This is a genomic window from Acetobacter cibinongensis, assembly GCF_000963925.1.
GTDB classification, from domain to species: Bacteria; Pseudomonadota; Alphaproteobacteria; order Acetobacterales; family Acetobacteraceae; genus Acetobacter; species Acetobacter cibinongensis.
Map to the genome: position 1 here is coordinate 1 of NZ_BAMV01000017.1, position 115,343 is coordinate 115,343.

104 protein-coding genes and 4 tRNA genes (1 of these 108 running past the window's edge) are annotated in these 115,343 nt (G+C 55.4%); 52 read left to right on the plus strand and 56 right to left on the minus strand.

Annotated elements, in window-relative coordinates; translation table 11 throughout:
• Positions 1 to 88: 88 nt before the first annotated feature.
• The 4 genes from Abci_RS09215 to Abci_RS09230 form a co-directional block, all read right to left on the minus strand.
• Positions 89 to 1,726 carry an electron transfer flavoprotein-ubiquinone oxidoreductase gene (locus Abci_RS09215; protein ID WP_048838880.1) on the minus strand — a complete coding sequence of 546 codons (1,638 nt, stop codon included), beginning with the start codon at positions 1,724 to 1,726 and terminating at the stop codon, positions 89 to 91.
• Positions 1,727 to 1,845: 119 nt separating this feature from the next.
• Positions 1,846 to 2,523: a 2OG-Fe(II) oxygenase gene (locus Abci_RS09220; protein WP_048838881.1), complete on the minus strand. Its 678-nt coding sequence runs from the start codon at positions 2,521 to 2,523 to the stop codon at positions 1,846 to 1,848.
• A 139-nt stretch (positions 2,524 to 2,662) separates the two neighbouring features.
• Positions 2,663 to 4,042: an oxygen-independent coproporphyrinogen III oxidase gene (gene hemN, locus Abci_RS09225; protein WP_048838882.1), complete on the minus strand. Its 1,380-nt coding sequence runs from the start codon at positions 4,040 to 4,042 to the stop codon at positions 2,663 to 2,665.
• Positions 4,043 to 4,046: 4 nt separating this feature from the next.
• On the minus strand, positions 4,047 to 4,874 hold the full coding sequence (locus Abci_RS09230; RefSeq protein WP_048838883.1) for an OmpW/AlkL family protein: 828 nt from the start codon (positions 4,872 to 4,874) through the stop codon (positions 4,047 to 4,049).
• A 300-nt stretch (positions 4,875 to 5,174) separates the two neighbouring features.
• On the opposite strand from Abci_RS09230, the gene Abci_RS09235 reads away from it, so the two are divergent.
• Complete coding sequence (locus Abci_RS09235) at positions 5,175 to 5,942, plus strand: Crp/Fnr family transcriptional regulator (RefSeq protein WP_048839126.1); 768 nt, start codon at positions 5,175 to 5,177, stop codon at positions 5,940 to 5,942.
• Here the strand turns inward: Abci_RS09235 and Abci_RS09240 are convergent.
• From Abci_RS09240 to Abci_RS09260, 5 genes are all read right to left on the minus strand, one after another.
• Positions 5,931 to 7,469, minus strand: a complete 1,539-nt coding sequence (locus Abci_RS09240) for an efflux transporter outer membrane subunit (RefSeq protein WP_048838884.1) — start codon at positions 7,467 to 7,469, stop codon at positions 5,931 to 5,933. The two genes, Abci_RS09235 and Abci_RS09240, sit on opposite strands and share 12 nt — an antisense overlap.
• Complete coding sequence (locus Abci_RS09245; RefSeq protein ID WP_048838885.1) at positions 7,466 to 10,555, minus strand: efflux RND transporter permease subunit; 3,090 nt, start codon at positions 10,553 to 10,555, stop codon at positions 7,466 to 7,468. The genes Abci_RS09240 and Abci_RS09245 overlap by 4 nt, the downstream gene beginning before the upstream one ends.
• On the minus strand, positions 10,548 to 11,681 hold the full coding sequence (locus Abci_RS09250; RefSeq protein ID WP_048839127.1) for an efflux RND transporter periplasmic adaptor subunit: 1,134 nt from the start codon (positions 11,679 to 11,681) through the stop codon (positions 10,548 to 10,550). The genes Abci_RS09245 and Abci_RS09250 overlap by 8 nt, the downstream gene beginning before the upstream one ends.
• 458 nt (positions 11,682 to 12,139) lie before the next feature.
• Complete coding sequence (locus Abci_RS09255) at positions 12,140 to 13,732, minus strand: Do family serine endopeptidase (protein WP_048838886.1); 1,593 nt, start codon at positions 13,730 to 13,732, stop codon at positions 12,140 to 12,142.
• Positions 13,733 to 13,895: 163 nt separating this feature from the next.
• A complete protein-coding gene (locus Abci_RS09260) occupies positions 13,896 to 14,351 on the minus strand; it encodes a nucleoside deaminase (protein WP_371861389.1) in 456 nt (151 codons plus the stop codon).
• Positions 14,352 to 14,492: 141 nt separating this feature from the next.
• Between Abci_RS09260 and Abci_RS09265 the strand changes: the two genes are divergently transcribed.
• The 8 genes from Abci_RS09265 (at position 14,493) to Abci_RS09300 (ending at position 19,764) form a co-directional block, all read left to right on the plus strand.
• Positions 14,493 to 14,690: a hypothetical protein gene (locus Abci_RS09265; RefSeq protein WP_048838888.1), complete on the plus strand. Its 198-nt coding sequence runs from the start codon at positions 14,493 to 14,495 to the stop codon at positions 14,688 to 14,690.
• Positions 14,691 to 14,819: 129 nt separating this feature from the next.
• Positions 14,820 to 15,548 (plus strand): gamma-glutamyl-gamma-aminobutyrate hydrolase family protein, encoded by a 729-nt coding sequence (locus Abci_RS09270; protein WP_048838889.1) that lies wholly within the window; start codon positions 14,820 to 14,822, stop codon positions 15,546 to 15,548.
• A complete protein-coding gene (locus Abci_RS09275) occupies positions 15,545 to 16,327 on the plus strand; it encodes a pseudouridine synthase (RefSeq protein ID WP_048838890.1) in 783 nt (260 codons plus the stop codon). Before Abci_RS09270 ends, Abci_RS09275 begins: the two co-directional genes overlap by 4 nt.
• A complete protein-coding gene (rsmD, locus tag Abci_RS09280) occupies positions 16,327 to 16,950 on the plus strand; it encodes a 16S rRNA (guanine(966)-N(2))-methyltransferase RsmD (RefSeq protein ID WP_181015846.1) in 624 nt (207 codons plus the stop codon). Before Abci_RS09275 ends, rsmD begins: the two co-directional genes overlap by 1 nt.
• A 110-nt stretch (positions 16,951 to 17,060) precedes the next feature.
• The gene (ssb, locus tag Abci_RS09285) at positions 17,061 to 17,642 is read left to right on the plus strand and encodes a single-stranded DNA-binding protein (RefSeq protein WP_048838892.1); all 582 of its coding nucleotides are present in this window, start codon (positions 17,061 to 17,063) and stop codon (positions 17,640 to 17,642) included.
• Between the two features lie 161 nt (positions 17,643 to 17,803).
• Positions 17,804 to 19,027: an O-antigen ligase family protein gene (locus tag Abci_RS09290; RefSeq protein WP_244877636.1), complete on the plus strand. Its 1,224-nt coding sequence runs from the start codon at positions 17,804 to 17,806 to the stop codon at positions 19,025 to 19,027.
• 183 nt (positions 19,028 to 19,210) lie between these two features.
• A complete protein-coding gene (dksA, locus tag Abci_RS09295) occupies positions 19,211 to 19,624 on the plus strand; it encodes an RNA polymerase-binding protein DksA (RefSeq protein WP_048838893.1) in 414 nt (137 codons plus the stop codon).
• 65 nt (positions 19,625 to 19,689) lie between these two features.
• Positions 19,690 to 19,764: transfer RNA gene (locus Abci_RS09300), tRNA-Thr, on the plus strand.
• A 155-nt stretch (positions 19,765 to 19,919) separates the two neighbouring features.
• Here Abci_RS09300 and Abci_RS09305 read toward each other — a convergent pair.
• The 5 genes from Abci_RS09305 to Abci_RS09325 all read right to left on the minus strand — a co-directional run bounded on the left by Abci_RS09305 (position 19,920) and on the right by Abci_RS09325 (position 26,385).
• A complete protein-coding gene (locus tag Abci_RS09305; protein ID WP_048838894.1) occupies positions 19,920 to 20,258 on the minus strand; it encodes a hypothetical protein in 339 nt (112 codons plus the stop codon).
• 44 nt (positions 20,259 to 20,302) lie between these two features.
• A complete protein-coding gene (tyrS, locus tag Abci_RS09310; protein WP_048838895.1) occupies positions 20,303 to 21,565 on the minus strand; it encodes a tyrosine--tRNA ligase in 1,263 nt (420 codons plus the stop codon).
• 108 nt (positions 21,566 to 21,673) lie between these two features.
• Entirely contained in the window at positions 21,674 to 23,131 is a 1,458-nt protein-coding gene (gene tldD, locus Abci_RS09315; protein ID WP_048838896.1) for a metalloprotease TldD, read from the minus strand.
• 406 nt (positions 23,132 to 23,537) lie between these two features.
• Positions 23,538 to 24,233: a histidine phosphatase family protein gene (locus tag Abci_RS09320; RefSeq protein ID WP_048838897.1), complete on the minus strand. Its 696-nt coding sequence runs from the start codon at positions 24,231 to 24,233 to the stop codon at positions 23,538 to 23,540.
• 16 nt (positions 24,234 to 24,249) lie between these two features.
• The gene (locus tag Abci_RS09325; protein WP_048838898.1) at positions 24,250 to 26,385 is read right to left on the minus strand and encodes a hypothetical protein; all 2,136 of its coding nucleotides are present in this window, start codon (positions 26,383 to 26,385) and stop codon (positions 24,250 to 24,252) included.
• Positions 26,386 to 26,555: 170 nt separating this feature from the next.
• Here Abci_RS09325 and rfbB point away from each other — a divergent pair, with 170 nt between their 5' ends.
• From rfbB to Abci_RS09360, 7 genes are all read left to right on the plus strand, one after another.
• On the plus strand, positions 26,556 to 27,614 hold the full coding sequence (gene rfbB / locus Abci_RS09330) for a dTDP-glucose 4,6-dehydratase (RefSeq protein ID WP_048838899.1): 1,059 nt from the start codon (positions 26,556 to 26,558) through the stop codon (positions 27,612 to 27,614).
• Positions 27,615 to 27,640: 26 nt separating this feature from the next.
• On the plus strand, positions 27,641 to 28,522 hold the full coding sequence (rfbA, locus tag Abci_RS09335; protein ID WP_181015847.1) for a glucose-1-phosphate thymidylyltransferase RfbA: 882 nt from the start codon (positions 27,641 to 27,643) through the stop codon (positions 28,520 to 28,522).
• A 52-nt stretch (positions 28,523 to 28,574) separates the two neighbouring features.
• A complete protein-coding gene (gene rfbC, locus Abci_RS09340) occupies positions 28,575 to 29,132 on the plus strand; it encodes a dTDP-4-dehydrorhamnose 3,5-epimerase (protein ID WP_048838901.1) in 558 nt (185 codons plus the stop codon).
• A gap of 16 nt (positions 29,133 to 29,148) precedes the next feature.
• The gene (gene rfbD, locus Abci_RS09345) at positions 29,149 to 30,051 is read left to right on the plus strand and encodes a dTDP-4-dehydrorhamnose reductase (protein ID WP_048838902.1); all 903 of its coding nucleotides are present in this window, start codon (positions 29,149 to 29,151) and stop codon (positions 30,049 to 30,051) included.
• Between the two features lie 84 nt (positions 30,052 to 30,135).
• The gene (locus Abci_RS09350; RefSeq protein ID WP_048838903.1) at positions 30,136 to 31,116 is read left to right on the plus strand and encodes a glycosyltransferase; all 981 of its coding nucleotides are present in this window, start codon (positions 30,136 to 30,138) and stop codon (positions 31,114 to 31,116) included.
• 180 nt (positions 31,117 to 31,296) lie between these two features.
• Complete coding sequence (locus Abci_RS09355; RefSeq protein ID WP_048838904.1) at positions 31,297 to 33,909, plus strand: FtsK/SpoIIIE family DNA translocase; 2,613 nt, start codon at positions 31,297 to 31,299, stop codon at positions 33,907 to 33,909.
• Positions 33,906 to 34,610 carry an RluA family pseudouridine synthase gene (locus Abci_RS09360; protein WP_048838905.1) on the plus strand — a complete coding sequence of 235 codons (705 nt, stop codon included), beginning with the start codon at positions 33,906 to 33,908 and terminating at the stop codon, positions 34,608 to 34,610. The genes Abci_RS09355 and Abci_RS09360 overlap by 4 nt, the downstream gene beginning before the upstream one ends.
• Before the next feature lie 16 nt (positions 34,611 to 34,626).
• Here the strand turns inward: Abci_RS09360 and Abci_RS09365 are convergent, their stop codons facing one another.
• Genes Abci_RS09365 through Abci_RS09390 form a run of 6 tightly spaced genes read right to left on the minus strand, consistent with a single transcriptional unit; the run spans position 34,627 to position 40,356 of the window.
• Positions 34,627 to 35,799, minus strand: a complete 1,173-nt coding sequence (locus tag Abci_RS09365) for a glycosyltransferase family 4 protein (protein ID WP_146806816.1) — start codon at positions 35,797 to 35,799, stop codon at positions 34,627 to 34,629.
• A gap of 4 nt (positions 35,800 to 35,803) precedes the next feature.
• Positions 35,804 to 36,487, minus strand: coding sequence for a glutathione S-transferase family protein (locus Abci_RS09370; protein ID WP_048838906.1), 684 nt, complete (start codon positions 36,485 to 36,487; stop codon positions 35,804 to 35,806).
• A 12-nt stretch (positions 36,488 to 36,499) separates the two neighbouring features.
• Positions 36,500 to 37,582 carry a tRNA 2-thiouridine(34) synthase MnmA gene (mnmA, locus tag Abci_RS09375; protein WP_048838907.1) on the minus strand — a complete coding sequence of 361 codons (1,083 nt, stop codon included), beginning with the start codon at positions 37,580 to 37,582 and terminating at the stop codon, positions 36,500 to 36,502.
• A gap of 35 nt (positions 37,583 to 37,617) precedes the next feature.
• Positions 37,618 to 37,932 carry a ferredoxin family 2Fe-2S iron-sulfur cluster binding protein gene (locus Abci_RS09380; RefSeq protein WP_048838908.1) on the minus strand — a complete coding sequence of 105 codons (315 nt, stop codon included), beginning with the start codon at positions 37,930 to 37,932 and terminating at the stop codon, positions 37,618 to 37,620.
• A 43-nt stretch (positions 37,933 to 37,975) separates the two neighbouring features.
• Complete coding sequence (locus Abci_RS09385) at positions 37,976 to 39,160, minus strand: cysteine desulfurase family protein (RefSeq protein WP_048838909.1); 1,185 nt, start codon at positions 39,158 to 39,160, stop codon at positions 37,976 to 37,978.
• A gap of 38 nt (positions 39,161 to 39,198) precedes the next feature.
• Complete coding sequence (locus Abci_RS09390) at positions 39,199 to 40,356, minus strand: cysteine desulfurase family protein (RefSeq protein ID WP_244877637.1); 1,158 nt, start codon at positions 40,354 to 40,356, stop codon at positions 39,199 to 39,201.
• A gap of 453 nt (positions 40,357 to 40,809) precedes the next feature.
• On the opposite strand from Abci_RS09390, the gene Abci_RS09395 reads away from it, so the two are divergent.
• A complete protein-coding gene (locus tag Abci_RS09395; protein WP_048838910.1) occupies positions 40,810 to 41,475 on the plus strand; it encodes an alpha/beta hydrolase in 666 nt (221 codons plus the stop codon).
• A gap of 94 nt (positions 41,476 to 41,569) precedes the next feature.
• On the opposite strand, the gene Abci_RS09400 is transcribed toward Abci_RS09395, so the two are convergent.
• Positions 41,570 to 42,346 carry an RNA methyltransferase gene (locus tag Abci_RS09400; protein WP_048838911.1) on the minus strand — a complete coding sequence of 259 codons (777 nt, stop codon included), beginning with the start codon at positions 42,344 to 42,346 and terminating at the stop codon, positions 41,570 to 41,572.
• Positions 42,343 to 43,689 carry a cysteine--tRNA ligase gene (gene cysS / locus Abci_RS09405; protein WP_048838912.1) on the minus strand — a complete coding sequence of 449 codons (1,347 nt, stop codon included), beginning with the start codon at positions 43,687 to 43,689 and terminating at the stop codon, positions 42,343 to 42,345. The genes Abci_RS09400 and cysS overlap by 4 nt, the downstream gene beginning before the upstream one ends.
• A 161-nt stretch (positions 43,690 to 43,850) precedes the next feature.
• Here cysS and Abci_RS09410 point away from each other — a divergent pair.
• Positions 43,851 to 43,925, plus strand: a tRNA-Thr gene (locus Abci_RS09410).
• Between the two features lie 121 nt (positions 43,926 to 44,046).
• On the opposite strand, the gene Abci_RS09415 is transcribed toward Abci_RS09410, so the two are convergent.
• The 6 genes from Abci_RS09415 to tsaE all read right to left on the minus strand — a co-directional run bounded on the left by Abci_RS09415 (position 44,047) and on the right by tsaE (position 54,128).
• Entirely contained in the window at positions 44,047 to 45,468 is a 1,422-nt protein-coding gene (locus Abci_RS09415; RefSeq protein WP_084597607.1) for a bifunctional folylpolyglutamate synthase/dihydrofolate synthase, read from the minus strand.
• Entirely contained in the window at positions 45,410 to 46,318 is a 909-nt protein-coding gene (accD, locus tag Abci_RS09420; protein WP_048838913.1) for an acetyl-CoA carboxylase, carboxyltransferase subunit beta, read from the minus strand. The genes Abci_RS09415 and accD overlap by 59 nt, the downstream gene beginning before the upstream one ends.
• A gap of 155 nt (positions 46,319 to 46,473) precedes the next feature.
• Positions 46,474 to 46,800, minus strand: a complete 327-nt coding sequence (gene trxA / locus Abci_RS09425; protein ID WP_048838914.1) for a thioredoxin TrxA — start codon at positions 46,798 to 46,800, stop codon at positions 46,474 to 46,476.
• 131 nt (positions 46,801 to 46,931) lie between these two features.
• Positions 46,932 to 50,495, minus strand: a complete 3,564-nt coding sequence (gene addA / locus Abci_RS09430) for a double-strand break repair helicase AddA (protein WP_048838915.1) — start codon at positions 50,493 to 50,495, stop codon at positions 46,932 to 46,934.
• Positions 50,492 to 53,617, minus strand: coding sequence for a double-strand break repair protein AddB (addB, locus tag Abci_RS09435; protein WP_084597624.1), 3,126 nt, complete (start codon positions 53,615 to 53,617; stop codon positions 50,492 to 50,494). The genes addA and addB overlap by 4 nt, the downstream gene beginning before the upstream one ends.
• A 49-nt stretch (positions 53,618 to 53,666) precedes the next feature.
• Positions 53,667 to 54,128, minus strand: a complete 462-nt coding sequence (gene tsaE, locus Abci_RS09440; RefSeq protein ID WP_048838917.1) for a tRNA (adenosine(37)-N6)-threonylcarbamoyltransferase complex ATPase subunit type 1 TsaE — start codon at positions 54,126 to 54,128, stop codon at positions 53,667 to 53,669.
• Between the two features lie 489 nt (positions 54,129 to 54,617).
• On the opposite strand from tsaE, the gene Abci_RS09445 reads away from it, so the two are divergent.
• Complete coding sequence (locus Abci_RS09445; RefSeq protein ID WP_048838918.1) at positions 54,618 to 55,382, plus strand: response regulator transcription factor; 765 nt, start codon at positions 54,618 to 54,620, stop codon at positions 55,380 to 55,382.
• Positions 55,383 to 55,384: 2 nt separating this feature from the next.
• On the opposite strand, the gene thiD is transcribed toward Abci_RS09445, so the two are convergent.
• The 17 genes from thiD to secA form a co-directional block, all read right to left on the minus strand.
• On the minus strand, positions 55,385 to 56,194 hold the full coding sequence (gene thiD / locus Abci_RS09450; RefSeq protein ID WP_048838919.1) for a bifunctional hydroxymethylpyrimidine kinase/phosphomethylpyrimidine kinase: 810 nt from the start codon (positions 56,192 to 56,194) through the stop codon (positions 55,385 to 55,387).
• Positions 56,194 to 57,552: a phosphoglucosamine mutase gene (gene glmM, locus Abci_RS09455; protein ID WP_048839132.1), complete on the minus strand. Its 1,359-nt coding sequence runs from the start codon at positions 57,550 to 57,552 to the stop codon at positions 56,194 to 56,196. The genes thiD and glmM overlap by 1 nt, the downstream gene beginning before the upstream one ends.
• Before the next feature lie 128 nt (positions 57,553 to 57,680).
• A complete protein-coding gene (gene folP, locus Abci_RS09460; protein ID WP_048838920.1) occupies positions 57,681 to 58,724 on the minus strand; it encodes a dihydropteroate synthase in 1,044 nt (347 codons plus the stop codon).
• Between the two features lie 73 nt (positions 58,725 to 58,797).
• Complete coding sequence (gene ftsH / locus Abci_RS09465) at positions 58,798 to 60,732, minus strand: ATP-dependent zinc metalloprotease FtsH (RefSeq protein WP_048838921.1); 1,935 nt, start codon at positions 60,730 to 60,732, stop codon at positions 58,798 to 58,800.
• A 155-nt stretch (positions 60,733 to 60,887) separates the two neighbouring features.
• On the minus strand, positions 60,888 to 62,117 hold the full coding sequence (tilS, locus tag Abci_RS09470) for a tRNA lysidine(34) synthetase TilS (RefSeq protein WP_084597608.1): 1,230 nt from the start codon (positions 62,115 to 62,117) through the stop codon (positions 60,888 to 60,890).
• 101 nt (positions 62,118 to 62,218) lie between these two features.
• Positions 62,219 to 63,094, minus strand: coding sequence for a tol-pal system YbgF family protein (locus tag Abci_RS09475; protein ID WP_084597625.1), 876 nt, complete (start codon positions 63,092 to 63,094; stop codon positions 62,219 to 62,221).
• 138 nt (positions 63,095 to 63,232) lie between these two features.
• Positions 63,233 to 63,712 carry a peptidoglycan-associated lipoprotein Pal gene (pal, locus tag Abci_RS09480; RefSeq protein ID WP_048838923.1) on the minus strand — a complete coding sequence of 160 codons (480 nt, stop codon included), beginning with the start codon at positions 63,710 to 63,712 and terminating at the stop codon, positions 63,233 to 63,235.
• A gap of 421 nt (positions 63,713 to 64,133) precedes the next feature.
• A complete protein-coding gene (tolB, locus tag Abci_RS09485; protein WP_048838924.1) occupies positions 64,134 to 65,498 on the minus strand; it encodes a Tol-Pal system beta propeller repeat protein TolB in 1,365 nt (454 codons plus the stop codon).
• Between the two features lie 24 nt (positions 65,499 to 65,522).
• Positions 65,523 to 66,515 (minus strand): hypothetical protein, encoded by a 993-nt coding sequence (locus Abci_RS09490; RefSeq protein ID WP_048838925.1) that lies wholly within the window; start codon positions 66,513 to 66,515, stop codon positions 65,523 to 65,525.
• Between the two features lie 30 nt (positions 66,516 to 66,545).
• Positions 66,546 to 66,977 carry a protein TolR gene (tolR, locus tag Abci_RS09495; RefSeq protein WP_048838926.1) on the minus strand — a complete coding sequence of 144 codons (432 nt, stop codon included), beginning with the start codon at positions 66,975 to 66,977 and terminating at the stop codon, positions 66,546 to 66,548.
• A gap of 3 nt (positions 66,978 to 66,980) precedes the next feature.
• Positions 66,981 to 67,724, minus strand: a complete 744-nt coding sequence (gene tolQ / locus Abci_RS09500) for a protein TolQ (RefSeq protein WP_181015842.1) — start codon at positions 67,722 to 67,724, stop codon at positions 66,981 to 66,983.
• 96 nt (positions 67,725 to 67,820) lie between these two features.
• Positions 67,821 to 68,234 carry a tol-pal system-associated acyl-CoA thioesterase gene (gene ybgC, locus Abci_RS09505; RefSeq protein ID WP_048838928.1) on the minus strand — a complete coding sequence of 138 codons (414 nt, stop codon included), beginning with the start codon at positions 68,232 to 68,234 and terminating at the stop codon, positions 67,821 to 67,823.
• Positions 68,231 to 69,310 (minus strand): Holliday junction branch migration DNA helicase RuvB, encoded by a 1,080-nt coding sequence (gene ruvB, locus Abci_RS09510; RefSeq protein ID WP_048838929.1) that lies wholly within the window; start codon positions 69,308 to 69,310, stop codon positions 68,231 to 68,233. Before ruvB ends, ybgC begins: the two co-directional genes overlap by 4 nt.
• Positions 69,307 to 69,915 carry a Holliday junction branch migration protein RuvA gene (ruvA, locus tag Abci_RS09515; protein ID WP_048838930.1) on the minus strand — a complete coding sequence of 203 codons (609 nt, stop codon included), beginning with the start codon at positions 69,913 to 69,915 and terminating at the stop codon, positions 69,307 to 69,309. The genes ruvB and ruvA overlap by 4 nt, the downstream gene beginning before the upstream one ends.
• Complete coding sequence (ruvC, locus tag Abci_RS09520; protein WP_048838931.1) at positions 69,912 to 70,418, minus strand: crossover junction endodeoxyribonuclease RuvC; 507 nt, start codon at positions 70,416 to 70,418, stop codon at positions 69,912 to 69,914. Before ruvC ends, ruvA begins: the two co-directional genes overlap by 4 nt.
• Positions 70,419 to 70,420: 2 nt before the next feature.
• Positions 70,421 to 71,170 carry a YebC/PmpR family DNA-binding transcriptional regulator gene (locus tag Abci_RS09525; RefSeq protein WP_048838932.1) on the minus strand — a complete coding sequence of 250 codons (750 nt, stop codon included), beginning with the start codon at positions 71,168 to 71,170 and terminating at the stop codon, positions 70,421 to 70,423.
• 39 nt (positions 71,171 to 71,209) lie between these two features.
• A complete protein-coding gene (gene secA / locus Abci_RS09530; RefSeq protein WP_048838933.1) occupies positions 71,210 to 73,933 on the minus strand; it encodes a preprotein translocase subunit SecA in 2,724 nt (907 codons plus the stop codon).
• A gap of 238 nt (positions 73,934 to 74,171) precedes the next feature.
• On the opposite strand from secA, the gene Abci_RS09535 reads away from it, so the two are divergent.
• The 5 genes from Abci_RS09535 (at position 74,172) to Abci_RS09555 (ending at position 80,548) form a co-directional block, all read left to right on the plus strand.
• Positions 74,172 to 75,113: a peptidylprolyl isomerase gene (locus Abci_RS09535; RefSeq protein WP_048838934.1), complete on the plus strand. Its 942-nt coding sequence runs from the start codon at positions 74,172 to 74,174 to the stop codon at positions 75,111 to 75,113.
• A gap of 82 nt (positions 75,114 to 75,195) precedes the next feature.
• Entirely contained in the window at positions 75,196 to 76,443 is a 1,248-nt protein-coding gene (gene argJ / locus Abci_RS09540; protein ID WP_048838935.1) for a bifunctional glutamate N-acetyltransferase/amino-acid acetyltransferase ArgJ, read from the plus strand.
• 58 nt (positions 76,444 to 76,501) lie between these two features.
• Positions 76,502 to 77,134: an RDD family protein gene (locus Abci_RS09545; RefSeq protein WP_048838936.1), complete on the plus strand. Its 633-nt coding sequence runs from the start codon at positions 76,502 to 76,504 to the stop codon at positions 77,132 to 77,134.
• Between the two features lie 152 nt (positions 77,135 to 77,286).
• On the plus strand, positions 77,287 to 79,809 hold the full coding sequence (locus tag Abci_RS09550; RefSeq protein ID WP_052944814.1) for a mechanosensitive ion channel family protein: 2,523 nt from the start codon (positions 77,287 to 77,289) through the stop codon (positions 79,807 to 79,809).
• Complete coding sequence (locus tag Abci_RS09555; RefSeq protein ID WP_048838937.1) at positions 79,802 to 80,548, plus strand: 2OG-Fe dioxygenase family protein; 747 nt, start codon at positions 79,802 to 79,804, stop codon at positions 80,546 to 80,548. Before Abci_RS09550 ends, Abci_RS09555 begins: the two co-directional genes overlap by 8 nt.
• A 70-nt stretch (positions 80,549 to 80,618) precedes the next feature.
• On the opposite strand, the gene Abci_RS09560 is transcribed toward Abci_RS09555, so the two are convergent.
• Positions 80,619 to 80,897, minus strand: coding sequence for a hypothetical protein (locus Abci_RS09560; protein ID WP_048838938.1), 279 nt, complete (start codon positions 80,895 to 80,897; stop codon positions 80,619 to 80,621).
• A 147-nt stretch (positions 80,898 to 81,044) separates the two neighbouring features.
• On the opposite strand from Abci_RS09560, the gene Abci_RS09565 reads away from it, so the two are divergent.
• A complete protein-coding gene (locus Abci_RS09565; protein ID WP_048838939.1) occupies positions 81,045 to 81,500 on the plus strand; it encodes a hypothetical protein in 456 nt (151 codons plus the stop codon).
• A gap of 72 nt (positions 81,501 to 81,572) precedes the next feature.
• Here the strand turns inward: Abci_RS09565 and Abci_RS09570 are convergent, their stop codons facing one another.
• Both Abci_RS09570 and Abci_RS09575 read right to left on the minus strand, forming a co-directional pair.
• On the minus strand, positions 81,573 to 82,481 hold the full coding sequence (locus Abci_RS09570) for a DnaJ C-terminal domain-containing protein (protein ID WP_048838940.1): 909 nt from the start codon (positions 82,479 to 82,481) through the stop codon (positions 81,573 to 81,575).
• The gene (locus Abci_RS09575; protein ID WP_165760017.1) at positions 82,478 to 82,654 is read right to left on the minus strand and encodes a hypothetical protein; all 177 of its coding nucleotides are present in this window, start codon (positions 82,652 to 82,654) and stop codon (positions 82,478 to 82,480) included. The genes Abci_RS09570 and Abci_RS09575 overlap by 4 nt, the downstream gene beginning before the upstream one ends.
• Before the next feature lie 291 nt (positions 82,655 to 82,945).
• On the opposite strand from Abci_RS09575, the gene Abci_RS09580 reads away from it, so the two are divergent.
• The 6 genes from Abci_RS09580 (at position 82,946) to Abci_RS09605 (ending at position 86,870) form a co-directional block, all read left to right on the plus strand.
• On the plus strand, positions 82,946 to 83,236 hold the full coding sequence (locus Abci_RS09580) for an accessory factor UbiK family protein (RefSeq protein WP_048839135.1): 291 nt from the start codon (positions 82,946 to 82,948) through the stop codon (positions 83,234 to 83,236).
• 84 nt (positions 83,237 to 83,320) lie between these two features.
• Positions 83,321 to 83,821: a type III secretion system chaperone family protein gene (locus tag Abci_RS09585; protein WP_048838941.1), complete on the plus strand. Its 501-nt coding sequence runs from the start codon at positions 83,321 to 83,323 to the stop codon at positions 83,819 to 83,821.
• Complete coding sequence (gene proC / locus Abci_RS09590) at positions 83,821 to 84,645, plus strand: pyrroline-5-carboxylate reductase (protein ID WP_048838942.1); 825 nt, start codon at positions 83,821 to 83,823, stop codon at positions 84,643 to 84,645. Before Abci_RS09585 ends, proC begins: the two co-directional genes overlap by 1 nt.
• A 69-nt stretch (positions 84,646 to 84,714) precedes the next feature.
• A complete protein-coding gene (locus Abci_RS09595; protein ID WP_048838943.1) occupies positions 84,715 to 85,380 on the plus strand; it encodes a TetR family transcriptional regulator in 666 nt (221 codons plus the stop codon).
• A 53-nt stretch (positions 85,381 to 85,433) separates the two neighbouring features.
• Positions 85,434 to 85,508: transfer RNA gene (locus tag Abci_RS09600), tRNA-Gln, on the plus strand.
• Positions 85,509 to 85,634: 126 nt separating this feature from the next.
• Entirely contained in the window at positions 85,635 to 86,870 is a 1,236-nt protein-coding gene (locus tag Abci_RS09605) for an MFS transporter (RefSeq protein WP_048838944.1), read from the plus strand.
• A 127-nt stretch (positions 86,871 to 86,997) separates the two neighbouring features.
• Here Abci_RS09605 and Abci_RS09610 read toward each other — a convergent pair whose 3' ends face one another.
• Positions 86,998 to 87,267, minus strand: coding sequence for an HU family DNA-binding protein (locus Abci_RS09610; protein WP_048838945.1), 270 nt, complete (start codon positions 87,265 to 87,267; stop codon positions 86,998 to 87,000).
• Between the two features lie 182 nt (positions 87,268 to 87,449).
• On the opposite strand from Abci_RS09610, the gene Abci_RS09615 reads away from it, so the two are divergent.
• On the plus strand, positions 87,450 to 88,331 hold the full coding sequence (locus Abci_RS09615) for a rhamnan synthesis F family protein (RefSeq protein ID WP_244877650.1): 882 nt from the start codon (positions 87,450 to 87,452) through the stop codon (positions 88,329 to 88,331).
• Here the strand turns inward: Abci_RS09615 and Abci_RS09620 are convergent, their stop codons facing one another.
• Positions 88,332 to 91,115, minus strand: coding sequence for a glycosyltransferase (locus tag Abci_RS09620; protein WP_048839136.1), 2,784 nt, complete (start codon positions 91,113 to 91,115; stop codon positions 88,332 to 88,334). It lies immediately after the preceding gene.
• Positions 91,116 to 91,221: 106 nt separating this feature from the next.
• Positions 91,222 to 92,646, minus strand: coding sequence for a beta strand repeat-containing protein (locus Abci_RS09625; RefSeq protein WP_048838947.1), 1,425 nt, complete (start codon positions 92,644 to 92,646; stop codon positions 91,222 to 91,224).
• Between the two features lie 416 nt (positions 92,647 to 93,062).
• Between Abci_RS09625 and Abci_RS09630 the strand changes: the two genes are divergently transcribed.
• Complete coding sequence (locus tag Abci_RS09630) at positions 93,063 to 96,044, plus strand: glycosyltransferase (protein ID WP_048838948.1); 2,982 nt, start codon at positions 93,063 to 93,065, stop codon at positions 96,042 to 96,044.
• Positions 96,045 to 96,279: 235 nt separating this feature from the next.
• Here Abci_RS09630 and Abci_RS09635 read toward each other — a convergent pair.
• Positions 96,280 to 96,354 (minus strand) — tRNA-Gly (locus tag Abci_RS09635).
• Between the two features lie 190 nt (positions 96,355 to 96,544).
• Between Abci_RS09635 and Abci_RS09640 the strand changes: the two genes are divergently transcribed.
• From Abci_RS09640 to ubiM, 9 genes are all read left to right on the plus strand, one after another.
• Positions 96,545 to 98,590: an NAD(+) synthase gene (locus tag Abci_RS09640; protein WP_048838949.1), complete on the plus strand. Its 2,046-nt coding sequence runs from the start codon at positions 96,545 to 96,547 to the stop codon at positions 98,588 to 98,590.
• A gap of 85 nt (positions 98,591 to 98,675) precedes the next feature.
• Positions 98,676 to 99,272: an imidazoleglycerol-phosphate dehydratase HisB gene (gene hisB / locus Abci_RS09645; protein ID WP_048838950.1), complete on the plus strand. Its 597-nt coding sequence runs from the start codon at positions 98,676 to 98,678 to the stop codon at positions 99,270 to 99,272.
• Positions 99,273 to 99,386: 114 nt separating this feature from the next.
• Positions 99,387 to 100,049, plus strand: a complete 663-nt coding sequence (hisH, locus tag Abci_RS09650; protein WP_048838951.1) for an imidazole glycerol phosphate synthase subunit HisH — start codon at positions 99,387 to 99,389, stop codon at positions 100,047 to 100,049.
• Positions 100,049 to 101,386, plus strand: a complete 1,338-nt coding sequence (gene hisA, locus Abci_RS09655) for a 1-(5-phosphoribosyl)-5-[(5-phosphoribosylamino)methylideneamino]imidazole-4-carboxamide isomerase (protein ID WP_048838952.1) — start codon at positions 100,049 to 100,051, stop codon at positions 101,384 to 101,386. The genes hisH and hisA overlap by 1 nt, the downstream gene beginning before the upstream one ends.
• Positions 101,386 to 102,174, plus strand: a complete 789-nt coding sequence (gene hisF, locus Abci_RS09660; RefSeq protein ID WP_048838953.1) for an imidazole glycerol phosphate synthase subunit HisF — start codon at positions 101,386 to 101,388, stop codon at positions 102,172 to 102,174. Before hisA ends, hisF begins: the two co-directional genes overlap by 1 nt.
• Positions 102,175 to 102,296: 122 nt before the next feature.
• Complete coding sequence (locus Abci_RS09665) at positions 102,297 to 102,671, plus strand: phosphoribosyl-ATP diphosphatase (protein WP_048839137.1); 375 nt, start codon at positions 102,297 to 102,299, stop codon at positions 102,669 to 102,671.
• The gene (locus Abci_RS09670) at positions 102,671 to 103,045 is read left to right on the plus strand and encodes a histidine triad nucleotide-binding protein (RefSeq protein WP_048838954.1); all 375 of its coding nucleotides are present in this window, start codon (positions 102,671 to 102,673) and stop codon (positions 103,043 to 103,045) included. The genes Abci_RS09665 and Abci_RS09670 overlap by 1 nt, the downstream gene beginning before the upstream one ends.
• A 20-nt stretch (positions 103,046 to 103,065) precedes the next feature.
• Complete coding sequence (locus Abci_RS09675; RefSeq protein WP_048838955.1) at positions 103,066 to 103,656, plus strand: nitroreductase family protein; 591 nt, start codon at positions 103,066 to 103,068, stop codon at positions 103,654 to 103,656.
• Positions 103,657 to 103,660: 4 nt separating this feature from the next.
• Complete coding sequence (ubiM, locus tag Abci_RS09680) at positions 103,661 to 104,863, plus strand: 5-demethoxyubiquinol-8 5-hydroxylase UbiM (protein WP_048838956.1); 1,203 nt, start codon at positions 103,661 to 103,663, stop codon at positions 104,861 to 104,863.
• 49 nt (positions 104,864 to 104,912) lie between these two features.
• Here the strand turns inward: ubiM and Abci_RS09685 are convergent, their stop codons facing one another.
• Positions 104,913 to 105,284, minus strand: coding sequence for a DUF4186 domain-containing protein (locus tag Abci_RS09685; protein ID WP_048839138.1), 372 nt, complete (start codon positions 105,282 to 105,284; stop codon positions 104,913 to 104,915).
• A gap of 325 nt (positions 105,285 to 105,609) precedes the next feature.
• Between Abci_RS09685 and galE the strand changes: the two genes are divergently transcribed.
• Both galE and Abci_RS09695 read left to right on the plus strand, forming a co-directional pair.
• Positions 105,610 to 106,602: a UDP-glucose 4-epimerase GalE gene (gene galE / locus Abci_RS09690; protein WP_048838957.1), complete on the plus strand. Its 993-nt coding sequence runs from the start codon at positions 105,610 to 105,612 to the stop codon at positions 106,600 to 106,602.
• A gap of 577 nt (positions 106,603 to 107,179) precedes the next feature.
• Positions 107,180 to 108,511 (plus strand): tyrosine-type recombinase/integrase, encoded by a 1,332-nt coding sequence (locus Abci_RS09695; protein ID WP_084597609.1) that lies wholly within the window; start codon positions 107,180 to 107,182, stop codon positions 108,509 to 108,511.
• A 159-nt stretch (positions 108,512 to 108,670) separates the two neighbouring features.
• Here the strand turns inward: Abci_RS09695 and Abci_RS14370 are convergent, their stop codons facing one another.
• The 3 genes from Abci_RS14370 to Abci_RS09710 form a co-directional block, all read right to left on the minus strand.
• On the minus strand, positions 108,671 to 109,099 hold the full coding sequence (locus tag Abci_RS14370) for a type II toxin-antitoxin system PemK/MazF family toxin (protein ID WP_084597610.1): 429 nt from the start codon (positions 109,097 to 109,099) through the stop codon (positions 108,671 to 108,673).
• A gap of 196 nt (positions 109,100 to 109,295) precedes the next feature.
• Positions 109,296 to 110,225: a hypothetical protein gene (locus Abci_RS09705; protein WP_146806814.1), complete on the minus strand. Its 930-nt coding sequence runs from the start codon at positions 110,223 to 110,225 to the stop codon at positions 109,296 to 109,298.
• 82 nt (positions 110,226 to 110,307) lie between these two features.
• Positions 110,308 to 110,601, minus strand: a complete 294-nt coding sequence (locus Abci_RS09710) for a helix-turn-helix domain-containing protein (protein ID WP_219810309.1) — start codon at positions 110,599 to 110,601, stop codon at positions 110,308 to 110,310.
• 96 nt (positions 110,602 to 110,697) lie between these two features.
• On the opposite strand from Abci_RS09710, the gene Abci_RS09715 reads away from it, so the two are divergent.
• From Abci_RS09715 to Abci_RS09750, 8 genes are all read left to right on the plus strand, one after another.
• Positions 110,698 to 110,925 (plus strand): hypothetical protein, encoded by a 228-nt coding sequence (locus Abci_RS09715; RefSeq protein ID WP_048838959.1) that lies wholly within the window; start codon positions 110,698 to 110,700, stop codon positions 110,923 to 110,925.
• Positions 110,922 to 111,161: a hypothetical protein gene (locus Abci_RS09720; RefSeq protein WP_048838960.1), complete on the plus strand. Its 240-nt coding sequence runs from the start codon at positions 110,922 to 110,924 to the stop codon at positions 111,159 to 111,161. Before Abci_RS09715 ends, Abci_RS09720 begins: the two co-directional genes overlap by 4 nt.
• Entirely contained in the window at positions 111,158 to 111,601 is a 444-nt protein-coding gene (locus Abci_RS09725) for a hypothetical protein (protein WP_048838961.1), read from the plus strand. Before Abci_RS09720 ends, Abci_RS09725 begins: the two co-directional genes overlap by 4 nt.
• Positions 111,598 to 112,026, plus strand: coding sequence for a hypothetical protein (locus tag Abci_RS09730; protein WP_244877638.1), 429 nt, complete (start codon positions 111,598 to 111,600; stop codon positions 112,024 to 112,026). Before Abci_RS09725 ends, Abci_RS09730 begins: the two co-directional genes overlap by 4 nt.
• Positions 112,027 to 112,193: 167 nt before the next feature.
• Positions 112,194 to 113,336 (plus strand): hypothetical protein, encoded by a 1,143-nt coding sequence (locus Abci_RS09735; protein ID WP_146806812.1) that lies wholly within the window; start codon positions 112,194 to 112,196, stop codon positions 113,334 to 113,336.
• Between the two features lie 131 nt (positions 113,337 to 113,467).
• Positions 113,468 to 113,773: a hypothetical protein gene (locus Abci_RS09740; protein WP_052944816.1), complete on the plus strand. Its 306-nt coding sequence runs from the start codon at positions 113,468 to 113,470 to the stop codon at positions 113,771 to 113,773.
• Positions 113,770 to 114,378, plus strand: a complete 609-nt coding sequence (locus tag Abci_RS09745; protein ID WP_048838963.1) for a hypothetical protein — start codon at positions 113,770 to 113,772, stop codon at positions 114,376 to 114,378. Before Abci_RS09740 ends, Abci_RS09745 begins: the two co-directional genes overlap by 4 nt.
• Positions 114,365 to 115,343, plus strand: partial view of a DUF7146 domain-containing protein gene (locus tag Abci_RS09750; protein WP_048838964.1) — the 5' portion only. The gene runs 89 nt beyond the window's last position; only the first 979 of its 1,068 coding nucleotides appear in the window; its start codon is at positions 114,365 to 114,367; its stop codon lies beyond the right edge, outside the window. The genes Abci_RS09745 and Abci_RS09750 overlap by 14 nt, the downstream gene beginning before the upstream one ends.

The following is a 115,343-nucleotide window of genomic DNA, read 5'->3' on the forward strand; positions in this document are numbered from 1 at the left end:
GTTTGACAGGTACTACAATCTTCATGGCTTCTTTCGCTTGCAGACGCAGGATCGTTCAGAGGGGGGCATACAGCATTTTTAACAAAAATTACATACCGGCCGGATAGTTAGGCCCGCCAGCACCTTCAGGGACCGCCCAGTCGATATTTTGTGCGGGATCCTTGATGTCACAGGTTTTGCAATGCACGCAGTTCTGCGCGTTAATTTGCAGGCGCGGGTCTGTGGCTTCCTCCACCACTTCATACACGCCTGCAGGGCAGTAGCGTGTTTCCGGCGCACGGAAGACATCCCAGTTCACGGTTTTCCATAGAGACTGGTTCTTGACCCGCAGATGAACGGGCTGGTCTTCCTCATGGTTGGTGGCGGACAGGAAAACGGAAGACAGGCGGTCAAATGTCAGTTGCCCATCCGGCTTGGGGTATGCTGGTTTTTCACACAAGGACGCCGGTTTGAGCACTTCGTTATCAGAATGTTTGAAGTGAAGGGTCCAGGGGGCATGACCTTTGAAGATCATGGCATCCAGGGCTGAATAGACTGCCCCTTTCTTCATGCCAAACCGGGCGAAAGCCGGACGGATGTTGCGGGCGGTACGGAGCTCTTCCCACAGCCAGGAGTTCTTGACGCGCTGAGTGAAGGAAGCAGGTTCCACACGCTCCGTCTGCATGGCGTCCACCACAGCTTCTGCCGCCAGCATACCGGACTTCATGGCTGTGTGCGTGCCTTTGATTTTGGGTACGTTGAGGAAGCCTGCGGAGTCCCCAATCAAAGCGCCACCGGGGAATGTGAGGCGCGGTATGGCCTGCAAACCACCTTCTGACAGGGCACGGGCACCGTAAGCAACGCGACGACCGCCTTCTAAATGTTTGCGGAAGGCTGGATGCAATTTCAGGCGTTGCATTTCCTCAAAAGGGGAAAGCCATGTGTTGGGGTAGTCCAGCCCAACGACAAACCCATAGGAAACCAGGTTTTCGCCAAAATGGTACAACCAGGCACCGCCATAGGTCTGGTCATCCATAGGCCAGCCAAAGCTATGCTGCACCAGACCGGGTCTGTGCTTCTCAGCCGGGATTTCCCAGACTTCCTTAATACCAAGGCCGTATGTCTGGGGGTCCACCCCCTTGCGCAGGTCATAGTGCGCCATAACCTGTTTAGTCAGGGAGCCACGGCACCCTTCAGCAAACAGGGTATAGGTGCCACGCAGTTCCATACCCGGCTGGTAGTTGGGGCCTTGCTGCCCATCCCGCGTGATGCCCATATCACCGGTTGCAACGCCAACCACCCGGTTATTTTCGATCAGCACTTCAGCCCCGGCAAAACCGGGATAGATTTCAACGCCCAGCTCTTCAGCCTGCGCTGCAAGCCAGCGGCAGACTTCACCAAGGCTGACAATATAATTGCCGTGGTTGGCCATGTGCGGCATGAATTTGTCGAGCATGGGAACGCGCACACTGCCGGTTTCCGTCAGGTACAGCATTTCTTCTGCAGCCACTTTGGTGTTCAAAGGCGCTCCGCGCTCTTTCCAGTCCGGCAGCAGTTCTTCAAGGGCTCGGGGTTCGATCACCGCGCCGGAGACAATATGCGCGCCAATTTCACTGCCTTTTTCAATCAGGCAGACGCTGGTTTCCGGGGAGAGCTGACGCAGACGTATGGCCGCAGCAAGGCCCGCAGGGCCGCCCCCCACAATAACAACGTCAAATTCCATTGACTCACGCACAGTGTCACTCATCCCAGCTCTCTACTCCCCGATAGCGGCGCGGGGCCCTTTTCATGCCTGCTTAGGCTCTATTGCAAAAAGCACTCTCTCCTGTTGCGGAGAGAGCTGCGCCAAACCTTGTTTTATAACGTTTATTGCTGCGCTGCCACAGGACCAAAGGCCAATTCGTGTACAGCCCGCCAGCTTGGATCAACATAATTGACAATAAGTGTCCGACGCGTGCCCTCTATCGGCCGGCGGACAAAACCGTGCCATGTCTTGTCGGACGGAATAAACAGAACACCCGAATTAAACGCGCCAGAAGCACGCGCCAGAGACTCACCATCGGGTGACATCAGGTCCGTGCCCCACTCTCCCGCATGATCATTTGTGGAAAGAGACACCAGAAGCGTCAGTTTCTTGGCACCAATGTCCGTATGGGGCTCAAGCCAGAAACCATCTGTATCTAGGCACAATTCCAGACGCAGGGCGGCATCATCCAACTGGGCACCGCAATGTTGAGCAAAAGCCTGACGAACGGTCTGGCTTTCAAACACATGCGCCAGACGGTCGAGACGCATATCCTGCGCACGCGTGGTTTTATCTACAAACACACGGAATTTGTTGCGCGTCTCCCGCCGTCCTCCAACATCCCCAGCCCGGGCTTCTGTACCCGGATCCCAGGCAACCAGAGCATCGCAGGCCTCAGGTTCCAGAACGGTATCCAGCATCCAGTGCTGGTAGGGGTGGTGTTTGACAGGCGTGGCCGCCAGCATTTGGGGGAATGCCGAAGCTGCGCCAGCTCCTAAAACCTGGGCTTCAGACTGCATCTGCCCTGTCCTTCAGTTGCGGTATATATGCCACTCCCTGCACACCACTCTGGCTACAGTATGGAGCAAACTGCCTTTTCCATGCGCCAAAACGGCCGCACGATCAACATATGCTTATACGCAACAAAGAGAGAGACGTTCAGATAGCGCGTGAAAAACGCTGCTGGTCGGGCCGCCCAACAGAGGCCTGAGCCAGCGTTTTACGGTGCGTATCAAACAAGGCCGCAACATTCCGCACGAAGGGTCTGCCTTTTTCCGTCATCTGCACTTTTGCGCCAGTTACAGTCACCAGACCGTCCTGCACAAAGGGGGCCAGTTCCGCCAGTTCAGGTGTGAAGACATCCAGCCCGGCTTCCATCTGGGCCAGATCTACCCCCATGTCGCACATCAGGCGTTCAATCACTTTGCCGCGCAGATGGTCATCCGCTGTACGGGCAACACCCCGTGCGACTGGCAGATGGTCCGAATCCGCCAACGCGCGAACATAGGGAGCAACCGCCGTAATGTTCTGCGTATAGCCACCGGGCAGCATGGAAATGGCAGACGCACCCATACCAATCAGCGCATCTGCCGAGTCGGTGGTATAGCCTTGGAAGTTGCGGCGCAGGGTACCCTCGCTGGTGGCCTTGACCAGAGCATCATCCGGCAGAGCGTAATGGTCCAGACCTACAGGGACATAGCCGTGCTTTTGCAAGACAACGTCCATACAGGCCCGTTGCGCCAGACGCTCCATTGGGCCGGGAAGAGACGCCTCAGGAATCAGGCGTTGGCGCTTCTGCTTCCATGGCACATGCGCGTACCCGAAAACGGCCAGACGATCCGGGCGAAGAGAGGCAATCTGGCGCACTGTCTCGGCCACGCTTTCTTCTGTCTGGTAAGGCAGGCCGTAAATCAGATCGATATTGATGCCAGACACACCGGCTGCCCGCACGCTAGAGACACAGGCTTCTGTCTGTTCAAAAGACTGATGCCGGCCACAGGCTTCCTGCACTTTTTCGTTCAGGTCCTGCACACCAAGGCTAATGCGTGTAAAACCCAACTCCCCCAACAAAGCCGGGTAATTCTGTGGCACATGCCGTGGGTCAAGCTCCATGGAGCACTCTGCATTGGGCTCAACATGAAACATGGCGCGCACGGAGCGCATGATCTGCCGTAAAGCAGATTCGGGGAGTGTAGAGGGTGTGCCACCGCCAAACTGCACATGGCGTACGCGCCGCTGTGACCCAATGAGCGCCACAACACGCCTCAGTTCCTCGCGTAGCAGGTCTCCATAGGCCTGACGCCCGTCATCACGCCGCATGACAGACGTATTGCACCCGCAAAAGCGGCACAATTCATCACAGAAAGGCACATGAAAATAGAGGGAGAGCGGTTGCTCTGCTGGCAAAGCACGTAGCCAGCCTTCTGCCTGAGCAGGGCCGACTGCCTCCGTAAAGCTGGCAGCAGTCGGGTAGCTTGTATAGCGCGGCAGGTTTCCGCCGTAACGGGTGATCAGGTCAGAAACAGATGCCGCGCCCATGGTCTTAGAACCGGTAAGCGATACCAGCAGAGACCACTGTGGGGTCGAGAGATTCGTGCGCACGAATCTTTGCACCCTCAGCAACTGCCGTGTTCAGGACGCCGCCTTTAGCCCAGGCATGCATACGAACGAACACCTGCTTGACATCAGCATTGAAGAACCAGTTACCAACCAGCTGATAGTCAAAGCCAACATTGACAGCCGGGCCGCCGGTGAAGCCAGAGTTCAGCTTCATGCCGTTTGCGCCATGCATGCTATGGAACCACATAGCTGTTGCACCCACGCCAACATAGGGGTTGAAACGTTTGTGCGGACGGAAATGCCAGGCGAAGGTCAGCGTAGGTGGCAGAACCCATGCGCTGCCAACGTCAAGCTTGCCACCAGGGATGTTGGGGCCGCTTGCGTTCACTTCATGACGGGTGCTGGTAGCAATCAGGTCAACAGATACGTTGTCTGTCAGGAAGTATTCCAGCGTCAGTTCAGGCATGGCCTGATTGGTGGTGGAAATACGGGAATGCTTCAGTTCCGTCATCGGGCCGGTGGGGCCAGCAGCCCATACGCGGCTGTCACGATCCTGCGGCAGGATACCAACACCAGAGAAGCGCACCATGAAGTCACCACGGCCAAGACCGATTTTGGTGCTGGCGCAGGTCTGGAACAGACCACAATGCCCAGACGCACGGGGAGCAGAAGGAATCTGCTTCATGATGGGTGCATTGACATACTGCGTGTTTGCGGAAGCTGGAGCCACAGCTGTCTGCGCCATGGCGCTACCGGACAGAGCCGCAACACCTGCGGTGATAGCTGTCAGGAATGAACGAAACTTGAGCATTGCCGTTATACTTTTCCAACTGCGTTGTAATATGTCTGCTGGAAAAATCACGCACAGGCCGCATGGGCCTTGATTTAAATCAACCTCCGCCGCCTATGCGGTAAATGCTGTGTCTTTAAAAGCACACTCCCGGCACGGGACTATTTGTGACGAGGTGAGCATAAAACGCAGATGGGCAAAGCGTTGGCTTTGGCTTTGATTTACATCAAAAACAACGTAAGATTTATCTACACTTTCTATCTACCTGTTTTTTGGCAGTTTTCTGCCCTGCAGGGCCTATTTTCCTGGATAGTTCACCTTATGTCCGCAGATACACAGACCCACATTACCCCCACCAGAATACGGAGACGGCTGGTGCTGAGCGCTGGGGATGACCTGCGGAGATGTCTGGTATGCGAAGTGCGTGAAAAGAGCGTCTGCAACGCCATTGACGATGATGACCTTGCCGTTTTGGCTCAGGCCTCAAAAACTCTCTCCTTCCCGCCCGGCACGACACTGGTAGAAGAAGGCGCGCCTGCCACAGCATTTTTCAATGTGACCGGGGGCACGGTCAAACTCTTCAAATCCCTGCCTGATGGCCGACGGCAAATTACGGGCTTTGCGGATGTGGGCCATTTTCTGGGGCTGACAAACGCCGGCTTCTATTCTTTTGGCGCAGAGACGGTAGATGCTGTCAGGGTTTGCCGTTTCTCACGCACACGTCTGGAGTCCCTGCTGACGGACTACCCCCAGTTTGAGCGCCGCCTCCTGGAAGGCATTGCAGACGAACTGGCCGATGCTCAGGACCAGATGCTGCTGTTGGGCCGCAAGACAGCGCGTGAACGCGTGGCCAGTTTCCTGCTGTCCCGCACCATTCAGTCACCCTGTCAGGCAAAGGAAGACGAGACACCTCTTGTCTCCCTCCCCATGACGCGGGTGGATATTGCGGATTTTCTAGGCCTGACCATTGAAACCGTCAGCCGTACCATCAGCGCCCTGCGCCGGGAGGGGCTGATTGCGGGCACGGACCATCATGGCATTCGCATCCTTGCCCCCATTCAACTGGAAAGTCTGGCGTTAGGGCAGTAACACCGCCAGCCCCTTGTCTGGGTGCCATGACGGATTATGGGGAGCCTCGGACTCCTTGCTGTTCCACCATCCTCCGCCAAGAGCCTGAAACAGGGCTACAGTATCTGCCAACCTGTCAGCACGGGATTGGGCCAGAGCAAGTTCCGTTTGCAGATGCGCCTGCTGCGCGGCCAGCATGACAATCTGACTAATGGCACCGTATTTATATTGGGCCAGCGCAATACGCAGGCTGTCTCCGGCTGCGGTTGCGGCCTCAGCATTATCCGCCAACGTTGTGGCATCAAGCCGCAGGGCCGTGAACGTATCCGCAACATCCTGCAATGCGGACAGAAGCGTGCTCCGGTAGTCAGACGCAGCCTGATCATACGCAGCACGGGCCGCGTTTTCCTGATGCCTGAGAAGCCCTCCGTCAAACAACGGCTGCGTTATCATGGCGGCAATAGTCCATTGCCCGTAACCGGGGGCTGCCATCTGGGCAATAGAAGCCGCAGCATAACCGGGGGTAGCACCCAACTGAATATTGGGCAGCCGGTTGGCAACAGCGACCCCAACCTGTGCACAGGCTGCGTGCCAGTTGGCCTGAGCGGTCCGGATATCCGGTCTTTGCTCTATCAACCGTGCAGGCACACTGACGGGAAGGTCAGCCGGGAGTGTGAAGTCCTTGAGGCTGAACTCCGGCTGCGGCACGTCTGGCGTATCACCCACCAGCGCAGCAATCAGATGTTTTTGCTGTTCAAGCTGCTTTTGCAACGGGGCAAGCGTGGCCTCATTCTGGGCAAGGGCCGTATGCTGCAAAGCCACATCGTTTTGCGAAAACTCGCCAGCTTTTTCCTGCTTGCGGGCGGAGTCCAGCAGGTTGCGCTGTAAATTAACAAGGGACTGTGTGGTGTCGAGCTGCTCTTTGAGGGTGGCGTAGTCAATGGCCGCCTGCACGACAGACGATGTGAGGGTAAGCTGCACCGCACGCAACTGGTCCCGCTGCGCATCCCGCAGGGCTGTGGCGGATTCCACCCCCCGGCGTACACCGCCCCAAAGGTCTGGCACGTAGGAGATATTCAACTGTGCCGTGTGTACCGTGTAAAGCCACTGGTTGCTGTTGGGCACAGGTGAGTAGGTGCGAGACGTTTTGTTACGGGTCGGGTTAAAACTGCCAGAAATACTGGGATAATAAGCACTTTGCTGTGCCAGCCGGTTTTCCTGCGCAGCAGACAGAGCATTCCGTGCGGATTCGAGCGAAGGATTATTGGCCAGAGCCTTCCGCACAAGCTGGTCCAGCGCTGGTGAGCGGAACAGCGTCCACCATTGTGCCGGAATATCCTGCCCTACGTGAAAAACCTGCGCCCCACCTTGCAGACCGGCGGCGTCCTGCTCGGCCTTGCCGGTAACAGCCTGGGTGCGGCTCAGCTTAGTGCCCTGCCCATACAGGCCGGAAGCTGGAGCTGCCGGTTTTTTAAAGTCCGGACCAACAGCACACCCTGCCAGCGCAACCAAACCGAGGCTGCACCCTGCCAGAAGAAAATGCTTCATGCTTTTGGCTCCCGTGCAGCGGCACGCCGCTCGCACCATGCTTCCATCTCATAATAAAAAGTGGGCAGGATGAAGAGCGTGAGGATGGTGGCAATGCCCAAGCCACCCACCACCACTGTTGCCAGACCACGCTGCACGTCTGTCCCGATGCCTGTTGCCAGAGCTGCGGGCAACATGCCCATGCTGGCAACGGTTGCGGTCATCAGCACAGGCCGGAACCGCTCCCCCGCCCCTTCCTGCACTGCTTCTGCCAGAGCCACACCCTGTGCGCGGTGCCGGTTGATGTTGGACACCATGATAATACCGTTCTGCACAGCCACCCCGAAGAGGGCGATAAACCCGACCGCTGTGGCCACGTTAAGGGTTTCCCCCCGGACCTGAAGCGCAACCAAGCCGCCCAGCAGAGCCAGTGGCACAACCGCCAGCACCAGCACTGCCTGACGCAGTTTGCGGAATTCGCCAAACAGCAGAACAAGCATGACTGCAAGCATGATGGCCAAGGCCACACCCAGGCGCGCCTGTGCGCGTTGCTGTTGCTCAAACTCTCCAGCCCATTCAAGACGGTAGAGGCTAGGGTCAAAATGAACCTGGCTGGCAATACGGCTCTGGGCTTCTGCCATGTAGTCAGACAGCGGGCGTTTGCCGTTATCCACGCGCAAGGTAATCTGCCGCTGGGTCATTTCATGAGAGATCGTGCCTTCGCCGGTCTTGAGACTGAGAGCTGCCACCATTTCTAGCGGAATTTGTGCGCCATTGGCCGCCGTAAGCGGCAGGTGCCCCAAAGCCCGCAAGTTGCTAACCTGTTTGGAGGGCACACGCACAGTCATGTTGTATGTGCGGTCTGCAATATAAATCTGGGAGATTGGTGCATCCCCAATTGCATTCCCTACAACAGCCATAATATCTGCCACGGAAATACCGTAACGGGCAGCCGCACGCCGGTTGGCAACAATGTTGAGCTGCGGAATTTCAGGTTCCTGAAAGATTGATGCTTCTGTGGTGCCTGAGACATGCTTGAGCACGTCCACAATCTGGGTGCCGATATGCCGCAGTTCGCGGGCATTATTACCATACACACGCAAAACAAGGGCAGAGTGGGCACCACCTGCCTGATCGTTCATGCCGTCTGCAATGGGCTGGCTGATGCCGAAGGTGATACCCGGAATCTGCTTCAGCTTGGCACGCAGGCGGCTTACAAACTGCGCTTTGGTTTCTCCCTTAGGCCAATCTGAATAAGGCTTCAGGCCCACGGGTACTTCGATGTGGGATGGAGTCCATGGGTCTGTACCGGAGTCATTCCGGCCAAGCTGCGTCACGGCATAAGACGTTTCCGGGAAGGAGCGAATGGCCTTACGCACTTCATCTGCTGTGCTACTGGCTTTTTCCAGCGACATACCGGACGGAAGCTGGACCTGAAGCCACAATGCCCCTTCATCCATATCCGGCAAAAATTCACGGCCCGTATGGGCGCCCAGAACCAGAACCAGCACAAAAGCCGCTATAGCGCCGATATAGGCCAGCAATGGCTTGCGCATAATGTGGCCCAGCCCGGCATGATACCAACCGTGCAGTTTTTCCAGCGGCTTGTTGTGAAAAATCTTGTGCGGCTTCCGCATGGCCAGAAAAGCCAGTGACGGCGTAAGCACTATGGCACTCAACAAAGCCCCCAGAAGAGCAAAGCTGACGGTATATGCCATGGGGCGGAACAGCCGCCCCTCCGCCCCGACAAAAGCGAACAGCGGGCTATAGGCAACAATGATGACAAGCGTGGAAAAGACAATGGCCCGCCCAACATGCTTGGTCAGGCCTTCTACATCCTCCAGCGTCATGACGTGGTCTGGCCGTGCTTCCCGCATACACAGGATGGTTTCCGTGACCACAATGGCGCCATCAACAATCACGCCAAAGTCGATCGCACCCAGTGAAAACAGGTTGGCGGGCATGTTCAGCATACTCATGATGACGAACACGGCAGCCAGCGCCAGCGGAATGGTCACAGCCGCCACAATGGCGCTGCGCGGACTCCCCAGAAACAGAATGAGAATAACAAAAACCAGCCCCACACCTTCCAAAACGGTGTGCGTGACTTTCTCTGTTGTGGCATGCACCAGATTGTCCCGGTCAAGATACGGCACAATATGCACACCCTGCGGGCCAAGCTGCTTTTCAAGCTCATTGACACGGGCATGAAGGAGGGTCAGCACGTGGGACGCATTCTCCCCCGTGACCATGGAGACAATACCTTCCAGCGTATCCGGGTTTGAATCCTTACCCAGAATACCCTGCCGCACCTGATGACCCAGTTGCATGTGCCCAAGTTCACGCAGGAAGACGGGTACGCCATCATGCTGGGCAACGGGTATGTCCCCCATTTCCTCAAGGGTATGGATCATCCCCACGCCACGCACGATGTAGGATTGCTCCCCCCGTGCAACGCGGCCGCCGCCAGCATTGATGCTGCTATTGCGGATGGCATCCAGAATATCGTTTACGCCCACATGAAAGCGGTCCAGTGCGTCCGGGTCCAGCATGAGCTGGTATTCCCGCGTAAAGCCGCCAAAATTGCTGACGCTGGCAACCCCCTGCACCTTGGTGAGGGCCGGAACCACAACCCATTGCTGGATTTCGGAAAGCTGCATCAGGTTTTTGCTGTCAGACTCCAGCGTATAACGCAGAATCTCGCCCGATGGGCTGGTGACAGGCCCCATGCTGGGCGTCACGCCTGGTGGCAGCGTAACCTGTGCCAGTTGCTCCGTCACCCGCTGACGGGCTGCATACACATCCACCCCATCCCGAAAAATCAGGTTGATCAGGGACAAGCCGAATGTGCTGCTGGAACGACTGCTGACAAGCCCCGGCGTGGCTGCAAGCTGCCGCTCTAGGGGAATGGTAACCTGCTGCTCCATTTCCTCCGCAGCAAGGCCTGCACTTTGGGTACTAATCTGCACAGAGACGGCACCGAGGTCCGGGTAGGCTTCAACCGGAAGGTCTTTCCATGCCCAGCCACCCCATAAGGCCAGCACGGCCATGGCTGCAAAAACGATGCGCCGCTCCCGCAGGCAGACGGCAATAATTTTCTCAATCATCGTTCAGCAGAACCCCACCGCGGGTCACAATCCGTTCCCCAACCTTCAGGCCGGAGAGAACCTGCGTGTCCTCACCCTCATCGTAGGAAATGGTGACCACCCGGCGTTTGAAGGCCCAGGGTGCGACCTCTACAAAGACAGTGACACGGTCATTATTCATTAACAGGGCTGACTGCGGAACCATAAGGCCGGGCGGCTGTTTGAGCTGTATGGCAACAGTGGCAAACATGTTGGGTTTAAGGTCTTCATCCGGGTTCGCCAGCGGTACGATAGCCCGCATGCGCCGTGTATCCGCATGCAGGTCCGGCTCTACTGCTGACACCTGCCCTGGAATAAAAATTCCATCGCGTGCAGGCAGGGTCACCGCCACAGGTTGCCCTACATGCACATCATCTCCATCGGCCTCTGCCACGTTGGCAACGGCCCAGACTTCCGAGATATCTTCCACCGTTAATAAGGCAACGGTCTGGTCTGTAATGTTTACGCCGGGAGCCGTGGCCAAGGTGGCCACAACGCCATCCATCGGGGCACGAAGCACCAGCGTTCCATCTCCGCCAGACTGGTCTGTCAACGCGGCTAGACGCGCCTGTGCGCGGCGTTCCTCTGCCTCTGCCTGAGAGAGCAGTACGCGCGCGGCTTCTACGTCTTTGGTTGCGGCACCACCAGCCTGTTTGACTTCTTGCGCACGCTGCATGGCGCTACGGGCCTGCACCAGACCAGCCTTGGCTTTGGTTTCATCCGTTGTAGCCTGCGCTGTATCGCCCGACAGCAGAGTAAGTAGAACCTGACCCCGCTTGACGTGCTGGCCGGATGTTACGGCAACCGAGGCAACACGACCGGTTACAGGCGCAAAGACAGGCACCACACGGGACGGCTCGGCCATAATGGAACCGGGGACAGACAAGGTATCACGCGGCGCGGACCATTCGGCCGCTGTGACCTGGAGCCGCTGACGAAGAGGAGACTGCTCCGGCACAGTCAGCACGCCATCCTTACCAACAACAACGCCGGATGCAGCAAAAGCAGGCACCCCGGCACTTATGGCAGCCATGGCAAACAGGGTGGAAAAAACTGCACAGCGCATAGCGCGGCGGCCAGACAGGGGAACAAAAACCAGTTTCATCATACAATCCGCACCGACGCAGAGAATTTTGGCACTATGCAACAGCCAGCACCTGCCCACACAGTGTCCTGCCTTTGACCGTGTCAAACAGGACGCAAACTGTGTAGCGAAGCCACCAAGGGTTTGCCAGAGCACCTAATTATACACAAAAATTGAATATCACTTACCCATCTATGTAGGTAAAAATAGGGTTTTTGTATGCCCTAAGCCTTTATCACATAGTTTTCATTCACCCGGACCAAAGCAGACAGGGCTTTCGTTCTTTAAAAGCATCATTTTTTAATTAAAATTTTACAATAGTTTTTTCTATAACCTAACAAAAACAACTCTTTCCTCTCCGTATAGAGCGTTCATACCCGCTAAATAAATTTCATACCTCTCTTGCACGAAGCCAGAACAAAAAAAACGCCGGACCCCAATGGCCCGGCGTTTTACAGCACCACCCTGAGAGGGTGGCTTACTCAGTTATCGTCATCATCATTGTCATCAGGCTGGTTCGCGCTGCCACCCCCATCGGGAGAGATTGCGATAAACAGTGACTGACCATCCCGCAGGATACGCAGCAGGACTGGCTTTTTAGCCGCCAAAGCACTCCGGACAGCACTCACTGCAGCACGCGGCGCTTCAACGGTCTGGCCACCGACTGCCTGAATAACGTCACCAGGGCGGATGCCTGCCTGATCAGCGGGGGAGCCGGGCTGGATGTCGTTAACAACAACCCCTTTCACGGCATTGCTCAGACCCAACTGGTGGCGGAGGTCGTTAGACAGCGGAGCGAGGGAGACACCCAGATGCTGGCCAGATGCTGCTGCATCACTCACGCCGCCATCATTACTGGCTTTCCCCAGATTGCCGATCTTGAGCGTCAGGTTCTGCGCTTTGCCACCACGAATATAGTCCAGCTTGACATCCGTGCCCGGAGCGATGGACGCAACGCGCACAGCAAGATCATGCGGAGACGCAACTTTCTGGCCGTTAAACGCGGTAATCACGTCCTCAGATTTCAGGCCGGCCTTCTCGGCGGGGCTGTCTGGGCTGACACTGGCGATCAGCGCCCCTGCAGGCGGCACACCGTCAGCCGTAGCTGGCAGGTTTAGAGCCTTGGACATGGCGGGAGAGATAACCTGAGCGTTTACGCCAAGGTAACCCCGGACCACATGCCCGGTTTTGCGAATCTGGTCAGTGACACTGCGCACCGTATCGGACGGAATAGCAAAACCAATCCCGATGGACCCGCCGCCTGAGGGAGACAGAATTGCGGTGTTAACCCCAACAACCTTGCCATCCTGCGTAAAGAGGGGGCCGCCGGAGTTGCCACGGTTAATTGGCGCGTCAATCTGAATAAAGTTGTCGTAGGGGCCTTCGTTAATGTCACGCCCACGCGCGGACACAATGCCCGCAGTGACCGTGCCACCCAGACCGTAAGGGTTGCCTACGGCAACGACCCATTCGCCGGGCTGCACATCTTCCGACTCACCCAGCTCAATAAACGGCAGCTTCTGGGACGAGGTGACTTTGAGAAGCGCAAGATCGGTCTTGCCATCACGGCCAATAACCTTGGCCGGCAGGGTCGTGCCGTCGTCCAGCGTTACCGTAACCTTGGTAGCCCCTTTGACTACATGGTTGTTGGTAACAACGTACCCATCGGCAGAGATAAGGAAGCCTGAGCCTCGTGCCTCAATCATCTGGTGGGACTGCTGGGGTGCCATCTGGAACGGGAATGGGAACGGGAATGGCATACCCCCCCCAAAACCGCCACCGCCGCCCATGCCACCTTCTTCACCCTCGACCGCACTGGCCTTGATGGTGGATGTAATAGACACAACAGCAGGTTTGACCTGTTTGACCAGCCCGACAAAGTCCGGGAGTTTCTGGCTGGGGCCGCTTGGCTTAATGGCTCCGGCAGCATCCTGTGCATGTGCAGCATGGGAGAGCATGATAGCAGACCCAACGCCTGCCCCGCCTTCTGCCACCAAAGCTGCACCGGCCATGACGGCCATAAGGGTAGTGCGGCGAGACCGCCCGAAAAATTTTGACACAGATTTTCCCGTCATCACGTTTCCGACTGTTCCTTGCGTTGTCTGGCTGGGGCTTTCCCACCCAGGCGCGGCCCTATGACACCTTACTCCCGCCCAGTCAGCAAGAGGCTTGTGGTTATAGAGCAAACGCCTATGGCAATAAGATGGTTCTCCTGCTGTTAAAACAAAAGTCCGCCCTTTAAAGTTTGTCCGTATTTTTCTGATGGCGAAGGGCCGTAAAGAAGTCTTTGAGCAGGGCCGCGCATTCCTGCTCCCGTACACCACCAATAACTTCCGGCTTATGCAGGGTTTCAGGCCGGTACGGCACTCTGGGGCCGTGCTCCATACCGCCGCCCTTGGGGTCATAGGCCCCAAACACAACCCGCCCCACCCGGAAATGCGTTATGGCGGCGGCACACATCGGGCAAGGCTCCAGGGTGACAAACAACGTACAGTCACCCAGCTTCTGCCCGCCGCGCAGGGCAACGGCTTGGCGCATAGCCAGCATTTCCGCATGTGCAGAAGGGTCCTGCCACGTCTCAACATGGTTGTAGGCCTGCGCCAGAATCGCCCCATCCGGCCCTGTCACCACAGCCCCTACCGGAACCTCACCCGCACGTGCGGCCTCATGGGCCAAGGCGATGGCCTGCGTCATGCCGCTTGTCATGAGTTAATTTTCACAAAATATTTCCTTCCTCACGCAACGCTTGGCCTTTTGATGCATTATGCCTGAAATAAGGCAGCGTTTTTCCTTGCAATTGCGCGAAAATCCCTGCCATCATGCCACAGAGATGCCATGATTGCTTTTGTAACACAGCGTCATGCGCCAAGCCTATTCAAGCGCGAAGGGATCAGTTCGATGCACAGTCTCACTCTCATCCTGGCAGCTGCTGCCATTGGTCTTGGTCTGTCAGTTGTTGACCGCGGTGCAACACCTGACCTTGCGCAGGGCAGAACGCATATTGCCCAGTATTCTTCAGTTCTGACGGGCTGATTCAACGCCTGCCTGTACGACATACGGGAACAGTCTGTCCCTGATACTGATAATAAACGTGCAAAACCACTGGCTCTATGGCAGTGAGCAGGACCTTATTAGCCTTTTCCGGTTCAAGACTGCTCACCCATGACCGCACGCCGCCCTGTTATTGGTATTACGCTTGACCACGAGGCCGGTGGTGAAGACCGATATTCCCGTTTCCCGTGGTATGCCTTGCGGGAAAACTACATGTCTGCGGTCACAACGGCAGGGGGACTACCGGTTGCGGTCCCTCTTTTTCCGCAACTGGCGGCCGACTATATGCCGCACCTTGATGGGCTACTGATTACCGGCGGTGCATTTGACATTGACCCGGCTTTATATGGCGAGACCCAGCGCCATGACACCGTGTCCCTCCGCCCGCGCCGTACTCAGGCAGAACTTGCCTACCTTTCCGCCGCTTTGCACCAGAACCTGCCCGTATTGGGAATTTGCGGCGGCATGCAGCTTATTGCTGTGGCACTGGGGGGCACACTCATCCAGCATATTCCCGAGTCGTGCCCTGAGGCCCTGCCCCACGAGCAGCCTAACCCGCGTGATGAGGCCAGCCACACTGTAAGCATAACGCCCGACACCCTTTTGGCACACATAACCAGAACGCAGTCTATGGCGGTGAACTCCTCTCACCATCAGGCTGTTCGCACCTCTGGTCGCGCCAGGATTAACGCTGTGGCAGAAGACGGTATTATTGAAGGCCTTGAAGACCCTACCCACCGATTTTGCCTTGGGGTGCAATGGCACCCGGAATTTGGCATAGACCCCTCAGACCGTAAGATTTTTAACGCCTTTGTTCAGGCGGCAGGAGAAAAAGTGTGACGCAGGAACCGCGCGGAGAGCGCATTGCCAAATGGCTTGGCCGCACCGGGGTTGCCAGCCGACGCGATGCAGAGCGGATGATTGAAGAAGGCCGCATCAAGCTGAACGGCCAGCCGGTAACGCATCCCGCAACCTTTATAACGGATGGGGACATTGTGCAGGTTGATAACAAACCTGTATCCGCCCCCGACCGTACCCGCCTCTGGCGTTACCACAAGCCTGATGGGCTTGTGACAACTCACAAGGACCCGGAAGGCCGCCCGACCGTCTTTGCCTCCCTGCCAGAAGGCATGCCGCGTGTGATCAGCGTTGGCCGCCTTGACCTGAACAGTGAAGGGCTGCTGCTGCTCACCAATGATGGTGAACTGGCACGGCGGCTGGAACTACCCTCCAACGGCTGGATCCGGCGCTACCGTGTACGGGTTTTCGGGGTGGTGGACGAGGCACGTCTGGCGTCTTTGGCAGAAGGCAGCGTTTTTGAGGGCGTGCGTTACGGCCCGATTGAAGCTGCGCTGGATTCCCGCAAGGGCGATAATGCGTGGCTCACGGTTTCTCTGCGTGAAGGCAAAAACCGTGAAATTCGTAAGGTTATGATGGGGCTGAACCTGCATGTCAGCCGTCTGATCCGCACCAGCTATGGTCCTTTCCAGCTTGGTACGCTGCTGCGTGGAGAACTGGAAGAAGTCCAGAGCCGCGTGATACGCGACCAGCTTCCCAAAGCCTTGCCTGAAAAAACCGGCGCACGGCCTGCACCACGCAAACCGCACCATGCTGGCTAATCGTGCGTATTATTGCTGGGGCCAGAAAGGGCCGTATTCTTGTAGCCCCTGCGGGCGCCACTACGCGGCCAACAGCAGACCGGGTGCGACAGGCTCTGTTTGACATGCTGCTTCATGCACCATGGGGGGGAGCCTCTGTCCTGACGGGTGCCCATGTGCTGGACGCCTTTGCTGGCACCGGCGCTCTGGGGCTGGAAGCCCTGTCCCGCGGTGCAGCGTCCGCCAGTTTTTTTGAAACTGACCGTGCCGCCCTGGCCGCTTTACGCAGCAATATTGCAGGCTGTGGCTGGAAAGAGACCTGCACCGTCCTGCCGCGTGATGTTACAAAACCACCACGAGCAAGAACAGCCTGCTCCCTGATCTTTATAGACCCTCCTTACCGGCAGGGTCTTCCCGCCCGCACGCTGGCGGCCCTTGCTGCACAGGGTTGGGTTGCTGACGGCGCACTGGCTGTTATTGAAACCGCCGCAGATGAGGCCCTGCCACTTGCGGACCTATCCAACCCTGGCCCTATGGCTCCTGATAGCGTGGACGGGGAGCCTGTTCCGCCTCCGGCTTATGCAGGCGTTCTACTGGCTGAGCGCAAACATGGTGCAGCGCGCCTTTCCGTGTGGCGGCTATAAATCCGATTTGTTGCGCCTGCTCCCAACAGAAGGCTGGCAGGAGTAGGCAGGGTGCGCTAAACGGTCAGACACTCTTTTATGAATAGAAACACGATGAAACGGGGTCACTAATGGCTGGCAGCGTTAATAAAGTTATTTTGGTCGGTAACCTGGGCAAAGACCCGGAAGCCCGCACCAGCCAGAGCGGCATGAAAATTGTGTCCTTCCCGCTGGCAACAAGTGACACCTGGAACGACAAGCAGTCTGGTGAACGCCGCGAGCGGACAGAATGGCACCGTGTGGTGATTTTCAATGATCGTCTGGCTGATGTTGCGGAGCGTTTTCTGCGCAAAGGCCGCAAGGTTTACCTTGAAGGGGCGTTGCAGACCCGCAAATGGACCGACCAATCCGGGCAGGAACGCTACACAACTGAAGTGATTGTGGAACGCTTCCGCGGTGAACTGGTCTTGCTTGATAGCCGCGCTGGTGGCGATGATGAGCAAGGCGGTGGTGGTGGCTATGGTGGCGGCGGTTACGGCGGCGGCAGCTATGGCGGCGGGAATAGTGGTTACGGCGGCGGTCAGCGCGGTGGGGATGACTTTGGTGGTGGCTCGGCCCCGCGCCAGAATACCCCCTCACGCGGTGGCAATGCATCTGGCGGGTGGGACGCCCCCAGTGGCAATAACGACCTGGACGACGAAATTCCTTTCTAAAAAACTGTCGTTTCCCTGCTTTGTGCCTTTTTCTGGCCAAGGCAGGCGTCTATGACCTCTTTGTAATGGATACACAGCACCCTTCTGCACACTGGAAAAACCGGTTTTGTGCTTCGCTCAGCGTTTGCGCAGTATTATGCACAATGCTTCTGCCGTTTTTCATGTTCTTCAGTCGGGCGCTTTGCGATATTACTGCGACTGTTCTGGGGTGTCTTTTTTTACTCCAGTCTGGACTAACTGGTCAGTGGCAGTGGTTACGCAAGCCTTGGGTGCTGGCTGCCGCTGCTCTCTGCGCATTAAGCCTTATTTCTTCTGTGCATATGCAGAACATGGGAGCTATTGCGCAGGCAGCCTGCCTGCCACGCTTGTTCCTGATTACTGCGGCTACAGAAAACTGGGTTTTGACCCGCAATAACCGGCGCCTTCTTCTTAGTGGCGTGTTTCTGCTTCTGGCAGTGTGGCTGATAAGCCAATGCTGGGAACAGTATTTTACCGGAACAAACCTTATTGGGGCTCCAGCCTGGCTGGATGGCTCCCTGACCGGTCCGTTTATAAAACCGCGTGCAGGCTTTACGTTTCTCATGCTTTTCTTCCCCGGTATTATGCCGGTGGTGCTGTACGCCTTGAAAAGGCGGAGTTGTGTAGCAAAGCTGGCAGGCGTTGCCCTTCTGCTGCTTTCCGTGTTGACCATGGTCTTTATCGGGCAGCGCATGAGTACCGTTCTGATGATGTTTGGCCTGTTTTTGACAGCCCTGATGGTGCGGCAGTTTCGCTGGCCATTTGTTGGGGTCATTTTAGGCATGATAGCCGCCCTTATCAGCCTGCCGCTGCTTTCCCCGCCCACTTATGCCAAGCTGGTCATCAAATTTTCAGATCAGCTTCAGCATTTTTCAACCAGTGATTACGGACAGCTGTTTAAAAAAGCCACCATCATGGTTCTTAACCACCCTGTTTTAGGGCTGGGGATGGATGGATTCCGGAATTTTTGCCATCTGAGCCTGCAAAGTAATGTGCCGGCACTTGTGGGGCTGCCTTCACTTGAAAGTCCTGCACCGCTGGGATGCAATATTCACCCGCACAACTATTACCTTCAAATTGCGACAACAGCAGGGTTGCCGGGCCTTTTTGCTTTTTGTGCACTGATTTTTTTCTGGTTACGCGCGGGCTGGCAACGCCTTAACCCCATCCAACATTCCAAACAGGCTATGTTGCTGGTGATGTGCTGCACGGTTTTGTGGCCCATTACCTCAACAAGTGCTTTCTTTACCTTTCCAACAGCGGGATGGATTTTTCTGTTCGCTGGTTGGCTTTTGGCGGAAAGCAAGGCGAATGCGGATGCCCCAGCAACCGTTAATGCATGCCCCATATCTGAAAAACAGACATAAATATTTCCTTTAAGTCTTAATAAAACAGACATATTGCTGCTCAGGTAAACGTGATTATAAAACTCAAATGCGTTTTCTTGCCTGAGTAATGCATTATCTTCTTGGCGTATTGTTCTACCACCGCTATAAGCCGCGCATTCTTTCAAGGCAGTGCTTCTGTCATTGCAAAGGCTGATAACGACCATGATTACTTTACCGCCCGACTATCGCCCGTCAGACGACGAAGAGTTCATGAACTCTCTTCAGACGGAATATTTCAGACAGAAACTTCTCAAATGGCGTGCCGAGCTGCTGAAAGAAGCAGGCGATACCCTTGCCAGCCTGTCTGAAGGCGGGATCCATGAAGCCGATATTACCGACCGTGCCAGCGTAGAAACGGACCGTGCGCTTGAACTCCGCACCCGTGACCGCGCCCGCAAACTGATTGGCAAAATCAATCTTGCCCTTCAGCGCATTGAGAACGGGTCTTACGGCTACTGTGAAGAAACCGGTGAGCCCATCGCCCTACGCCGCCTTGAAGCGCGCCCCATTGCAACCCTGTCCATTGAGGCGCAGGAACAGCATGAGCGGATGGAAAAAACACATCGCGATGATTAATTCTGCACTTTTTGCAGAAACACACTTGCGGCGGAGCCTGTGAGAGGCTAGAACCCCGCCAGAAAGCTGCTGTAGCTCAGTGGTAGAGCACTCCCTTGGTAAGGGAGAGGTCGACAGTTCAATCCTGTCCAGCAGCACCATAAATTCTCTACATTTTGAAATTTCTGGTGGCTTTGTAGCGTCTTTGGTCACGTGTAATCGGTGCCAACCAAAACGTCCGTCTACCCCACTAAAAAAGGGATGCGACCTGATGCATCCCTTCCCCAAAAGACTTTTCTTTATAAAATTTGGCTAACTAGCGTGGACCGCCGGGCCCACCGGGCCCGTTCTGCCGCCCACGGTCGGGGCCACCTCCATTGTGACGAAAGCCATTATGGTCTGAGGGGCGTCCCGGCCCACGGTTATCCCGTGGCCCATTACCGGGCGGCCTGCCCGGTGGCATCTGGCGTGTGAACTGCGGCCGCACCCGGCGGTCTGCATAGCCCCAACGAGAGCCTGGGCCGTACCCATAATAATCATCGTAACGCGGGCCGTAGCCGGAATACTGGTAGGAGGTATATCCCCCCACCGGGCCAGCACACGCTGAGAGAGAACCCACCATAGCGAGACAAAGCAGCAAGGGTATGCGTTTCATTGTATCCTCTCCCCCATACGGGCGTGCGTTACAGTTGATCGGGCTTAGGCCTCTGCTTTGACCAAAATATGGTGCTTTTTGCCCGAAGAAAGGCGAATGGCACCCTCTACCGCGTCAGCCTGCGTAACCAGTTGGTTTTCATCCGTCACAGGAATGGTGTTCACACGCGCACCGCCCCCACGCACCAAACGCCGGGCTTCGCCATTGGTTTTCACAAGACCCGATTCCGCCAACAGACGGAAAACCGGTATGCCTGCACTCAGCTCTGCTGCCGCAACGTGGTAGACAGGCAAGTCAGCCGCTGCAACATGGCCTTCTTCAAAGGTTTTGCGGGCGGCCTCCGCTGCGGCCTCCGCTGCGGCGCGCCCATGGCACAGGGCTGTGGCTTCTGTTGCCAGAATTTTCTTGGCTTCGTTAATATCCGCGCCCTCAAACGCTTCCAGGCGTGCACACTCATCCAGCGGCAGGTCCGTAAACAGACGCAGGAAGCGGCCTACGTCTGCATCTTCCGTATTGCGCCAGAACTGCCAGTAATCGAACACTGGAAGACGCTGGGCAGAAAGCCAGACCGCACCTTGAGCTGTCTTGCCCATTTTGGCACCGGATGACGTGGTGAGAAGGGGTGTGGTCAGGCCCATCACGCTTTTCTGGTCAGTCCGGCGCACCAGATCCACACCCGAGACAATATTGCCCCACTGGTCAGACCCACCAAGCTGCAACGTAACCCCATAGCGGCGGTTCAGTTCGCGGAAGTCGTAAGACTGCAAGATGGAGTAATTGAACTCAAGAAAGGTCAGACCCTGTTCGCGGTCCAGACGGCTCTTGACCGAGTCAAACGCCAGCATACGGTTGATGGAGAAGTGCACCCCTACATCCCGCAGCAGGTCAATATAAGCCAGCTTGTCCAGCCACTCCGCATTATTGGCCAGAACCGCATCTGACGGTGCATCCCCAAACGCCAGAAACTGGCGCAGGCACCCTTCTATACCGGCCAGATTGGTTGTGATTGTCTCTTCCGTCATCAGCCTGCGGGCTTCTTCCCGGAAAGACGGGTCCCCAATCCGGGCAGTGCCACCGCCCATGAGCGCCACAGGGCGGTGCCCATGTTTTTGCAGCAAACGCAACATCATGATCTGGATAAGACTTCCCACATGCAGGCTGTCTGCTGTGGGATCAAAGCCGATATACGCGGCCACAGACCCTTTTGCCATGGCATCATCCAGTGCTTTTTCATCCGTGCACTGAAAGAGGAAGCCACGTGCAGCGGCTTCCTGCATGAAAGGACTCGTGTACCCGTTCTCGACCATTTTCTTACCCTGTTATTTCCCGGCACCTGCGCTATGCGCGGCCCTCTGGCCTTGCTCTAGCATGACGGCACGGGTGACCCAATCGTGTTTGCTGTCTTTTGTAGCCGTTCAGGCCGTGCCACCTACGGTCAGGCCTGTCATTTTCAACGTTGGCTGCCCTACGCCCACTGGTACGCCCTGCCCCGCTTTGCCGCAGGTACCAATACCGGGGTCCAGCTCCATATCCTTCCCGATCATGGAAACCTGTGTCATGGCCTCGGCCCCGCTCCCAATCAGCGTAGCGCCTTTGACTGGTGCCGTGATTTTTCCATCTTCCACCAGATAGGCTTCCGAAGCGGAAAACACGAATTTTCCTGACGTGATATCAACCTGACCACCTCCGAAATGCACAGCATACAGGCCACGTTTCATGGACCGGATCATCTCTTCCGTAGAAGCCTGACCTGGCAGCATGAGCGTATTGGTCATGCGGGGGAGTGGCACATGCGCGTAGGACTGACGGCGACCATTGCCTGTAGGGGCCATGTTCATGAGGCGGGCATTCTGCCGGTCCTGCAAATACCCCGTGAGAATACCATCTTCAATCAGGACAGTCCGGCTGGTTGGTGTGCCTTCATCATCCACAGTCAGACTGCCGCGGCGGTCAGGCAGGGAGCCATCATCAATCACTGTCACGCCGGGGGCTGCAATCCGCTTCCCCATAAGGCCAGCAAAAGCCGAAGTTCCCTTACGGTTAAAGTCACCTTCCAACCCATGACCTACGGCTTCATGCAGCAGGATGCCCGGCCACCCGGCACCCAGCACAACTTCCATCTGCCCGGCAGGGGCCGGACGGGCTTCCAAAGCAACCAGCGCCTGACGCAGTGCTTCATCCACCGCACCCTGCCATGTTGGCTCTTCCAACAGACGGTTAATTTCATAACGGCCACCCAGACCGTGGCTACCGCTTTCCCGCTTACCGCCCTGCTCAACCACAACTGAGACATTCAGGCGCACCAGCGGGCGTAAATCGGCCACACGCACCCCGTCTGCCCGGATAATCTGCACCGCCTGCCATTCACCAGACAGAGAGGCCATAACCTGTACCACCCGGCTATCCTTGCCGCGCGCATACGCATCAATCTTGGAAAGCAGGCCCGACCGTGCCGCAAAGTTGCTGTCACCCAGCGGGTTGGCTTCCGTGTAGAGTCGCGTATTGGTCGAACGCGGCGGAGCAGCCAGCGTGCCTGAGCGCCCTGCCCGCACGGCACTGACCGCATCGGCTGCGCGTTTTAGCGCGGAGCGGCTGAGGTCATCAGAATGGGCGAAACCCGTTTCTTCTCCCAAAACCGAGCGAAGCCCAAACCCACAGCTTGTATCAAAGGATGCTGAGCGGATAACGCCATCATCCAGAGCAATGCTTTCGCTTTCCCGGTATTCCAGAAACAGTTCACCGTCATCCATCCCATCCAAAGCATGACGGGTAAGACTTTCCGCTTCATCCCGCGTCAACAGGGCTTCGGGCCGTTTGAAAAACAGGTCATCCGTGACGGCCAGCGCACCGGGGCTTGTGGGGTAGGATGACATGAACACTTCTCCTGAACAGGATTACACGAAAGCAAGGGCTTGGCCCTCAATAAACACAACATAAACAGTTCAGGCTTGCGGCAAAACCCGCATCCTTGCCTGCTTTCCGTTTTCTCTCCCCGTAGGCCCTTATGCGAAAGCCTTGGCAGAGCAAGATATGGGCCTCGTGCGTGGGAGAAAAAAGGGGGAGCCTCTAACGGCCTCACACCAAAGCACGAGAAACCAGCTTTTGGTGCCTGACCGCCCATACTGTTTTACCTGTAACAGGTTCAACCATGCCCGGCATACACGCATAAAAAATGTCAGGGCTGTTTTAAAAAAGTCTCTACAAGGAAATATATTTTACAAAAACTTCCCGCACTATCCTGGACATTTAGGCATCCAGAATAATGCAAGATCTGCCACATCAAATACCGGGCAGTTCATTTACCGTCACCACGCGCCAGCCTTCTTCCAGCCGTTCCAGAATGGTAAGAGAAATATTCTGGATAGAAAAATGCAATGCAGTTTCAGCATGAATACGCAAGGCATGTGCCAGAGCTGCACGAATGGCACCCCCATGGCTTACAGCAACAACATCCTGCCCGGCATAGGTTTCTGCCAAACGGTCGAGCCCACGTCCTACACGGGCGCACACATCAATCATGCTCTCACCTTTGGGAGGGCATTCTGTGGCGGCAACGGACCAGAAAGGATGTGCCGCCAGATGTAAGTGCTGCGGCAGCTCTCCATGTGGCATACCCTGCCATTCACCAAGGTTCTGCTCTATCAAAGCAGGTTCAACTGTCAGAGCACTTGGGCCGTATCCGGCGTCCTGAATGGCCTCTGCTGTTTTGCGGGTACGGGAAAGGGGGCTGACAAGCCACTGCGCCTTTTTGGGGAGCCGCGCGGCCAGAGCCTCATACATCGGACGTTGAGCGATCAGGCTGTCTGGGCAAAGCGGCACATCCAGCGTGCCATACAGGCTCATACGGGCATTCTGTTCAACCAGCGCGTGCCGGATCAGCCAGAACCGCGTAATGCCGGAAGCAAGTTGCGGGGTATCAAGAAAATTGCCTTGATTGATTTGCTTGGTCGGGAGGGTCGCCGTTTGTATCGTCATAGTGTCCGTTGTGCTGTTATGAGGAGCCCATTGCAAGAGAAGACGGTGCCAGTCCTGTCTCTTCACTCAAAGCTGAATACATCTTGTGGCTCAGGGGCCGATAGGATGGAAGCGGGTCCGCCGCTGCAATATCTGACCAGAAATTAAGAATTAAGCTTATTTTTTGAAGAACTTTTCGAGCATCTTCCGTTTCACGCTTCATGCGTACATCCACCCCAAGGGTTTTATGAGACGGCTCGCCCGAAACTAGTCGTGCCCCGGCAGAGAGGCGCAGCGCCCCAGCTTTACCCCCTGCTGCATGAGGGTGCGGTAATGCCACAGGCTGGCCAATATGGCATAAAAGTTCAGCTAATAATTTGTACTCCACCGGAACATAGGGGGAGAGGTCAGCATTAAGCCAGTAATACATTTTTCGGCACCGCTCGAAGTCTAGCGGATGATCTATATCTGCCGCTTCTGGCGCACGGACCAGAAAGGAGAGAATGGTTTGCTGCCGGTCCCAGTCATGAGGGAGCGGGTCTCGTTGTGGCACAAAAGGTGTGACCAGTTGCAGGTCAGCGTTCAACAAAATGGCCTGCGTCACCTCATGCAGGAAATACTGCAACCTTATTTGTATTGTTGAGGCCGGGACAGAAGCAAAGGCCTCCATTTCCGCCCGTGCTGCGGTCCAACGTAGAAGCAGACCATGATTGCTTCCCGGGGCAAGGCCTGCGCAGCCTGCTGCTGATGGCCATTCATTTTGATACGCATAAGCTGCCAAACCAGAAGGAAGAGAATGATGGTCCAAACGGTTCCGCCATTCTGCTGGCAATAGGAGAGCCCCACAAAACGGCGGACCTGTATAAAATTTGGAACCCGTAACCATAACCGCCCAGTTTTTTGCCAGATAGGCCTGTATACGCTGCGGCATAAGGCGAGCCTGACAGGCATCCACAACAATATCCAGATGATCGGGATACGCCGCAGATAAATCAGACATCGCCTGCATATCCGGCGCAAGAAGGCCTGTTTTTGACAGATCAAGCACATGCAGCAAAACACGCTGCCCGCTGGCTACGGCTTGGGCAACAGCCGCATGGCACGCAAGCACAACCTCATCCATGGGGCGCAATCCACCCTCTTCATTCCGCAATGAGAGTGTTACCGTATCTTCTGATTCTTTAAAACCAGATATAATTTCAAGTTTTTTTACAAACTCACCACCTGATGTTTCATTGTCAAAATGGCAGCCTTGTGCGGCCAGAGGAATACCGCGTCCCGTTTCATCAGGCTCCGTTAATATGGTTTTAACTTTCCCGCTTTTCATTTGTGAAAGAGCAAGTACGGCCAGCGCGGCATCTGTTCCCGATGCACAAAGGACGACTGCAGCCTGATTTTGCAACCCAAAGAATGTTTTTAAAAAATGCCTCATGTCATCGGCATGGTGCGCCAGGAACTCTGTCTGCTCTTCTTTTATGAGTGCCCTCATAAAGGCAACACGGAAATATTCAGCAGCCGCGAAACCTCGCTCAGATAATGAGGACGCGGTAGATGAGGCAAATGTTACAGCCCATGGGCGCGGACGGTGTGAGCACCCATAATGGTTCAGGCCGGTCTGAGGCGTAATAGCCAGCCGCGTATCTCCCCCATCTGTCATGAGCGATTCGACACAGCCAATAAGAGGCCAGACGCGCTGGAGCCACTCATGGCATCTGGTCCACACCGCCTCAGTCAGGAATGAGAGTGGGGGGGCATCAGCCATACACGGCAAAAAGCTGGCAACCACAGCGTTTAGCTGCTGCCGTGAGGGAATAAGAGACGAGGCAAAAGCAGAAATCCAAGCCTCAGGCACGGGACTATCCTGCGCGGCATCCATAACCCAGAAGCGTGCCGTGACACGTGCGGCAACAAGACAAGCCCTGAGCATATACTCGGGTGTGTGCTGCGTATCCTGCGTCAGCAGGCTGACCTCCAAGACATATCTTATAAAGAGGGGCGCCAAGGCGTGATCATACAAACACGGAGCCCCAAGCACGATGCGCCCGTCCCCATAAAGGTAAAAGGGGGCCTGAAGGGACGGCTGAGTGGAAACAGAACAATAGCTTTCCAAAACCTTAAATTCAGGCCTCTTAAAAATATGCTGTGCTGCGCCTGTCAGGTTTTCGACAAACATTTTTTCCAATTCCCACCTGCGTTGAACACACCATAACTTTCCAGTGTCATGACATCATAGATACAAATTTTGCAAAATTGATATCATTACTGGCTAACACGACTCTTCTGGGCTATGTTTGCCTTGTGCTATTTTGAAGTTGATTTTGGTCCACCAACAGCGGAATCTCAATGCGTATTTTATTGACTGGCGGGTGCGGATTCATCGGGTCTGCAGTAATCCGTCACCTTATGCGAGCAACAGATCACTCTGTTCTCAATGTTGACTGCATGACCTATGCCGCCTCAACCGAAACCGTAGAAGATGCTGCTGCCACAGGACGCTACGAGTTCGCTCAGGCCAACATTGTAGATGGCGCCGCAATGAGCCATCTGTTTGAAACATTCCGTCCGGATGCTGTCATGCATCTTGCGGCAGAAAGCCACGTTGACCGCTCTATTGATGGTCCGGGCGTGTTCATTCAGACCAATGTTGTCGGCACCTACTCTCTGCTCGAAGCTGCACGCAAATACTGGCTGACGCTGGAGCCTGACGCCAAAAAGGCATTCCGCTTCCACCACATCTCCACAGACGAGGTGTTTGGGGCACTGGAGGCCAATGACCCGCCCTTTACTGAAACGACACCGTACGATCCGCGCAGTCCATACTCTGCCAGCAAGGCAGCCTCTGACCATCTGGTCCGGGCCTGGTATCATACTTACGGGCTACCAACATTTGTGACCAACACCACGAACAATTACGGTATCTGGCACTTCCCGGAAAAACTGATCCCTCTTGTCACCATCAACGCGATTGAAGGCAAAGAACTGCCGGTTTACGGCAAGGGGGACAATGTTCGTGACTGGCTGTTTGTTGAAGACCACGCTGAAGCGCTGGTAAAAGCTGTGGAAAATGGCGTGCCGGGCGAAACCTACGCCATTGGCGCGCGCCAGCCACGCACGAATCTTGAAGTTGTCAAAACCATCTGCGCCGTACTGGACGAGTTGCTGCCAGACCCCGCTGGCCCGCGCGAACGCCTTATCCGCTATGTGTCGGACCGTCCCGGCCACGATTTCCGCTATGAAATTGACCCGTCCCATGCCGAACAGGCGCTGGACTGGAAAGCAAAACATACTTTTGAAACCGGCATCCGCCGCACCGTGCAGTGGTATCTGGATAACCGCGACTGGTGGGAAAGCATTCGTGCCCGCCGCTACACTGGCAACCGTCTGGGGACCGTCAAAGAATGACCCAAAAAGCTCCTGTGCCTACGCCCATGAAAGGCATTCTGCTGGCTGGCGGGTCAGGCACGCGCCTGTACCCCATGACGCTGGCGGCCAGCAAGCAGTTGCTGCCCGTTTATGACAAACCCATGGTGTATTATCCCCTCTCCACGCTGATGCTGGCCGGGATTCGGGACATCATGATCATCAGCACACCGGCTGATATCCCGCAGTTCAAACGGCTGCTGGGCGATGGGTCTCAGTTCGGGGTGAAATTTGAATACCGCGCTCAGCCGTCCCCGGATGGTATTCCGCAGGCGTTTCTGATTGCAGAAGACTGGCTGGACAACGCACCGTGCGCCCTGGCCCTTGGTGACAACCTAATTTTTGCGGACCATCTCAGCGCAGCACTGCGTAGCGCAGCACTGCGGCCCGTAGGTGCGACAGTGTTTGCGTATCAGGTCCGTGACCCAGAGCGTTATGGCGTGGTTACGTTTGACAGCACCGGCCGCGCCCTGAGTGTTGTGGAAAAGCCGGTAGACCCACCCTCCAACTGGGCGATCACGGGTCTGTATTTCTACGATAACCGCGTCCTTGAGTTTGCAAAGCGGGTCAAACCGTCTGCCCGTGGTGAGCTGGAAATTACCGACCTCAACCGCTTCTATCTGGAAGAAGGCACGCTCCATGTCGACCGGCTGGGCCGTGGGTGCGCATGGCTGGATGCCGGCATTCCTGACAGCTTGATGGAAGCCGGTCAGTTTGTGCACACCATTCAGGCACGACAGGGCATGCTTGTGGGTTCACCTGCGGAAGTTGCATTCCGTATGGGATACATCACAGCAGATCAGCTCCGGGCACACGCCCAGCGCATGATCAAGACGGAACTGGGCCGCCTGCTCATGCAGGTTGCCGATTCTGCGCAGGACGGCTGCTGAGTGCAGCCGTCCTAAACTCTTTGTCCTCTGCTTTTGATCAGGAGCCTGTGCCATGAAGGTTGAACGCCTCGCTATCCCCGATGTTATTCTCGTAACACCCCCACGTTTTGGCGATAATCGCGGTTTCTTTTCTGAAACCTACAATGTTGACCGTATGCGGGACGCTGGCATTGCACAGCCTTTCGTGCAGGATAACCAGAGCCTTTCCCGCCAGAAAGGGGTTGTACGTGGCTTGCATTGCCAGCTTGACCCACATGCTCAGGGCAAGCTGGTGCGCTGCACCAAAGGCGCTATCTGGGACGTTGCTGTCGACGCACGCACAGGCTCTCCCACCTATGGCAAATGGGTTGCAGCCGAGCTGTCGGAAGAAAACTGGTCACAGTTGTGGATTCCACCGGGCTTCCTGCACGGATTCTGCACACTGACTGAAAATGCTGAAGTGCAGTACAAATGCACCGGCCTTTACAGCAAGGTTTCTGAGCGCGCTGTGATCTGGAACAGCGCTGAACTTGCCATTGACTGGCCCGTGAAACCAGAAGAAGCCGTGCTGTCAGAAAAAGATCTGGAAGCACCTGAGTTCTCAGCCGCCAAGGGCTGGTTCCACATTTAAGGGCAGGAGTGTTTTCATGAGTGTTCTGGCATCACAGGGCGGCCCCATTCTGGTAACAGGTGGTAAAGGGCAGCTTGCTACGTCTCTGGTCAATCTGGGCGGACCCCGTATTCAGTGCGTGGGTCGGCCTGAGTTTGATTTTGACAAGCCTGAAACTCTGGCTGCCACGCTGGACGCCATCAAGCCGGTCGCTGTTGTCAACGCTGCCGCCTGGACAGCCGTTGATCTGGCAGAAACTGAAAGCGATGCCGCAGCACGCGCCAACACCAGTGGCCCGGCTGAACTGGCACGCCTATGCGCGCTGCGGGATATTCCGTTTATTCACGTTTCAACGGATTATGTTTTTTCTGGCGATAAAGGCAGTCCGTATGTGGAGACAGACCCTGTTTCTCCACAAACTGTCTATGGCCGCACCAAGGCAGAAGGGGAGACGCTTGCCCTTGCCGCCAACCCTAAAACTCTGGTGTTTCGGACGTCCTGGGTCTACTCGGCACATGGCAAGAATTTCGTACGCACTATGCTGAATGCGGGCGCTAAAAATCCTGCACTCAAAGTTGTAGGCGACCAGCGCGGCAACCCGACCAGCTCTGATGATCTTGCGCAGGCTATTCTGTCCGTACTGGCCGTTCTTGAAAAAGATGGCTGGAAAGACAGTTACGCTGGCATTTATCATGTGTGCGGCACCGGTGAGACAACATGGTACGGCCTTGCCGTGGCTGCGTTGAAAGATGCCGAGGCCCACGGTCAGAAAATGCCTGAAGTTACGGCCATTCGCACAGAAGACTGGCCCACGCCTGCCAAACGTCCGGCAGATTCCCGCATGGATAATAGTAAATTAAACACTGTATTCGGTGTTACCATGCCCAAGTGGGAAGAGAGTGTTAAGAAAACCGTAAGCGAAATTTTCACACAGAAATAGCTCTACGTTTTTTGTGAAAAGGATATGGTATTTAAAATATAAAATGTCATATCCTTTTCTCTACACATATTTTTAGTACGCCTTATGCATCAGACTCTTGCACCCACCATACCCAGTGTTTCTTCGCAAAACTCTGATACCATTTATATTCTTCTCTCCATTTACAATGGTGCTCTTTATTTAAACGAGCAACTTGCCTCTCTTGAACAGCAGAATCATACCGATTGGGTGTTGCTGTGGCGGGATGATGGTTCAACCGATAACAGCCAAGCCATTATGCAGGCCTTTACCGCCAAAGTTGGTCATGCACGCTGCAAAGCGGTAGGGTTAGAGAATGGCAGGCATAAAGGCGTCCAGAATTCCTATTCCACCCTGCTTGCAGCCGTACCTGACAATGCCATGGCTGCCTTTTGCGATCAGGACGATGTCTGGCTACCAGATAAATTGACGCGTGGGTGGCAGGCATTGCTGGCAACACCTATTACACAACCGGGCCTTTACTGTGCGCGGCAAACCCTGACAGACCGCCATCTGGTAGCAACGGGACTCTCCCCGCACCTGCCTTCACAGACCAGCTTTCTGGAGGCCATGACCCAGAATATTGCTACTGGCTGTACCGTCATTCTGTCTCCTGCCGCCTGTAGACTCTTAAAAGCCTGCCCTCCCCCTGCTGGAAAAATCCTGCATGACTGGTGGGCCTACCTCATGGTGTGTGCCGCAGGCGGAAGGGTGGTGACGGATAACCAGCCTGTTTTGCTATATCGGCAACATGGGGCCAATACTGTAGGTTCTCAGGCGCGTTTTATGCACCGTGCGTTTGCCGCTCTTAAACGAGGACGCCATGCTTTCATGGCTATTTTCTGGGCCAATACCCAGACCTTACTGGCCAATAGGGACCATGTTGCACCCCAGAACGTGCAAAGTCTGCTTATTCTGGAAAAAGGGCTGCACTCAGGTTTGGCAGGCTTGCTGGCCCGATTCTCCATTTTGCGGCAGCTTCCGGACCTGAAACGGCACGGCATGATGGAGCAACTTGTCTTCAAACTCTGGTTTTTGCTGGGTTGATACGTAAAAATCTACCGCTTTGCCAAAACTCTGCCGTACAAACCTTCTTTATAGCCTCCGTTAACGATAGACTTGCGCTATCACTATAAACTGCAATTTTTGCTGCACGGACCATGACGGATCAGACACTGCTGAGCAGTGGGGTACCCGTCATCCCTATCGGAGTCAGGATCCAGACCTTTGGCGCGAACAAGCCACACACACTCTACCGACTATGTTGTGCCCTCCTACAAAAGCAAGCTTCGCTTAAAGCTTGAAGAAGGGGGAGGCATTCTGCTGTGCGTGCTTGCGTGTGCGCTTCTTGTTGCTTTGGTAACGTATAATCCCAAAGACCCGTCCTTTAATACGGCAACAGGCCAAGCCCCTACCAACCTTCTGGGCATGGCAGGAGCTGTGTTGTCTGACACATTATTGCAAGGGATTGGCATTGCGGCCGTAATGCCAGCACTTGTGCTGATGGCATGGGGGTGGCGCTTCATGAGCCATAGACTGTTAGGGCATGAATCCCTGATGGTATTTGGCCTGCGTGTGGTGGCCTTTCTGTGCCTTCTGCCCGTCTTTGGGGCGCTTTTTGCTGCACTACCTTTATTGTTTACGGCTCTGGCACCTATGTTGTGGCCCACAGCCGCAGGCCTTGGCGGTGGCATTGGGTTTTCAATTGCTCAGGCTTCTCTTTCTGCGGGCACAGCGGCTATCGGCCCTGCTGGCGGTATGGTTATCTGGATTCTGGGGTTGTTGCTGGCTTGCCTGCTGACAGCCTTGGCCACAGGGCTACGCCGTCAGGAATGGTTGGCGCTCTGGCGTGGTTTCATGGTGGTTGTCCGCCTGCCGGGCCAACTGGGTATGCGTTTTGTGCAGTATTATGCCAGCCGCAAGCCCCATGCAGAACCTGCCATAGCTTCCGGCCCGGCTGGCGGTTACGCCACCGGCGAGGAGACCTTGTATTCCTCCAGCCAAACACAGTCCGCCCATAGCCTGTTTGATGACCCGCTGGATGATGAAGACGACCTGGCATTTCATGATGAACCCTCACCCCCCACTCCAGGGACTGCTCTTGCCCTGCGGGAAGAGGCCGCATCGGCACCATCCCTGCCTGCCGCAAAAACAACCATGCCTACAGTACGGGACGAAAGCGCTTACGCCGCCCCCACGCCCGCACCGGTTGCCACGCCACAAGCCGCACAAACAAAGAATGGCCTACTGGGTCGGCTCTTTAACCCGGAAAAAACAGGCGCAGGCGCTGCTGCCAAAACCATGCCAACCACAAAGAAAGGGGGGTGGGAGCTTCCTCCACTTGGCCTGCTCAAACCCCCTCCTTTAAGTGCCCAGCATGGTCCCTCAGCAGATGCGCTGAACGCAACCGCCCGTCTGCTGGAGCAGGTTCTGGCAGATTACGGTGTGCAGGGCACCATTGTGGGCATGAGCGCCGGCCCTGTTGTCACGCTGTATGAACTTGAGCCTGCCGCCGGTATTCGGTCTGCCCGTGTGATTGGTCTGGCTGATGACGTTGCTCGGTCTCTGTCCGTTTTGAGTGTGCGTATTGCTACGGTGCCAGGCCGCAATGTGATTGGCATTGAAGTCCCTAACCAGACCCGTGAAACCGTTTACCTCTCAGAACTGCTGAACCAGCCAGAATGGCAGAATGACCCGGCCCAGCTTTCTCTGGCGCTGGGTAAAGACATTGCGGGCGAACCAACGTTCAGTGATCTGGCACGCATGCCTCACCTGCTGGTGGCCGGGACAACCGGGTCAGGTAAATCTGTTGGCGTGAACGCCATGATCCTGTCGCTGCTCTACAAGCTTTCGCCTGATGAGTGCCGCCTGATCATGATTGACCCCAAGGTGCTGGAACTGTCGATTTATGACGGTATCCCCCACCTGCTGACACCAGTTGTGACCGAGCCCGCAAAGGCGGTAAACGCCCTGAAATGGGTTGTGCGTGAGATGGACCGCCGCTACCGCACCATGGCGCATCTACAGGTGCGTAACATTGCCGGGTACAATGCCCGCGCTGCTGAAGCCCGCGCTGATGGTGAAATTGTTGTCCGCCGTGTGCAGACAGGGTTCGACCCGGAAACTGGCACCCCGGTTTTTGAAGAGCAGTCCGTAACGCTTGATCCCATGCCCTATATTGTGGTGATCATTGACGAGGTGGCTGACCTGATGATGACGGCAGGCAAGGAAATTGATGCCTGCGTCCAGCGTCTGGCCCAAAAGGCACGTGCTGCGGGTATTCACGTTATCATGGCCACACAGCGCCCATCTGTGGATGTGATTACCGGCACCATTAAAGCCAACTTCCCAACCCGTATCTCCTTCCAGGTTATCAGCAAATTTGATAGCCGTACCATTCTGGGGGAACAGGGCGCTGAGCAGCTTCTGGGGCAAGGCGACATGCTCTTTATGCAGGGCGGTGGCCGCATTACCCGTGTTCATGGTCCGTTTGTGGCGGACAGTGAGGTTGAGCAGGTTGTCAACTTCCTGAAAGAACAGGGCGAGCCGATTTACGATGACGATGTGCTCTCCGAACCAGTAGAGGACGCGCCAGCCAGCAGTGGTGGAAGCAGCCGCTCTGGCAACAGTGATGGCGAGTCCGATATGTATGATGAAGCCGTAGCGATTGTAACGCGCGAGGGAAAAGCCTCCACGTCCTTCGTTCAGCGCCATCTGTCCATCGGCTATAACCGGGCTGCCAAACTGATTGAACAGATGGAAAAGGAAGGCATTATCAGCCGGGCTGACCATGTTGGTCGCCGGAAGGTTCTGGTGGGTGCCTCCCGCGAGGAAGAATGACCTCGTCTGACGCCCTCCCCTTCCCGCTGGATATTCTCTACCAAGACCAGCATGTGGTTATTCTCAACAAACCTGCGGGCCTTCCTGTCCACACTGGCCCCGCAGGTGGCCCTTGCGTAGAGCAGTATTTTCCGCAGCTTTCCCGCCGCAAGGATGGGCCATGGCTTGCCCATAGGCTTGATACGGAAACATCTGGTTGCCTGGCCATAGCCTTACGCAAACAACCGTTGCTCACCATGCAACAGGCCTTTGCCACCAAAACCGCTCAAAAAACATATTGGGCCGTGGTTGCTGGTGGCCCGACCACTGACACAGGGGAGATTGACCTTCCCCTTTTAAAGCAGAGCAGCCGGGACAAAGGGTGGCGTATGGTCGCCTCCCCCAAGGGGGACGCGGCCCGTACAAGCTGGCATGTCTTGGGCCGGGGAGCGGGCTTATGCTGGCTTGAGCTGATCCTTCACACTGGCCGTACACATCAGGCCCGTGTTCATTGTGCCGCCATGGGCTGGCCTATTATTGGTGACAGCCTGTATGGCACACAGCACCCACAGGGCCTGCATTTGCTGGCGCGCAGTCTGGTGCTGCCTTTTACCCCACCACTGAGTGTTACCGCCCCACCCCGAGCGGGCATGACAGCTGCCCTAAAGGCATGTGGCTGGCAGAGTGATGACTCAATATCGCACCCCGTTTCTGGCGTTTAAAACGCGGCTTTAGGCCTTAGCGACATTGTTTCTGAAACGTGCCGCGCCACTGCCATTCCCGCACAATGTCCTCATGCAGTGCCAACCGTTTACTGCGTATAGTGGCTGTATCAAACGCCAAAGCACGGTGCATACCCTGCTGCCCCAGTTGCTGGCGCAAGCTGCCGTCCTGCACCAGACGGTCTAAAGCCGCTACAAAATTTTCCAGAGTGTCCGGGTCACAGTAAGACCCCGCATCTGCCACGATATCTGGCAAGCCTCCATGAGCGGAAACAAGAACGGCTGCGCCGCACGCCATGGCCTCAAGAGCCACCATGCCAAACGGTTCTGCCCAGCGGCTTGGCACAACAACAATGGCGGCCCGCGCCATGGCCTGTAAAACGCTGGCATGAGGCTGATAGCCACGCATGATGATACCGGCAGCCTGTGCCTTTGGCCTTAATGCCGCCAAAAAAGGTGTCTCTGGCGAAGCTGGCCCGAAGCGGTCAGCCCCGATCATCTCAGCGCGCCACCCCACGTTCTGTGGCAATACGCTGGCACAGGCCGCCACGAACGCATCCGCACCCTTATCGGCCACAATGCGACCGGCAAAGAGAATTGTTTTCTCTCTGATAGCAGGGCGAGGCGGCAGCACTGACAGGTCCAAGCTATTGGGCAGAACCCGAACACAGGCCTTGACGCCCTGACTGACAAAACGCCCCCTGACCCATTCTGACACAGCCACGACAGCGACTGCACAGCCCAGTTTTTCACGCTCTGCGGCACTTCGGGCAGCACGCATGGAGCAAGGGTCGTTATGAAGCACCAGCATTACGGGCACGTTTGGTAAAAGCCCATGCAAAGCCAAGGCAACATCTGGCCGGTTATGCACCTCTATGAGGTCAGGTTTTATGTATTTGAGGCGCTGTGCCACAGCCAAAGCGTAGCGTTTGCTCAGACTGTAGGGCCTGAGAAGCGGTTTTACGGGAACAAAGCGTACGCCAGAGAACGGTTGCCCCTGTGGCGCTTGGCCAAGAACCGTTTCCATACCGTCCGCCATGCGCTGCACCAGCAAGGCAATGGCCCCGGCTTCTCCCTCCGCAAACGCTTCTGACGGCGGCAGCACTGTCGCAATGTTCAGGCGTGTTGGCTCACATGTAGCGGAATCCGAAGCCGCAACAGTCGCACCACCCTCATGGCTGGACCCCATGGTGTCAGGGAATGGACTCGTAAAACGCGAGTTGCCATGTTTCTGGCTCCCGGTCTGCGGCGGCGTGCCAGTCCTGCATTAAGGGATGTGCTGCAACCGCCTGCATGTAAGCGCGTGAGACGTCAGACAAGCCCTCTACTGCATAGGATAGAAAGCGGTACACCACCGGCGCAAACATGCAGTCTGCCACGCCAAAATCTGCCCCAAACAGGTACGGGCCACTTTGGCCATAGCGTGTGCGGGTTTCTGTCCAGATACGGTCAATCCGCGCAACGTCTTTCAGTGTTTCCGCATCAAGTTCAGTTTGCAGAGCCCTGCTATTGCGGCCCAGATTCATGGGAAAACTAGACCGAACCCCGCGAAAGCCAGAGTGCATTTCAGCAGAAATAGACCGTGCCCACGCCCGCGCCGCACGGTCGGCGGGCCAGAGGGCTGGTGCATACTCAGCACAGTATTCTGCAATAGAGAGTGAATCCCACACCTGTATACCGTTATGCTCCAGATACGGCACACACCCATTAGGGGAGAGTTGCTTCAAAGCGCGGGTCTGGCCCTGCCCTTCCAGCGGTATGACCTCAACAGCAACAGGCAGACCCGCCAGCTTGACAGGGAGCCAACCCCTTAGCGACCACGACGAATAGCGCTGCGTGCCAATAACAAGGCGGCCCTGAGTCTGACTGTCCGTCATGCTGCTTTTTCCTTACGCTGCTGTCGCCTGCTCTGTCCGGCAGATGAATCCGCCCCCAAGAATACGGCTTCCGTCATAGAACACACAGGCCTGCCCGGGGGCTGGCATGGCAGGTTCTGTCAACTGCACCAGCGCACCCTGTGCTGTGGGAATAATCCGTGCCGGACGCGGCATCTCCCGCGCGCGCATCTGCACATGACATTCCAGCCCTTCGGGCGGTGCATCAACAAGCCAGTTTACATCCCGCACGGAGAGGGAACTAACAAAAGACCGTTCACGCGGCCCGATAATCACACGCCGGCGGCCAGGTTCTACCCCTACCACCATCTGACGCTCCCCATTCAGGCGGGCGGCATTCCCAAGGCGTTTGCTCTGCCCGACCGTAAAGCGCATGACCCCTTCATGCTGGCCAACAACATTGCCCTGAGCATCCACAATTTCACCCGCACCTGCCATTTCCGGGTGCATTTTTTCAACCAGGTCAACGTAAGAGCCGTCGCTGACAAAGCACAGGTCCTGACTGTCCGGCTTACCGGCAACAATCAGCCCGTATTTTTCAGCTTCAGCCCGAACAGCCGCCTTGTCCGGCATATCCCCCAGCGGAAAACGCAGATACTCCAACTGGTCACGCGTCGTGGCAAAAAGGAACCATGACTGGTCACGCGCACTATCCACCGGGCGGTGTAGTTCAGCCCCCTGCGGGCCTTCCACACGGCGCACATAATGGCCGGTGGCCATGGCATCCGCCCCAATTTCCCGCGCCAGCCCCAGAAGGTCCGTAAATTTTACGCCCTGATTGCAGGCTACACATGGCACCGGTGTTTCACCTGCTGCATAAGCATCTGCAAAGCGTTCAATCACGCTGTCCTGAAAACGGCGCTCGGCATCAATTACGTAATGCGGGAAGCCAAGGCGGTCTGCTACGGCGCGGGCATCGCGAATATCCTGCCCGGCACAGCATGCGCCTTTTTTGGCGGCACCACGGGAGTCATAAAGCTGAAGGGTGGCGCCCACCACCTCGTGCCCTTCTGCCTGAAGGCGGGCGGCAACCACGGAACTGTCCACCCCTCCGGACATGGCCACAAGAATGCGCATGGGCGCTTTCCTTTCTTTCTCGTTTACGGTCAGGTTCAGGCTGTACGCGGCAGGCGTACCACCAGCCCGTCCAACCCTTCGGTCATAACAATCTGGCACCCAAGGCGGGACGTCTTTTCAAGACCGAAGGCCAGATCCAGCATGTCTTCTTCATCATCCGTCGGTTCGCTCAGTTTGGGCGCCCATGACGGGTCAACAATGACATGGCAGGTCGCGCACGCCAAGGAACCTTCGCAGGCTCCTTCAAGGTCAACACCATGCTTGTGCGCAATTTCAAGCACGGAAAGGCCGAGTGGCGCATCAACCGTACGTTCGGTTCCGTCCTGTTCAACAAACGTCATCTGGGGCATTCGTTCTTATCCTGCCAAGGCTGTCTTTAACGCGGTGAGGCTCTCACACGCACAGTGATTCCTGAGGTGTGTGGGAAGCACGCACCTTCTGGGCGGCCTGTGCCAGCAACTCTGCCGCACGCTCCGCCTCGGCGGCTGAGGTAAAACGTCCGGGGGACAGACGCAAGCTTCTTGCTGCCTCGTCCCACGTCAGCCCCATGGCTTCAAGCACATAAGAGGGGGCCAAGTCAGCTGAAGAACAGGCGGAACCAAGAGAGGCCGCCACCCCCGGTTGTGCCGCCAGAACATCCAGTGCCCGTAGGCCTGCGGGAAGCCTCACACTAAACACACCCGGTAGCCGCTGGCTGTTCTGGGCGTTGACAAAACTTCCCGGCAGGCAACGCTGCAACCGGTCAACAAAGACTGTTTGCAAATGCGCCAGATGGGCTGCGTCCTGCCCGAGCTGCTCCCGCGCAATGGAACAGGCTTCCCCAAACCCAGCCACCAGAAAGCCCGGCAGGGTGCCAGAGCGCAGCCCCCGCTCCTGCCCGCCGCCAGAGAACAGCGGTTGCAGCCGTACCCGAGGCCTGCGCCGCACATAAAGCGCGCCTACCCCTTTGGGACCATAGAGTTTGTGAGACGACAGGGAGCCCAGAGCCACCCCCATAGCCCGCACATCCACCGGAATTTTTCCTGCTGCCTGTGCAAGGTCCGCATGCAAAAGAGCCCCAGCCTGCTGCACAAGCGGGGCAAGCGTTGCGTAATCCTGCAAGACGCCTGTCTCGTTATTCGCCGCCATAAGGGAGACCACAGCGGTGGGAACCTCCAGCGCACGGGCCAGTACGTCAGGGTCCAGCCGTCCATCCGGGCGGACGGGTAGTATGACCGGATCAAACCCTTCCTGCGCCAGATCACGCACGCTCTCCAGCACACATTTATGCTCTGTCACCACGGTCACCACCCGTTTGCGGGGGCTGCCTTGTGTGGCCAGAAAGCGGGCAGCACCCTTTATGGCCAGATTGTTGGCCTCGGTCGCGCCGGACGTAAAAATAATCTCACGGGCCTCTGCGCCAATCAGTTCAGCAACCTGCGTGCGGGCATGCTCAACAAGCGCTGCGGCCTTCCGTCCCGAGTCGTGAGTTGTGCTGTGCGGGTTGCCGTTTGTCTCCACCAGAGCTTTGCTCATCACGGCGACAACACGTGGGTCACACGGGGTTGTGGCTGCATGGTCAAGATAGAGAGGTTCCATCACCCTTTCCCCTGTACTGGCGGGATATACGCCCCGCTTCAAAAACTCAAAACTGACGCCGCGCCCTGCGCCATGCCCTGATAGGCCTTGATAAAGATATCTATGTCTTCATCCTGCACGTTCCAAGGGAGGGAAACACGAATGGCCTCACCGGCCTGATCGCCCAGCCCCATGGCCTGCAAGACATGCGAAAACGCGACCTTACCCGATGAACAGGCAGACCCGGCAGAAACGCAGATATGCGACAGATCAAGCCGCATAAGCTGCGTTTGCGCCTTACGGCCCGGCAGCACCAGAGATGTGGTGTTCCCCAGACGAGGTGCGTCTGCCCCACATATCTGCGCCCCTACAGCACAGGCGGCCTGTTCCAGCTTGTTCCGTAACGAACTGAGGTCTCTGGGCGTCTGCAATGCTGCTTTTAGAGCGGCCGCCAGCCCCGCAATAGCTGGAAGAGGCTGGGTACCGCCCCGCCGCCCCTGCTCCTGACCGCCCCCTTCAAAGAGAGGATCAAGCCGTGCCGGGGCCGGGCCGGCCAGTAGCAAAGCCCCAGCACCTTTCGGGCCGCCCATCTTGTGGCCGGACAGTGCCATACTGTTAATGCCACTCTGGTTCACTGACATGACCATACGCCCCGCTGCCTGTACGGCATCTACATGCAGATGCGCCGCATACTTCCGGCATAAGGAAGCTACGTCCGCCAACGGGTGCAAAACACCCGTCTCGTTATTGGCCGCCATCAGGCAGACAAAGGCAGGGGCGGCACCCTCGGCCTGAGACTGGGCCAGAGCGGCTTCCAACACCTCCAGCTTTACCTGCCCGCTCTCGTCCACAGGGAGCCATGCCACGTCGGCCCCAGTTGGCACGCCTTTGCGTACGGCATCGTGCTCTGTCATGCCAACAAGAAAACGCCTGCCCTGCCCGAGTCCGTGCATGGCCAGCACATTGGCCTCTGTCCCACCGGACGTGAAAATGCAGTTAAGCGGGGCCACATCAAACGCATGAGCAACATCATCGCGCGCCTGCTCCAATACGGCCCGCGCCATACGGCCCGCACGATGGACAGAGGACGGATTACCGGTAAGTTCTGCCGCTTCCAGCACGGCATCCCGCGCCTGAGGGCGGAGGGGCTCCGTCGCGTTGGCGTCCAGATACACCATGCGGGGCGTACGGGAGCCGCTTTGGGCGTTGGGGGTCATTGTTGCGCTCCCGTTGTAAAACAATTCTGCATAGCAGGCAGAAAACAGCCAATTGGACGATTTATGTGGAAATTTGGCATCTGCACCCGCTATAGAAGGGCCTATGGTCAATACCATACAGCACAGCAAGACCACTCGCTACGGAAACACTCGTTCCGCCGAGACCGGTCAAGGGACAGTAGGCAGGAAGTATGCCTGCATATTTCGGCACGTCAATGCCGGATTTTCTGTCTTCCCTTCCGCCTGTGGCCTGCATGGCACACTGCCCATAGCTGAGATCACCCTGCCTTCCGCTGTTTTACACGCCGGGAGCAGAACGCCTTTGAGAGTGTTTGCAGGTGCTTGATGCCTGCCTGTTCCGGCATGATGCGTGGCATCGCACCGTTTCGGGACACACGCCCAACCTGAATACGCCATGCCCTCGGACGTATTCAAACAGTATGCGGAAACCCTATGCCTGAGGTTATGTTTGCCGGTCCGGACGGTCGTCTGGAAGGACGGTATCATCATTCAAACGAACCTAACGCGCCGCTTGCTCTCGTGCTGCACCCACACCCGCTGCATGGCGGCACGATGAACAACCGTATTACCTACGCCATGTATCGCTCGTTTGAGAAAATGGGCTTTTCTGTCATGCGCTACAATTCTCGTGGCGTTGGCCGCTCTCAAGGGCGTTATGACGGTGGTATTGGTGAAATTTCAGATGCCGCCGCTGCCCTTGACTGGATGCAGATGGTCAACCCCAATGCCAGCGGCCTGTGGATTGCCGGTTACTCCTTCGGGGCTTTTGTTGGCATGCAGTTGCTGATGCGCCGCCCTGAAATTACTGGCTGGATCAGCGTTGCACCGCCTGCCACCTATTATGATTTTGGCTTTCTGGCCCCATGCCCATGCGGCGGCCTGATGATTGCTGGCGGCAAGGACGATATGGCTCCTGAACCCGCCATTCATAAGCTGGTGGACAAACTGAACACCCAGAAAGGTGTTACGGTAGACTACCGGGTTTTCCCGGAAGCGGACCATATCTTTGCCAAACAGGCTGAGAAAATTACCGCAGCACTGGAAGACCATGTCACAACTGCCATGGCCCAGCGTAACATGCCGCTGGCGGCTGACTAACAGCACAGGTTTTTCGGGCAGGCTTTTTCAGTCTGCCCGAAGCATGGCTATACCGCCCCGACACACCCCAAAAATTCTGACCGCCGCAGCAAATTCAGTCTCTGGTGGTTTTGCGCTTATTGGCCAACTCACGCACAACACCATGCAGGGTGCGTAACTCCTGCTCGGTCACTTCCCCACGGGTAAAGAAATGCCGCAGATTGCGTACCATACCGGGGCGCTTCTGTTCATTCCGCCAGAAACCACACTCATCCAGCTCACCAATCAGGTGACCCATGAAATTTTCCAGCTCACCTTTGGTCGCAACATGCGTCTCATTGGTCATCAGCTCACGCGGCGGCGTTTGGTCAGCGGCAACCCACCATTCATACGCCATGACCATAACAGCCTGCGCCAGATTGAGGGACATGAACGCCGGATTAAGCGGATAGCGTATCAGGCCGTCAGCCCGTGCCATGTCCTCATTATCAAGCCCTGCCCGTTCTGGCCCGAACATCAGCCCTACCTTGAGGCCACGATTGGTGGCAGCCCGTAATTCAGCAGCGCCCCCGCGTGCTGTCATGATGGGTTTGACAATATGCCGGGGCCGCGGGCAGGTCGCGTATACATGGTGCAGGTCGGCTACGGCTTCATCCACGGTATCATAGACCGTGGCAGCATCCAGAATACGGTCGGCTCCTGATGCTGCACGCCATGCCCGGTCCTGTGGCCAACCATCACGCGGGGCGACAAGCCGCATGTGAAACAGGCCACCATTGGCCATGGCGCGGGCGGTGGTGCCAACATTTTCCGCAAGTTGCGGCCGCACCAGAATAACAACCGGCGTGTTTCCAACAGGCTCCAGCGGCGCGCCGCCGTCCCGCCCGGTCATGCACGCCTCCAGTTTGTGCCGTCCTTGGTATCTTCCAGCACAATCCCCTGACTCTGCAACTGGTCCCTCAGCGCATCTGCCTTGGCAAAATCCCGCGCTTTTTTTGCCGCCAGACGCTCAGCTATCAGGGCATCAATAGCGGCATCTTCATCCGATGCTTCGCCCTTGAACCATTTTTCCGGGTCTTCCTGCAAAAGACCTAGCATGGCGGCACCGGCCTTCAGCGCGCCTGCCGCAGTGCGATCTCCGGCAAGGGCCTGCCCTGCCAGAACATGCAGTTCCGCAATGGCCATAGGCGTGTTCAGATCATCCGACAGGGCTTTCATGACCCCTTCCGGCACATCCGCTGCAGGCACAGGGCCTGCCCCCAAAGCACGGTAGAAGCGATCCAGCGTTTTACGGGCTTCCTGCAAGCCTGCCACGGTATAATTCAGGGTAGAGCGGTAATGTGCCCCCAGCAACAACAGGCGCAATGCCTCCGCCGGGGCCTGTGCCAGCACGTCACGAATGGTCAGGAAGTTACCGAGAGACTTTGACATCTTCTCGCCTTCCACCAGCAGCATGGCGTTATGCACCCAGTAATTGGCAAATTTGCCTTGTGGGAAACAGCACAGGCTTTGAGCGCGCTCATTCTCATGGTGCGGGAAGAGCAGGTCAGACCCACCCCCATGAATGTCAAAGCTTTCGCCCAGATAACGATGCGACATGGCCGAGCATTCAATATGCCACCCCGGACGCCCACGACCCCATGGGCTGTCCCATCCCGGTTGGTCGGCATCGGACGGTTTCCAGAGCACGAAGTCTCCGGGGTCTTTTTTATAAGAGGCGACTTCCACACGCGCCCCGGCCACCAGTTCTTCCGGGTCACGGCCCGACAAGGCCCCGTAGGAGGGAAAAGATGCAACCGAGAACAGCACATGCCCGTCAGCCGCATAAGCATGCCCGTTCTCTATCAGGCGGCTGATAAGATCCTGCATTTCCCCAATATTGTGGGTAGCGCGGGGCTCTATGTCCGGCGGCAGCACGTTCATGGCCGCCAAATCAGCATGAAATTCGTCCGTGGTGCGGGCGGTCAGGGTCGCAATATCTTCGCCATTTTCACGGGCGCGGGCGGTAATTTTATCGTCCACGTCCGTAATGTTACGCACAAAGGTAACACGTGGGTAAGCGTGGCGCAGCAGGCGCACCAGCACATCCGCCGTCAGCATGGCCCGCAAATTGCCAATATGCGCAAGGTCATACACCGTTGGGCCACAATAATAGACCTTTACATGCTCCGGATCGAGCGGGGTAAAGGGCACGGTCGCGCGGCGCTGACTGTCATGCAGGGAAAGATGGGGCATTGATCCTGACTCTGAGTGCGGCATGACGGACTAGATGCGCCAGCGCTTTGCGGGATGCAATATCATAACGCCCAAAAATCTATGGCTTAACGTAAAACTGGGCCTTGACGCGGAGCAAAAATTCCCGTTTTAATCCGCCCACTACGCAGAACATGCGTTATGCCCTTATAGCTCAGTGGTAGAGCAACCGCCTTGTAAGCGGTAGGTCTTCAGTTCAAATCTGAATGGGGGCACCATTCTTTCCAATAATTCAGTCAGCTACCAGCCTCGTTTTTGACGCTGAGAGGTCTGGCATTCTCTTTTTCCCGCTGAAAAGAGCGCTAGGCGTCCCCTGTTGTTCAGGGTACGCGCTCGGTGTTACGCCTCTGGCGTCCACCCATCCTGCGTCAACGCCACCCCGGCTAAATACAGGCTGCCACATATCAGCACGCGGGCTGGCACGGTCTTCTGGCCATGCAACCGAAGGCTCGTTAGGGCTTGTGCCAGAGTTGGGCCGACTTCAGCCTTGCCGCCAGACGCCGCAACAATAGCATCTACCGGTAAAGCCAGATGCTGTGTGGGTTCACTAATCGCCCAAACCGTGGTGGCGTAAGGCAATACGGGGTCAAGAAAGCCGGAGGCATCCTTGGTCTGCTTCATGCCAACCAGCAGATGCAGGGGGCGGTCGTTCCAGTTTTTCAGTTCTTTGGCTAATGCGTGGCCTGCACCAGGATTATGGCCACCATCCAGCCAGACTTCCCACCCTTCAGGCACCTGCGCTGCAAGAGCGCCTGTCAGGCGCTGCATCCGTGCTGGCCATGAAACACGCGCAATACCGTCCCATGCCTTATCCGGCAAAGACAGGCCTGTCGCCCGCAGCGCCGCAACGGCCAGACCGGCGTTTTCCACCTGCCACGGACCGGAAAGGGCCGGGCATGGCAAGGTCAGGCTACCGCGAGCATCCGTATAGGTGAGAGAGGTAGGTTTGCCCTCCCCCGCTTCCCCACCATTGGCGACAATTTGCCATTCATGCCCCCGCCGGTTGAGGGGCGCGCCAACTCTGGCGGCTTCAGCTTCCAGCACCTGCATGACGGAATCGGGCTGCGCCCCTGTAACAGCCGGGACACCGGGTTTGAAAATACCGGCTTTTTCTCCCGCTATGGCGGCCAGAGAATCGCCCAGAAAGGCCTCATGATCCATGGAGACAGAGGTTACAATACAGGCAGCCGGGCGCGTGAGCACATTAGTCGCATCGCACCGGCCACCAAGCCCGACCTCGATAATAGCCAACTCTGCCGGATGACGGGCAAAGAGCAGAAAGCCTGCTGCTGTCAGCACCTCAAAAACTGTAATCGGCGCACCAGCGTTGATATGCTCAATTTCTTCCAGTGTAGAAACCAGTTCGCTATCGCTCACCAGTTTACCGGCAATACGGAAGCGCTCGGTTACATCCACCAGATGCGGGGATGTCATGACATGCACACGCCAGCCTGCTGCCTCACCAATGGCACGCAGAGTCGCACAGGTGCTGCCTTTGCCATTGGTACCGGCCACATGAATAACCGGCGGCAGCTTTGCCTCCGGGTTACCCAGCTTGGCCAACAAAGCTTCCAGACGACCAAGCGAGAGGTCTATCAGGGCCGGATACAGGCGGTTCAGCCTTTCCAGCACCTCCCCTGTACGTCCGGAGAACTCTGTAGTGGGCGGAACGCTGGGGGCTGATGCTGGCACGGTTTGAGTCTCAGGCTGAAGCGGAAGCTGCTGGTTCTGGCGTTGCTGCTGGCGGCGGGGCTGTGACATCGGCTGACGCGCGGGTCAGTAACCCGATGACGCGGCCCAGTGTTTCACGCATCTCTTTACGATTCACCACCATGTCGAGCATCCCGTGGTCCAGCAGATATTCTGACCGCTGGAAACCCTCTGGCAGCTTTTCACGTACCGTATCCTGAATAACACGCGGCCCTGCAAAACCGATAAGAGCGTTAGGCTCCCCAATCTGCACATCGCCCAACATGGCGAAGGACGCCGTAACCCCACCTGTTGTCGGGTTGGTCAGCACGACAATATAGGGCAGGCCTGCTTCCTTAAGCATTTGCACGGCAATGGTGGTACGGGGCATCTGCATCAGGCTGATAGCGCCTTCCTGCATACGCGCACCGCCAGAGGCCGTGAAAATAACAAGCGGAGATTTTTGTAGAACAGCCAGACGGGCCGCGGCCACAAACCGCTCCCCAAAGGCTGCGCCCATGGTGCCTGCCATGAACTCAAACGCCATAACAGCCACAACGGCAGAATGACCGCCAATGGTGCCGTGCGCCACAATCAGAGATTCATCGACATGGCTTTTGGACCGCGCATCTTTCAGGCGGTCTGTATATTTTTTCTGATCCCGAAAGCCCAGCGGGTCAACCGGAGCAGACGGCAGTTCAATACGGGTGAAATCCCCATTATCAAACGTCCAGCTCAAACGGTCGGCTACCAGCGCCTTCATGTGGTGGCCGCAATGGGGGCACACATTCAGGTTTTTGTGCAGTTCCTTGGTCAGCACCATCTGATTGCAGGACTCGCAGTTGGTCCACAGATTATCCGGCACTTCACGGCGTAACAGTCCGCGAATTTTAGGACGGACATATTCGGTGATCCAGCTCATCGTAACCCTTGTCACTGCGCAATAAAAAGAAGGGGCTGCACGCCCATGTTGGCCTGTGCATTACGCTGCTTATACCCTTCTGCCAAGCATTATGCACCATACTCAACTAGGTGCACTGCCGGGCAGAAGGGCAAAAGCGTCAGGCGGGCAAAGGCTTAAAGTGCGCCTTCAACCCATGCCTTAAGCTGACTTTTTGGCAGCGCACCCACTTTGGTTTCAACCACTTTGCCGTCCCGCACCAGCATCAGGGTGGGGATGCTGCGCACGCCATATGTGGTGGGTGTGTTAGGGTTTTCGTCAATGTTCACTTTGGCGACAGTAACCTTGCCAGCAAACTCCTTGCCGATTTCTTCCAGAGCCGGGCCGATCATTTTGCAGGGGCCGCACCATTCTGCCCAGAAATCAACCAGCACAAGGCCGGAAGCCTTCAGAACATCGGCATCAAAGCTGGCATCGCTTACAGCGCGTGTATGGTCACTCATTGTTTCTTCTCCTGTGTTGGAGTGGGGCAAACACCCCCACCACTCTACCCGTTATGCCTGTTCTGGGGCGGTGCAGCCTGCGGCCTCACCCCAAACCTGTGTCCTTACACTTAGAGTGGTCTGGCACCGGGTCAAGATGGCGGGTGTGTGGGAGCATGTGCATCCAGCACTGCATCGGGCAGAACATCGGCCCGCGGGCCCTCTGTCCAGACCAGCACACACACAACAGGCCGGTCAGGGTACAGCCCCTGCAACAGCGCACGATAAGCTGCCATCTGCCGCAAATACAGGACTGGCGTTCCCGCACTTGTGCGGGGCATGTGCCGCCCGCTCTTGAAGTCACAGACCAGTACACGGTCTGGCAGCACACGCATACGGTCCACCTGCCCCACAATGACCTGACCGGCAGCAATACCGGCCAGCTTCTGCTCCGGCCTTGCTTCCGGCGCAAAAAGCGGTGCCAGATCAGGCAATACCAAAACCCCCAGCACCTGCTTGGCAAGGTGGGCTGCATCGTCCGCCGTTAAGCCGCTGGCGGGCCTTGCCAGCCACTCCTGCGCTAGACGCGACCAGTGCGCAGTTGGTTGTGCCGGGAGATATTGCAACAAGGCATGAACCAGATTACCGCGCCGGAACGCAGCCTCCCGCGCGGCCGCGGGTGTAATGCTGGCAACATCTAGCGGGGAGCGAACAGGCGGCAGCGGCCCGAGCATGGCATCATCTGGCCGACTGGGGGCCAGAGGCAGCGCAAGAGGAGGTTCCACAGGCAATGGCGTAGGGTGCCAGTCCGGAGCCTGCCCCATCCAGCCTGGCAAGGCAGGCGGCTTAGGTGAAACCTTTTCTACCTCACCTGCATCATGAGAGGCCGGTGCCTGAGGCGGCACAGGATGTTCTTCCAGAACCAGTGCTTCCCCACACCAGTCCCCTTCCTGCCATTCCTGCGCCTGTGCTCCTGCGGCCTCAAACCCCTGACGGCAGCGCTCATACCAGCTTTCAGGCGGAATATGGCGCCCCGGCATCCAGCCACACACGATAAGCCGCTCGGCTGCGCGGGTCAGAGCGACATAGAGCAGGCGGTTATATTCCTCGACCGCGCTGGCCTGCGTTTGGGCACGCAGGGTGTGGGTAAGGCCGGTAGCCAGAGCGCCGCGCGGTACATAGAGCGGCACATCCAGGCCGGTATGCTTGTCTTTGGTCCAGAATAGGCGATCTTCATAGCGTGGCTTACTGACTGTATCTGGCAAAATCACCAGTCTGGCCTGCAACCCTTTTGCGCCATGCGCGGTCATGACTCTTACGGAATCGCCCCCGGCTTCGGCCTCGCGTTTTACGCTTTCTTCCGAATTACGAAGCCAATGCACAAACCCCTGCAAAGAAGGCGGGTGCTGCTCCTGATACCGCAGAGCAGCAGAGAGCAACTCATCAATCGATTCGGCTGCTTCTGGCCCAAGGCGTGCCAGCAAGCGGGCACGGCCTCCGGCACGGCCCAAGGCCTCTGACAACAGTTCGTGCGGGGTCAGATAATCCACACGGTGGAACAGACTATCCAGCAGCGCCCAGGCCTTTTGCCAGTCAGGGCGCTCCTTATGCCGCTCCCGCAAGGCCGACCATAAGGGTGCCGCCGGGTTACGGCCCGTTGCCAGAACCATCAGGCTGTCATCTGACATCCCACCCAGAGGAGAGGTCAGCACGCAGGCCAACGTCAGATCATCCTGCGGCAGCAGCAGGGCTGAACACAGGGCCATAAGGTCCTGCACAGCCAGCTGGTCAGCCAGACCAGTCCGTACCAAAGTTGCGACCGGCACGTTCTGGGTTTTCAGGGCACGGATCAGGGCCGTCACAAAAGGAGACCGGCGCGGCACCAGAATGAGCACATCACCCGGTGTAAGGGCCTTCTGGCCGGGTTGGGGTGGTGCTGCCAGCTCCCGCGCAATATGCCGGGCCAGCGTATCGGCCAGTTTTTGCCGGGGGTTCTGCCGCGTTGTATTGGCAACCGCCGGTGCCCAGGGGCTTGCCGGGTCATCCTCCTCCGCGCCGGAGTCAGCCAGCGGCCATAACTCCACACGCCCCCCCTGCCCAGGGCGAGCAGACTGGTGCTGCATGGCGCGACCATCTTCCTCCGCCACGCCTTGCGCTGCGTCCGGCACAGAGAATACGGCGTCCACCAAGCGCAGAACCGGCGTGGTAGACCGGAACGAGACCGTCAGTTCCGGTTCACGCCAACGCAACCCCGCGGCCAGCGCCCTGTTCTGGAACACGCGCCGCCAAGTACGAAACGATTGCGGATCTGCCCCCTGAAACCCGTATATCGACTGCTTGTAATCCCCCACAGCAAAGACGGTTCGGGGGCTTTCTTCCAGTGTGCGGGTGCCCTCACCGGCAAAAAATTCTTCCGTCAAATCTCCTGCAATGCGCCATTGCTCGGCGGAGGTATCCTGCACTTCGTCCAGCAACAGATGGTCTATCCCGCCATCCAGCTTGTACATGACCCAAGCCGCCCCCGGCTCCCGCAGCAGGCCGAGGGTGCGGCGGATAAGGTCATCATACTCCACGAGTCCCCGTTGGGTTTTGCGGGTCGCATACAAGGCAGCAACAGGGGCTGCATTTTGCAACAGGGCCACGCCAAGACGGGCCAGCCCGCGTGCGCGCAGGGTTTCCTCAACACCAAGAATACGCTCGGCTTCCTGCACCAGATACTCAGCCTGAGTGGCGTATTTGGCGCTCAATTTGGTTGTGATAAGCCCTCGACTACGTGGCTTGCCCTCTTTGGTCAGCAGACCGTTACGCCACACGGCCCAATTCTCAGCCCGCTGCGCTGGTGGCAGGGCAAGCCAGTCCAGCAACAGCACCACGTTGCGTTTGACCGTGTCTGTCCCTTCATCCGCCAATATGCCCAGAAAGGTGCGTAACGCGTCCTCCCCGGCAAAATCCGTGCAGGCTGCCTGTTTTTGCTCAAGGTCAGACCCTTTGAGCGTGTTGGCAGACAAACCAAGCACGCGGCTGACGATGACTGGTATGTCCTGCGGCTGCTTGAGCGCCCAGTCCAGAATACGCTCCGCCTGTGGTTTGTGGCGTAACGTGCCAGCAAGAGAGACAAAATCTCCTAGCCCGATCTGCCCAGCCAAGGGGGCCAGAGTCGAGGCATCCCGCTCACCCAGCACTGTTTCCACACAGCCTAGCAGGGCGAGGGAGGCATCCGTTTCTTCCATGACCGTAAAATGCGGGTTCATGGCTGCTTCAAGCGGGAAACGCCGCAGAAGGGACTGGCAGAAGGCATGGATAGTGCCAATCCGCATACCACCTGGCAGATCCAGCACATCGGCAAACAGAGCACGCGCACGGCGGCGTGTTTCCGGCGTACAGGGCACAAACAGAGACTGTAGTTCCCGGTCCAGATGTGGGTCTGACAACGTGACCCATTCCCCAAGCCGTTTTTGCAGCCGAATAGCCATTTCCGCAGCCGCAGCTTTGGTAAAGGTCAGGCACAGGATGCGGGCGGGGTGACTGCCGGGCGTGATCTCTCCGTTTTCAAGCCGCCGGGGCAGCATGAGGCGGAGCAGACGGTCAATGAGAAGTTTGGTTTTTCCGCTTCCAGCCGATGCTGACACAAAAACGGATGCTGTGGGGTCAGACGCCAGCCCCTGCTGGGTGTTGGCTTGGGCAATAGCATCGGAAGAAGACTGAACGGCGGTCATGCCTCATCCTCCGAGCGAGCGCTGTTCCATTCCGGCACGCGGGCCAGACGGGCATAATCTGCAAACCGGGGCTCCTGCCCCGGATGGGGGTGAGACAGATACGGTTGCTCCGGGTTGTCATAAGCGGCAACGCGCTCCCGCAGGTTGGCCCATGTCTGTTCAGCAAGGTCAGTCAGGGACACGCCTTTTTCCGCTGTAATGGTCACTTCTTCTCCCGGTTCAGCGCCGCCTGTCAGACGCCAGTAAACCAGCCCCGCAATATCCGGTGCAGCCCCTGTCTGGGGCAAGGGCAGGCCGGAAAAACCACCCCGCACAACCATAGCGGCTTCCAGCGGTAATTGCGGGCTCCAGCCATGCAGCACATCCCGCGTAGAGGGGAGCGTGCCAGTTTTGTAATCCCGCACGATTAGACGCCCCTCTGCATCAAAATCTATACGGTCAGCACGCCCAACAAGACTGAAAGGTTTGTAGGGCGCATCAGGAATATCCACCCTGCCGCGCAGTTCTGTTTTAATGGCATGGGGGGGCCCATTCTGCTCCCGCTGCGCCTCCTCCGCCTGCACCACCCATGTTGCAATCCGCATCAAGCGTGGCTCCCACCACGCACGCAAGGCAGGCCGAAGCGTATGCTCCTGCAACACCTCCCTGAAGAGCGCCTGCAATTCCGTTTCCGCCTGGGCTGGCCACGCAGTCCCGTGCTTTGCAAACCAGCGTTCAAGAGCTGCATGCACGATCATGCCGTAATCAGAGGCATCCGCCGCCTCTTCCAGTTCCGGCAGGGGTAGCAGGCGCAGAACATGGCGCGCATAAATGGCGTAGGGGTCGCGCATCCATGTTTCTATTTCGGTCACACTCAACCTGCGCGGGCGGAGTGCAACTGGTGGAGTCGGGCGGGGCGGAGAGGCCGCCTGTGCCGAGCCTGCTGGCCTGTCCAAACCATGCAACCATGCTGTTGTAGCGGGATGATGCGGTATTTTGACACCCAGCCCAGCCAGAAAAGCATCCAGCCGGGACAGCCAGCGGGCAGGCACGACAGGTGCCCCCTCCCGCCTGCGGGGGCAGGACAAAACAACCTCCGCCGCTGCTGTGGCGCTTGCAAAAAAATCATGCGCAGCCTGACCAATCGCCTGCTCGGGTGATGGTAACCCCACTTCCTGCCGCATGGGGCGGCTCATCCAAGGACCGGCGTCAGCCACAGGGGGCCATACCCCCTCCGCCAACCCGCCGAGAATAACCGTATCCGCCGTCTGAAGCCGTGCTTCAAACAACCCCCAGATCAGCACACGCGGGTGCAGGGCAGCGGGGTCTCCGCCCCGGCGGCTGGCAACGCGTTCTTCCGCCAGAACGGCACTTAGCAACCCATCCAGAACGGCCGGGGGTTGGGGTGGCAGGATATCGGTTGCCAGCATCAGCTCCGTCAGTTTACCCGCCAGCAGGTTACCTTCCTCCCCGCGCCACAAGCGCTGAGGTGCTTCCTCCGTATCGGTCGCAACAAGGCGTTCAACCGTCTGAATCAACGCAGCCAGCAAATCTGGTACAGGCGCATGAAAACCCGGCTGACCCGCTGTAACATGGGCTGGCAGAGAGAGGGCATCAGGCTGCACGGTCTCATCCGGCCACGCCAAAACAGGTGCCAGGCACACGGCAAGCCGGTCCATAAAGGCAAGGAGAGGCTCCGGCCCAAAAGGACGATCTGCCTCAGCGCCCGCTTCAACCTGCTGGGCTTTTTTCTCGTGCCGGGCCTGCTCAGCCAGTGCGTGCTCCACAGCACTCCGCAGTGCCGCAAAACCCGGGGATGGCGCTGGGCCGCGCAGCACTACACGCTCAAGCAAACGGGCTGAGGCACGGCAAACCCCGGCTGAAAGCCCGCAGGCTACAAGAGGATGTTTGAGAACCGACAGTAGAGCAACCGGCGCATAACGGCTCTCCACCAACTGGGCGACAAGCCGCAACAACACCCCGCCGGGTGTGCCTATCAGGGACGCTCCGCCACTGTCATCCGCCAGCACGCCCCAGCGCACAAGTTCCGTCACAACACGGGAGGCGAGACCACGGTCTGGCGTAATCAGCGCGGCCCGCTTGCCGGGCTGCACAATCACATCCCGCATGATCATGGCTATTGCCACCGCTTCTTCCTGCTGATCTGCCGCATCCAACCGGGAGACATGCGGCAGGGCAACGGGACCATCCTGCGCCCAGTCTTCCAGTGCAGAAGCGGGCAGCAAAGCACGCTGCAAGGCATTGGTCCGTTCGGGAAAACCACCCTCCCCTTCCCACAGGCTGACATCTGCCCGCGTGGCACCCAAGGCGGCCAAAAGACAACTTAACCCTGCTTGAGGGTGGCTATCTGACAGCGTGGTGAAGACATCCTCCGGCATGGCCATATCCAGCCCCGGCACCACCACCAGCCCTGCCGGGCAGGCCATAACAGCCCGCAGAGCCTCAGCTGTGGCGGGCATGATATTGGTAAAACCTGCTGCCCAGAGAGGCGTTGCATCACCCTGTGCAGCCTGATTGCGCCACAACGCCGCCTGCGCCCGTAGCAGCGCCACCTGCCGTGCGACAGGGTTCATAACCCCCTGCTCCCGCAGCCAGTCCGGCCAGGATTTTGTAACAATTTCCAAAAACTGGAGAATGATCTGCCAGTGTTCGGCAAAGCCTTCCTGCACAGCATTGGGTAGCCGCTCAGCCAGGTCGACCTCCGCCCACTCGGCTTCATCCATCAGTTCAGCCAGAGCCTTGGCCAATGGCCATGCCTGATCAAGCGTTGGCCGCGTACCAAATGCTTTATCTGCTTGCAGGACCAAACGGGTCAGGACAGCAAGACGTGTCATGCCCGCCACAGCAGGCGGGAGGGAAAGGCCATGACCGCCCCCAACGCCAGACGCAAAACCAAGCTCAGCTTCATCCAGCGCACTGATAGGCAAAATACGCGGCAGAAGCATGGGTTTGCCCTGCATATGCCGCAGGAAGGCTTCCGTCAGGCCGCGCGCCGCACGACGCCCCGGAAGAATAAGGGTTCCCTCCCCCATGACATGAGGGTCCCACTGCGCCGCATTCAGCCAACGCAGGGCCAGTTGATCAAGAAAAGGGAGATGCGCCGGGATGGTTGCCAGCTTCACCGCACCAGTTCCCCACGATGTGCCAGCGTGCTGTTGTACCGACATCTTCTTACAGCTCTTCCGACAGAACATAACGTGTAAGCCGGTCAGACCAGCCAGATACCACACCATGCCGCGTACCGTCTGGCAGAACAGAAAGTGTCAGATGGAGTGCAGACTTGGGTGTAAGGTCCTCCAGTCGTTCTGGCCATTCCACCAGCACAATACCGTCTCGGGCCTCATCCCACCCCAGTTCTTCCAGTTCGTCAGGGCCGCTCAGCCGCCACAGATCGAAATGAGACAGGCCGCACATAGGCGCTGCATAGGTTTGAACCAGCGTATAAGTGGGGCTGGGCACCTCGAGCGCCTCATCCTGACAGACGGCACGCAGGAAGGCTCTTGCGAACACACTTTTTCCCGCGCCCAAGGGGCCGGATAACAAAATACAGTCACCAGGTTGCACAAGGCGCGCAATAATTCTGGCCAGATTTTGGGTTGCGTGTTCAGTGTCCAGCCGTACTGCGCTACTCATGCCGTCTCTTTCCGCCCCATCCATAACAGACCCAATAACTTAGGGCTGTGCGCGACGGAACATAAGAGCAAAACAAAAGCCCCACGGCATTGCGGCGTACTTTTTCCTGATGGCACCAGTCAGCCGCTCGGTTTCACTTTCCACAACAAGGCATGAATTCCGGTTATAAATATTTCCTATTGATTGCTTTATTTTTATTTTTTGGGAATGTTTATGTAATCAATTTCGTGTCTTGTTTTTGTTTTTCAAACATGTTCAGCCTGAAGCGCTCCCTTTCCTTCTTTTATGTTCCAGTTTCATCATATTGTTTTATATGGTTTTTTTATTATTTTCTCTTGCTTCTTTTTGTTTTCCTCAAAAAAAACAAACATCACAAGATTCGATCACATTTTTGTTATCTTCTATAAAAACATCTAAAAGTATATTATAGTGTTAATGTCACAACTAATAGGTGTGACATACACTCTCTGTGGGGGAGATGAAACCACTATGCGTATTCTTTTTGCAGAAGATAATCAGGCTTTGGCCGCGAAGGTCGTGCCTTTTTTAAACCGGGCTGGATTGGTCACAGATATCGCGACATCAGGGCAGGATGCTCTCGATATGCTGCGCAGCTACAGTTACGGGCTTGCGATTATAGAGCTTATCATGCCGGACATGGATGGGTATGATATCATCAGCACACTCCGGACCATGAAAATTCAGACGCCGGTTATCGTTTTGTCAGCCATTGATAAATCGCATTCCAAGATCAAGGCGTTCTCAAACGGGGCCGATGATTACCTGACCAAACCATTTGATGTTGATGAACTCGTGGCTCGCATACAGGCTATTCTGCGGCGCTCCGGTGGGTTTTCCAGCCCGGTTACGCAGGTTGGCAATCTGACTATGGACCTGAACACCCATACGGTGACCGTTAACGCCCAACCTGTTCATCTGACCGGCAAAGAATTTTCTATCCTTGAACTTCTGATCCTGCGCAAGGACATTGCTTTGACCAAAGAGATGTTTCTCAACCATCTTTATGGCGGCAGAGATGAGCCAGATGTAAAAATCATTGATGTTTTTATCTGCAAATTGCGCAAGAAATTGCAGGAAGCAGGCGCCGGAAACCTGATTTCTACCATTTGGGGGCGTGGCTATATTCTGAACGATCCCATGAACCGCAAAAATGCTATTCCCACCTCTCCCAACAAGCCTCTGGTCACCCCTTCAAGCTTTGAAACCAACCTGTGTCATCAGGTAGCAGGATGAGTCTAACCTGCTTTCGGAACAGTATGCGCATGCCAGAGCGGTCCGGCCCCGTGGCCTAGCTCTGGTGCGTGCAGAATAGCTTGCCGCACATACTCTCTGGCGTGGGCAACGGCCTCTTGCAACGCTAAGCCCTGTGCCAGATACGTTGCTAACGCACTGGCAAGCGTACACCCTGTGCCATGCGTATGGCGGGTTTGAACGCGTTGGCTGAAAAACTCGGTCAGCCCTGTTTCATCAGCCAGTATATCAACAAGCTCGTCTCCCTCCATGTGGCCACCCTTGAGCAAAACGGCTGCTCCGGTTTCCTGATGGAGCAAACGCGCCGCAGTGCGCATTGCGGCACGCGTTGTAATGCTCTGCCTGGTCAGACGCTCAGCTTCCGGCAAGTTGGGAGTGATGACTGTTGCTTGAGCAAACAGGCTTTTCTGCACAACACCCACAACATCATCAGCCAGCAAAGCCGCCCCGCCCTTTGCAACCATAACGGGGTCAACCACTACAGGTATCGTAGGGTATTTGCGCCGATAGAGGGCAATTTCTTCCGCCACAACCTGCACTTCCGCGGCTCCCCCCACCATGCCGGTCTTGAAGGCGTCCGTCCCGATATCGTCCAACACACAGCGTATCTGCTGCCGGACAAATTCTGCAGGCACAGGAAAAATGCCGTGAACCCCTAAAGTGTTCTGGGCTGTCAGAGCTGTTATGGCCGTCATGGCATAGCCCTTGAGGGCGGTTATGGCTTTGATATCTGCCTGAATTCCAGCCCCACCACCCGAATCGCTACCCGCGATTGAGAAGACACGAGCCGGCATCAACCTTGCTCGCTTACAGCCTGAATAACCTTGCACATGTCTGCCACGGTTTCCTGCACTAAAGCGGCATCTTCTGCTTCCACCATGACCCGCACCAGAGGCTCCGTGCCGCTTTTGCGCAAAACCAGACGGCCTCGGCCTTGCAGGGTTTTTTCAACTTCTGCGCGCTTGCTGATGACACAGTCCGCTGTCAGGGGGTCACGCCCAGAAAACCGTACATTCTGCAATTTCTGTGGGAAGGGCGTGAACAGACGGCAAACCTGACTGGCTGGACGCCCGTCTTCCACTAAAACAGCCAGAATCTGCAAGGCTGCCGTTAGCCCGTCCCCGGTTGTCCCAAAGTCTGTCAGCACCATGTGGCCGGACTGCTCACCGCCAATGTTAATATTTTTCGCACGCATACATTCTACAACGTAGCGATCGCCGACCGCAGTGCGCTCCAGACCAACATTCAAACCGTCAAGAAACCGCTCCAGCCCCATGTTGGACATGACTGTGGCAACAATTGCATCCCCGGCCAGTCGTCCCTCACGTGCCCAGGACTGAGCGATGAGCGCCAGAATCTGGTCTCCATCAATCAGGTGGCCGGTCTCATCCGCTATCAGAACCCGGTCTGCATCTCCGTCCAGCGCAATACCCAAATGCGCACCATGCGCAACCACGGCAGCACACAATGCTTCCGGATGGGTAGAACCACACTGTTCGTTAATGTTTACGCCATCCGGTGTGCACCCGATGCGGATAACCTCTGCCCCAAGCTCCCACAACGCGGTAGGGGCAACCCGGTAGGCTGAGCCATTGGCGCAATCTATGACAATTTTCATGCCATCAAGGCGTAGTTTACGGGGGAAAGTTGACTTTGCACCTTCAATATACCGACCGGCGGCATCATTCAGGCGAGAGGCCCGGCCAATTTTTTCAGGCGTAGCCAACCGTCCCGTAAGGTCAGCCTCCATCAGATCTTCAATTTCTGATTCGTCCTGATCAGACAGCTTGAACCCATCCGGACCAAACAGCTTGATGCCGTTATCTCCAAACGGGTTGTGAGAGGCAGAAATCATCACCCCTAGATCCGCCCGCAAGGAGCGGGTCAGCATGGCTATGGCGGGTGTCGGTAGCGGCCCCACTAGGGTCACATCCATGCCGGCTGACAAAAAGCCCGCCACCATGGCGCTTTCAATCATGTAACCGGACAGGCGCGTATCTTTACCCAGCAAAACACTGTGCCGGTGTTCACCGCGTGTAAAGCGCAGGCCAGCCGCCTGCCCCAGGCGCTGTGCGACTTCGACCGTCATGGGGGCGATATTGGCGGTCCCGCGAATACCGTCTGTGCCAAATAACCGTTTCGTGCACCCCATGGGCCTGCTCTCCTTGCTTTTATCGTTCTTGGCACACATCAACAAAAGCCTGAAATCATAGCTTTTTTATGTGCGGTACTCCCAATATGGTTTGCGTTCGTACACCGCCTTACCATAGAGGAAAAAGGTTAAATTCTTCCTGCGCCATGTACGGCCTGCCAGACTTTAACTGCCTGCACCATACCCTCCACGGCATGAACCCGTAAAACAGACGGCCCCAGCGCCAACCCTGCCAGAGAGGCTGCCTGAGTGCCGGGGTCTCGCTTAGCGGCGTTATCCTCGCCGGTTACAGCACCAATCATGCGTTTGCGCGACACCCCAACGACAACACGACAGCCTAGATTGGCCAAAATGGGTAACCGCGCCAGTAGCCGCATATTTTGCTCTGCTGTTTTGGCAAAACCAAAACCAGGGTCAATCATCAGACGATCGGGGCTTATACCGCCCTCGTGCGCTGTCTGCACCCGCTTCCCCAACTCACGCACCACGTCGTACCCTATGTCCTGATACTGTGTGTGCTGCGCCATAGTTTCAGGCGTGCCGCGCATGTGCATAAGCACAACACCGCAGTCCTGCTCTGCTAATAAGGGCAGTGCCTCTGGGTCATGCATCAGGGCTGAGACGTCATTAATAACATTTGCCCCGGCTTTCAGGGCCTGTGCCATGACAAAGCTGTTCCGCGTATCAATAGACAAGACAGTGTTAGGGAGATGAGCGCGCATCTGCTCAAGCACGCCCCCTATACGCTCCCACTCTTGCCGAGGGGTGACGGATAGAGCGCCGGGGCGCGTACTTTCCCCACCCAGGTCCAGCACACCGGCCCCTTGCTGCACCATCCTTATGCCTGCGGCCAAGGCGTGTTCCGCCCTACTATGATGGCCACCATCGCTAAAGCTGTCAGGGGTCAGGTTCAGAATACCCATAACCTGCGGGCCATCCGGTACGGTGCCGGATACCGGGGGCTGCGTAACACGCTGCACCACGGGCAGCCACGCGGCAGGTATGGATGCAACAGGCATAAACCCGCTGCGCTGTGTTCCCTCTATCAGGTCCACCTGCGTAAATGCGGCAGGTCCACCCGCCAGCGGGAGGGCGTTACCAGCCCTTAACGCATCCTCCGCAGCAAGGCCGTAAAGAAGGCCAGCGGGTTCTGCCAGACGTATGAAGTCCATGACTTTAGCCTACAACACAAAAGAAGGCGGCATTGCTGCCGCCTTCCTGTTACGCTCGTTCTCTATGACCGCCTTAAACAGGCTGGGGTGCCGGAGTGCCGCCTTCATCTTCTGATTCCGGCTTGGTAATTTCCGGGCCAGAAACCTGCGGGACAGAAGAGCGACGGTTTACAGGGGTTGTATCATCAACCTCCACCCGTTCAATCGGCTGACCCCGCATGATCTGGCGAATTTCTTCCCCTGTCAGGGTTTCATATTCCAGCAGAGCCTCAGCCAGGCGGTGCAGTTCATCAACATGGTCATGCAGATAAGTGCGGGCCTGATCGTAAGCTTCGTCAATCAGGCGTTTGATTTCTGAATCAATTTCCATGGAGGTGTGCTCGGAGAAGTTTTTAGCAGCTCCCCCAAACATGCCCATGCCGCCCTGATCATCGTTGGCATAAGCAATCATGCCAACCTTTTCGCTCATGCCCCATTCAGTCACCATGCTGCGGGCCACACGGGTTGCCATCTGAATGTCACCCATTGCGCCGTTGCAGACATTGTCCTTGCCGTAGACGACCTCTTCCGCAACGCGGCCACCCATGGCCACAACCAGATGCGCAATGCAGTTCTTCTTGCTCATCGACAGGCGGTCACCTTCAGGGAGCCGCATGACCATCCCCAAAGCACGCCCACGCGGAATAATGGTAGCTTTGTGAATGGGCTCGCTTTCCGGCACAAGAACGGCCGTCACAGCATGACCGGCCTCATGATAGGCCGTGCGCTTCTTTTCCTCATCACTCATGACAAGGGAGCGGCGCTCGGCACCCATCAACACCTTGTCTTTTGCGTCTTCAAACTCACGCATGGCGACAGTGCGCTTGCCCAGGCGGGCGGCAGCCAGAGCTGCTTCGTTCACCAGATTGGCAAGGTCAGCACCAGAGAAGCCGGGAGTGCCACGGGCAATGATACGGGGGTCAACGTCAGACGCCAGCGGCACCTTGCGCATATGAACGCGCAGGATTTTTTCACGGCCAGCCACATCCGGGTTCGGAACCACAACCTGACGGTCAAAACGGCCGGGGCGCAGTAGAGCCGGGTCCAGAACATCCGGGCGGTTGGTAGCGGCAATCAGGATAACGCCTTCATTGCTTTCAAAACCATCCATCTCAACCAGCATCTGGTTAAGGGTCTGCTCGCGCTCGTCGTTACCGCCGCCCATACCGGCACCACGGTGGCGGCCTACGGCGTCAATTTCGTCAATGAAGATAATGCATGGTGCAGATTTCTTGCCCTGCTCAAACATATCTCGCACACGGGATGCACCAACACCCACGAACATTTCCACAAAGTCAGAGCCGGAAATGGTGAAGAAGGGCACGTTGGCTTCGCCTGCAATGGCGCGGGCCAGCAGGGTTTTACCGGTACCGGGCGGGCCACAGAGCAGTACGCCCTTCGGAATTTTACCACCAAGACGTGTGAACTTCTGAGGGTCTTTCAGGAAGTCCACAATCTCCTGCAACTCGCTTTTGGCTTCATCAATACCCGCCACATCTTCAAACGTGACGCGACCATGCTTTTCGGTCAGCATTTTGGCGCGGGATTTTCCGAACCCCATGGCACCACGGCCACCACCACCCTGCATCTGGCGCATGACGAACAGCCATGCCCCGATCATGATGATCACCGGCAGGGCGTTCAGGAAGTAACGCAGCAGCGGGCTTCCTTCACGGTCCAGCGGCTTGGCGATAACCTCCACGCCTTTTTCCACCATGTGAGGAACCAGCGTGGGATCGTGCGGAGCATAACTCTCAAACGCCGTGCCGTCCTTCAGGGTACCAGAGATCGTCTGCTCCTGCATGACAACGGACCGCACACGGCCTGTATCCACATCCGTGACAAAGTCAGAGTAAGCGAGCTGCTGAGCCGCATGTTGTGTGCTCCCCGGCTGGAAGATATTCACCAGCAAAAGCAGCAGCGCGATGATGCTGACCCAGAGAGCCAAATTGCGGCCTAAATTATTCATCTTGGCTGTGTTTCCATAACTTATCGTGCGAGAGCGCCAGAGGGCTCCAATCTGAACGGCAGATGCCGGAAAATGCAACCTCTGCTTTCATAAATGGTGCGCCTGTCGGGTATTCCTAGGCCACAGGGGGTTTTTCTGACAGATTCTCCCCCGGGTCACGTATTTTTGTCAAATACCCCCAGCTCTGCCCCATACAGGCTACCACCACGGACTGGCGTAGGGGGGCGGAAGGTTATGGTGATCTGCTCTAAGCCCTGCATCTCCCATAATCCGAGATGCGGCACCGCCACACGCTGCCCATTGCGCCACAATGCAGGCAATGTAGCACAGAACCGGGCTGGCCAGCCGCGCCGCGCCGCGCGTGGCACACCAAGACCCGCTGCACCAAGACTAAGGCCCTCGACCTGAACCATGCGGGGAACGGACACCACAAAACGCCTGTCCCACACCACTCCATCCGCAACGGCCACAAAACCTTCCTGTGCGGCGGCTTCACGCAGCAAAAACCAGTGCTGCTGATGACGGGTCACCTGCACGCCCCCCAATGTTCTTTCTGTCTGCGACCGGCATAACGCGTCCACGCGGTCAGATGAGGGCAGATAGTTCTGCCCACCCACCGCCCGCAGGAGGTCCCTTACCTGTTCAGAGGCTGTGCTTAGGTCGCTCCCCAGACAGGCCCACCCGAACTCCGTCAGGGTTTGGCCTCTGTCCAGCAGATGCTGGGCATGGTCCTGTTCCTGCTGCATCCGGGCAATACCCGCGCGAGCGCCATTAAGCCATGCGTCCAACTGCGCTTCAGGGTCCAGACGGAAGGCCTGCCGTACCCGTACCCGTTCGGAGCTTCGGTCTTCATTAGAGGGGTCGTCTACCCACTCCACACTGTTCTGGTGCAATGTGTTGCGTAAGGCCGCGCGTGAAAACCCCAACAGTGGCCGCACCAACCTGACATCTGGCAGGGCTGTTACCCATGCCATACCAGCCAAACCCCTGGCCCCACTTTTAGCCCGCTGGCGCATAGCAACTGTTTCTGCCTGGTCATCCGCCTGATGGCCCAGCAGTAGATCCACACACCCGTGCTCACGGCACATCTGTACCAAGGCAGCGTACCGCGCCGTTCTGGCACGCTCTGCAATGCCGGGACCTTTTTTGAGATGGGAGAGTGTAACCCGCTGGCTGGGAATACCCAATGCATGAAGGCGCTGCTGGGTGAGCGTAGCTTCCACCGCGGACTCAGGCCTCAAACCGTGGTCCACTATAAGGGCCAGAAGGTTTTTCCGCCAAAATGTGGCCAGCCATGCAAGGCAGAGGCTGTCACCCCCGCCAGAGACGGCTATCCCTACCGGACAGTCAGGACGATCCGGCACCCACGGCCCAAGAGACGCCATGACTGCCTGAAATTGCTCTGCGCTAACAGGCGCTGCGCTAAAAGGCTCCGTGACGGAGGGAGGAGAATAGACCCACCCTCCGGAAAGATCGGTCTTGGAAATTATGAACAGCCGCCCCGTGTGGCATAAATTTCTGCGGCATGAGAAACGCGCTGGGTTGGGGACGGAAATTCCGTCTTCAGCTTACCCAAAGCCTGACAGGCGGCCTTTTTGTCGCCCAACGCAAGCAGGGATGCACTTACACCCAGCAGAGCATCTGGCGCACGGGCACTTTTGGGAGCCTGACGGTACGCGTCATAATACGATACAGCAGACTGACGATACTGCTTCTGACCAGCAAGAGACTGGGCAAGCAGGAACTGGGCATCAACCTTGAAATTACCTTTGGCGTTTTTAAGAGCGCCTTCAGCATTTTCCTGCGCTGCTGCGTAGTCCTTCTGTTGCAGTGCTGTTTTGCCTGCTGCCAGCAACGCATCCGGTGTTGTGGCCTTTGGCGCTTCACCATCTTTCTTGCTCGCAGCACTCGTTGCAGCGGATGCTGCCGGTGCCGCCGCAGCACCACCGCCATTCTGCATGGCAAACTGGGCATCAGACAGTTGCTTGGACAGGCTGGCTGTCTGTTTTTGCAGGTCGTTGGTGAGCTGGTCTATCTCGCCACGCATATCGCGCTGCTGCTGCTCCAGCGTATTAACCCGCTCCAGCAACTGCGCTGTAAGGTCTCCATTTGCACCAGAGGAGGACGTGGCTGGCATGGCAGACGGAGGAGCCAGAGCGCCACCTGTGTTACCAGATACCTGAAGCTGGCTAAGCTGTTGCTTGAGAGCCAGAACCTCATTTTGCAGGGACAGAGCCTCACGGCTGGAAAGCTCCTGAGCCTGAGCAGGCTGGGCAAAAGCAAGCCCCACGGCCAGAGCAGGCAGGCAGAGCGCTGCCATACGCCCACGGGCAGAAACAGACGTAACAAACAGGCGCTTCATGAAAAGACCCTCACCCTTTTTAAAACGGGCAAGGATTTCATTATTCCAGCCCGAAAAACAAGAGCCTGAATAACAAAACAGGCCGGGTGAAACCACCCGGCCCGCTTTGATCAGACAAACTCTGAACGAACCCGAAACTTATTTAACGGATGTGATCGCGTTACGGTTCTGGGCCCATGCGCTTTCGTCATCACCAACAGCAGACGGACGGTCTTTGCCGTAGGAGATTGTGGAAATGCGGGAAGAAGCAACGCCTTTAGCAACCAGGAAGTCACGTGCAGCGTTTGCACGGCGCTGACCGAGAGCAATGTTGTATTCTTCGGTACCGCGGTCATCGCAGTTACCAGCAATTTCAACATTAACCTGTGGGTACTGAGCCAGCCAAGCTGCCTGCTTCTGCAGGGTGGTCTGGGCGTCGGACGTCAGGCCGCTTTTGTTCAGGTCATAGAAGATGCGGTCGCCAACGTTGGCAACCAGGTCAGCTTCACTGCCGGGAACTGGGCCGCTCGGCTGTGTTGCCGTCGCAGCGCCGGAAGACGCACCGGTGTCTGCTTTTTCATGCGCACAGGCTGAAAGCAGGGCAACCATACCAAGCGCAGCGATAAACTTCAGTCTCATGTGATCGGATCCTGAGAACGAGTTCCTGAATTGGAACTACATCGGAGAAAAAAAACAACTTTGTGTCTGCATCTCCGCGTATTCCTCTGCTCCCCTCCGAACCCTTCGAAGAGCCTGATGAATTTTGGAGACTACTTGCCGTAAGCCATAGCTTATTGCCCCGGTCAAGCGACAACTCTGCTTCGGGTAACAGCCATACGCAAAACGATGCCAAAAGGACACAATTAAGGCCCTTTGGCGCGTCTTCACCCTGCCAGGAGAGTGGGGATATGCCCCTACCACAACTAATGGTTTACGATTTCCCGACCCGTGATTCTCAACCGATTCGCAAAACAGAATCCGATCTAACCGGACAGATGCGGCATAAAAAAGGCGGGAATGCCTGAGCACCCCCGCCTTCATGATCTTACGGCAAAAAAAGTTAGCCGTTACGCGGAGACCAAGCCGGGTCTGACGCCTGACCGGGCGTATGCAGCACGCGGTCATTAAAGCCGGTGATATCCACCATACCAATGGAGGAACTGAACCCTGCCCCACCCGCACCAGCACGTGTCTGGCGGCAATAGGCCAGGACGCGGCCATTGGGGCAGAAACTCGGGCTTTCCACAGTAAAGCCTTCGGTCATGATCCGCTCACCCGTGCCGTCCGGGTTCATCACCCCAAGGGAGAAGCTGCCATTGGCAATACGGGTAAAGGCAATCAGGTCCCCACGCGGTGACCATACCGGAGAACCATAGGTGCCGTGTCCGTAAGAAACGCGGCGCGCCCCGCCCCCTGATGCACTCATGATGTAAAGCTGCGGGCTGCCACCACGGTCAGAGTTGAAAACGATCTGGGAACCATCCGGGCTATAGCTGGGGCTGGTATCAATTGCGCCGGACGCCGTGATCTGGCGGCGTGAACCGGAAGCAAGGTCCACTACAAAAATATCTGACCCACCGTTACGGGTGACAGACAACACAACGGAGCGGCCATCCGGAGCAAAACGCGGAGCAAAGGAGATGCCCGCAAATTCACCCAGAATCTGCTGGCGGCCGCTACCCAGATCAAACAGATACACGCGGGGGCGGTTATTGGCGTAGGACATGAAGGCCACCTGATCCTTCACCGGGTTAAAGCGCGGTGTAAGGGTCAACCAGTTGCCTGCTGTCAGCATCCGGCTATTGGCCCCGTCCTGATCCATAATAGCAAGGCGGGTCTGCTGGTGGGCGCGGGGGCCGGAGCGGGAAATAAACGCAATGCGGGTATCAAAATACCCTTTTTCACCCAGCATACGCTCATAAATAACGTCACCCACAATATGGGCAATTCGGCGCCAGTTAGCCGGAGACGTTGTATAGGCTGTGCCCTGAATCTGCTGCTGGGTCAGTACGTCCCAAAGGCGCATTTCAACGCGAACACTTCCGCTACCCGCTACAGTTCCGGTGACCAGAGCGCGGGCACCCATAGACTTAGCTGCCGCAAAATCCGGGGAACCACCGGATGCACCACCCGGCAGAACTTTGAACAGGCCCGTATTGGTCAGGTCGTTATTCAGCACTTCTGCAATCTGTGCGCCTAGACCGCCGCCAAAGTTTGGCAGCACAATGGGGATAGGGGCAGTACGCGCCTGATCAACCGTAATTTCCGCTTCCGGCTGCGCTGCTGCGGCAAACGCTGACAACGGAGTTGCCAGCACGCCCCCTGCTGCCAGGCCAGCGCCCATAAGGGTGCGGCGCTCAAGCAGCAGAGACTTCAGAGAATCAGCATCCTGGTCGGAAATAAGCGGCCGAGTATTGGTCAACATTCGTGTTTCCTCCGTGCGGCCCGATCAAGGCCGGAATACAAATTTCAACTGCCGTGTCTGGCCCAGAAGATTTTTGGGGATCGGCAGCTTGGAGCATGTGGGGCTGAGAACAGCCGCCCGTGCGCGCTCTGCTAACGCACGGTAAGACGAATCAGCACTCATTTTTGCCTGTGTGTCTGGCGCAAACTGTACGATACGGGCTTCACCCGCGGCATCCACAGTCACAATCAGATGGGCCACAAAGGTTGCATAGTCCTTGGCTGCCGTGTCTTCCGTATAACAACGGCGGACAGCGCCCCCAATGGCCTTCTGCTCACCCACACTCAGGCTGCGGGTAATATCTCCGGTAGGAGAACCGCCACCATTAGGGGCACCACCCTGTACCGGGTTTGCCTTGGCTTTAGGCGCGTGAGTCTGCTTCTGGTCAGACCGGAAGGCATCCAGTGTTTCCAGCAGAGAGTGTGACTCTTCCTGCGTTTTCTTGGCCTTGTTCGGCTGCGTGATATGCGACGGCAGCGGATTATCCGGCAGGGTATCCGTCGGCGCCGTAACAGGTGATGGCGGCGCAACACTCGGCGTGGCCTTGGGCGGCGCAGGCGGAGAGGGCGGCGTTTTCACCACGTCAGGAGACGGCTCATCCGCCTTGGGGGGCAGAGGAGTGTCAGGCAGCTTTTCAGTCTGCGGTACGGGCGGCGGCGGTATGGGCTGCGGCGGCGGAGGTGGAGGTGGCGCTTCCTCATTCGGCAGGGCCTTCGGTGGCTCTGGCGTAGGAGGGGCTTCCTTAGGTTCCGGTGCCGGGGCAGGCGCAGGTTTAGGGGCTGGCTGTGAAGCCTTGGCCGTAGAGCCACCCGTTTCTGCGCTTTCAAACTGCATTTCAACCACCGGGGGTGGTTCTTCCTGCTTTTCTACAGGCGGCAAGGTGACCAGCAAGGCCAAAAGGAGCGCAATATGCGCCCCCCCTGACAGATAGAGCGCCCGCCGGAGCAGGCGCTGTTCGGAACGGCGTGGCCGCACCATGAGTTTACCCTATCCCTCTATGTGAGGAATTTAGTGCCCACTGCTGGCGGGTTGCTGCGCCAGCAGGGCCACGTGTGTGAAGCCGCCTTCGGTAATTTGTCCCATTACCTGCATGACGCGGCCATAATCGATATGCGTGTCCCCACGCACAAAGATACGGTGCTCAGAGTCATTATTGGCAGCCGCTTTGAGTTGCGCCACCAACTGGTCTGCCGACACCTCGGACTCACCCATGTAAATGCTGCCATCAGCACGGATGGAAACCGTTATGGGCTTGGTGTCCGTATTGACTGGCCGTGCATCGGTTTTTGGCAGATCGACATTCACGCCGCTGGTCATCATGGGGGATGTCACCATGAAGATGATGAGCAACACCAGCATGACGTCCACCATAGGTGTCACGTTGATGTCGGCCATTGGGCGCCGACGCCTGCGCCCCCCTCCGCCCGATGGCATACCCATGGCTTACGCCCTTTCCTCAGACTGGCGGGAAAGAATAGCAGCAAACTCCGTACCAAAGCCTTCCAGACGGTCCTGAAACAGGTCCAGGCTATTGCTGATCACGTTGTAAGCCACATAAGCCGGGATAGCAGTAATCAGGCCGATTGCTGTTGCAAACAGGGCTTCAGAAATACCGGGAGCCACAACGCTCAGGTTGGTGTTGTGCTCAGCCGCAATGCTGGCGAAGGAGTGCATGATACCCCACACGGTACCAAACAACCCGATAAACGGTGCCACAGGAGCAACCGTTGCCAGAAAAATCACCCAACGGCGCAGACGGTCCATCTCACGCGTGACGGTAATGATAATGGCACGATCAACGCGCTCTTTCACGCCACCGCGTACCAGATCAACGCCCGGAATACGCGCAGAACGCCGCCACTCACCCATAGCTGCGCCAAACACGGCGGCAAGCGGGTGGACGGGCTTTGCACCATCACTTTCGTAAAGGTCATCAAGGCTGCCGCCAGACCAGAACCGGTCTTCAAAGGCGCTGGCTGCCTTGTTGATACGCCGTAGGGTTACAATTTTATCAAAAATGATGGCCCAAACCATTATGCTACACAGCACAAGCCCCAGCATAACCAGCTTGACCATAGGGGATGCATGCATGAACATGCCCCAAATGGACAGGTCTCCCGCCGCCGCTGTTCCGCCGAGATTTGCCGCGTCAACCGCACGATCCAAAAACGCCTCCTGCCTCTGCACCCTTACCGGGCAATCAGTCTCCGACTCGGGAATTTTTTGTTAAAACCCAATTGCCCTGTATTTACTGTCTTCCAAGCAAAAGCAGAAGAGGGCGTGTTACTCCTCCACTGCGAGTTTGCGTAAAAGATCACGCCATAACGGCGGAAATCGGGCAGGCCGCCCATCTTCTGCTTTTACGCACGCCAGAACAACATCCACCCGCGTACAAAACTCCCCATCCCGGGTGAAGACCTGCTCCAGCCGGCAGCTGGCCGCTTTCTGGTCCAGCAATCGGGTTGTTACGGTTGTCACATCATCAAGTTTCAGGGGAACGCGGTAGTTTATACTGGCATCACGCACCACAAAAACCAGACCGTAATCCGCCAAAAGGCTGGCTGCGGGCATACCCAGGCTGCGTATGGCCTCCGTCCGGGCACGCTCCGCAAAGGCCAGATACCGGGCATGATACACGATGCCGCCAGCGTCTGTATCCTCGTAATAAATACGGAAATCGATCGCGTGTTGGGTCATTCATCCCCCTCGTCTTCTGGCAGAAGGTCCATTTGGGCTGACCGTGGCTCATCCGGTCTGGCGGGTGGTGTCAGGCCCAGATGTCTCCAGCCCCGCTCTCCAAGCATACGCCCACGACTTGTGCGCATGATAAGGCCTTCCTGAATCAGATACGGCTCAATCACATCTTCCAAAGTATCGCGGGCTTCTGCCAGAGCTGCGGCAAGGGTTTCCACCCCCACCGGGCCACCATGATGATACTCCGCAATACGGCGCAGATACCTGCGGTCCATGGCGTCCAGCCCTAACTCATCCACCTCCAGGCGGCTCAGGGCAGCATCAGCCACTTCACGGCTGACCGGCGCCTTTCCCGGTATGGTCACAGCAGCAAAATCCCGCACACGGCGCAGCAGTCGGCCTGCAATACGTGGCGTCCCGCGGGAGCGGCGGGCAATTTCCTGCGCGCCGTCTCGACTCAGCGCAAACCCCAGCTTGTCCGCACCACGGGAGACAATCAACTGCAACTCATCGGGCGTATAAAACACCAGCCGGAGCGGAATACCAAAGCGGTCCCGCAGCGGCGTGGCCAAAAGGCCTGCACGGGTGGTTGCCGCCACAAGTGTAAAAGGTGGCAGGTCAATCCGCACCGAGCGCGCCGCTGGCCCTTCCCCAATAATCAGATCGAGCTGGAAATCCTCCATGGCTGGATAGAGAATTTCTTCAATCGCAGGCTGAAGACGATGGATCTCGTCAATAAACAGTACATCGCGCGGTTGAAGGTTGGTCAGAATGGCCGCCAAATCCCCCGCGCGCTGAATAACGGGACCGGATGTAGCCCGGAATCCCACCCCCAATTCACGTGAAACAATTTGCGCGAGCGTTGTTTTCCCAAGGCCTGGAGGGCCGTGCAGCAACACATGGTCCAGTGCCTCGCCCCGTTGCCGCGCGGCTGCAATAAAGACCGACAGATTTTCCCGGCTGGCTTTCTGCCCCGTGAAGTCAGCCAGCGTTTGCGGTCGAAGCGTTGCCTCGCCCGTATCGTCCTCACGGCGGGAGGCATCAATTTCGCGGTCAGGGGTAAAATCTGCACCACTCATCGGGCCAGCTCTTTCAAGGCATCACGCAGGATCGTGTCCAATGTTGCCTCTGCCCCGCGGTCGGTCAGCAAGCGGCGCACAACAGGCACGGCTTCCGAGCGTTTGAAACCCAGTCCAGCCAGAGCCATCAAGGCATCTGCCTCAATCCCGCCATCGGGGGTTGCCCCGGCTGGAATAATAATGCCGCCACCGCCACCGGGCATTTTTCCTGCCTTATCCCGCAGTTCGGTCAAAATACGCTCGGCCAGACGGCTCCCCACACCCGGAGCACGGGTCAGGCTGGCTTTATCTGCCGTGCTCAGGGCCGCCACCAACTCACCGGGTGAAAGTGTGGACAAGATCCCCAAGGCCACTTTGGCCCCAACCCCCTGAACGCTGGTCAAAAGCCGGAACCATTCACGTTCAGCACTTTCAACAAACCCATACAGAAGAATGGCATCCTCACGCACAACAGTTTCTATGAGAATACGTGCTTTTTCCGGCGGGTGAGGCAGGGTTGCCAAAGTACGGGTAGACGCTGCCACCAGATACCCAACCCCGTTGACATCCACCACGCAGGAGCCAGTATCAACCTGAATAATCAAGCCGCATAAAAACGCTATCATGCCATTCTTACTCCGGCGGCTATATGCTGTGCGCTGGCTCTATGATGGGCATGGCAAATGGCAACAGCCAAAGCATCGGACGCATCAGCCCGCGCCACTTTAACACCCGGCAAAAGCCTGTGAACCATCATGGCAACCTGATCTTTATCAGCAGAGCCAGTGCCCACTACGGATTTTTTGACAGAAAGCGCCCCATATTCAGCAACGCTTAACCCCGCCAGAGCGGGGGCCAGCAATGCCACGCCACGGGCATAACCCAGCTTGAGCGTGGCCGAGCCATTACGATTCACGTAAGTTTCTTCAACCGCAGCTTCAACCGGAGCCAGACGATCAATCAGAATCATGAGATTATCATGGAGCACCTTCAGGCGCTCAGGCACGCTATCCGCGCTATTTGTCGCAATAACGCCGTTTTCAACGTGCCGCAGGCGGTTGCCCTCAACATCAATCACACCCCAGCCTGTAAACCGCAGGCCGGGGTCAATGCCGAGCAGGCGTACCACCCTCAGGAAGACAGCTTTTCGGCCAGATCGTCCGGCAGGTCAAAGTTGGCGTACACGTTCTGCACGTCATCATTGTCTTCCAGAACGTCCAGCAGCTTGAACACGCTGGTCGCCTTGTCTTCATCCAGCATCACGGTGTTTTCCGGACGCCAGTCCAGCTTGGCGCTCTCTGGTTCACCAAACTTTGGCTCCAGCGAGTCCCGCACCGCGAAGAAAGATTCCACTTCACAGGTAATCTCGTGCGTGGTGCCATTGGACACAACGTTTTCTGCACCAGCTTCAATAGCCGCTTCCAGCATGTCATCTTCCGACGCAACAGACGCCGGATAGGTAATCACCCCCAGACGACGGAACATGAAAGAGACCGAATTGGTTTCCCCCATGGACCCACCGTATTTGGAGAAAGCTGCCCGCACATCAGATGCCGTGCGGTTGCGGTTGTCGGTCAGGCCTTCAACAATAACAGCAACGCCTGCCGGGCCGTACCCTTCGTAGCGCACTTCCACATAGTCTTCACCACCGGCAGCACCGGTTGCTTTTTTAATGGCGCGGTCAACATTGTCTTTCGGCATATTGACTTCACGCGCCGCAACAATAGCCGCGCGCAGACGCGGGTTGGATGAGGGGTCAGGCAGGCCGGAGCGGGCAGCCACGGTCAATTCACGAATAACCTTGGCAAACTGTTTGGCCCGTTTGGCATCCTGCGCACCTTTACGGTGCATAATGTTCTTAAATTGGGAATGACCCGCCATGTTTCTCTACCTACTGCCTCTCATACAGTCCGTATCTGGTTAAACCAGACGGCCGTGACAATGCTTGTATTTTAAACCCGAGCCGCAGGGGCATGCCGCATTCCGTGGCGTTTCGCCCCAGCTTGACGGGTCATCCGGCATAATGGCGCTGCCACCAATAGGTGTTGCCATTGCCGGGTCTGCTCCCGGAGAAAGCCCCGGCCCTGGTTCGGACTGAAAGCCCGGAATGTCAGGGTTGGCATGAATTTCTGCCGTGTCTTCAAACGGATTAACCGTACCCGGCGGAGCAACCTCCACCCGGGCAACCAGTGTCACCACACGCTCGCGCATTTCTTCCAGCATCAGCGTAAAGAGCTGGAAGGCTTCATGCTTGTATTCGTTCAGCGGGTCTTTCTGGCCATATGCCCGCAAACCAATACCCTGACGCAGTTGGTCAAGAACATGCAGGTGCTCTTTCCAAACCGCATCATAGGTGGTCATGAGCACCTGTTTCTCAATAAAGCGCATCAGATCCGGGCCAATATTGGCAGCCCGAGCGGCCTGTGCCTGCGTAGCGGCTTCACCAATACGGTGAGCAACCTGCTCCGCATCCATACCATCTTCCTGCGCCCATTCCGCAATGGGCAGTTCCAGTGCCAGAGCTTTATGCACGGCTTCTGTAAGGCCCTGAACATCCCATTGTTCTGCAAAGGATTTTTCAGGAATGTGGCGCGCAACCATGCTGTCAACCACATCATCCATCGCTTCGCCAACAATGGAGGAGACATCTTCCATCGCCATATATTCACGGCGCTGGGCATAGACTTCCTTACGCTGATCGTTCATGACATCGTCATATTTCAGCGTGTTTTTGCGCATGTCGAAGTTACGGGCTTCAACTTTTTTCTGCGCGCGCTCAAGCGCCTTGCTCAGCCACGGGTGAACAATGGCCTCACCGTCCTTCATGCCCATTTTCTGGAACATGGAGCTCATGCGGTCGGACCCGAAAATACGCATCAGGTCATCTTGCAGGGAGATAAAGAAGCGGGAATTACCAGGATCACCCTGACGCCCTGCGCGGCCACGGAGCTGGTTATCAATGCGGCGGCTCTCATGCCGTTCCGTCCCAATAACGTACAGACCGCCAGCCTGCTTCACAATCTCATGGTCGCGGGCTACGCGCTCCCGAATCCCCTGCTCAATAGCGGCGTATTCTGCCGGGTCTTCAACGCCTTCGGTCTGCTGGGCAATCAGCATATCCGTATTGCCGCCCAGTTTAATGTCGGTCCCACGGCCAGCCATGTTCGTGGCAATGGTAATAGCGCCCGGAGCACCCGCCTGCGCCACAATCTTGGCTTCCATTTCATGGAAACGCGCATTGAGCACGTTGTGGGGCACACCTTCCCGATTAAGCAGTTCGGACAGGGCCTCGCTTTTTTCAATGGATGTTGTGCCAACCAGAATAGGCTGGTTGCGTGTGTGCACATCCTTGATAAGGCGCACGACGGCGGCAAATTTCTCTGCTTCCGTCAGATAGATTTCGTCGTCTTCGTCTTTACGGGCAATCGGACGGTTGGTGGGAATTTCCACCACATCCAGCTTGTAAATTTCCGCAAACTCATCGGCCTCGGTCATGGCCGTGCCGGTCATGCCAGACAGCTTGGGGTAAAGGCGGAAGAAATTCTGGAAGGTAATAGACGCCAGTGTCTGGTTTTCCTGCTGGACCTCCACATGCTCTTTTGCTTCCAGCGCCTGATGCAGACCGTCTGAATAACGGCGGCCTTCCATCATACGGCCCGTGAATTCATCAATGATGATCACCTTGCCGCCACGTACAATGTAGTCCACATCCCGGGAGAAGAGCGTGTGGGCCCGTACAGACTGCTGAACATGGTGCACAACGGCTACGTGGTTCAGGTCATAAAGCCCGCCATCGTCCAGCACGCCAGCGTCACGCAGCATGGTCTCAACAGTGTCAGACCCGGTGTCAGTCAGGACAACACTGCGGAATTTTTCGTCTTTTTCGTAAGTGGCCGGATCCTGCACCAGTCGGGCCACCACTTCGTCCACCGCCCGGTACAGGTCTGAACTGTCTTCAGCGGGGCCAGAAATAATCAGCGGGGTCCGGGCTTCGTCAATCAGGATGGAGTCCACTTCGTCCACAATGGCGTGGTAGAAGGGGCGCTGTACCATCTCTTCAAGGCGATATTTCATGTTATCGCGCAGATAGTCGAAGCCGAATTCGTTATTGGTGCCGTAGGTAATATCGGCTGCATAGGCTTCACGCCGGGCGTCATCTGGCATGTTGGGCACAATTACGCCAGTGCTCAGCCCCAGAAACGCGTACAGCTTGCTCATCTCACCAGCGTCACGCGCGGCAAGATAGTCGTTGACTGTCACAACGTGCACGCCCTTGCCAGCAAGAGCGCTCAAATACACAGCCAGTGTTGCCACCAGCGTCTTGCCCTCACCGGTCCGCATTTCTGCAATACGGCCAGCGTGCATTACCATGCCGCCAATAAGCTGCACGTCAAAATGGCGCATTCCCAGCACACGGCGGGAGGCCTCACGCGCTACGGCAAAGGCTTCTGGCAAAATCTGGTCAAGGGTCTGGCCTTGCGCCAACCTTCCCCGGAACTCCACGGTTTTGGCAGCCAGAGCAGCATCGTCCAACGCCTGCATCTGGGGTTCAAGGGCGTTGATTTCCGGCACGCGGCGCTGGAACATCTTGAGCGTCCGGTCATTGGCGGTGCCGAACAGGGCGCGGACGAAGCTTGCGAGCATGAAAACCTTTCCAGAACAATGCGCGGCCCATACCGCATTCCCCCCGGAACCAGACCGGCAGAAATCGGACGGGGTATCAGCATGGCGTGGCTTGGGTGCAAAATAGGACCGGGGCCGCTTGCGGTCAACCGAGCAGCCCTGTTTCTTGTTGAACAGACCCCCAAGAGGGCTTGCAGGCCTGGATAGGCTCCTTCATAGATGGAACTACTGTTTTTATCCTTGCTTAAGGTTTGTCCTCATGCGGTTTACCAAACAGGCCCTTGCTGTTGCTGCAACGGCCCTGCTTGCTTCTACAGCTCTTTCTGTCAGCTCTTTCGCAGCACCGGCTGCGCCTGCAACCGCTCCGGCCCCGGCCGCAGCACCAGAAAAGCCCGTTGACCCGAACACGGTTGTGGCAACCGTCAATGGTGAAAAAATCACTGTTGCTGATGCACAGGACGCTCTGGCAAACCTGCCACCGCAGATGCGCCAGCTGCCACCCAACATGATCTTCCCGATGCTGATCAACCAGTTGGCTGACCAGAAAGCCATTCAGATCGTTGCCCGCAAGGAAGGTCTGGACAAGACGGCTGACGTCAAGAAAATGATGGAAGCGGCTTCTGTCAACGCGCTACAGAATGCCTGGCTGTCCAAGCAGGTCACGCCGCAGCTAACCGATGCTGCCATCCAGCAATATTATCAGGAAAACTACGCTGGCAAGCCACCAGAGCAGGAAGTGCACGCACGCCATATTCTGGTTAAAACCGAAGCCGAAGCCAACGATGTCATCAAAAAGCTGAAAGCTGGCGCTGACTTCGCCAAACTGGCTGCTGAAGTGTCTACCGACACCGGAAGCGCCAAACAGAATGGTGGCGATCTGGGCTGGTTCAAGAAAGATGACATGATCCCGGCTTTCTCCACTGCCGCATTTGGCATGAAGAAGGGTGAAGTCAGCAGCGCCCCAGTAAAAAGCCAGTACGGCTTCCATGTCATTCAGGTGCTGGATACCCGGACCGATCCCATCCCGTCTCTGGACAGCGTGAAGGACAAGATCCGTCAGGCCCTGATCCAGAAATATGTGCGTGAAGCCGTTGGCAAAGCCACAAGCACTGTCAAAATTGTGCGCTTTGACCCCACCACAGGCAAACAACTGCCAGACGCACCGGCAGCCGGCGCACCAACAGCGCCAGCCAAAAAGTAAGTTTTCGTCTTTTCTCTTTTTGTCTTCTTTTCAGCCCGCCATGTTCTGCATGGCGGGTCTGCCGCTTTAAGGACATTGCGTTATGGCGCACGCTCTTCCCGTCTCTCCTCTTGCCCGGCCGTTGCCTGAGCTTGGTGTTATTCGTGGGGTGCGCCTTGGCGCGGCTGAAGCTGGCATTCGCTACAAAGGCCGGACAGACCTTGTTCTTGCCGAATTTGCGCCCGGTACAACTGTTGCGGGTGTTTTCACGCAATCAAAATGCCCCGGCGCACCAGTTGACTGGTGCCGCGCAGCACTACCCCACGGGCTGGCCGGTGCACTGGTTGTCAACGCTGGCAACGCCAATGTGTTTACTGGCCGCGCGGGACATCAGACCTGTCAGGCCACAGCAGAAGCTGCTGCCAAACTGGCAGGCTGCCCCCTGAACACTGTCTACCTTGCCTCCACCGGCGTTATTGGTGAAATTCTGCCGCATGAACGGCTGACAGCCGCCCTCCCCGCCCTGCATGACTCCTTGAGTGAAACAGGTTGGGAAGCTGCTGCCCGTGGCATCATGACCACGGATACCTTCCCCAAGGCCGCCATCCGCACAGCAACCCTGAACGGCACCACTGTCACCATTCAGGGTATTGCCAAGGGGAGCGGGATGGTGGCTCCGGACATGGCCACTATGCTGGCATTTGTTGCAACGGATGCCGCCCTGCCAGCCCCCGTGCTACAAAGCCTGCTGTCAGAGCAGACCAAAACAACCTTCAATTGCATTACGGTTGATTCTGACACCTCAACCTCAGACATGTTGCTGCTGTTTGCGACAGGGGCCGCACAGAACCCTACCGTAGCCGCAGACTGTGATGCTCTGACCGACCCTACGTTAGGCGCTTTCCGGGCCGCCCTGCACGCAGTGCTGCGGGATCTGGCCCTGCTGGTCATCCGCGATGGCGAGGGCGCCACCAAGCTGATGAGCATTCAGGTTTCCGGGGCTGTCTCCAACGACTCCGCGCACAAGGTCGCCATGGCCATCGGCAATTCTCCGCTGGTCAAAACGGCTATTGCCGGGGAAGACGCCAACTGGGGCCGGGTTGTCATGGCTGTTGGCAAATGCGGTGAACCTGCTGACCGTGACACCCTGTCCGTCTCCATTGGCGGCGTGTGCATTGCCCGCAACGGCACTGTGGTGACGGGGTATGATGAAACCCCGGTTGTAGCCCACATGAAGGGTCAGGACATTGATATTGCCGTTGACCTCGGCCTTGGTTCCGGCACAGCACAGATCTGGAGCTGTGACCTCACCCACGGTTATATTGACATCAATGGATCCTATCGCAGTTAATCTCAGCACACAGGCAGAACGCCTGCTCCAGAAACCGGCACGGTAAGGAAATACGCTTATGTCTACTCCCCTTCCCCCCGGCTGGGGCGGCCCGGCTACACCGCAGGGTGGCTTTTCCCAAAGCTCTCAAACCGGCTTCAACCAGCCTGTCTGGGTTTATGCCGGGTTCTGGTGGCGGCTTTGGGCGTTTGTGATCGATTCCATTATTCTCAGTATTTTTAATGGCGTTCTGGCGTTTTTCCTCCTCCCCACCTTTCGGGTTGATTGGGAGGAAACTCCCATTCCGGATGCCTCTGGTCAGACCATGGACGTGGTCGATATTGCCAACTTCCAGCCAGATACCATCTCCGTACTTATTCCCCATATTCATGCCGGGAACTGGCATGGCCCGAGCCTGCTTCTGGCTTTGGTGCCTGCGCTGTATTTTATTCTGTTTGAATCGTCCGTGTACCGCGCAACGCCGGGCAAACGCCTGTGCAATCTGGAAGTTGTCACAACGCAGGGTGAACGCCTGTCGCTTGGGCGGGCTGCTGCCCGGTTTGCCATCAAGGCTCTTATCTCGTTCCCGTTCCTGTATATCGGCGTGATCATTATCGCCTTCACCCAGCACAAACAGGCACTCCATGACCTGCTGACAAACACGCTGGTCGTGCGCGCTGAAAAAAGCCAGACAGTCACATTCAAACGCTGACAAACAGCCCCCTCCGGACCCACTGCCTCTCCCCCGGTCGCAAGACCGGGCCTTGATGCCGCCGAATTTGCCCCTTACGCTTGCACGCAAAGACTGGGCGTTTTAACGCCCTTGTTCACTCTTATTGCGTTACAAAAAGGATACGGCACACCATGGCGGCAGATAGCCAGGACAGGGTTTTGCCCAAACACCCGCTCGCACACTCTGGTAAACGGGCATTTCTCTCCTTGTTATTTATGGTCATGCTTGTGGTGGGGGCTTTTATAGCCCCGCCCGGTAGCGCATGGGCAGAGGGCACGGCAAACGCAACAGCCGCAGCCCCCGCCTTAAGTCAGCAGGATGCCCAGCAGCTTTTAAGTGTTCTCAACGACCCCAAAAAGCGGGCAGATTTTACCAATACCCTGTCCCTTATGGCAAAGGGCCTGCCCACGGCAGCCCCACCCAAAGCCGCCACTGCCGCCCCGGAGGTCGTGGATAGCGACATCCATACAGAACTTGATGGGCTTTCTGACACCGCCCACCATTATGTTGCAAACTTTGCCAGCCTTTTTAAGGATCTGGGGTTCGTTGGGTCTTGGTTCCATACGCAAATCAGCAATCCGGATACCCGCAAAACGCTGATTGATGCGTTCAGCCGTGCGTTCCTGATCCTTGGTTTTGCCTTGGTCATAGAGCGTGCTGCCAGCCTGTTCCTCAAGAAGCCACTTACCCACGTAACCGCTTTAGCTGAAGCCCGCGAACGCAAGCGGCAGGCAGCTGAAGCTGTGGAAACAGTCGCGGCAGCCACGTCCACCCCGGATACGGATAATACCGAGACACGCGCTAACGACCAGCGCCGCCGCAACCAGGTCATGTATTACCTGGTGCGTGTGCCTTACAACATGATGCACTTTCTTCTGAAATTGCTGCCTGTTGTGACCGTGTTTGTTCTTGGCTATCTGGGCGCAGAGTTTCTGACCAAAACACCTCAGGCCCGCACAGTCACACTCACCCTGACCAATGCCTATATTATTGCTCGTGGCCTGTATCTGCTGGTTGAAACAGCACTTGCCCCCCGCTCCCCCGCCATTCGGCTTGTTCCGGCAACTGACCCCACGGCACGTATGCTCACGCGCTGGTGGAACGTTCTGGTTGCAGCGCCCTCGCTGATCGTGTGTCTGTCCACTCTGGGGAGTGAGTTCAACCTTGCCCCGCGCGGAACAGAGGCCATTTTGCGTGCCGTTATTCTGGTCCAGCATCTGATTATAGCGGCCTTCATCTGGCGTCTGCGGCACATCGTGGCGCGCGCCCTTCAGCCCTCCGCAGCCCTCCGCGCTCATGCTTTCTGGGCCTTTGTTGGCACAATGGCGCGCTTCTGGTGGATTCCGGTGCTGTTTCTGGACATTGCGTTGTGGTTTGTCTGGGCTGCCCACCTGAAGGGCGGCTACCAGTGGATTTTGCACGGCACTATTCTGACACTGGTCTGCCTGGTCGTCTCACGGCTTATCGCTGTTCTGCTCTATGGCTTGCAGGACCATTTGTTCCGTGTGTCTGACGCTGTAGAGGCTGAGTATCCCGGCCTGCAAAAACGGGCGGATTTTTACTATCCAGCCGTACGCCGCATCCTGACCATTTTTATCGTATTCGTAACCGCTGTCTGCATCGCCCAAAGCTGGAGCCTGCCGACCTTCTACTTCTTCACCAAGAACCCTCTGGGTGAACGGATTGTCAGCGCAGCACTTATCCTGACCATTGGCCTCGCCATTGCCTCTGTCGCGTGGGAGGTCATAAACGGCGCGCTTAACAAACAGATTGATCGTTACACCTCGTCTGCTCAGGCGGCCCGCGCCACGCGCCTGCGGACCATTCTGCCCATCATCCGCACGGTTCTGCTGGTCATTATCGTGATCATAGTCGCCGTCACCACCCTTTCGCAGATTGGCATTAACGTCACCCCGCTGCTAACCGGTGCCGGTATTCTTGGTGTGGGTCTGTCCTTCGGCTCCCAAAGTCTGTGGAAAGACGTGATCACCGGCTTCTTCATGCTGGCGGAAGATGCCATTCAGGTAGGGGACTGGGTTACAACCAGCGGCGTCTCCGGCACGGTCGAGCATCTGTCCATCCGTACCTTGCGCGTGCGCTCGATTGACGGTGACCTGCACATTATCCCGTTCTCATCCGTGACCTCCATTGCCAATACGGGCAAGGGCTTCAACCAGATCATTGTGCGCCAGACGCTTGACCTGAGCGAAGATACCAGCCGCGTTGCCAGCATCATGGAAGGCGTGGTGAAGGAAATGCGGACAGAAGATGCCTTCAAGCACATGATCTATTCCGACTATACAGATCTGGGCGTTGATTGCAGTGACAGCAACGGGGCCGTGATGGTCGGGGCAATCCGTACCGCCCCCATGATGAAGTGGAAGGTTCAGCGCGAATTTTACCGCCGTCTTGCCCACCGTCTGGTGAAAGAGGGCGTCAAATTCTATACGCCGACCTCTTACTCCACCACACCACCGGGCAACGCCATGCATTTTGCGCTGGATGCCATGCCTGATGCCCTGATGCCCCAGCCAGCCACAGCTCAGTCTCTGTCTTCCGCACAGCCGGAAACAGAAGCTGGTTCAGAGGCACCAAAGCCCTCACCCACCCACTCCGGCCACACAGGCCCGGCCAAAGGTCCATCTCATGGCTGATCCCTTGGATTCCTACACCACACAGCGTCTGGCAGACCTTGAAAAACCCCTGACCGAGCAGGGGTTTGCCTATGAGCCCGCACAGGCCATGCGCCCGTTGCTGGACGCTTACGGTCTGGAGCGATGGGACGAGTTTGCGGAAAGCTGGAACCATCTGGGTGTTGACCGTTTCATGGCGGATGGGGGGCGTTACCGCCGCCGCCGCTATGCCACGTTCTCCCTGACGGACCAGCAGGTTACGCGCAAACCGCACCAACCGCATTATCAAAGCCGGGACTATAATACGCTGAATGGCGGCATTGAGCGGTGGTTCAAACCCGTTGCCCCAGATATTGGCGCTCACCCGGCCCTTCTGGCTGTGCTGCGCCTGATGAACCGCATGGCAACCGACCTGACGCCTGAGGCACAGCGCCCGCAGGCATGGCACGCAGAAATTCATCAGTTCCGTATTGAACCCAGTCCGGACGCCGCGGGCCAACCCACCCCTGAGGGCCTGCACCGGGACGGTGTGGACTGGGTCTGCGTTGTAATGGTGGACCGTGAAAATATTGCGAGCGGTGAGACCACTATCCACGACCTCAACCGCGCTCCGGTTGGCAGCTTTACGCTGGCACAACCGATGGATACGGCTTTTGTGAATGACAGCCGCGTCTATCACGGCGTAACGCCGGTAACCCCCATGGACCCTACACGCCCTGCCCACAGGGATGTGCTGGTGGTTACCCTCCGGCACGAATAAAAAACGCGGGGAGAAGCCCAGCCTCTCCCCGCGCACACCTTATCGCGGCACTATCAATTTTTAGGCCCGGTCAGTACCCGGCATAAAAAACAGCATGAAGCCCCAGCGCCGCAAAACCAAAAACAAACACCATTGCGCCAACCATCTGGGCCACTTCCTTCATACTCACATCCTGTTCATGCTCTGGGGCAATAGGCAACGGCTCTGCCGTTAGCGGCACAACCGGGTCGGGCAGTGCTGCGGCCTCGGTCTGCACTGCAACGTCGTGATAGGTTGCCTGCTCCGCCACGCTCGCGGACTCGTTCTGAGCGGGCAACGGTGCGTCATGTGATGAATTTGTTCCGCTCATGACACAACCCTTCCGTTTTTTGCAATGCTGACTTGTAATGCATACCTATCTGGTGATGCAAGTTCGGTGCGTCAAGAGGCGGCTACGGCAAAAACCTGACCCATCTATTCCACCAAAGGGATAGACGCTGTGTAGCAAGACAGGCACATGATGGAAAAACACGTTCAGGAGTTTGCCTTCATGAAATGCTTGCCTGCTCTTACCCTTGCTGCGGCAATGGCTACGGTTGGTACCATGATACCTGTGGCATCACAGGCTGATACATCCCCCCATTCCGGCCCTGCACAGGCCACAGCCAGCACGCAATACCCCGTTCCCACGTTTGAAGGGGAATGGGCCATCATGGCGATGGACCCTGTCAAAGTTGCTGGTAATAGAGCCTTGGGCCCAGCGGCACGCCTTTTGGTAACGCTCCCTGACTCCTTGCAGAAAATTGTTGGCCAGAACCATTTCAGCCTATCCCGGCAGTCTGGTTCAGCCTGGCAGGGCAAGCAGGATGATCTGACCGTTACTTTCAAGCTGGTTTCTGAAAACAGCGCTGAATTGCACATCAGCGGCAAAGAGAACCACAAGCTCGACCTGCCCCTCTACCGGAACAACTAAAGCGTAAAAAAGCCGCCCACTCCATAAAGGGGGGCGGCTTTTTTCGTTGGTCAACAGCACTCTACAAAAGGGTCAGGCAACACCTTCGGGCGTCCAGCTTTTCAGGAACTCTTCCAGTGCTGCGTCTGCCTTGCCAATCTTGATTTGCAAGGTGACATACAAATTGCCCACCGGGCGGCTCCCATGCGCCTGCACCCCGCGGCCACGCAACCGTAGTTTAGACCCGCTATCAGACCCGGCAGGCACGTTCATTTTCACATCGCCAGTTGGGGTTGGTACCGTAATAGCCCCGCCCAGCACCGCCGTTTTCAGGTCCACAGCCAGTGTTTCATACAAGTCTGTGCCCTGCCGTGTGTAGGTCGTATCCGGTTTGACGGTCACTGTAATGAGTGCATCCCCTGGGGGGCCACCCTGAGCACCTGCCTCACCTTTTCCGCGCAGGCGCAGCGTCTGGCCGTCCTCAATCCCCGGAGGAATTTTCACATCCAGCGTTGCACCATCCGGCAGGGTAATGCGGGACGTTGTGCCGTTAACTGAGTCCAGAAAACTGACACTGAGCGTATAAGAACGGTCCGCACCTTTACGCGGCCCGGCACGGCGGGCACGAGCGCCACCGCCTGAGAACATGCCAAACAGGTCACTCAGGTCTTCTTCTGAAAAACCGCCCTGACCGCCAGCGTAACGCGCCCCACCGGGACCGCCACCAAAACCATGGAAGCCACCCCCAGCACCACCAAAACCGGGATGGCGTTCCTGGCCGGAGGCATCAATCTCTCCACGGTCAAAACGCGCCCGTTTTTCGGTATCGGACAACAGGTCGTTGGCCTGATTCACGGCCTTGAACTGCTCTTCAGCCGTTTTGTCATTCGGGTTCAGGTCAGGGTGATATTTTTTGGCCTTCGCCCGGTAGGCTTTACGGATTTCGTCCTGGCTGGCGCCTTTGGCAATACCCAGAACCTCATAGGGGTCACGCACACTCATGCCTGCTCTCCCTGAGTTGAGGCCCCTTGCGGAGCCGGAGCAAATGTATCCGTATCCAGAAGGCTGATCAGCAGGGCGATCGTGACATCCTGAGCATACCCGGCTTTTTCAGCCTCTGCGACAAGGGCTTCAAGGCGAGGTTTCAGGAACGCCTCTGCCGATAATGTGGTCATATAGGAAGTTTCTCCTTAGCAAATCCAAAGCAGGCGCTCCACCGTGCCGCTGCTTCGAAGGTTGGTCTTATTTCTTGTAATAATAATGGGAAGTGCCCCGCGCCGGGTCAATGGACAACACACCACCTCCCGGCAGGTTTTGCGGCTTTTCAGACCACAGCGGAGCAGACATTTCCAAAGAACCAATAGCCTCTGGCATCCATACTCACTATAAGCCGTTACAGAGAGAAACATGCTCATGCACTTTATTCCTGACAAGACATGAGCCATTCAGAAAGTGGAGAACCAGCAATGGCTGACAAACCGCGCTTTTTTGACGATCTGGCCGGTGTAGCTGGCGGCGCGTTTTCCGCCCTGACCGGCCTGCGTGAAGAAATTAACGCCATTGTGCGTAGCCGTGTGGACGAAGTGCTGACTGGCCTGCAGGTTGTACGCCGGGAAGAATTTGAAGTGGTGCGTGAACTGGCCGCCCGCGCCCGCATTGGGCAGGAAGAAGCAGAACGCCGCCTTGCTGCGCTGGAAGCCCGTGTGGAAGCCCTTGAGCACCACGCACAGCACCAGAACGACCACGCACATCACTAAGCCTTCTGCTACCGGGAATGGCGAGGCACATCCTCGCCATCAGGCCCAGCTTCTGCCCATCCCCCCTTGCGCTGAGAGTGAGCCATGCCTGTACTAAGCACCATGCCAACCAACAGCACAGCCAACCCGCTTGACCTGATGGAACAGGTTGTTGCCGGGCTGGACTGGAGTTTTGAACGCTGCACCGCAACGGAAATGGCTGTAGAGGCCCCAGGCAAGTGGTGCGACTATGGTTTGTTTTTCTCATGGTCATCAGAACTTGGCGCTATTCACTTTACCTGCGCCTTTGACCTGAAAGCACCGCCCGCCCAGCAACGTGCCCTGTACGAGCTAATCGGTATGGCCAATGAACGGATCTGGGTCGGGCACTTCAGCCTGGATCAGGATGACGGGGTGCTATTATTCCGCCACGCTTTGCTGTTACGTGGCACGAGCTTGAGCGTTGAAGCCTTTGAAGACCTGATTGATATTGCCCTGACAGAATGTGAACGCCTCTACCCGGCTTTCCAGTTCTTTCTCTGGGGCGGGCAGAACCCCGCAGATGCACTGGCGGCTGCCATGTTAGACTGTGCAGGAGAAGCATAATGACATCACGTTCCCAACTTCCCTCTGTTCTTCTGGTTGGCTGTGGCAAAATGGGCAGCGCCATGTTTGAGGGCTGGCTGAAACATGGGCTGAAACCCTCCGTTGTGCTGGAGCGGCATCAGAGCATCACTCTGCCTGCCCCGCACAAGCAGGCTGAGACTGTTGCAGATATTGCCCCGGACTTCACGCCCGATGTCATTATCCTCGCTGTCAAACCACAGATGGCTGATGATGTGCTGCCTGAACTGGCACAGCGCTTCCCCTCTGCCACGCTTCTGTCCGTCATGGCTGGCCGTACGATTGACAGCCTTGCACGCCATTATCAGCAAACCTCATCCAAGGTTACACCCACAATCATCCGCGCCATGCCAAATACGCCATGCGCTATTGGTGCCGGTGTAACCGGGCTTTACGCCCCGCCTCAGGCTACGGATACGCAGAAAAACGAATGTGACAGTCTGCTCCGCTCTGTTGGGGAAACCGTATGGGTCGAGTCCGAAGAGCTGATTAACGCTGTGACTGCTGTTTCTGGAAGTGGTCCTGCCTACGCGTTTCTGTTAGCTGAGCTTATGGAAAAAGCAGGAATTGCAGAAGGCCTGGCACCAGAAACCGCCCGTAAACTGGCCCGGCGGACCGTGTACGGAGCAGGTGCTCTGCTAAACGATTCCGACCTTGAGTCCGCAGAGCTACGGACCCGCGTAACCAGCCCCGGTGGCACAACAGCGGCAGCCCTCAACGTGCTGATGGCACCTGACGCGTGGCCCACCGCAGTACCCAAGGCAATTGCCGCAGCAGTAAAGCGCGCGGAAGAACTCTCCACCTGATCGCTCCAGGCATTTCCCCGCCAGCAGGCAGCCGTCTTATTTTTTACTCCCGTTACACAGGCCTTTCGCATGGACTCCGACGACTTCGATACAGCTCTCCTTTCCGCCGCAATGACACAGGCGGAAGAGCGCGGATGGGCCTCTGTTTCTCTCCTAGATGCTGCCCGTGCGGCTGGGTTGTCCTTTGCGGAAACCCGCACACGGTTTCCTTTCCGCGGTTCCCTGCTGCTACGGCTGGGTCGTATTGCCGATGACTCAGCTCTGGCGGATGACACAACAACCGGCAGCGCACGCGAGCGCCTGTTTGACCTGTTGATGCGGCGGCTGGACGTGTTTCAACTCTACCGCAACGGCATTAAATCCGTGCTCCATGCCCTACCGTTTGACCCCCCGATGGCCCTGCTGCTGGGGGGGGCCACATTTGAGAGCATGCGCTGGATGGCAGATGCTTCGGGCATTACCGTCACCGGGTTGGGCGGCGTGCTGCGCATCAACATGGTGGTTGGCATCTGGACGCATACGCTCCGAGCATGGGAAAAAGACGATAGCGCCGATATGGGCAGCACCATGGCTGCCCTTGATCAGGCGCTGGATAAAGCAGCCCGCTTCAACCTCTTCCCGGCTGATACGGGCCAGAGCGAGGGCGATCTGCCAGATATGGACTTTCCCGAAGCCGAGTTCACCTTCGCGCCAACGACAGAAAATCATGCTTTTGATGAAAAACACGACGCATAGTCTCTTTACGAAACACTCCAGTTGGTCTTAATAAGGGCCAACCACGTTTCTGGTGGGGCGTAGCCAAGCGGTAAGGCAGCGGATTTTGATTCCGCCATGCGGAGGTTCGAATCCTCCCGCCCCAGCCATTTTCATCCTAAAAATTGAACCTATGTGCCGTAACGCTGTACTTACTGGCAGTTCGTTACATCTCTTCACACATCCGTTTACATCCGCTGTCTGTTCCGGCCACAGTATTCTGCTATGACAGAAACATGACGCACGATACGGCAGCGGAAACGCCCCTCCTCTCCCTACCCGGCCTGAAAGCTGTTTTGACGGCCCGCACACTTTCTGCCTTTTCCTCTCAGGTTCAGGCTGTTGCTGTGGGGTGGCAAATCTATGCTCTCACCCATAGTCCTGCGGCTCTAGGGTTTGTGGGGCTTGCCCAGTTTCTGCCCATGGTTGCCTTTATTTTTCCGGCTGGCCACGCGGCAGATCAGCACGACCGGCGGCGTATTGTCATAACCTGCCAAACCATTGAAGCGGTGTCTGCGGCTTTTATGGCCGTTGCCTCTTTTACGCATCATCTCAGCCCGTTCATGATTTATGCGCTGGTGGCTTTGTTTGGGGTATGCCGCTCATTTGAAATGCCAGCCCAGCAGACATTCCTGCCCTCCATGGTCGCACCTGCGGTCTTTCCCCGTGCTGCGGCTCTCTCTTCGTCACTCTTTCAGGTCGCCTCCATCGCCGGTCCTTCGTTGGGCGGCCTGCTCTACGGTTTGGGAGCCGATGTCTGTTACGCGCTATGTGCCGTAGGTTTTGGCATTGCAGCCTGTGCTACCGCCTCCATGCGGCTTCGCTTTCCGGCGCGCGCAAAACAACCTGCCAGTCTGGCAGCAGTTTTCGGGGGCATCGCCTTTCTCAAACGGCGTCCGACACTTTTAGGCGCCCTCTCGCTGGATCTGTTTGCCGTCTTGCTCGGCGGGGCCACAGCCATGCTGCCCCTTTACGCCACTGATATCTTGCATGCTGGCCCTTGGGGGCTTGGCCTACTGCGGGCAGCCCCGGCAATCGGAGCATTGCTCGTTGCTGCCGTGCTGGCACGATACCCACTCGGGCGTCATGCCGGGAAATGGATGTTCCTCTCCGTTGCAATTTTTGGCGTTGCAACCATTCTGTTTGGTTTTTCAAAGTCCATCCCGCTTTCCGTGCTGGCTTTAGCGATTCTGGGTGGGGCTGACGTTATCAGTGTCATGGTGCGCAGTTCACTGGTCCAGCTTGGCACACCAGACGACATGCGGGGCCGTGTTTCTGCTGTGAACATGCTTTTTATCGGTTCGTCCAACCAGTTAGGCGAATTTGAAAGCGGTATGCTGGCCAGCGCTATCGGTGCTGTGCCTGCCGTGGTGCTAGGGGGAGTGGGCACATTACTGATTACCGGCGTATGGATGGCGCTTTTTCCCGGTTTGCGCAAACTCGACCGCTTGGAAGACATCAAGCCGGACTAACGGCTCCAAGAAATAATCTTTATTTCTGCCAAACAATAAAAAACCGCTCCGGAAGGTATCCCTTTGGAGCGGTTTTTTTCAGTCAAAGCCTGAGACGATCAGGCTCCTGCCAGATGAGAGAAAACGCTCAAACAGCTTTCTTCAGGTTAGGGCTTGCTTTAAAGCGAACCGTCTTACCTGCTTTCACTTTAACAGGCTCACCCGTACGGGGGTTCAAAGCTTTACGAGCTTTGGTTTTCCGCACTGTAAAAGTCCCGAAAGACGGAAGCGTAAAGCCCCCTTCACGTTTCAGTTCTTCAACAATTGCATCCAGCAGATCATTTGCGGCCTGATTGGCGGCAACACCCGTGCATTCAATCGAATCCTGAATCACGGCGGCAATAAAGGCCTTGCTCATTGAGAACCTAGCTCCCTTCGGATAGTACTATGTCAGTAACAATTATTCGGTTACGATAACCAACGTCTCTGGTCGCTTAGTAGTCATATTTTCACGAAAAAACCAACTTAAAAATGCTTACATTTTCAAATTCTCCCGCCCCTATCAGCAAAAAGCAAGGGGAGGATCAATTTACCCCTGTCATGCCCATAGGCTCAGTGTGTTTGTTTGCAACGTATGCACCATCAGGCAATCTCCCTGATTATACACGGTTTTACATAAAAAACTTACAGTCCTGCGGGTTTATTCTGCACGTTATACTCTCAGGATGTTCTGTTATTACAGAAGATACTCTTAATTTTTGTGCCCGTTACGGCATCCATGTCTCGTGCAGAAAAAATGGCGGGCTGGACTTCGGCGCATGGCACTCCCTTGCCGCACAGGGCGTCACAAAGGGAGCCCCGTATATCCTTTTGGCTAACGACAGCGTCTTTGGCCCGTTCACTCCCCTGCAACCACTTTTGCAGCGCCTACAGGCCAACAGCCGCCCCGCATGGGGGCTTGTCGGGTCGCGGGCTGTTACACCCCATATTCAATCCTGGTTTATCGGCTTTTCTCAAGAGGTTTGGGAAAGCGCCGCTGTGCAACGCGTAATGGCTCTTCCCTTTGCGGATATGTCACGGGATGAAATTATATGGCACGGAGAGCTAGGGCTGTCGGTTGCCCTCACCGCTAATGCCATTCCTCTCCATACCCTGTGGAGCGATATTGCATCGCCTCTTGCGCGTTTATTCCCTGCCAACCCCACCCATGCTTATTGGCGTTCGGGGCTACGCTCCGGAAATGTTCCTTTTCTTAAGCAGGAACTTTTGAGGGATAACCCTTACCATATCCCTAAGCTTGCAGGCTGGCGTACCCTGATCCCACAAGGCTCCGACTTTAACCCGGCATGGATTGAGGAGTATCTGGCGCAAACACCTCCACGCCAAAAAACACTCCCATCAAACCGGAAAGGCCGTATGGTTTATTACGCCCTTTCCCAACTTGACCGCTATTTACCCTTTTCATGGGGTATCAAAAAATAACTAGTGTGCCTGAGGGCGCTCACGCACAATCGTGCGCAAAATTGACTCCAGTTCTTGCCCCTGCATGTCAAACGTAGCCAACCTGTCCTTGTACGGATTTTCATAAGTCAAAAGTTCAGCTTCTTTTGCCAGAAGGTCCTCTACAGCTTTTTGCAACTGCGCAGGGTTGGAGCCAATGGGGATTATGGTGCCGTTTTCATCTTCAATAATATCCTCTACCTGTCCACCAGGTTCGGTCACAACAACCCAGATATCACGCGCCAAGGCTTCCCTTACCGTCAAACCATAGCTTTCTTTACATTGTGACGGGAACAACAGAACATCAATGCTGTTGTAAAAATCATCCATCGTTGACTGCGTGTATGCGGGAACTGTTTTAATTACCCCGTCCACTTTCCATGATTCAGGGAAAACAGACCGAATACCTAAATTCAGTTTATTATCAACGAGTATTAATTCCCATCTATCCGTCTTCAGTTTTTCAAAAACTTTACGAATAAGAGGGTACCCCTTAACGGTCTCAGCACCGCCAACATAGCCAAAGCGTAATGGCTGCCCCGGTTTACGCCGCACTCTTGGTTTTTCCGGCCAGACAAAACCATTCCTGTTTACCACAAGTTTCTCTTCTGGAACTCCGTTCACAATAAACAGATTTTTATGAGACTGACTGGGCACCAACAGAAGGGCTGCATTATTCATGGCAACCCTCATCATAGTAGCACGTTCATGCAAATGTCGGGCACTCGGCTCGCACATCTGGCAGATACGCAAATCAATTTTATTCTGAAAACAGAAGTTTCCTTCACCAGTCACCATAAATTGGCGGTCACACAACCACCATGCATCATGCAATGTAATGACATAAGGAATACCAGCTTCCTGACAGGCTCGTGTTAACCCCAAACCAAGCCCTTGAGTCGCGTGAAGATGTACAATATCAGGCTGCACAGTCTGCAACCATTGTCTAAAGACTTCTGTTGCCAAGGGGTTATCAACGCCCCCTACCCTGTCACCGTCCGGTGGGACTTTCACGCCAATAACGTTACAGTCATACGCTCTATACCGTATGGCAGCATTTGCTCGCCATTCCATATCCGGACGTGACGTAAAAATACTAACGCTGATATCCGACTTTTTACTGAGATAGTTGACCATCTCTTCAGCAACAAATGTAGCACCGCCAAAAGACCGTGGCGCAAAATAGATATTGGCTGACACAACAGAAAGACCAGACTCCTCTTTTTTATACGGTCTCCCGAAGGCTGGCAGAACCTGATGCTGAGTTATGCTCTGAGGGCTATAACGTTCAAGCACATCCTGCCGGGCAGTCTGGCCAATTGCTTTTCGTTTCACGTCATCAGCCGCAAGGCTCAAAACTGCATTTTTCCAATCTTGCGGTGTGGTCGCTATCACAGCATTTTCGCCATCGCGAACCACTTGTATGAACGCATCCGCTGGCGAGCATATAACCGGTACAGATAAAACTGCTGCTTCCAGAAATTTTATATTACTTTTGCAGTCATTGAATATGGTTTTTTCTAAAGGTGATATTGTTATATCTGCTTGAGCAAGCAGACGCATATACAAGCCATAATCTCGGCCCTCTAATTTTTTGATACGGTTTTTTACCTTATCGCATACTTCTGGTAACGTAAGGTCACCAATAATATGCAAGGTTAAGCGCTCATCTTCCAGCATGGCAGCCACAATACCGTCAGCTGCAACACGGAAGTCTGCATCATGGGTCTTTGTTCCTGACCCGTAAACAATACGAACTTCTTCCGGACCATGATCTGGCGCCGAGTGCTCTTGCAAAATTTGCTGCGAAATAGACAGGGTTTGCTCGTCTATAGCATTTTCAATAATACTGACATCTTTTATGCCTGCATTTCTCATTTCTTGTGCAAGAACACGTGTGGAGGCTATTGCCTTATCGCAGGCTAACAAACAGTTCCTAAAAAGCTTCACCCCTGACAATACTGCTGCACGTTCAGATGCACTCAGTGAATCAAGATTGGCATTGTTCTTATAGTGTTCTTCAGAAAAAATAAGATCATCAACCTCCCACCACGTTGGGAGATTAAGCCGCTTTGCTTCGTCCAGTAGTTTTTCAACCGATTCAAACGCTGGAACACGATAGAAAATAACATTTGTGCATGTTTGGAGCGCCGTCATGGCGACAAATATTTCCCGCCAGTCAATAACACGCACATGCCACCCAAGGCTCTCAAGCTGCTCCTGCTTTTGCCACACACGGTATTTGGCGCATTGCCGTAGGCTTAGCTCTGCAATAATCAGATAACTGGGAGAAAAATCAGAGAGACATTCCGCCGAAACAGGCTTCAAATATTTGTCTTCAATCGTTTCTTTTTTTTCTAATATCTCTGCTTTATTAGCAACACTATCACTTGATGACGCTTTATTTTTTTTTAGTGAAACAGTCGGCTTTTTGGGGAGTCTTGCCTGTATACGACTCCATACTGCTTTACCGCCCTCTTCCTGATAAACATCTTTAATCCTACCCAAAACATAAGTAATTTTGCTTCCTGTAGGAAGCTCGCCTTTTGAAAGATGCCGGATGACTCTCAACGGAGCTGTAATACGCCAGGAAAGTGTATTCCGTTGGATCTCGATAAGATGCCTCAGATGATGCGTTTCATTAACAAAACCAGCCATCCTCATATCCTGAATCGTCATGCTGGCTTGATAGCTCTCCAGCAGTGATTCTAGGTTGGTTTGCTCAGGAAGCACTGGAGACGTGGAAGATTTATCTGAGGGGGTCATAGCCAGCATCTAACTTTATTAGTTTTGCAATTGCATTAAAATAAGAAAACCGGGTCTTTTGGACCCGGTTTCCCTTAACATCATTAATTCTAAAACGTATTTAGAATTAGAAACCAGAGAACTGATTGATGTTCAAGCTGTCTACACCAACAAAGGTAATTTTGCTGTTGTCGGACAGAGTAATGGTCGTGTTACCGTTCTGGTGCGTAGCAGCATCAAGGACCTGCTGGAAGTTGTCCTTGGTGTAGCCCTGACCGTTTTTGAGATATGCTGAATCGTAGTGAACGAGCAACACGGAGTTACCAGCTGCGCTACCAAAGTCAGTGATGGTGTAATCTGCACCAGCAACGCCATTGCGGAACCCGAAGACGTTTGCTGCGCCAGAACCACCGGTCAGAGTTGCGTTACCCGTACCTGCAACCAGCGTATCTGCTGCTGAAGCGCCAGAGCCACCAATAAAGGTCTGGGCGGTCGTGCCGGAATCCGCGCCAAATGCATGGATACCATAGATGGAAGAAGCACCATCTAGCGTCTGGTTACCCGTTGTTGCAATGAACAGCGAATTCGCGCTCGTTGCGTTAACGTGTGCGTCCAGACCTTCTGCACCGTAGATCGTGCTCTGACCTGCCGTGATTGTGGTCTCACCCGTACCATTTTTAAAGGTCAGGTTACCAAGGATGCTGACATCTGCGTTTTTAGCATTGGCAACCATAAAGTCGCCCTGTGCCGCAGAAATCGTGCTGAGTTCCCCACCGGTTACTGTACCTGTGGTGCCAGCAAGCGTTACGAGGTCCTGAGAACCACCAACGACCGTGCTGCTACCACCAACAGTAATCTGCTGGTTGCTCGCTGTGTCAACAACCAGAGAGTTGCTGCCAACATCTACTGTAGAACTTGCGCCAGTGAGCGTAATGTTCTGCGTACCGGTAGACGCCGTAATGGTGTCCTGACCATTGGAATGAACCTGGTTAAAGCCATTACCTAAAGTAATGGTGTTATCACCAAGGCCAGACGTGATGGTGTTGTTGCCATTGCCGCTGTTAATGACGTTGTTACCGTCACCAACGGAAATGTTCCAATCCCCTGCGTTGTTCAGGTTGCTGCCCTGGAAGAAGTTATCCCCAGAACCACCCAAGAACGTACCGCTCTGGCTACCAGCACGGAAGTTCACACCAGCATTCGTGCCAGCCAGAACGTTCAGGTTGGAAGCTGTAGCTTTCGTTGCGTCAAGGTTGACCCAACCAGCAAGAGCTGTACCCGGCTGGTTTGAGGCGTCGGAGCCAACCGTCAGCCACTCAACATTACCGCTTACGTTATATGCCCCAGAAGCTGTGATGACCCCGTAACCGGCTTGGTTACCGCTGAAGGTTGAAGAACCCGCAGCAAGGTTGCGTGCATCAAGAGAGGACAGTTCATTTCCGAGCTGTGAGGCAAGCTTGTTGGCCTGCTTCACGAGTGCTGACTTGTCAGCACCATCCACGGTAACCTGAACCGAATTCCCTGACGCACCGACAACGGTGATGAGCGCCATATTTCCGTCCTTTTTTCAATAACCGCCGAAAGCACAGAAGAAATTCTCTGTGCAAATGGCATATTAGTGTCAGGTTCAGTTTTAGGACAAGGCTATGCACCATTGCAAGCATGAATTAGGTTTTTCTGCCGCTATAGTGGCTTTTTAGTACTGGTTTGATAAAATTATACCACACTATTTTTGTATCAATCTTTTGTATTCCACAAAAAAACCAAGAAGCTTTTGTGAATGTTTTTATATTTACTGATTTTTTTTTCGGATACAGCCAGATGTACGCTTTCCAACCTCACTAAATCTCTAATTATTTACTTTTGAATTTCCTCACATTACCATGAAATTAATTTCATGTTGCGCATATCAAAACTATCTTCTTTCCTATCTTCGGACTCACATAGAAACGAGACGTATTTTTACCCATGAACACCGCGCCAGATCCCAGCACTGCAACAAATATTTCACAGACCGGAAACAGTGGACTCCTGCCCCTTTTCCTACATGTGACCCTTGTTGACGAAGATACGCGTGGATGCGCGTTCATGCCCGTGACTAACTGGATTCTGTCCACTTTTGTTCTGAACCATCTGGTTCTCATCAACGCAAGCCAGACGGCTATCCAGACACTCACCAGCGTTATCAAAGCACAATCAGCCGCCATTCTGATTCACGAATACGACTCCATTCCTGATATCAAGCCTTATGATAATTGCGTGTATTACTGTGGTAACCCAAGCAATACGAGTGTGGACGCCATAACAAAATGGCTTCAGACGCTGCCTGAGGGAAGTATCGTATTATTTGAAGATTCTGACCTTAGCCCCTTAGACCCCACAAAATTATCCTCCTCTTTTACCTCTACACGCTTAGACTACGGGGCAGGTCTTCTGATTCTTTCAACGCCCAAAACTTCTGCCTGTCTGTCACCTCTTGTTCAGACCTCAAAAAATACTTCAGACACAGAGCATTTCCTGTTCCTGGAAAAATGTAAATTTTTTGCAGATTATTGGGCTACAAAAGCGCGTATTGCTTTGTCTGAAAAAACCAAAGAAAAAAATGGCCTGATTAATGTTCAGGCCCGATTTTTAATGATCGAAACCTTAGAAAAAGAAAAAATAATTAGTGAACAAAACCTCAAAATTGATTCACTTTTAGATGAAAACCGAGATCTAATGTCTGCCTTAGAACAGGCCCAAGCGAGAGAAAAGGAATGGCTTTCTTTTTCCCAAACTGTTCTTCAGACTCAAGATGCCCTTACATCTCTCAAAAATTTCTTTGCACAACCGCGAAATATACTCAAAGATATTGCGCGTGTTATCTTAAATAAAAACTTGGGAGTTTTTGTTCCCTCTCTCCCCACCCCCCCTTCTTTTCCTTTACAGAGCATACCTGTTTCAGATCATAATACTTCTGATATAGTGTGTTTAGAAAAAGAAGAAGTAGAAATTTACTCTCCTGCAACCGAATTAGGGCGCGTTGTTTTTGTTATCGGCGATACGGAAGCAGAACAGCTTACGCAACGTTGCACTCATAACGCTGAAGCCGCCCGCCTTGCTGGATACACAGTCCGGCTGAAATCCTGTCCTGAAATCGGACCCGATGATATTGACTGGGCCACCATTCTTGTTTTCTACCGTGTAGAATTTAGCGATCATGTCAGCATTATGATGCAGATTGCGCAAGAACGTTCAATGCCTGTTATTTTTGATATAGATGCTCTTTTGTGTATGCCCAGACTGGCTCGATCAGAAAGTGTGTCTGCTCAATTTTCTTCTTTATTTAGTGAAGAACAGTTAGAAACCTATTTTTATACGTTATGGCGCACTCTTGTGCGAGCGAGCATCTGTACAGCCACAACTGACACTCTTGCTCAAACTCTACGCCTGGATCGCCCTATATCCTACACACTTCCTAATATTTATGATGTTGCAACTTGGCAGCGCGGCCGGAATAACTTTCGTGAAAAATGTATTTTCGAAGACAACTCTTCTGTCACTTTAGGTCTTGGATATGATATCTTAAAAAACTCTATTTTTTTTAAATCTACATCAACAACAATAGCTTCTGTTCTTCAAAAATACTCGCATGTCAAACTAAGACTTTTCACGCAGGGATTTTCTGATAAAAATACTTACATAGAAAAGTATTTTCCTGAACTTATCCCCTCCATAGATCAGATTATCTGGCAGAAATTAGACTCAAATAATGACAGTATGCTCAATTGGAAGGGCGTTGATATCGCGCTTTTTCCATGCCCTACTGATAATGTCTATTTTACCTCTCAGTCAGAAAATATTTATCTCAGAACAGCACTTTGCAATATTCCTCTCATTACCTCACCTCTTCCTGCGTATCGAGAATGCATTGAAGACGGTGTTTCTGGCTTTCTGGCTGAAGGTGTAGAGCAATGGCATGCCGCGCTTGTAAAACTTATTGAAAATACCAAAATCCGTCATAGCGTTGGCCTCAATGCTTATCACGGGTGCCTTTGGTATTTTAGCGTTCAAAGGCAAGCAAAATTTCTCAAAAGCATATTTGAAAGCACTAAAAGTGAGGCGTCATCCTGCCAGGAATTTGAGCGTCAAATTGCACGTAAATCCTACCGTGCAAAGTCTCTCCCTCATATTGTGGGGTGTGACATCATTTTCCAAAAAGATACTCTGAGTCCATCAGATGTTTCCGTCATTATAACCTCATATAATTACGAACACTATTTGCTGGATGCTCTGGAATCCGTGCGTCTTCAAACTCTGGGAGCGCTTGATCTGATTGTGGTTGACGATGGATCAAAGGATTTTTCCGTAGCACTTACACATGAATGGATGCAGCGTAACGCACACCGGTTTAATCGGGTTCTGCTACTACGGACAACCTATAATTCCGGTCTTGGCGCTGCACGAAACTGCGGCGTTGCCTACGCTGAAACGCCTTATTTTCTGCCATTAGATGCAGATAATAAACTGTTGCCAAACGCCTGTGCAGCGCTTTTGGTCGCCACATCCCCCATGACAGCTTATGCCTACCCTATGCAGCAGCAATTTGGGAATGCAACAGCTGACCATATTCTGGGACAATCACCATATACACCCTCACGCTTGCAGGCCGGGAACTATATTGATGCCATGGCCCTTATAGCAAAATGGGCATGGGCTGCTTGCGGCGGTTATTATGTAAACAGGGCTGCCATGGGGTGGGAAGATTATGACCTTTGGTGCTCTATGGCGGAGCTGGGGCTACAAGGCACACATGTCGCAGAAGTTCTCGCTGAATACCGGGTGCATGGAAACTCCATGACATCATGCGTAACTGAGCAGGGAGATCACAAACACAGTGTCATAACCCTCCTTGAACAACGCCACCCGTGGATCAAGTTGGTACAAAAAAACGTAAGAACCACTCGTTAAGTGCTTCTGATTTAATACTGCTGAGGGCAAGGAGGCTTAATATAAGCCTCCTTATCGGTCTCTCCGCAAATCCGATATCAATAGGCGATCAAAATAGCCTAAAGCTGTAGACAGTTTTGCAAACATTACTTGTTTGTTTGCAGAGAAAAAATTCTTCAGTGTTTTAGGAATATACGATGCGGCTAGATAAGTGAAAATCTGACTTATCTAAGCTCCAGATTTTCTTATAAAAATCTGGAGCGGGCGATGGGATTCGAACCCACGACCCCAACCTTGGCAAGGTTGTGCTCTACCCCTGAGCTACGCCCGCATCGGATGACCTCCTTCTACGGGGGTTTGAGAAACTGCGCAAGAGGGAAAATCAAATTTTTTTACTTTTTTATATCAAGGTCTTCTGACGCCTTGTGAAACGGCTATTTCTTAAGGGATGACAAGCGCTTGGCGGCCTGCGCCATCTCTGCAATCATCATTGACTGCCACTAAAACTGGAGGGCAACGCCGTGTCTGGGTCCAACTTTCATGCGCTGTATCATCAGGGTTTTGCCCGGGTTGCTGCCTGCACGCTGCCTGTAGCCCTTGCTGACCCAGCCACCAATATGCAGCGCATACTGGCCGCCGCAACAGCCTGCTCAGAAGAAGGCTGTGCCATCTGTGTTTTCCCGGAGCTAGGCCTTTCTGGTTACACTCTTGATGACCTTCGCCAGCAGGAAGTTCTTCTACACGCCACAAACACAGTCCTGACGGAGATTGCCGCCGCAACACACGCTCTGTTGCCTATTCTCGTTATTGGGGCGGCCCTGCGCCACGGTTCTGCCCTGTATAACTGCGCTGTGGTGTTGCATCGTGGTAAAATTCTGGGGGTTGTTCCCAAAAGTTTTCTGCCAAACTATCGGGAGTTTTATGAAGCCCGGCACTTTACCGCCGGTGCCACGCTCCGCAATGAAACCATTGTCATAGGGGAAAGGCACGCTCCTTTTGGCACGGATCTTCTTTTTGAAGCCACAGATGTGCCAAACTTCTGTCTGGCCGTAGAAATTTGTGAAGATCTCTGGGTTCCCGCGTCTCCCGGCATGTTTGCCGCACTGGCTGGCGCAACCATTCTTGCCAACCCCTCCGCCAGTGACATCACAGTTGGCAAAGCAGAAACCCGCACACTGCTGTGCCGCGCCCAATCTGCCCGCTGCCTGTCCGCCTACATTTACGCTGCGGCTGGAGAGGGGGAATCAACAACCGATCTCGCCTGGGATGGCCAGATCTCCATTTTTGAAAATGGCGAACTTCTGGCACAAAGTGACCGCTTCCCAACCGGTGGTCGTACAGTCATTGCTGATATTGACCTGACATTACTGGCGCAGGAACGCCTGCGTATGGGGTCATTTACTGCCAATGCACAGGCTGTTGCAGGCACAACGCCCAACTGGCGGCGCATTGCCTGCACACTTACTCCACCCCTGACCAACCTTGGTCTGAAGCGGGACCTTGCCCGTTTTCCGTTTGTGCCCAGCAACTCCGCCCGCTTGGCGCAGGACTGTTTTGAAGCCTTTACCATTCAGGTTACTGCTCTCAAGCAACGCCTGAAGGCCAGCCGCGCCAAAACCATGGTGATTGGCGTTTCCGGCGGGTTGGACTCCACGCACGCGCTGCTTGTTGCCGCCCGCACAGCAGACGAAATGGGGTGGCCACGCTCAGCCATACTTGGCTACACCATGCCCGGCTTTGGCACGACAGACAAAACGCTCTCCAGTGCGCAAGCCCTCATGGCGGCACTCGGCACCTGGAACGAACTGCTTGATATTCGTCCCTCTGCAACGCTCATGCTGCGAGAAATCGGGCATCCTTTTGCCAAAGGAGAGCCTGTGCATGACATTACGTTTGAAAACGTGCAGGCAGGCCTGCGGACGGACTACCTGTTCCGCCTCGCCAACATGCATAACGGCCTGGTCATTGGCACGGGAGACCTCTCAGAGCTGGCGCTGGGCTGGTGCACCTACGGCGTAGGTGACCAGATGGCGCATTACAATGTGAATGCTGGCCTGCCAAAAACACTGATCCAGCATATTATCCGCTGGACCATCGCCTCTGGCCATTTTTCCGGGACGGTATCTCCCCTGCTCTCCACCATTCTGGCAACGGAGATCTCCCCGGAACTGGTCCCCGCAACAGAAGGAAAATCACAGAGCACTGAAAGCCTGATTGGCCCCTATGCGCTGCATGATTTTACGCTGTTTTATGTGCTGCGCTACGGCTTTACGCCGTCCCGCATCGCGTTCATGGCGCTGCATGCGTGGCAGGATGCACAAGCCGGACAGTGGCCCCCCAATTTCCCGGAGGCGGAACACAAAGCCTACGACCTGCCCACCATCAAGCACTGGCTGGGTGTGTTCCTTCATCGCTTCTTCACCACAAGCCAGTTCAAACGCTCTGCCATGCCCAACGGGCCGAAAATCATGGCAGGCGGCAGCCTGTCACCGCGCGGGGACTGGCGTGCTCCCTCGGACGGTAACGCCCGCCTCTGGCTGGAGGATCTGGAACAGTCCGTACCCTGATACGGCACACTTCCGTACGGCAAAACATACGATATGCCGCAAGCACAATGGCATCCCCCACGCTCTTGCGTTATAAAGCTGCACCATGACCACACCGCGCCAAGCCACCCTCCATCGCGTTACTAGCGAGACAGATATTGCCGTAACTCTTGATCTGGACGGATCAGGACAGGCTGACATTCAGACAGGCATAGGGTTTTTCGACCATATGCTGACAGCCCTTGCCAAGCATGGGCTGCTTGACCTGACAGTCAAGGTGCAGGGGGACTTGCATATTGATGGCCACCACACCGTTGAAGATACCGGCATTGCCCTTGGGCAGGCGCTTCGTCAGGCGGTGGGAGACAAGCGCGGTGTACGCCGCTTTGGCCATGCTCTGGTCCCGCTGGATGAAGCCTTGTGTGAGGCTGTGGTGGACCTTTCCGGCAGGCCGTTCCTGACATTCAACGCCACGTTTGACCGCGACCGGATTGGTGAGCTGGATACCGAACTGGTGGAAGAATTTTTCCGGGCATTTGCCATGTCTGGCATGATAACTCTGCACCTGAACCAGAAAGACGGAAAAAACTGCCATCATATTGCTGAAGCCGCATTCAAGGCTTTGGCACGGGCCCTCCGAATGGCTGTTGAGCAGGACCCGCGGGCGCAGGGTGCCATTCCCTCCACCAAGGGAGTGTTGTAAACACACCCTCGCGCCTGCTGGCGGCGTTTTTCCTGTTGCTAACCTGTCTGGCAAATACTGGCTGCCTGAGGGTCTCCCCTATTTTCCCTTCAGGACCAAGAAGTGCGAGGTCCCATGACCCAGTCTCTCTCCATTGCTGTCCTTGATTATGAAGGAGGCAATCTGGCCTCCGCAGCGCGCGCTGCGGCGCGTGCGGCCGAACTTTCTGGGGTTTCTGCCTCTGTCTGCATTACCAATGCGCCAGAAACAGTTCTGAAGGCAGACCGTATTATCCTGCCCGGGCAAGGGGCCTTTGCAGACTGCGCCCAGGGGCTTGCCGCTCAGCCGGGGCTGAGAGAGGCACTTCTGACTGCCACCCGCAAAGGCACCCCGTTTCTGGGCATTTGCGTTGGCATGCAACTCATGGCTGAGCGTGGGCTGGAACATGGTGAAACGGCGGGCTTGGGCTGGATCAAGGGGGAGATTGCCCCCATGGCGGCCCCCGGCCTGCGCTTGCCCCAAATGGGGTGGAATGAACTCAACCTGACACGGCCCCACCCCCTGACAGACGGGCTGGGCACTGCGCCGCACGGGTATTTTGTTCATTCCTACGCACTGCAACATGGTCAGCCGGAAACTTTGCTCGCCACTACAGACTATGGCGGCGCTGTACCAGCTATTGTGTGTAACGGGAATGTCGCGGGTACACAGTTCCACGTGGAAAAAAGCCAGACTGTTGGCTTGCGTATCATGGCAAACTTTCTCGCCTGGCAGCCGCAGGAACGGTGGATCGGCTGATGTCCAGAAAAAAACCAGTCCACCGTGTGCTTGAGCTTGAGGAAGATGACCTTCAGGCACTCTGCGAGGCCGTTGATGCCGCCATTCTAGACGGTGGCGGCTTTGGCTGGATTCAGCCACAAGGCCGTCAGGTTCTGGAACGATACTTCAAGGGATTACTCCTGGTCCCTGAACGGATGCTGTTTGCGGTCCGTCTGGATGGCGTCATCGTTGGGTGCGCCCAACTGGTCCGGGCTCCGCGCAATAATGAAGCACAAGCCATGTGCGTCAGCCTCATGCACCTGTTTGTAGCCCCCTATGCCCGCAAGCATGGGTTGGGGGCACAACTGCTGCACGAAGTGGAAAATGCGGCCCGCAGCATGGGCTACCGCGTCCTGAATGTGGATATTCCTGACACACAGACAGGTGCCATAGCGCTGTTCCGCAAAGCGGGCTTTCAGCAATGGGGCACTCACCCGCATTATGCCCGCATTGGCGACCAGACCGTATCTGGCCTGTTTTTTACCAAGCTGCTTGACGGCACGCGTCTTCCCTCCCCCACTCCTGTTGTGGACGAAACCCGTATGACCCAGACCAATCAGTCCTCCACACCTTCACCAGCACGGGCACTGACACTCTACCCCGCCATTGACCTGAAGGATGGTGCCTGCGTGCGCCTGCGGCGTGGAGAGATGGATGATGCAACCGTCTATTCCGATGATCCGGCAGCTCAGGCCCGCGCTTGGTGTGATGCCGGGTTCAAGTGGCTGCACGCTGTTGACCTGAACGGCGCGTTTGAAGGGCAGTCAGCCAATGCACCCGCCGTACGGGCCATTCTGGACGCAACAACCGTTCCCATGCAGCTTGGCGGCGGTTTGCGGGATATGAGCGCCATTGCCGGCTGGCTGGAAGCCGGTGTGACCCGCGTTATTCTTGGGTCTGTTGCTGTTAAAAACCCGGCACTGGTGCGGGAAGCCTGCCGCCTGTTCCCCGGCCGCATTGTTGCGGGCATTGATGCCCGCTCTGGCCGTGTTGCCACAGAAGGATGGGCCGAAGTCTCTGACATGCAGGCTACGGAACTTGCCCTCCGGATGCAGGAAGCGGGTGTAGCCGCCATCATTTTTACGGAAATCAGCCGGGACGGCATGCTGGAAGGGCTGGACCTTGAGCAGACTGTTGCCTTAGCCAACACTGTGACCATTCCCGTTATTGCCAGCGGTGGCGTGGGCACAATTGAGCATCTGGCCGCCCTGCGCAAAGCTGCAAACCACGCTCCCGGTATTGAAGGTGTTATTGTGGGCCGGGCGTTGTATGATGGCCGCGTGTCTCCGGCAGAAGCCCTCAAGGTGCTTGGTTAATGCTCAAACTCCGCGTTATTCCCTGTCTGGACGTCAAGAACGGGCGTGTGGTCAAAGGCGTCAATTTTGTCTCTCTGCGCGATGCTGGTGACCCGGTGGAGCAAGCAGCACTCTATGATGCAGCGGGCGCTGACGAGCTGACATTTCTGGACATTACTGCCAGCCATGAAAACCGTGATACCATTCTGGACGTAGTGGGCCGCACCGCAGAGCGTATCTTTCTACCGCTTACGGTTGGCGGTGGCGTCCGCACACCTGAGGATATGCGCCGCCTGCTTCTGGCCGGAGCAGACAAGTGCGCCATGAACTCGGCAGCCGTCTCACGCCCGGACCTGATTAACGAAGCTGCCCGTAAATTTGGCAGCCAATGCGTGGTTGTGGCTGTGGATGCCCGGCAGTCGGCCCCCGGCAAATGGGAAGTCTATACCCATGGTGGCCGCACCCCCACAGGGCGCGATGCCATTGACTGGTGCCGCGAAGTGGCCGAGCGTGGGGCTGGAGAAATTCTACTGACCTCCATGGACCGGGATGGCACGCGTTCCGGGTTTGACCTCAACCTGCTCAAGGCTGCCACGCAGGCCGTTCGGCTCCCCATCGTGGCATCGGGTGGTGTGGGAGAACTGCACCATTTTGTTGAAGGTGCTCAGGCAGGTGCCACAGGTCTGCTGGCCGCCAGTGTGTTCCATTTTGGCCAATTCAAAATTTCGCAGGTTAAATCAGCTTTGGCTGAGGCTGGCTTGCCTATTCGCCCCTCTCCTATCCCTTTTCAGGTATCTCCACGCTCATGACCAAGAAAGTCGCCACAAAGCCCATGGAAAAAGCAGCACCAAAACAATCCGGAAAAAATGGCACCAAAGGGCAGAGCAAAAAAGCGGCCGCTCCTAAAAAAGCCCTTACAGAAAAAGAAATAATGCTACCACAAACCTCTCTGGACAGCCCCGCCAATAGCGCCGTGCTGAACCGTTTGTTTGATGTTGTCAAAAGCCGCAAGGGTACAGATCCCAGCGTCAGCCACTCCGCACGCCTGCTTTCCCGCGGCACCTATAAAATTGCCCAGAAGTTTGGGGAAGAAGCCGTTGAATGCCTGATTGAAGCCGTTGCCGGGCGCAAAGACCTTCTTATTGGCGAAAGTGCTGACGTCCTCTACCATCTTATTGTTTTATGGGTGGATGCTGGCATACAGCCATCTGACGTTTGGGCAGAGCTGGAACGACGTGAAGGAACAAGCGGCATTGCTGAAAAAGCCTCTCGTCCCAAGCAGACTTTGACAAAAAAGGATAAATAATGGCTGTGCATGGAACTGGTTCTTACGACCCGGACAACATTTTTGCAAAGATCCTGCGTGGAGATATTCCGTGCAAAAAAGTCTTTGAGAACGAATGGGTTCTGGCTTTTCACGACATTGCACCCAAAGCCCCTGTGCATGTTCTGATTATCCCTAAAAAAGCCTATGTGTCCTTCATAGACTTTAGCAAAAATGCTTCTGTTGAAGAAATTGCAGGGGTCATGCAGTCTGCCGGACGTATTGCCGCAGACCTGCACCTGGAACAGGCAGGCTACCGCCTTATTACCAATGCTGGCCAGAATGCAGGGCAGGAAGTGCCGCATTTTCACTTGCACCTGATGGGCGGTAAGGCTCTTCCTGCTTTCCCAGCCTGATCTTAACGGAGTTTTCCCTTATGACACCTATGGATATGCTGTTAAGCCGTGCTTCTGTTGATACTCTCATAGAACCAGCACCCTCCGCAGACCAATTATCTGAGGTGCTTGCGGCAGCTATGCGCGCACCGGATCATGGAAAGCTCCGCCCATGGCGCTATATTCTTATTGAAGGCGATGCCCGCCCACTGGCAGCAGAGCGTGTTATTGCCAGCATGTTGCGGCTGGATGCGAATGCACCCGAATTTAAACTGAACAAACGCCGCCAGCGTTTTTCCACCATGCCACTAGTCATTGCACTGGGCATGCACTTACGCCCAGACCATAAAATTCCGCTTTGGGAACAGGAAATGGCCGTGGCTGCTGCAACTATGAATGTTCTCAATGCCCTGCATGCAAAAGGCTTTGGTGGCATCTGGGTTTCTGGCGACATTACGGAAGATCCTGTCCTTGCGGCAGAACTGGGCCTGCCTGCACCGCATAAACTGGCCGGGTTCCTATTTGTTGGCACTCCAGCACAGCAGTGTGAGCCGCCACGCCGCCCAGACCCCGCGCAATTTACGGCATCCTGGACGGGTAGCCCGGTCTCTTTCTCAGCAGATAAAGAATAAGCGCATGAGCACCGCATCCCATACTGACGTTGCCATTATTGGCGGGGGGCCTGTTGGGCTCGCCACGGCACTGTCCCTTGCAAAAACAGGCCTCACTGTCGCTGTTTTGGAACGCGCACCAACGCCTGTATGGGAAGAGCCATCTTTTGATGGACGGGAAATTGCTCTGACCCACCATTCTGTCAATATTCTGAAAACTGATGGTGCATGGGACCATATTCCAGAAACCGCTATATGCCCTTTGCGTGAAGCACGGGTTGAAACTGGTAAGTTTCCGCACCCTCTGAGGTTTGATACCAATGGTCGTGGCGTAGACGCGCTGGGCTGGCTTGTTTCAAATAACCAGATCCGCCGTGCCCTCTATGCTGCCGCAGCAGCGCATCAGAACATCACACTGCACTCTGGGGTCTCTGTTGAGACAGTGCGCCAGAACCCGGACCATGCCGTTATTCATCACACCAGGGGCCAACTGGCAGCACAGCTTGTGGTTGGAGCGGATGGCCGTTTTTCTCCTACACGCCAACGGGCGGGCATTGGGGCTATTATACATGACTTCAAACGCACCATGATGGTGTGCCGTATGGCCCATGAGTCTCCGCATCATAACGTTGCAACGCAGTGGTTTGATGAAGGACAGACAATTGCCTTGCTGCCAGTTAACGGCATGGCATCCTCTCTCGTGCTAACCCTGCCACCGGAAGAGATCCAGCGGCTGCTTTCCCTGCCGCAGGATGACTTCAATAAAGACATCATGCTTCGGGTCGGTAACCGTCTGGGCACCATGCGCCTAGTCAGCACGCGTCATGCTTACCCTTTGAAAGGTGTTTACGCGCACCGTTTCGCAAGTCGTCGCCTGGCGTTGGTGGGGGATGCCGCAGTGGGGATGCACCCTATCACTGCACATGGGTTCAATCTGGGCCTGAAGGGGCAGGAAACACTTGCTGAAGATGTCGCAAGAAGCGTGTCTAAATGTGGGGATGCAGGCCTTGCATCTGGCCTACGCCGTTTTGAGCAGAGGCATCGTCTGGCTACAGCGCCCTTGTTTGCCGGGACGAATGGTATTGCCTCTCTCTATACGCATGACGGTGCGCCCTTCCGCCACTTGAGGGAAACCGGCATCAGACTGGCAGATGCCTTCACGCCGTTTAAATCCGTTGTGACATCCCTGCTGATGGACAGGCACGCAGCATCTCACCAACAGTCTTAAACTATAGCTTTTACGTTTATCGTCACACCATTCTGCGGCGTTCTGGCCGTTATAGTCGCTTTTCTTCCCGATGAAGCCACTCCGCTATAACCGCCAGAACGTAAGTCTGCTGCTGCGCAGACAATGCCTGGCCTTTGCCAAAACCGTGCCATTTCTCCAGACAGGACCGGCAGCATGTACCCGTTGCATGCTGCGCAACAAAAACAGGGTGTCCTTTCCAGGGAGTTTGCCGTCCATCTTTAACGGGATGTGCGGGTGCCAGACGATGCGCAATAAAGTCAGCACCATGCTCCAAAATAGTGGAGAAACCCTTACTGGCTAAATATGCACGGTCCGCCTGCCCCAAGTGAAATTTCTGTCTGAACTGAGAACCGGCCAGACGCTCCCATAAATCTGACTTAACCCGAGGCAACTGGGGTATATATCTCTCAAGGAAAAAATCGCCCTGTACTGAAGGCTCTGCACTTCCTGCTTTCCTGACGTCAGACACTTTTCCCCCTTCATTCCTGCGGCAGACTGGCCCTACAGGCACTTCACCCTACCGGCACTAAGTAAGAACTTACATCCGGACACATCAACAGACAGAGCACTATGCTTTCCAGCATAGCCTGAACACACCCGTCTTTAGGGAGGCGCCCCATAATACTTTGCCCATACTCTATGAGAAACAAGACGGCACGCTATCCTTCCACGAAAAAATCTATAAATACTCTCGCAACAAAGCGTGTTTTCAGGAGAGTTTGATCATGCGTTGTCTGGTAACTGGTGGTGCTGGCTTTGTCGGCAGCCATGTCGCACTCAGCCTTCTGGATGCTGGCCACGAAGTTGTTATCCTGGATGATCTCAGCACTGGGCATCTGGCCGCTATTCCTGCCGGTGCCCATTTTGAAAAAGTAGATCTGGCCGACCTTCAGGCAACCGAGAACATCGTAAAGCAAGGCCCCTGGGATGCCGTGCTGCATTTTGCTGCATTATCTTTGGTCGGTGCATCTATGGTGGAGCCTTATCATTATCTCCGCCGTAACACTGTGACATCCTTGAACCTGATTGAGGCATGTGCCCGCCACAAGGTTAAGCGCTTTGTCTTTTCGTCCACTGCTGCTTTATTCGGTGGGGAAGATCGCACACCACCTATCGCGGATGATGCCACTATCGATCCCGGCTCCCCCTACGGCGAAAGCAAATTTTTTATTGAGCGCGCCCTCCTCTGGGCTGACCGTATTCATGGCATGCACTCCGCGTGCCTACGCTATTTTAACGCTGCCGGGGCAGACCCAAAAGGCCGACTTGGGGAAGACCATAGACCCGAAACCCACCTGATCCCTTTAACGATTGACGCCATGCTGGGCCGTAGGCCAGCCCTGAAACTTTTTGGCCATGATTACCCTACACCCGATGGCACATGCGTGCGCGACTATATTCATGTCACTGACCTTGCGGATGCCCACATCCGTGCCATTGACCAGCTGAATGACCGTTCCGTGACTTACAACTTGGGCAATGACAAAGGCTTCAGTAACCTAGACGTTATCAAAAGCGTGGAGCGGGTTTCTGGAAAGTCCGTGCCGTGGGAATGGGCACCACGTCGTCATGGAGACCCTGCGGTTCTGGTAGCAGACTCCTCACGCATCCGGGCTGAAACAGGATGGAACTCAAAATTCTCTGCTCTGGACGCTATTGTCGAGACAGCCTTCCTTTGGCGTGCCAAGCATCCCAATGGTTACGAAACCAGTCTGTAAAAGACTCTTTGCAGCAACGCGTTTAGTTTCTCGTTTTTGGGGAACGGCGTTACATCACCACGCCATAACGGCTCAATGAGAAGGTATTGGGGGTTCTTTCACTACGAAAAGTACCCTTAAACCAAGCAATACATACGTCTCTAGTTTGTTCGTATGTTGTAGAATTTTGAGATTTTTTGAACCACGGCAATCTTTGAAAAGATTGGTGGGCGCACAAGGGCTCGAACCTTGGACCCGCTGATTAAGAGACAGTGGCGCTGAGATACCGTTAAGACGCAACAAGATGCAAGGAGCCGCAAAACCCCTTGTTTTTACACACTGTGTCACAGGTGCATGACGCAAGGTGACGCAACAAGACGCACGGGTTACCATTTCAAATGACTCCGGAGTGACTCCGGAAAAACCCATCAGGGGTTGAAAGGGCTAAAATGCGGGGCGGCGTTACACAAAAGAGGTGTACAAGGTGTAACAGGTGTAACACTTATATATAATATATTGATTTCCCTGCCTTTCTCCCTGCCCAGAGTGTTACACCTCACAGATTCGTGAGGTGTAACAGGTGTAACAAAGGTGCTGCATGAAGTTTACAAAGCCGGGAATAGACGCCCTCACCTGCCCGCCGGGAAAGCGGGATGCCATGTTTACAGATAGCGAGGTGAAGGGCTTTGCCATTCGGGTAAACGCTACAGGCAGCAAAACCTTCCTGTTTAACTACCGTTTTGCTGGTAAGCCTCGGCGGCTGGTGCTGGGGCAATACGGAGAACTGACGCTTGCTCATGCCCGCAAGCTAGCTGAGGCCGCACGGGGCAAGGTTTTGGCTGGGGGTGACCCAGCCGGAGAGAAAAAGGCCATAGCAGTCGCCCACCAGCAGCAGGCCATAGAGAACGCAAAGCAGGCCGCTGCCAATGCTTTGACCTTTGCCGCACTTACGGAGCGTTGGGCCAGCAATGCCCTCCGAGATAGTAGCGAGAGCCACAGCACAGAAGCGCCACGCCGCCTACGTTATAATTTTGCCGATATGCTAGACCGTCCAGCCCATGCCCTGACTGTGGCAGACATACAAAACCGGCTGGATGATGTGGCAGAAAACCACCCTACCACTGCCCGCCGCCTGCAATCCTATGGCCGCGCCATGTATGCTTGGGCTGTTAAACGCCAGTTGCTGGAACACAACCCCTTTGCCCATGTGGTGATAGAAGGTCGGGAAGTATCGCGTAGCCGCGTTTTGACAGATGCAGAACTAGGTGCTGCATGGCGGGCGGCCTGCCAGATGCCCTACGCCTTTGGCCCGTTCTTTAAGCTGCTTATTCTAACCCTCCAGCGCCGGAGTGAGGTTGCTGGCATGAGGTGGAATGAAATAACGCCAGACCTGACCACATGGACCATTCCGGCCAGCCGCACCAAGAATGGCAAAGAACACATTGTGCACCTGTCTGACCCTGCACGACAGGTTCTTGCCTCTATGCACAGGCAGACAGATGCCAAAACCGGGGCGACCTCGCCTCTGGTCTTCACCAATACGGGCAGGACGCCAATATCTGGCTTTTCTGATGCCAAGGAACGGCTTGAAGCCCTCATGGCACAGGAGCAGGCTTCTCATAGCTCCGGAGGGCAAAAAAAAGCGGGAAAAAAGCCCTCGGCCCTGCCAGTAAACGGGTGGCGGTTGCATGACCTGCGGCGCACGGGGGTCACCACAATGGCCCGCTTAGGCATTGGCCCCCATGTGGCAGATAGAGTGCTGAACCATATAGAGGGCACCATAAGCGGCGTGGCCGCCGTGTATCAGCGCCATGAGTTTTTAACGGAGCGAGCCGCTGCGCTGGATGCGTGGGCAACGCATGTGCTGAATGTGGTTCCCGATGTGGGAATCGAACCCACGGCAGGAAATGTGGTGCTTCTGCGAAGGTAAAGAAAAAGGGCACCCCTCCGCGAAGAAAGGGTGCCCTTTTATATCTACACCGTGCATAAGCTTGTCATGGCTTCGCTGCACGGCGGCCTCCGAAGAGGTCTTGAAATGCTGATCTGCCAGTTACGGCTAGAGAGCAGCGCACAGGGTTATATCTTGGTGTCAGACGTGTTTTGTCAATGAGAAAAGCCCTAATCCTGAGAGGATACACCGCCTTACGGTCGCAAGCTGTTCTGCGGAAAGGGTTTTCGTATAATAAATTCTTTTCCCATTCTGAGGGTTCCGACCGCCCCTAATCAGATCAAGGCGATGGAAGCCAACCGTCATAATCAGGTCAGCTTTCACCCAAACCTCCTGCTGGCTCCATGGGTCGGGTGGTGGAGGGTCTAGATTCAGAAGGCAATGATATGGTCGCTTTGGGTCGGGTGGTGTCGTGCTTAGAGCCACAACAGTACATAGCCCGGGCCGCCATGATATTTGCGGGCTTACCACTACCACTGGCCGCTTTTTAACCATTTCTGGCTCTTTAAAGCCTTCCCTAAAATCGCATAGCAATATCTGTCCAAGGCTTGGGCATTTCTCGATTGGCATACCCTAATTATTTCCTTAAATTTTCGTGGCACAACATAACGGAAAACATGGCAGCGTTTTCCGCTACGTCAACTGAATGGCGTTCGGTTTGGATACGCAACGAGTTTGCAGGCGTAATTTTAAAGTAAACTCGATTCCGTATTTTACGCGACTCTTCTATCCCAAACAAAAATTAACACCTTATTTCAAAAATATATCATTCCCTAGGAATAGGGCCAAAAACAATATTTCTTCCTTCCCCTCTTCTTTTTGATTTTATTTTTAAACATACTTCCAAATATTTAATGTAATTCAGTATGAATAAAATAGAAACAATATGTTTTTTTGCTGAATTAAATTCGTAATTTCCTATCAATTTTCCAGAATGTGCAATGCTATCTCTTTGCCCCCATATTCTGGCCAAATTATTGATATGATATTGATCCAATTTTTTCGTTTTTGTTTTTGTACATATATCATCCATAAGAAATTTTAGCAGTTGTTTATCTTGGATGTTAGGAGGTCTTTGTATTTTAGCAGATTGCATAAAAAGTTTAATTCTAAGCTCAATAGAACAAACCGCAGGAATAATCATTTTTTTGTATTGCTTTTTATGGAAGTTTTCTAATGCTTCCATAAATTGGCTTTCAAAGGGATTTAAATCCTCTTCGTCATAGTAAACAAGATAAAATTGGCATAAATTATGAAGAACTCCTTGAGAGATTTTTTCTTGAAGAGAGAACCCTATAATTCTTAATTGTGTTGTCTGAGAAAAATCCAAATTCCAATTGTTTTTTGATAATATTGCAGGAAAACAACTCCCAGTAGGTGTTGTAATAATCTGTATAATTTTTGATGTTTCTTTTATTCCGTACTTTTTCAAGTCTATGAGATTGATTTCTGCATTTGACACGTCTTCGCTAAAACATACAACTGAAAAGCCAAATCCGACAAAAATATTATTGAACAAAAAAATATTATTTGTATCCATACTTTGTAACAAATAATTTCTCACATCAATATTACTATAACAGTAAAAACATATGTTTGCGTTCATGTTTTCTGTTGTTATGGCTGTATCTAAAGAATAAAGATGCTTATTACAAACAGGACAAAAAATACCTGTATGTGGTAAAAAGTACTGCATTTATTACCCCAATAAAAATTTATATTTTAATTTTTTGAAATTTGTAGAAAATACAGTAATTAACACAACAAAGGATAAGACTTTATGTTGTGCTACGTTTTCGCAACCTTACCCCAGCTCCGCCCCCGTTTTCAGGAATGAACTCTACCCCAGCGCCCTCTAGAGCAGAACGGATTGCTGCCAGATTGTTTGGGTAAGGATTACGCACACCACGCTCAAAATCTTTGACCGTATGCCTGGATACATTGGCCGCGTTAGATAGAGACTCTTGGCTCCATTCAATCAGGGCACGCGCAGCACGGCATTGAGCTGGGGTTAAAGCCAAATCTGACAAACTATAGCCTTTTTGGTTGATCTTGTGATTAAGTTCAACCATATTGGCTTAGCTTGCCCTACAAGGCAACCGACCGAATGAAAAGCTTGCACCCTTTCCATCCGGCCTAACCGCAACCGCTCGCACTAGGAGACGGCAATGGCTGAACACGCCTATACCATGCCCGGCATACGCTGGGCAGTGCTTACACATGCTCGCCTGAATGGTGACCTTTTGCCTGCCATTGCTGCGGCTGGCTTGCTCCTGCTGGCTGTGGCGGGCTTCCTGCACCCTGAACACCTGCACAGCCCCTCCGAAAGGCTGGTAGAGCACGCTCGCCACCACAACTCCCCTCATACCATGCTGCTGTTGGAGGCTGTGCGATGAACGCCCACACACACCCAGAAGCGGCTTATTTACTGGCATGGAATGCAACATATATCCGTCGGGCGACTGCCGTAGCTGATGCCCTTGCCCACTTTGTTGCGGATGGCGGCGGCACAACCCAAAGCGAAAATTCTGACATCGTGGCAGGAGGAATTACTTTCCTGTCGTCATACCTGGGGATGATTGCCACCGAAGCAGAGAGCAGTGCCGAAGCATTCAAAGGGAAGGCACAATGAACCAGACCTCCTCACACAGCCCCGGTCTATCCCGCCGTGGTAACCTTGCCTCTGTGCTGGCCGCTGCGGCCGCCGCCATGCCCGTTATCGCCTCCGCCTCGCCTCATGCTCAGGATGCCGCCTTACTGGCAGTCTCTGATGCATTCTGGCAGATCCATAATGAAATATGGTCTGCTGATTATCTGACAGAACACGAATACGGCTCCCCCGAACAAAAGACAGTAGAGGCCAAGCTAGAGCAGCTTTGCCAGCAGGAAGGTCTGCTTGTGAGGCAGCTTGCCCAAACCCCTGCCCGCACTCCGGCAGGCCTGAAAGCCAAGGCCACTATCCTGCAAAGCCTGCTGCCAGACATAATGCGGGATTGCTATTTGTCCGACGAGTCTGCCGAATTCCTATTGCTTATGAGCTTGCTGGCAGATGTGGCGGGGGGTGCAGCATGAGCAAGCTCCCAATCTCACGCCGTGGCGTTCTTGCCTCGCCTCTGTTCGCTACGGCTGCTGCCGTGCCTGCTATCGCCGCCCCCAGCCCAGCCGAGGAGCCTGATGCCGCGTTGTTAGAGGCACTGGCACGTTATTGGCAGGCTGAAAGAGCCGTTCTGGCTATGGAAGCCGGTGTCGAGCCGCCTGCAACCTCTCCAGCATATCCGGCATGGGAGGCCAAGTTTGATGCTTTAATCTCCCAACGCTCCAAGGCCATAGCCCAGATGGCAGACCTTCGCGCCATGACAGCTGAGGGCCAGCAGGGCAAAGCCACTGTGCTTGAACGTCACTTACCCCTGTGCTTGCGCTGGTATGATTGTGGCGACGACCCAGAGATAAAACTGGCCTTGTCTCTGGCGCGGGATGTGGGGAGGAATGCAGCATGATTGCTATGCATCAGCCCTCCGCTGTTTTCCCCTTGCCTATTCCGGTTTTGTTCTCAAATATGAAACCAAGCGCGGCTAGGTATGGCCACCGAAAGCCTGACCCCCATGACAGGCCCGCCGCGCTCCCTTTTATAGTTCATGAGGATAACCGACGTGGGGCGGTTTTTGTGTCTTTTTCTCTTTCGCCATTTGTGGCTGACAGACTAAAAAACGGTATCCAGCTTTCTGCTGCTGTCGATGTTTTTGGGCGATTTAACCAAGAATTCTCCAAATGCGAGGATGCCTTGTCCGAAAAATTAAATATGTGCCAAGAAAATTCGGTACCCGATGCATGGATAGATGACCCTGAGACTTTTTGGCCAATGATCAAAAAAGCTTCAAACAATAATTTTGCTGGTTACTCTAAGGGAAACATTAAGATTTTCTGGGATTTTAGAGAGTTTTGCGGAGCATGGTACCAGATACGCGATGCAATTATATCAGATCTTTCTTTAGGCGATATTGAGGCTTGCGGACGTAAAAAATCCCCTGATTGTCCTTTTTCTATCATGGAGATTTCCCTATTTGGGAAGCGTTCAGAAATAAATTTTCGTGAAAACCATCTTAAGCTTGATAAGCTGACTTATTATGATGTGCGTATAGCAAGCCACTCTGGTCTTCCCTTGCGCTGCGCCATAGTTGCCTACGGAAACCCACGGCAGGTGGAAAACTATCTTGAGTTATCGTGCGTTCACATGCGTGGAAAAAATAAGGAAAAATACCAAGCACGCCTTGATGAAACAACCTTTGCGTTACGGCAGCAAATATTTGTCCTTCTTCATGAAGGCCTTCTTCGCGCAGTCACTGTGCAAGGTCAGCATCGGATAGAAGCCGGAGCGTGGAAAGACCCAGAAGTGAATATGGAGGCATCAGCCCTCCGAGATGCTGAAGGTAGATGGCGTGAATTTCGTGTGTTGTCTCCTTTAGCCATTCGTAAGCAACCAGACCTTCTGGGGTGGCGGCCTGAAATAGTCAGCCCTCAAACGCCAATGCTCTTAGGGTCGGCACTTGAGCCAGCGGGTAAGCTTGTTTTTCAGGCATCCGATGATTCCCTTATTCAGTTCGCAGTGAAAGAAGATAAAAGGCGAGCTGATGAAGGTGAAGATTTGCTTGATACGAAAGAGCGCTTGTCTTTCCTCAGAAAATACCGGGCAAAGCTGACTGAAAATTATCTGAAAACCAAACTCATGCCCCAGATAAGGAAACAGGCAGAGTTACAAAATGTCCCGCTACGCAGGCAAGGCCAAATAAAACAAGGGGTTAGCAAATAATAGGAGGTGAACTTCATTCCTCCTATTTGCCTCCTATTCCCCTCTCATTCTGGTCTTTGCTTCCATGCCCTCACAGCACTCAAGCCGCATACTCGTGCAGCAAAGTACTTGTGAAACAGGGAGATTTTACCATGCCTACAACGGCACATCATCAGACAGACAAATCAGGGACAGCGTGCAGTATCACCCGCTTTCCTGCACAGCATCATAAAGAGGTTCCAATGCCTCTGGTTCTTTCAGAAGCCAAGGCTGCCGCATTGGTTAACCTTGCCCCCCGCACCATGCAGGCAAAGCGATTAGACGGCACAGGACCTGCGTTCGTGCAGCTTACCAAGCGCCGTATTGGTTACAGTGTCGAGGCTCTCCGTGCATGGGTTGCCGCGCAGTCTTTCCAAAGCACAGCAGAAGCTTCTGTGAAAGCCAGAGGTGCAGCATGACAAACCGTGAAAGTTACGTCTACGGCCTTTCAATGCTAACGCCATACCAGATGCAAAAAGCCAGCGAGCATTATGAAATGACGCCGTGTGAATGGCTTTGGCAAGAATACAACTCTACTGGCCCCAACATGCTGAGTAGGTTCGTAACCCTATGCTACGGGCTGGGTGAATACATGAAAGAGAGTCTCTTTCAGGCAGAGATGGATGAAGCCTTGCGCCTTTATGGTCGCACAGACTTTAACCCTGTTCCGTCTCAGGCCGCCCTTGTCGGTATGGCACTCATGTGGGCAAGTCTTGAAAATGTATTAGATGCTGATGCCTCTTTCCGTGCCCTTACAGACATTGAAGATAGGCCGCTTAATGCGTCTGTAATGTTTATTTCTATGCGGGCAACATTAATTTTATTGCGTCGTGATATTCACAAAAATCCCAAGGCGTCTGAGTTCTGGTATTGGCTGTGCCGCGTGGGCTGGGATGAAATATTGACTCTTGCCGAGCAAAGAGACCATGCCGCTCTGGAAATGATAGCCGGTCGTGCTTTTTGTGAACCGGAGGGATGTATTGCCGTGCTTCCTCCCGATTGGTCCATCCATGCGGCGGCATAGCGCCTCAGAACTGGCCCGGCTTCTAGCTGACAGCATTACCCGCCTTGCGCCTGAACTTCTGCCACACGGTAAGAAAGACAGTTCAGAGTGGAGGGTTGGCAGTCTGGCCGGAGAGCCGGGACAGTCCCTTGCTGTGCGTCTATCCGGCGCACGGCGGGGCGTATGGGCTGACTTCTCAAGCGGTGAGCGTGGCGATGCTCTGGACCTTGTGGCTTCCTGCCTATTTGGGGGTGACCGCAAGCAGGCTATGGCTTGGGCAGCAAATTGGCTGGGACTGAGTGAGACCACCAGCACTATGCCCGTCCAGCGCCGCCCGGTTCAAGAAAAACCGTCAAACTCTGAGGAACTTGACCGAGAGGCGCAACAGCGGAGGGCAAAGGCCCGCCGCTTGTGGCATGACGCCCCTGCCGGGATAGCTGGCACACCAGTAGAGGCATATCTGCAAGGCCGGGGAATAGACCTACGGGCTTTAGGTCGTGCTCCGGGTGCCTTGCGTTTTGCCAATGCTGTCTGGTGTCAGGAAGTACATCGTCCCCTGCCCGCCATGTTGGCTGCTATCTGTTCGCCTAGCGGCAAGCTTGTCGCTGTGCATCGCACATGGCTGGCGCAATCGCCCTCCGGCGTGTGGGCCAAAGCTGACCTTAAAAACCCCAAGAAGGTGCTGGGTAGTTTTGCAGGCGGCTGCATTCGCCTATGGCGTGGGGCCTCTGGCTTGGCTCTTGGCATGGCTCCGCAAAATGAAATGGCTATTGTAGCGGAGGGGATAGAAACCGCCCTTTCCTGCGCTATAGCCTGCCCAGAGCACCGCGTATTGGCCGCCGTGAGCCTCAGCAATATGGCAAGCCTAAAACTGCCAGACACCATCACAGAGATTCTCGTTGCAGCAGATAACGACACCGGCAATCCCTCCGCACGGAAGGCGCTGGATGCTGCACTCTCACAATTCGCACAGCAGGGCCGCACTG

Coding starts and splice junctions, on each gene's coding strand:
- Abci_RS09555 (WP_048838937.1), top strand. CDS start 79,802: ATGGCTGATCCCTTGGATTCCTACACCACACAGCGTCTGGCAGACCTT.
- tolB (WP_048838924.1), bottom strand. CDS start 65,498: ATGTTGACCAATACTCGGCCGCTTATTTCCGACCAGGATGCTGATTCT.
- Abci_RS09745 (WP_048838963.1), top strand. CDS start 113,770: ATGACAAACCGTGAAAGTTACGTCTACGGCCTTTCAATGCTAACGCCA.
- rfbC (WP_048838901.1), top strand. CDS start 28,575: ATGAAGGTTGAACGCCTCGCTATCCCCGATGTTATTCTCGTAACACCC.
- argJ (WP_048838935.1), top strand. CDS start 75,196: ATGGCGCACGCTCTTCCCGTCTCTCCTCTTGCCCGGCCGTTGCCTGAG.
- Abci_RS09365 (WP_146806816.1), bottom strand. CDS start 35,799: ATGGGGTCCAGCCATGAGGGTGGTGCGACTGTTGCGGCTTCGGATTCC.
- Abci_RS09380 (WP_048838908.1), bottom strand. CDS start 37,932: ATGCCCCAGATGACGTTTGTTGAACAGGACGGAACCGAACGTACGGTT.
- Abci_RS09615 (WP_244877650.1), top strand. CDS start 87,450: ATGCCCATAGGCTCAGTGTGTTTGTTTGCAACGTATGCACCATCAGGC.
- Abci_RS09445 (WP_048838918.1), top strand. CDS start 54,618: ATGCGTATTCTTTTTGCAGAAGATAATCAGGCTTTGGCCGCGAAGGTC.
- Abci_RS09715 (WP_048838959.1), top strand. CDS start 110,698: ATGGCTGAACACGCCTATACCATGCCCGGCATACGCTGGGCAGTGCTT.
- Abci_RS09740 (WP_052944816.1), top strand. CDS start 113,468: ATGCCTACAACGGCACATCATCAGACAGACAAATCAGGGACAGCGTGC.
- Abci_RS09415 (WP_084597607.1), bottom strand. CDS start 45,468: ATGTCACAGCCCCGCCGCCAGCAGCAACGCCAGAACCAGCAGCTTCCG.
- addA (WP_048838915.1), bottom strand. CDS start 50,495: ATGACCGCCGTTCAGTCTTCTTCCGATGCTATTGCCCAAGCCAACACC.
- ybgC (WP_048838928.1), bottom strand. CDS start 68,234: ATGACCCAACACGCGATCGATTTCCGTATTTATTACGAGGATACAGAC.
- Abci_RS09240 (WP_048838884.1), bottom strand. CDS start 7,469: ATGAAGCATTTTCTTCTGGCAGGGTGCAGCCTCGGTTTGGTTGCGCTG.
- Abci_RS09245 (WP_048838885.1), bottom strand. CDS start 10,555: ATGATTGAGAAAATTATTGCCGTCTGCCTGCGGGAGCGGCGCATCGTT.
- Abci_RS09360 (WP_048838905.1), top strand. CDS start 33,906: ATGACCTCGTCTGACGCCCTCCCCTTCCCGCTGGATATTCTCTACCAA.
- tyrS (WP_048838895.1), bottom strand. CDS start 21,565: ATGGTCGAGAACGGGTACACGAGTCCTTTCATGCAGGAAGCCGCTGCA.
- Abci_RS09605 (WP_048838944.1), top strand. CDS start 85,635: ATGACGCACGATACGGCAGCGGAAACGCCCCTCCTCTCCCTACCCGGC.
- Abci_RS09385 (WP_048838909.1), bottom strand. CDS start 39,160: ATGGAACCTCTCTATCTTGACCATGCAGCCACAACCCCGTGTGACCCA.
- Abci_RS09630 (WP_048838948.1), top strand. CDS start 93,063: ATGAACACCGCGCCAGATCCCAGCACTGCAACAAATATTTCACAGACC.
- Abci_RS09550 (WP_052944814.1), top strand. CDS start 77,287: ATGGCGGCAGATAGCCAGGACAGGGTTTTGCCCAAACACCCGCTCGCA.
- Abci_RS09320 (WP_048838897.1), bottom strand. CDS start 24,233: ATGACGATACAAACGGCGACCCTCCCGACCAAGCAAATCAATCAAGGC.
- Abci_RS09670 (WP_048838954.1), top strand. CDS start 102,671: ATGGCTGTGCATGGAACTGGTTCTTACGACCCGGACAACATTTTTGCA.
- trxA (WP_048838914.1), bottom strand. CDS start 46,800: ATGAGTGACCATACACGCGCTGTAAGCGATGCCAGCTTTGATGCCGAT.
- rfbA (WP_181015847.1), top strand. CDS start 27,641: ATGAAAGGCATTCTGCTGGCTGGCGGGTCAGGCACGCGCCTGTACCCC.
- Abci_RS09215 (WP_048838880.1), bottom strand. CDS start 1,726: ATGAGTGACACTGTGCGTGAGTCAATGGAATTTGACGTTGTTATTGTG.
- pal (WP_048838923.1), bottom strand. CDS start 63,712: ATGAGACTGAAGTTTATCGCTGCGCTTGGTATGGTTGCCCTGCTTTCA.
- Abci_RS09525 (WP_048838932.1), bottom strand. CDS start 71,170: ATGGCGGGTCATTCCCAATTTAAGAACATTATGCACCGTAAAGGTGCG.
- hisH (WP_048838951.1), top strand. CDS start 99,387: ATGACCCAGTCTCTCTCCATTGCTGTCCTTGATTATGAAGGAGGCAAT.
- ruvB (WP_048838929.1), bottom strand. CDS start 69,310: ATGAGTGGTGCAGATTTTACCCCTGACCGCGAAATTGATGCCTCCCGC.
- thiD (WP_048838919.1), bottom strand. CDS start 56,194: ATGCCGGCTCGTGTCTTCTCAATCGCGGGTAGCGATTCGGGTGGTGGG.
- Abci_RS09595 (WP_048838943.1), top strand. CDS start 84,715: ATGGACTCCGACGACTTCGATACAGCTCTCCTTTCCGCCGCAATGACA.
- Abci_RS09585 (WP_048838941.1), top strand. CDS start 83,321: ATGCCTGTACTAAGCACCATGCCAACCAACAGCACAGCCAACCCGCTT.
- Abci_RS09260 (WP_371861389.1), bottom strand. CDS start 14,351: ATGACGCAGGCCATCGCCTTGGCCCATGAGGCCGCACGTGCGGGTGAG.
- hemN (WP_048838882.1), bottom strand. CDS start 4,042: ATGGGCGCGGCATCTGTTTCTGACCTGATCACCCGTTACGGCGGAAAC.
- accD (WP_048838913.1), bottom strand. CDS start 46,318: ATGAGCTGGATCACCGAATATGTCCGTCCTAAAATTCGCGGACTGTTA.
- Abci_RS09475 (WP_084597625.1), bottom strand. CDS start 63,094: ATGAAGCGCCTGTTTGTTACGTCTGTTTCTGCCCGTGGGCGTATGGCA.
- rfbD (WP_048838902.1), top strand. CDS start 29,149: ATGAGTGTTCTGGCATCACAGGGCGGCCCCATTCTGGTAACAGGTGGT.
- Abci_RS09580 (WP_048839135.1), top strand. CDS start 82,946: ATGGCTGACAAACCGCGCTTTTTTGACGATCTGGCCGGTGTAGCTGGC.
- Abci_RS09325 (WP_048838898.1), bottom strand. CDS start 26,385: ATGTTTGTCGAAAACCTGACAGGCGCAGCACAGCATATTTTTAAGAGG.
- hisF (WP_048838953.1), top strand. CDS start 101,386: ATGCTCAAACTCCGCGTTATTCCCTGTCTGGACGTCAAGAACGGGCGT.
- Abci_RS09265 (WP_048838888.1), top strand. CDS start 14,493: ATGATTGCTTTTGTAACACAGCGTCATGCGCCAAGCCTATTCAAGCGC.
- dksA (WP_048838893.1), top strand. CDS start 19,211: ATGATTACTTTACCGCCCGACTATCGCCCGTCAGACGACGAAGAGTTC.
- Abci_RS09730 (WP_244877638.1), top strand. CDS start 111,598: ATGAGCAAGCTCCCAATCTCACGCCGTGGCGTTCTTGCCTCGCCTCTG.
- Abci_RS09270 (WP_048838889.1), top strand. CDS start 14,820: ATGACCGCACGCCGCCCTGTTATTGGTATTACGCTTGACCACGAGGCC.
- Abci_RS09570 (WP_048838940.1), bottom strand. CDS start 82,481: ATGAGTGTGCGTGACCCCTATGAGGTTCTGGGTATTGCCAAAGGCGCC.
- ftsH (WP_048838921.1), bottom strand. CDS start 60,732: ATGAATAATTTAGGCCGCAATTTGGCTCTCTGGGTCAGCATCATCGCG.
- Abci_RS09575 (WP_165760017.1), bottom strand. CDS start 82,654: ATGACCACATTATCGGCAGAGGCGTTCCTGAAACCTCGCCTTGAAGCC.
- ssb (WP_048838892.1), top strand. CDS start 17,061: ATGGCTGGCAGCGTTAATAAAGTTATTTTGGTCGGTAACCTGGGCAAA.
- hisA (WP_048838952.1), top strand. CDS start 100,049: ATGTCCAGAAAAAAACCAGTCCACCGTGTGCTTGAGCTTGAGGAAGAT.
- glmM (WP_048839132.1), bottom strand. CDS start 57,552: ATGGGGTGCACGAAACGGTTATTTGGCACAGACGGTATTCGCGGGACC.
- Abci_RS09695 (WP_084597609.1), top strand. CDS start 107,180: ATGAAGTTTACAAAGCCGGGAATAGACGCCCTCACCTGCCCGCCGGGA.
- Abci_RS09625 (WP_048838947.1), bottom strand. CDS start 92,646: ATGGCGCTCATCACCGTTGTCGGTGCGTCAGGGAATTCGGTTCAGGTT.
- Abci_RS09390 (WP_244877637.1), bottom strand. CDS start 40,356: ATGACCCCCAACGCCCAAAGCGGCTCCCGTACGCCCCGCATGGTGTAT.
- folP (WP_048838920.1), bottom strand. CDS start 58,724: ATGGACTTCATACGTCTGGCAGAACCCGCTGGCCTTCTTTACGGCCTT.
- tsaE (WP_048838917.1), bottom strand. CDS start 54,128: ATGAGTAGCGCAGTACGGCTGGACACTGAACACGCAACCCAAAATCTG.
- Abci_RS09290 (WP_244877636.1), top strand. CDS start 17,804: ATGTTCTTCAGTCGGGCGCTTTGCGATATTACTGCGACTGTTCTGGGG.
- Abci_RS09620 (WP_048839136.1), bottom strand. CDS start 91,115: ATGACCCCCTCAGATAAATCTTCCACGTCTCCAGTGCTTCCTGAGCAA.
- Abci_RS09705 (WP_146806814.1), bottom strand. CDS start 110,225: ATGCAGTACTTTTTACCACATACAGGTATTTTTTGTCCTGTTTGTAAT.
- Abci_RS09395 (WP_048838910.1), top strand. CDS start 40,810: ATGCCTGAGGTTATGTTTGCCGGTCCGGACGGTCGTCTGGAAGGACGG.
- Abci_RS09565 (WP_048838939.1), top strand. CDS start 81,045: ATGATGGAAAAACACGTTCAGGAGTTTGCCTTCATGAAATGCTTGCCT.
- Abci_RS09350 (WP_048838903.1), top strand. CDS start 30,136: ATGCATCAGACTCTTGCACCCACCATACCCAGTGTTTCTTCGCAAAAC.
- Abci_RS09305 (WP_048838894.1), bottom strand. CDS start 20,258: ATGAAACGCATACCCTTGCTGCTTTGTCTCGCTATGGTGGGTTCTCTC.
- Abci_RS09535 (WP_048838934.1), top strand. CDS start 74,172: ATGCGGTTTACCAAACAGGCCCTTGCTGTTGCTGCAACGGCCCTGCTT.
- proC (WP_048838942.1), top strand. CDS start 83,821: ATGACATCACGTTCCCAACTTCCCTCTGTTCTTCTGGTTGGCTGTGGC.
- rfbB (WP_048838899.1), top strand. CDS start 26,556: ATGCGTATTTTATTGACTGGCGGGTGCGGATTCATCGGGTCTGCAGTA.
- Abci_RS14370 (WP_084597610.1), bottom strand. CDS start 109,099: ATGCCAATCGAGAAATGCCCAAGCCTTGGACAGATATTGCTATGCGAT.
- Abci_RS09560 (WP_048838938.1), bottom strand. CDS start 80,897: ATGAGCGGAACAAATTCATCACATGACGCACCGTTGCCCGCTCAGAAC.
- galE (WP_048838957.1), top strand. CDS start 105,610: ATGCGTTGTCTGGTAACTGGTGGTGCTGGCTTTGTCGGCAGCCATGTC.
- Abci_RS09545 (WP_048838936.1), top strand. CDS start 76,502: ATGTCTACTCCCCTTCCCCCCGGCTGGGGCGGCCCGGCTACACCGCAG.
- tolR (WP_048838926.1), bottom strand. CDS start 66,977: ATGGGTATGCCATCGGGCGGAGGGGGGCGCAGGCGTCGGCGCCCAATG.
- Abci_RS09710 (WP_219810309.1), bottom strand. CDS start 110,601: ATGGTTGAACTTAATCACAAGATCAACCAAAAAGGCTATAGTTTGTCA.
- hisB (WP_048838950.1), top strand. CDS start 98,676: ATGACCACACCGCGCCAAGCCACCCTCCATCGCGTTACTAGCGAGACA.
- Abci_RS09675 (WP_048838955.1), top strand. CDS start 103,066: ATGACACCTATGGATATGCTGTTAAGCCGTGCTTCTGTTGATACTCTC.
- Abci_RS09665 (WP_048839137.1), top strand. CDS start 102,297: ATGCTACCACAAACCTCTCTGGACAGCCCCGCCAATAGCGCCGTGCTG.
- Abci_RS09255 (WP_048838886.1), bottom strand. CDS start 13,732: ATGACGGGAAAATCTGTGTCAAAATTTTTCGGGCGGTCTCGCCGCACT.
- Abci_RS09610 (WP_048838945.1), bottom strand. CDS start 87,267: ATGAGCAAGGCCTTTATTGCCGCCGTGATTCAGGATTCGATTGAATGC.
- Abci_RS09230 (WP_048838883.1), bottom strand. CDS start 4,874: ATGCTCAAGTTTCGTTCATTCCTGACAGCTATCACCGCAGGTGTTGCG.
- Abci_RS09250 (WP_048839127.1), bottom strand. CDS start 11,681: ATGATGAAACTGGTTTTTGTTCCCCTGTCTGGCCGCCGCGCTATGCGC.
- Abci_RS09725 (WP_048838961.1), top strand. CDS start 111,158: ATGAACCAGACCTCCTCACACAGCCCCGGTCTATCCCGCCGTGGTAAC.
- Abci_RS09720 (WP_048838960.1), top strand. CDS start 110,922: ATGAACGCCCACACACACCCAGAAGCGGCTTATTTACTGGCATGGAAT.
- ruvA (WP_048838930.1), bottom strand. CDS start 69,915: ATGATAGCGTTTTTATGCGGCTTGATTATTCAGGTTGATACTGGCTCC.
- ubiM (WP_048838956.1), top strand. CDS start 103,661: ATGAGCACCGCATCCCATACTGACGTTGCCATTATTGGCGGGGGGCCT.
- mnmA (WP_048838907.1), bottom strand. CDS start 37,582: ATGCGCATTCTTGTGGCCATGTCCGGAGGGGTGGACAGTTCCGTGGTT.
- Abci_RS09370 (WP_048838906.1), bottom strand. CDS start 36,487: ATGACGGACAGTCAGACTCAGGGCCGCCTTGTTATTGGCACGCAGCGC.
- cysS (WP_048838912.1), bottom strand. CDS start 43,689: ATGCCCCATCTTTCCCTGCATGACAGTCAGCGCCGCGCGACCGTGCCC.
- tldD (WP_048838896.1), bottom strand. CDS start 23,131: ATGTCATCCTACCCCACAAGCCCCGGTGCGCTGGCCGTCACGGATGAC.
- Abci_RS09490 (WP_048838925.1), bottom strand. CDS start 66,515: ATGGTGCGGCCACGCCGTTCCGAACAGCGCCTGCTCCGGCGGGCGCTC.
- Abci_RS09235 (WP_048839126.1), top strand. CDS start 5,175: ATGTCCGCAGATACACAGACCCACATTACCCCCACCAGAATACGGAGA.
- tilS (WP_084597608.1), bottom strand. CDS start 62,117: ATGGCGTCTCTTGGGCCGTGGGTGCCGGATCGTCCTGACTGTCCGGTA.
- secA (WP_048838933.1), bottom strand. CDS start 73,933: ATGCTCGCAAGCTTCGTCCGCGCCCTGTTCGGCACCGCCAATGACCGG.
- Abci_RS09400 (WP_048838911.1), bottom strand. CDS start 42,346: ATGACCGGGCGGGACGGCGGCGCGCCGCTGGAGCCTGTTGGAAACACG.
- Abci_RS09220 (WP_048838881.1), bottom strand. CDS start 2,523: ATGCAGTCTGAAGCCCAGGTTTTAGGAGCTGGCGCAGCTTCGGCATTC.